At 65.7% G+C, this 115,343-nt stretch carries 97 protein-coding genes, 1 pseudogene and 1 riboswitch (2 of these 99 cut by a window edge); of the genes and pseudogenes, 51 read left to right on the forward strand and 47 right to left on the reverse strand.

Going from position 1 to position 115,343, the window contains the following annotated elements; all coding sequences use genetic code 11:
* A protein-coding gene (locus tag LDZ27_RS09360) for an EamA family transporter (protein ID WP_244813833.1) crosses the window boundary here: on the reverse strand, positions 1-396 show its 5' end (the start). Its footprint begins 543 nt before the window's first position; only the first 396 of its 939 coding nucleotides appear in the window; it begins with the start codon at positions 394-396; its stop codon lies off the left edge, out of view.
* A gap of 318 nt (positions 397-714) precedes the next feature.
* Positions 715-855: riboswitch (TPP riboswitch) on the forward strand.
* A gap of 206 nt (positions 856-1,061) precedes the next feature.
* Between LDZ27_RS09360 and thiC the strand changes: the two genes are divergently transcribed.
* The 5 genes from thiC (at position 1,062) to LDZ27_RS09385 (ending at position 7,563) form a co-directional block, all read left to right on the forward strand.
* Entirely contained in the window at positions 1,062-2,993 is a 1,932-nt protein-coding gene (gene thiC, locus LDZ27_RS09365) for a phosphomethylpyrimidine synthase ThiC (RefSeq protein ID WP_244813834.1), read from the forward strand.
* Positions 2,994-3,189: 196 nt separating this feature from the next.
* Positions 3,190-3,402, forward strand: coding sequence for a glycine zipper 2TM domain-containing protein (locus tag LDZ27_RS09370; RefSeq protein WP_244813835.1), 213 nt, complete (start codon positions 3,190-3,192; stop codon positions 3,400-3,402).
* A gap of 225 nt (positions 3,403-3,627) precedes the next feature.
* The gene (locus LDZ27_RS09375; protein WP_244813836.1) at positions 3,628-4,164 is read left to right on the forward strand and encodes a hypothetical protein; all 537 of its coding nucleotides are present in this window, start codon (positions 3,628-3,630) and stop codon (positions 4,162-4,164) included.
* Between the two features lie 560 nt (positions 4,165-4,724).
* Complete coding sequence (locus LDZ27_RS09380; protein WP_244813837.1) at positions 4,725-6,326, forward strand: L-lactate permease; 1,602 nt, start codon at positions 4,725-4,727, stop codon at positions 6,324-6,326.
* Positions 6,327-6,624: 298 nt separating this feature from the next.
* A complete protein-coding gene (locus tag LDZ27_RS09385) occupies positions 6,625-7,563 on the forward strand; it encodes a DMT family transporter (protein ID WP_244813838.1) in 939 nt (312 codons plus the stop codon).
* A gap of 432 nt (positions 7,564-7,995) precedes the next feature.
* Here the strand turns inward: LDZ27_RS09385 and arfB are convergent, their stop codons facing one another.
* The 4 genes from arfB to recC are packed head-to-tail and all read right to left on the reverse strand — an operon-like array spanning position 7,996 to position 17,655.
* A complete protein-coding gene (arfB, locus tag LDZ27_RS09390; protein ID WP_244813839.1) occupies positions 7,996-8,403 on the reverse strand; it encodes an alternative ribosome rescue aminoacyl-tRNA hydrolase ArfB in 408 nt (135 codons plus the stop codon).
* Positions 8,404-8,408: 5 nt separating this feature from the next.
* Positions 8,409-10,523: an AAA family ATPase gene (locus LDZ27_RS09395; RefSeq protein WP_244813840.1), complete on the reverse strand. Its 2,115-nt coding sequence runs from the start codon at positions 10,521-10,523 to the stop codon at positions 8,409-8,411.
* On the reverse strand, positions 10,520-14,236 hold the full coding sequence (gene recB / locus LDZ27_RS09400; RefSeq protein ID WP_244816100.1) for an exodeoxyribonuclease V subunit beta: 3,717 nt from the start codon (positions 14,234-14,236) through the stop codon (positions 10,520-10,522). Before recB ends, LDZ27_RS09395 begins: the two co-directional genes overlap by 4 nt.
* A 5-nt stretch (positions 14,237-14,241) precedes the next feature.
* Positions 14,242-17,655 (reverse strand): exodeoxyribonuclease V subunit gamma, encoded by a 3,414-nt coding sequence (gene recC / locus LDZ27_RS09405; protein WP_244813841.1) that lies wholly within the window; start codon positions 17,653-17,655, stop codon positions 14,242-14,244.
* A gap of 183 nt (positions 17,656-17,838) precedes the next feature.
* On the opposite strand from recC, the gene LDZ27_RS09410 reads away from it, so the two are divergent.
* Positions 17,839-20,322 (forward strand): FUSC family membrane protein, encoded by a 2,484-nt coding sequence (locus tag LDZ27_RS09410; RefSeq protein ID WP_244813842.1) that lies wholly within the window; start codon positions 17,839-17,841, stop codon positions 20,320-20,322.
* Between the two features lie 9 nt (positions 20,323-20,331).
* On the opposite strand, the gene LDZ27_RS09415 is transcribed toward LDZ27_RS09410, so the two are convergent.
* Entirely contained in the window at positions 20,332-20,562 is a 231-nt protein-coding gene (locus LDZ27_RS09415; RefSeq protein WP_244813843.1) for a hypothetical protein, read from the reverse strand.
* A 344-nt stretch (positions 20,563-20,906) separates the two neighbouring features.
* Positions 20,907-21,374 (reverse strand): Lrp/AsnC family transcriptional regulator, encoded by a 468-nt coding sequence (locus LDZ27_RS09420; RefSeq protein ID WP_244813844.1) that lies wholly within the window; start codon positions 21,372-21,374, stop codon positions 20,907-20,909.
* Between the two features lie 127 nt (positions 21,375-21,501).
* Here LDZ27_RS09420 and LDZ27_RS09425 point away from each other — a divergent pair, with 127 nt between their 5' ends.
* Positions 21,502-22,098: a cysteine dioxygenase family protein gene (locus LDZ27_RS09425; RefSeq protein ID WP_244813845.1), complete on the forward strand. Its 597-nt coding sequence runs from the start codon at positions 21,502-21,504 to the stop codon at positions 22,096-22,098.
* Positions 22,099-22,117: 19 nt separating this feature from the next.
* On the opposite strand, the gene LDZ27_RS09430 is transcribed toward LDZ27_RS09425, so the two are convergent.
* Positions 22,118-24,751: a mechanosensitive ion channel family protein gene (locus LDZ27_RS09430; protein WP_244813846.1), complete on the reverse strand. Its 2,634-nt coding sequence runs from the start codon at positions 24,749-24,751 to the stop codon at positions 22,118-22,120.
* Between the two features lie 88 nt (positions 24,752-24,839).
* Positions 24,840-25,313 (reverse strand): hypothetical protein, encoded by a 474-nt coding sequence (locus tag LDZ27_RS09435; RefSeq protein WP_244813847.1) that lies wholly within the window; start codon positions 25,311-25,313, stop codon positions 24,840-24,842.
* Positions 25,314-25,594: 281 nt separating this feature from the next.
* Between LDZ27_RS09435 and LDZ27_RS09440 the strand changes: the two genes are divergently transcribed.
* The 6 genes from LDZ27_RS09440 to LDZ27_RS09465 all read left to right on the forward strand — a co-directional run bounded on the left by LDZ27_RS09440 (position 25,595) and on the right by LDZ27_RS09465 (position 36,096).
* A complete protein-coding gene (locus LDZ27_RS09440) occupies positions 25,595-25,894 on the forward strand; it encodes a hypothetical protein (RefSeq protein ID WP_244813848.1) in 300 nt (99 codons plus the stop codon).
* 445 nt (positions 25,895-26,339) lie between these two features.
* The gene (locus LDZ27_RS09445; RefSeq protein ID WP_370653290.1) at positions 26,340-27,182 is read left to right on the forward strand and encodes an IclR family transcriptional regulator; all 843 of its coding nucleotides are present in this window, start codon (positions 26,340-26,342) and stop codon (positions 27,180-27,182) included.
* Positions 27,183-27,482: 300 nt separating this feature from the next.
* A complete protein-coding gene (locus LDZ27_RS09450; protein WP_244813850.1) occupies positions 27,483-28,865 on the forward strand; it encodes an MdtA/MuxA family multidrug efflux RND transporter periplasmic adaptor subunit in 1,383 nt (460 codons plus the stop codon).
* A 16-nt stretch (positions 28,866-28,881) separates the two neighbouring features.
* On the forward strand, positions 28,882-32,004 hold the full coding sequence (locus tag LDZ27_RS09455) for an MdtB/MuxB family multidrug efflux RND transporter permease subunit (RefSeq protein ID WP_244813851.1): 3,123 nt from the start codon (positions 28,882-28,884) through the stop codon (positions 32,002-32,004).
* Positions 32,005-32,007: 3 nt separating this feature from the next.
* Entirely contained in the window at positions 32,008-35,343 is a 3,336-nt protein-coding gene (locus tag LDZ27_RS09460) for an efflux RND transporter permease subunit (protein ID WP_244813852.1), read from the forward strand.
* Between the two features lie 96 nt (positions 35,344-35,439).
* Positions 35,440-36,096 (forward strand): SDR family oxidoreductase, encoded by a 657-nt coding sequence (locus LDZ27_RS09465; RefSeq protein WP_244816101.1) that lies wholly within the window; start codon positions 35,440-35,442, stop codon positions 36,094-36,096.
* A 12-nt stretch (positions 36,097-36,108) separates the two neighbouring features.
* Here the strand turns inward: LDZ27_RS09465 and kdpE are convergent, their stop codons facing one another.
* Genes kdpE through LDZ27_RS09485 form a run of 4 tightly spaced genes read right to left on the reverse strand, consistent with a single transcriptional unit; the run spans position 36,109 to position 39,042 of the window.
* Positions 36,109-36,807: a two-component system response regulator KdpE gene (gene kdpE, locus LDZ27_RS09470; RefSeq protein WP_244813853.1), complete on the reverse strand. Its 699-nt coding sequence runs from the start codon at positions 36,805-36,807 to the stop codon at positions 36,109-36,111.
* A 44-nt stretch (positions 36,808-36,851) separates the two neighbouring features.
* The gene (locus LDZ27_RS09475; RefSeq protein ID WP_244813854.1) at positions 36,852-37,826 is read right to left on the reverse strand and encodes a quinone oxidoreductase; all 975 of its coding nucleotides are present in this window, start codon (positions 37,824-37,826) and stop codon (positions 36,852-36,854) included.
* A 36-nt stretch (positions 37,827-37,862) separates the two neighbouring features.
* Positions 37,863-38,252, reverse strand: coding sequence for a methylglyoxal synthase (locus LDZ27_RS09480; protein WP_244813855.1), 390 nt, complete (start codon positions 38,250-38,252; stop codon positions 37,863-37,865).
* 10 nt (positions 38,253-38,262) lie between these two features.
* On the reverse strand, positions 38,263-39,042 hold the full coding sequence (locus LDZ27_RS09485; RefSeq protein WP_244813856.1) for an SDR family oxidoreductase: 780 nt from the start codon (positions 39,040-39,042) through the stop codon (positions 38,263-38,265).
* A 296-nt stretch (positions 39,043-39,338) separates the two neighbouring features.
* Here LDZ27_RS09485 and upp point away from each other — a divergent pair, with 296 nt between their 5' ends.
* The 9 genes from upp (at position 39,339) to rng (ending at position 47,361) form a co-directional block, all read left to right on the forward strand.
* On the forward strand, positions 39,339-39,992 hold the full coding sequence (gene upp, locus LDZ27_RS09490) for a uracil phosphoribosyltransferase (protein ID WP_244813857.1): 654 nt from the start codon (positions 39,339-39,341) through the stop codon (positions 39,990-39,992).
* 315 nt (positions 39,993-40,307) lie between these two features.
* Complete coding sequence (locus LDZ27_RS09495) at positions 40,308-41,036, forward strand: YebC/PmpR family DNA-binding transcriptional regulator (protein WP_244813858.1); 729 nt, start codon at positions 40,308-40,310, stop codon at positions 41,034-41,036.
* Positions 41,037-41,217: 181 nt separating this feature from the next.
* Entirely contained in the window at positions 41,218-42,507 is a 1,290-nt protein-coding gene (gene purD, locus LDZ27_RS09500) for a phosphoribosylamine--glycine ligase (RefSeq protein ID WP_244813859.1), read from the forward strand.
* A 111-nt stretch (positions 42,508-42,618) separates the two neighbouring features.
* A complete protein-coding gene (hemF, locus tag LDZ27_RS09505; RefSeq protein ID WP_244813860.1) occupies positions 42,619-43,578 on the forward strand; it encodes an oxygen-dependent coproporphyrinogen oxidase in 960 nt (319 codons plus the stop codon).
* A complete protein-coding gene (locus LDZ27_RS09510; protein WP_370653291.1) occupies positions 43,569-44,285 on the forward strand; it encodes a nicotinate-nucleotide adenylyltransferase in 717 nt (238 codons plus the stop codon). Before hemF ends, LDZ27_RS09510 begins: the two co-directional genes overlap by 10 nt.
* A gap of 2 nt (positions 44,286-44,287) precedes the next feature.
* Positions 44,288-44,740: a ribosome silencing factor gene (gene rsfS, locus LDZ27_RS09515; protein WP_244813861.1), complete on the forward strand. Its 453-nt coding sequence runs from the start codon at positions 44,288-44,290 to the stop codon at positions 44,738-44,740.
* A 3-nt stretch (positions 44,741-44,743) separates the two neighbouring features.
* Complete coding sequence (gene rlmH, locus LDZ27_RS09520; RefSeq protein ID WP_244813862.1) at positions 44,744-45,214, forward strand: 23S rRNA (pseudouridine(1915)-N(3))-methyltransferase RlmH; 471 nt, start codon at positions 44,744-44,746, stop codon at positions 45,212-45,214.
* Between the two features lie 55 nt (positions 45,215-45,269).
* Complete coding sequence (locus tag LDZ27_RS09525) at positions 45,270-45,884, forward strand: nucleoside triphosphate pyrophosphatase (protein WP_244813863.1); 615 nt, start codon at positions 45,270-45,272, stop codon at positions 45,882-45,884.
* A 7-nt stretch (positions 45,885-45,891) separates the two neighbouring features.
* The gene (gene rng / locus LDZ27_RS09530) at positions 45,892-47,361 is read left to right on the forward strand and encodes a ribonuclease G (RefSeq protein ID WP_244813864.1); all 1,470 of its coding nucleotides are present in this window, start codon (positions 45,892-45,894) and stop codon (positions 47,359-47,361) included.
* An 18-nt stretch (positions 47,362-47,379) separates the two neighbouring features.
* Here rng and LDZ27_RS09535 read toward each other — a convergent pair whose 3' ends face one another.
* From LDZ27_RS09535 to msbA, 4 genes are all read right to left on the reverse strand, one after another.
* Positions 47,380-48,606 carry an O-antigen ligase gene (locus tag LDZ27_RS09535; protein ID WP_244813865.1) on the reverse strand — a complete coding sequence of 409 codons (1,227 nt, stop codon included), beginning with the start codon at positions 48,604-48,606 and terminating at the stop codon, positions 47,380-47,382.
* 113 nt (positions 48,607-48,719) lie between these two features.
* Positions 48,720-49,745 carry a glycosyltransferase family 4 protein gene (locus tag LDZ27_RS09540; protein ID WP_244813866.1) on the reverse strand — a complete coding sequence of 342 codons (1,026 nt, stop codon included), beginning with the start codon at positions 49,743-49,745 and terminating at the stop codon, positions 48,720-48,722.
* A gap of 97 nt (positions 49,746-49,842) precedes the next feature.
* Positions 49,843-50,811 (reverse strand): lipopolysaccharide heptosyltransferase I, encoded by a 969-nt coding sequence (gene waaC, locus LDZ27_RS09545; protein WP_244813867.1) that lies wholly within the window; start codon positions 50,809-50,811, stop codon positions 49,843-49,845.
* A gap of 70 nt (positions 50,812-50,881) precedes the next feature.
* Positions 50,882-52,666 (reverse strand): lipid A export permease/ATP-binding protein MsbA, encoded by a 1,785-nt coding sequence (msbA, locus tag LDZ27_RS09550; protein ID WP_244813868.1) that lies wholly within the window; start codon positions 52,664-52,666, stop codon positions 50,882-50,884.
* Between the two features lie 220 nt (positions 52,667-52,886).
* Between msbA and LDZ27_RS09555 the strand changes: the two genes are divergently transcribed.
* Positions 52,887-53,654, forward strand: coding sequence for a glycosyltransferase family 2 protein (locus LDZ27_RS09555; protein ID WP_244813869.1), 768 nt, complete (start codon positions 52,887-52,889; stop codon positions 53,652-53,654).
* Here the strand turns inward: LDZ27_RS09555 and dnaE are convergent.
* Positions 53,648-57,160 carry a DNA polymerase III subunit alpha gene (gene dnaE / locus LDZ27_RS09560; RefSeq protein WP_244813870.1) on the reverse strand — a complete coding sequence of 1,171 codons (3,513 nt, stop codon included), beginning with the start codon at positions 57,158-57,160 and terminating at the stop codon, positions 53,648-53,650. The genes LDZ27_RS09555 and dnaE overlap by 7 nt on opposite strands.
* A 224-nt stretch (positions 57,161-57,384) precedes the next feature.
* Here dnaE and LDZ27_RS09565 point away from each other — a divergent pair, with 224 nt between their 5' ends.
* Positions 57,385-58,248 carry a sulfurtransferase gene (locus LDZ27_RS09565; RefSeq protein ID WP_244813871.1) on the forward strand — a complete coding sequence of 288 codons (864 nt, stop codon included), beginning with the start codon at positions 57,385-57,387 and terminating at the stop codon, positions 58,246-58,248.
* Positions 58,249-58,270: 22 nt separating this feature from the next.
* Entirely contained in the window at positions 58,271-59,143 is an 873-nt protein-coding gene (gluQRS, locus tag LDZ27_RS09570; protein ID WP_244813872.1) for a tRNA glutamyl-Q(34) synthetase GluQRS, read from the forward strand.
* A gap of 75 nt (positions 59,144-59,218) precedes the next feature.
* Here the strand turns inward: gluQRS and LDZ27_RS09575 are convergent, their stop codons facing one another.
* The 5 genes from LDZ27_RS09575 to LDZ27_RS09595 form a co-directional block, all read right to left on the reverse strand.
* Entirely contained in the window at positions 59,219-60,700 is a 1,482-nt protein-coding gene (locus LDZ27_RS09575; protein ID WP_244813873.1) for a DEAD/DEAH box helicase, read from the reverse strand.
* Between the two features lie 456 nt (positions 60,701-61,156).
* A complete protein-coding gene (locus LDZ27_RS09580) occupies positions 61,157-61,531 on the reverse strand; it encodes an MliC family protein (RefSeq protein ID WP_244813874.1) in 375 nt (124 codons plus the stop codon).
* Positions 61,532-61,574: 43 nt separating this feature from the next.
* Positions 61,575-61,745 (reverse strand): DUF6726 family protein, encoded by a 171-nt coding sequence (locus LDZ27_RS09585; protein ID WP_244813875.1) that lies wholly within the window; start codon positions 61,743-61,745, stop codon positions 61,575-61,577.
* 234 nt (positions 61,746-61,979) lie between these two features.
* Entirely contained in the window at positions 61,980-63,227 is a 1,248-nt protein-coding gene (purT, locus tag LDZ27_RS09590) for a formate-dependent phosphoribosylglycinamide formyltransferase (RefSeq protein ID WP_244813876.1), read from the reverse strand.
* Positions 63,228-63,345: 118 nt separating this feature from the next.
* On the reverse strand, positions 63,346-63,576 hold the full coding sequence (locus LDZ27_RS09595; protein WP_244816165.1) for a hypothetical protein: 231 nt from the start codon (positions 63,574-63,576) through the stop codon (positions 63,346-63,348).
* Between LDZ27_RS09595 and LDZ27_RS09600 the strand changes: the two genes are divergently transcribed.
* Both LDZ27_RS09600 and LDZ27_RS09605 read left to right on the forward strand, forming a co-directional pair.
* Complete coding sequence (locus tag LDZ27_RS09600; RefSeq protein ID WP_244816103.1) at positions 63,548-64,093, forward strand: META domain-containing protein; 546 nt, start codon at positions 63,548-63,550, stop codon at positions 64,091-64,093. The genes LDZ27_RS09595 and LDZ27_RS09600 overlap by 29 nt on opposite strands.
* 200 nt (positions 64,094-64,293) lie before the next feature.
* A complete protein-coding gene (locus LDZ27_RS09605) occupies positions 64,294-68,265 on the forward strand; it encodes a DNA translocase FtsK (RefSeq protein ID WP_244813877.1) in 3,972 nt (1,323 codons plus the stop codon).
* Between the two features lie 10 nt (positions 68,266-68,275).
* On the opposite strand, the gene LDZ27_RS09610 is transcribed toward LDZ27_RS09605, so the two are convergent.
* The 3 genes from LDZ27_RS09610 to LDZ27_RS09620 form a co-directional block, all read right to left on the reverse strand.
* Positions 68,276-69,334: a transporter gene (locus LDZ27_RS09610; protein WP_244813878.1), complete on the reverse strand. Its 1,059-nt coding sequence runs from the start codon at positions 69,332-69,334 to the stop codon at positions 68,276-68,278.
* Between the two features lie 116 nt (positions 69,335-69,450).
* Positions 69,451-69,975 (reverse strand): antimicrobial peptide resistance and lipid A acylation PagP, encoded by a 525-nt coding sequence (locus LDZ27_RS09615; protein WP_244813879.1) that lies wholly within the window; start codon positions 69,973-69,975, stop codon positions 69,451-69,453.
* A 104-nt stretch (positions 69,976-70,079) separates the two neighbouring features.
* The gene (locus LDZ27_RS09620) at positions 70,080-71,369 is read right to left on the reverse strand and encodes a lactonase family protein (protein WP_370653396.1); all 1,290 of its coding nucleotides are present in this window, start codon (positions 71,367-71,369) and stop codon (positions 70,080-70,082) included.
* 240 nt (positions 71,370-71,609) lie between these two features.
* On the opposite strand from LDZ27_RS09620, the gene LDZ27_RS09625 reads away from it, so the two are divergent.
* Positions 71,610-71,762: a DUF3096 domain-containing protein gene (locus LDZ27_RS09625; protein ID WP_244813880.1), complete on the forward strand. Its 153-nt coding sequence runs from the start codon at positions 71,610-71,612 to the stop codon at positions 71,760-71,762.
* Between the two features lie 93 nt (positions 71,763-71,855).
* On the opposite strand, the gene LDZ27_RS09630 is transcribed toward LDZ27_RS09625, so the two are convergent.
* On the reverse strand, positions 71,856-72,104 hold the full coding sequence (locus LDZ27_RS09630) for a hypothetical protein (RefSeq protein ID WP_244813881.1): 249 nt from the start codon (positions 72,102-72,104) through the stop codon (positions 71,856-71,858).
* A 388-nt stretch (positions 72,105-72,492) separates the two neighbouring features.
* Between LDZ27_RS09630 and LDZ27_RS09635 the strand changes: the two genes are divergently transcribed.
* Positions 72,493-74,367 carry a glycoside hydrolase family 15 protein gene (locus tag LDZ27_RS09635; RefSeq protein ID WP_244813882.1) on the forward strand — a complete coding sequence of 625 codons (1,875 nt, stop codon included), beginning with the start codon at positions 72,493-72,495 and terminating at the stop codon, positions 74,365-74,367.
* 85 nt (positions 74,368-74,452) lie between these two features.
* On the opposite strand, the gene LDZ27_RS09640 is transcribed toward LDZ27_RS09635, so the two are convergent.
* A complete protein-coding gene (locus LDZ27_RS09640; RefSeq protein ID WP_244813883.1) occupies positions 74,453-74,713 on the reverse strand; it encodes a hypothetical protein in 261 nt (86 codons plus the stop codon).
* Positions 74,714-74,723: 10 nt separating this feature from the next.
* Here LDZ27_RS09640 and LDZ27_RS09645 point away from each other — a divergent pair, with 10 nt between their 5' ends.
* Positions 74,724-75,995, forward strand: coding sequence for a polyhydroxyalkanoate depolymerase (locus tag LDZ27_RS09645; RefSeq protein WP_244813884.1), 1,272 nt, complete (start codon positions 74,724-74,726; stop codon positions 75,993-75,995).
* 121 nt (positions 75,996-76,116) lie between these two features.
* On the opposite strand, the gene LDZ27_RS09650 is transcribed toward LDZ27_RS09645, so the two are convergent.
* Positions 76,117-76,749 (reverse strand): TetR family transcriptional regulator, encoded by a 633-nt coding sequence (locus LDZ27_RS09650; RefSeq protein ID WP_244816105.1) that lies wholly within the window; start codon positions 76,747-76,749, stop codon positions 76,117-76,119.
* A gap of 339 nt (positions 76,750-77,088) precedes the next feature.
* Between LDZ27_RS09650 and rsxB the strand changes: the two genes are divergently transcribed.
* The 3 genes from rsxB (at position 77,089) to LDZ27_RS09665 (ending at position 79,102) form a co-directional block, all read left to right on the forward strand.
* Positions 77,089-77,952, forward strand: coding sequence for an electron transport complex subunit RsxB (gene rsxB / locus LDZ27_RS09655; protein ID WP_244813885.1), 864 nt, complete (start codon positions 77,089-77,091; stop codon positions 77,950-77,952).
* Positions 77,949-78,599, forward strand: a complete 651-nt coding sequence (gene nth, locus LDZ27_RS09660) for an endonuclease III (RefSeq protein WP_244813886.1) — start codon at positions 77,949-77,951, stop codon at positions 78,597-78,599. Before rsxB ends, nth begins: the two co-directional genes overlap by 4 nt.
* Before the next feature lie 71 nt (positions 78,600-78,670).
* Positions 78,671-79,102, forward strand: a complete 432-nt coding sequence (locus LDZ27_RS09665; RefSeq protein WP_244813887.1) for a DUF1841 family protein — start codon at positions 78,671-78,673, stop codon at positions 79,100-79,102.
* A gap of 104 nt (positions 79,103-79,206) precedes the next feature.
* Here LDZ27_RS09665 and LDZ27_RS09670 read toward each other — a convergent pair whose 3' ends face one another.
* Both LDZ27_RS09670 and LDZ27_RS09675 read right to left on the reverse strand, forming a co-directional pair.
* Complete coding sequence (locus tag LDZ27_RS09670) at positions 79,207-79,587, reverse strand: c-type cytochrome (RefSeq protein WP_244813888.1); 381 nt, start codon at positions 79,585-79,587, stop codon at positions 79,207-79,209.
* Between the two features lie 126 nt (positions 79,588-79,713).
* Complete coding sequence (locus LDZ27_RS09675) at positions 79,714-80,079, reverse strand: c-type cytochrome (protein ID WP_244813889.1); 366 nt, start codon at positions 80,077-80,079, stop codon at positions 79,714-79,716.
* A 458-nt stretch (positions 80,080-80,537) separates the two neighbouring features.
* Here LDZ27_RS09675 and LDZ27_RS09680 point away from each other — a divergent pair, with 458 nt between their 5' ends.
* The 7 genes from LDZ27_RS09680 to LDZ27_RS09710 all read left to right on the forward strand — a co-directional run bounded on the left by LDZ27_RS09680 (position 80,538) and on the right by LDZ27_RS09710 (position 86,551).
* Entirely contained in the window at positions 80,538-81,380 is an 843-nt protein-coding gene (locus LDZ27_RS09680; RefSeq protein WP_244813890.1) for a MoxR family ATPase, read from the forward strand.
* 59 nt (positions 81,381-81,439) lie between these two features.
* The gene (locus tag LDZ27_RS09685; protein WP_244813891.1) at positions 81,440-82,030 is read left to right on the forward strand and encodes a GNAT family N-acetyltransferase; all 591 of its coding nucleotides are present in this window, start codon (positions 81,440-81,442) and stop codon (positions 82,028-82,030) included.
* A 34-nt stretch (positions 82,031-82,064) separates the two neighbouring features.
* Positions 82,065-83,240 (forward strand): VWA domain-containing protein, encoded by a 1,176-nt coding sequence (locus LDZ27_RS09690; RefSeq protein WP_244813892.1) that lies wholly within the window; start codon positions 82,065-82,067, stop codon positions 83,238-83,240.
* Positions 83,241-83,252: 12 nt separating this feature from the next.
* Positions 83,253-84,449 (forward strand): benzoate/H(+) symporter BenE family transporter, encoded by a 1,197-nt coding sequence (locus LDZ27_RS09695; protein WP_244813893.1) that lies wholly within the window; start codon positions 83,253-83,255, stop codon positions 84,447-84,449.
* Positions 84,450-84,460: 11 nt separating this feature from the next.
* Positions 84,461-84,766 carry an energy transducer TonB gene (locus tag LDZ27_RS09700; RefSeq protein ID WP_244813894.1) on the forward strand — a complete coding sequence of 102 codons (306 nt, stop codon included), beginning with the start codon at positions 84,461-84,463 and terminating at the stop codon, positions 84,764-84,766.
* A gap of 184 nt (positions 84,767-84,950) precedes the next feature.
* Positions 84,951-85,904, forward strand: a complete 954-nt coding sequence (gene tal / locus LDZ27_RS09705; RefSeq protein WP_244813895.1) for a transaldolase — start codon at positions 84,951-84,953, stop codon at positions 85,902-85,904.
* A 188-nt stretch (positions 85,905-86,092) separates the two neighbouring features.
* Positions 86,093-86,551 carry a VOC family protein gene (locus LDZ27_RS09710; protein ID WP_244813896.1) on the forward strand — a complete coding sequence of 153 codons (459 nt, stop codon included), beginning with the start codon at positions 86,093-86,095 and terminating at the stop codon, positions 86,549-86,551.
* Between the two features lie 12 nt (positions 86,552-86,563).
* On the opposite strand, the gene LDZ27_RS09715 is transcribed toward LDZ27_RS09710, so the two are convergent.
* From LDZ27_RS09715 to LDZ27_RS09740, 6 genes are all read right to left on the reverse strand, one after another.
* Positions 86,564-87,652, reverse strand: a complete 1,089-nt coding sequence (locus LDZ27_RS09715) for an FUSC family protein (protein ID WP_244813897.1) — start codon at positions 87,650-87,652, stop codon at positions 86,564-86,566.
* Between the two features lie 104 nt (positions 87,653-87,756).
* Positions 87,757-89,307 (reverse strand): monocarboxylate uptake permease MctP, encoded by a 1,551-nt coding sequence (mctP, locus tag LDZ27_RS09720; RefSeq protein ID WP_244816106.1) that lies wholly within the window; start codon positions 89,305-89,307, stop codon positions 87,757-87,759.
* The gene (locus tag LDZ27_RS09725; protein WP_244813898.1) at positions 89,307-89,555 is read right to left on the reverse strand and encodes a DUF3311 domain-containing protein; all 249 of its coding nucleotides are present in this window, start codon (positions 89,553-89,555) and stop codon (positions 89,307-89,309) included. The genes mctP and LDZ27_RS09725 overlap by 1 nt, the downstream gene beginning before the upstream one ends.
* Positions 89,556-89,785: 230 nt before the next feature.
* Entirely contained in the window at positions 89,786-90,679 is an 894-nt protein-coding gene (locus tag LDZ27_RS09730) for a spermidine synthase (RefSeq protein ID WP_244813899.1), read from the reverse strand.
* Positions 90,676-91,158 carry a DNA-deoxyinosine glycosylase gene (locus LDZ27_RS09735; RefSeq protein WP_244813900.1) on the reverse strand — a complete coding sequence of 161 codons (483 nt, stop codon included), beginning with the start codon at positions 91,156-91,158 and terminating at the stop codon, positions 90,676-90,678. The genes LDZ27_RS09730 and LDZ27_RS09735 overlap by 4 nt, the downstream gene beginning before the upstream one ends.
* Positions 91,155-91,796 carry a chorismate lyase gene (locus tag LDZ27_RS09740; protein WP_244813901.1) on the reverse strand — a complete coding sequence of 214 codons (642 nt, stop codon included), beginning with the start codon at positions 91,794-91,796 and terminating at the stop codon, positions 91,155-91,157. The genes LDZ27_RS09735 and LDZ27_RS09740 overlap by 4 nt, the downstream gene beginning before the upstream one ends.
* 127 nt (positions 91,797-91,923) lie before the next feature.
* Between LDZ27_RS09740 and LDZ27_RS09745 the strand changes: the two genes are divergently transcribed.
* Positions 91,924-92,181: a hypothetical protein gene (locus tag LDZ27_RS09745; RefSeq protein ID WP_244813902.1), complete on the forward strand. Its 258-nt coding sequence runs from the start codon at positions 91,924-91,926 to the stop codon at positions 92,179-92,181.
* A gap of 66 nt (positions 92,182-92,247) precedes the next feature.
* On the opposite strand, the gene htpG is transcribed toward LDZ27_RS09745, so the two are convergent.
* Positions 92,248-94,152: a molecular chaperone HtpG gene (htpG, locus tag LDZ27_RS09750; RefSeq protein WP_244813903.1), complete on the reverse strand. Its 1,905-nt coding sequence runs from the start codon at positions 94,150-94,152 to the stop codon at positions 92,248-92,250.
* Positions 94,153-94,324: 172 nt separating this feature from the next.
* Here htpG and LDZ27_RS09755 point away from each other — a divergent pair, with 172 nt between their 5' ends.
* On the forward strand, positions 94,325-94,879 hold the full coding sequence (locus LDZ27_RS09755) for a Rhs element Vgr protein (RefSeq protein ID WP_244813904.1): 555 nt from the start codon (positions 94,325-94,327) through the stop codon (positions 94,877-94,879).
* Here LDZ27_RS09755 and LDZ27_RS09760 read toward each other — a convergent pair.
* Positions 94,803-96,284 carry a PLP-dependent aminotransferase family protein gene (locus LDZ27_RS09760; protein ID WP_244813905.1) on the reverse strand — a complete coding sequence of 494 codons (1,482 nt, stop codon included), beginning with the start codon at positions 96,282-96,284 and terminating at the stop codon, positions 94,803-94,805. The two genes, LDZ27_RS09755 and LDZ27_RS09760, sit on opposite strands and share 77 nt — an antisense overlap.
* A gap of 187 nt (positions 96,285-96,471) precedes the next feature.
* On the opposite strand from LDZ27_RS09760, the pseudogene LDZ27_RS09765 reads away from it, so the two are divergent.
* The 6 genes and pseudogenes from LDZ27_RS09765 to LDZ27_RS09790 form a co-directional block, all read left to right on the forward strand.
* Positions 96,472-97,146: pseudogene (locus LDZ27_RS09765) on the forward strand (VOC family protein); the annotation flags it as partial.
* 214 nt (positions 97,147-97,360) lie between these two features.
* Positions 97,361-98,323 carry a DMT family transporter gene (locus LDZ27_RS09770; RefSeq protein WP_244813906.1) on the forward strand — a complete coding sequence of 321 codons (963 nt, stop codon included), beginning with the start codon at positions 97,361-97,363 and terminating at the stop codon, positions 98,321-98,323.
* A gap of 85 nt (positions 98,324-98,408) precedes the next feature.
* On the forward strand, positions 98,409-99,605 hold the full coding sequence (locus LDZ27_RS09775; RefSeq protein ID WP_244813907.1) for a PLP-dependent aminotransferase family protein: 1,197 nt from the start codon (positions 98,409-98,411) through the stop codon (positions 99,603-99,605).
* A 30-nt stretch (positions 99,606-99,635) separates the two neighbouring features.
* A complete protein-coding gene (locus LDZ27_RS09780) occupies positions 99,636-100,097 on the forward strand; it encodes a RidA family protein (RefSeq protein WP_244813908.1) in 462 nt (153 codons plus the stop codon).
* 75 nt (positions 100,098-100,172) lie between these two features.
* The gene (locus LDZ27_RS09785) at positions 100,173-101,063 is read left to right on the forward strand and encodes a PhzF family phenazine biosynthesis protein (RefSeq protein ID WP_244813909.1); all 891 of its coding nucleotides are present in this window, start codon (positions 100,173-100,175) and stop codon (positions 101,061-101,063) included.
* Between the two features lie 361 nt (positions 101,064-101,424).
* Positions 101,425-103,854, forward strand: a complete 2,430-nt coding sequence (locus tag LDZ27_RS09790) for a bifunctional diguanylate cyclase/phosphodiesterase (RefSeq protein ID WP_244813910.1) — start codon at positions 101,425-101,427, stop codon at positions 103,852-103,854.
* A 19-nt stretch (positions 103,855-103,873) separates the two neighbouring features.
* On the opposite strand, the gene LDZ27_RS09795 is transcribed toward LDZ27_RS09790, so the two are convergent.
* The 5 genes from LDZ27_RS09795 to LDZ27_RS09815 form a co-directional block, all read right to left on the reverse strand.
* Positions 103,874-104,332 (reverse strand): CopD family protein, encoded by a 459-nt coding sequence (locus LDZ27_RS09795; RefSeq protein WP_244813911.1) that lies wholly within the window; start codon positions 104,330-104,332, stop codon positions 103,874-103,876.
* A 145-nt stretch (positions 104,333-104,477) separates the two neighbouring features.
* A complete protein-coding gene (gene parC, locus LDZ27_RS09800) occupies positions 104,478-106,799 on the reverse strand; it encodes a DNA topoisomerase IV subunit A (protein WP_244813912.1) in 2,322 nt (773 codons plus the stop codon).
* Between the two features lie 31 nt (positions 106,800-106,830).
* A complete protein-coding gene (locus LDZ27_RS09805; protein WP_244816107.1) occupies positions 106,831-108,810 on the reverse strand; it encodes a DNA topoisomerase IV subunit B in 1,980 nt (659 codons plus the stop codon).
* Between the two features lie 269 nt (positions 108,811-109,079).
* A complete protein-coding gene (locus tag LDZ27_RS09810; protein WP_244813913.1) occupies positions 109,080-111,014 on the reverse strand; it encodes an ATP-binding cassette domain-containing protein in 1,935 nt (644 codons plus the stop codon).
* Positions 111,015-111,130: 116 nt separating this feature from the next.
* A complete protein-coding gene (locus LDZ27_RS09815; protein WP_244813914.1) occupies positions 111,131-111,541 on the reverse strand; it encodes a DUF4399 domain-containing protein in 411 nt (136 codons plus the stop codon).
* Positions 111,542-111,815: 274 nt separating this feature from the next.
* On the opposite strand from LDZ27_RS09815, the gene LDZ27_RS09820 reads away from it, so the two are divergent.
* On the forward strand, positions 111,816-111,998 hold the full coding sequence (locus LDZ27_RS09820; protein ID WP_244813915.1) for a rubredoxin: 183 nt from the start codon (positions 111,816-111,818) through the stop codon (positions 111,996-111,998).
* A gap of 50 nt (positions 111,999-112,048) precedes the next feature.
* On the opposite strand, the gene LDZ27_RS09825 is transcribed toward LDZ27_RS09820, so the two are convergent.
* Both LDZ27_RS09825 and LDZ27_RS09830 read right to left on the reverse strand, forming a co-directional pair.
* A complete protein-coding gene (locus LDZ27_RS09825) occupies positions 112,049-112,792 on the reverse strand; it encodes a bifunctional 2-polyprenyl-6-hydroxyphenol methylase/3-demethylubiquinol 3-O-methyltransferase UbiG (protein ID WP_244813916.1) in 744 nt (247 codons plus the stop codon).
* The gene (locus LDZ27_RS09830) at positions 112,792-113,595 is read right to left on the reverse strand and encodes a hypothetical protein (protein WP_244813917.1); all 804 of its coding nucleotides are present in this window, start codon (positions 113,593-113,595) and stop codon (positions 112,792-112,794) included. The genes LDZ27_RS09825 and LDZ27_RS09830 overlap by 1 nt, the downstream gene beginning before the upstream one ends.
* Positions 113,596-113,800: 205 nt before the next feature.
* Between LDZ27_RS09830 and LDZ27_RS09835 the strand changes: the two genes are divergently transcribed.
* Complete coding sequence (locus LDZ27_RS09835; protein ID WP_244813918.1) at positions 113,801-114,931, forward strand: PAS domain-containing sensor histidine kinase; 1,131 nt, start codon at positions 113,801-113,803, stop codon at positions 114,929-114,931.
* A 21-nt stretch (positions 114,932-114,952) separates the two neighbouring features.
* On the opposite strand, the gene LDZ27_RS09840 is transcribed toward LDZ27_RS09835, so the two are convergent.
* On the reverse strand, positions 114,953-115,306 hold the full coding sequence (locus LDZ27_RS09840) for a hypothetical protein (RefSeq protein WP_244813919.1): 354 nt from the start codon (positions 115,304-115,306) through the stop codon (positions 114,953-114,955).
* Positions 115,307-115,331: 25 nt separating this feature from the next.
* On the opposite strand from LDZ27_RS09840, the gene LDZ27_RS09845 reads away from it, so the two are divergent.
* Positions 115,332-115,343, forward strand: the beginning of a protein-coding gene (locus LDZ27_RS09845) for a universal stress protein (protein WP_244813920.1). It continues 480 nt past the right edge of the window; only the first 12 of its 492 coding nucleotides appear in the window; its start codon is at positions 115,332-115,334; its stop codon lies beyond the right edge, outside the window.

Raw genomic sequence — 115,343 nt, forward strand, 5'->3', positions numbered from 1 at the left:
GGCGAAGATCGTCGCGAAAAGCGGGACCGTCGCGACCATGACGGCGGCTGTCCCGGTCGCGACCGTGCGCATGCCGTAGGCCATCATCCCGCTCGACAGCCCTTCGAGCAGCGTGCCGACGAGCGCCGCGTTGCGCACTTCGCGCGCGCTCGGCCACACCGCCTTGCGATGCACGGCGATCGCGAAAAGCCCGATGCCGGCGAAGAGATTGCGCAGCCCGCCGAGCATCAGCGGCGGAAAGGAATCGAGCGCCAGATGAATCCCGAGATACGTCGATCCCCAGACGAGATAGACGACGGCGAGCGCCAGCACGATCGGCCCCTTGCGGGAGCGCGGCGCGCGAAACGGAAAGCGATCGGGTACGGAGAAAGGCAGACGCGGCGGCAAGGCGGACATGCGTTACTCCGCGATGCTGGCCGGCCGCGCGGCGCGGCCAGAAAAGACGTGACGGCCAGCGGCGAACCGAGCGCACGGCGGGCGTGCGCAACGCGCTTGTTGCGCGGTGAAACCGGGAAAACACGGCAGCATGATGAAGCGATGGAGTGCGGATTGAAGTGCCGAGATGGCGGCGCAGGCGAAACGCGCTGTGATGAAACGCCGCGATCCGGGTAATCCCGAAAAAGCGGCGCCCGCCATTATGCAGCAAGCGCCATCGGCGAAACGGGCATTTCGCGAATGGTTGCCAGAACGCGACGCCGCAGTGTATGGTGTCGGCTGCTAACGCGGGGGTCCTGCGCGGCACATCGCGATTCCGGTCGGCTTCATTGACCGTTTCGTCCGTGTCTCGTGGGTGAGAAATACCCTTTGAACCTGATCTGGATAATGCCAGCGCAGGGAAGCGTTCGGGCCCAGACGCTTTCGGTTTTCTTCTACGCGTCACGCTTGCCGGCCCGCACCTTTCCATCTCGTTCTTCCCTGTTTAGCTCCTGAGTCAGCCGAGCTCGACGGCGTTCGTTCGCGCGTCGGCGCTGCATCGGCGAAACATTCGTCCCAACGCAATCGCTTGCATGGGACCGCGGCGAGCGCATACGCGCCGACTGCGGTCGACAAGGAGAGACAGCATGAATGCCAACCCGAAGTTTCTGTCCGAAAACGCCGTCGTGGATGCCGCCGCCATCGCGCCGCTTCCCAATTCGCGCAAGGTCTACGTGACCGGCTCGACGCCCGGCATCCGCGTGCCGATGCGCGAGATCACGCAGTCGGATACGCCCGATGGCTTCGGCGGCGAGAAGAATCCGCCCGTCTACGTGTACGACACGTCAGGCCCGTACACCGATCCCGACGCTTCCATCGACATCCGCTCGGGCCTGTCCGCGCTGCGCGCCGGCTGGATCGACGCGCGCGGTGACACCGAAGAACTCGCCGGGCTATCCAGCGAATTCGGCCGCGAACGCGCCGCCGATCCGAAGACGGCCGAACTGCGCTTTCCCGGTCTGCATCGCAAGCCGCGCCGCGCGCTCGCGGGCAAAAACGTCACGCAGATGCACTACGCCCGCGCGGGCATCGTCACGCCCGAGATGGAGTTCATCGCGATTCGCGAAAACCAGCGACGCGCCGAGTATCTCGAGAGCCTCAGAACGAGCGGCCCGAACGGCGAAAAGCTCGCGCAGATGATGGGCCGCCAGCATCCCGGGCAGGCGTTCGGCGCGGCGGCCTTCGGCAAGGACGCACTGAAGGCGATCACGCCCGAATTCGTGCGCGAGGAAGTGGCGCGCGGCCGCGCGATCATCCCCGCGAACATCAATCACCCGGAAAGCGAGCCGATGATCATCGGCCGCAACTTCCTCGTGAAGATCAACGCGAACATCGGTAATTCGGCGGTCAGCTCGTCCATCGGCGAGGAAGTCGACAAGATGACCTGGGCGATCCGCTGGGGCGGCGACACCGTGATGGACCTCTCGACCGGCAAGCACATCCACGAAACGCGCGAGTGGATCATCCGAAATTCGCCGGTGCCAATTGGCACGGTGCCGATCTATCAGGCTTTGGAAAAGGTGAACGGCAAAGCCGAAGACCTGACGTGGGAAATCTTTCGCGACACGCTGATCGAGCAGGCGGAGCAAGGCGTCGATTACTTCACGATCCACGCGGGCGTGCGCCTGCAATACGTGCCGCTGACGGCGAACCGCATGACGGGCATCGTGTCGCGCGGCGGCTCGATCATGGCGAAGTGGTGCCTCGCGCATCACAGGGAGAGCTTCATCTACGAGCACTTCGAGGACATCTGCGAAATCATGAAGCAATACGATGTCTCGTTCTCGCTCGGCGACGGCCTGCGCCCCGGCTCCATCTACGACGCCAACGACGAAGCGCAACTCGGCGAACTCAAGACGCTCGGGGAACTCACGCAGATCGCGTGGAAGCACGACGTTCAGGTGATGATCGAAGGCCCCGGCCACGTGCCGATGCAGCTCATCAAGGAGAACATGGACCTGCAGCTGGAATGGTGCGACGAGGCGCCGTTCTACACGCTCGGGCCGCTCACCACCGACATCGCGCCGGGCTACGACCACATCACGTCGGGCATCGGCGCGGCGATGATCGGCTGGTTCGGCACCGCCATGCTCTGCTACGTGACGCCGAAGGAACACCTCGGACTGCCGAACAAGGACGACGTGAAGGAAGGCATCATCACCTACAAGCTGGCGGCGCACGCGGCCGATCTGGCGAAGGGTCATCCGGGCGCGCAGGTGCGCGACAACGCGCTCTCGAAGGCGCGCTTCGAATTCCGCTGGGAGGATCAGTTCAATCTCGGTCTCGACCCGGACAAGGCGCGCGAATTCCACGACGAGACGCTGCCGAAGGATTCGGCGAAGGTCGCGCATTTCTGTTCGATGTGCGGCCCGCACTTCTGCTCGATGAAAATCACGCAGGACGTGCGCGATTTCGCGGCGAAGCAGGGCGTCTCCGAGACCGACGCGCTCACGCACGGCATGCAGACGAAAGCGATCGAGTTCGTGAAGAAAGGCGCGGAGATTTACCAGCCGACCTGATGCAGCGATGCACTGACGGCATGACGACGAGGGGCCCGCCGCGCACGCGTGCGGCGGGGCCGTTTCGCCGATTCGGGCATCTTTCATGCTGCTTTACGAACGAACCGGCGAAAACGCGCGGCAGGCGTTCGGCTGTCCGCATCGACATCCGCCTCGCCGCTGCCGATTCATTCCATCATCGTATTGGAGAGTCGACATGAAAAACATCAAACAAATCGGCGCCGCTGCAACCCTCGTAGCTCTCTTCGCCGGACTCACCGGCTGCGACAGCATGACGACGCGTCAGCGCGATACCGCCATCGGCGCGGGCGTGGGCGCGGCGGGCGGCGCCGTGATCGGCGGCGGCGCACTCTCGACGCTCGGCGGCGCGGCGGTCGGCGGGATCATCGGCAATCAGGTCGGCAAGTAAGCGCCGGTTTCGGGCGAGCGGCGCGCTCGACGTTGCCGCGTGCCGCCGTTCGAAAGACCGTTGTTTCATGTCTGTTACAGGAAGCGATACCGGCCATCGTACTGACACGGCGTGCTGCGCGCCGGACGCATCGATCGACTAAGCTTCTCCTTGACGGACCGGTTCGGTTGAGACCGCTTGAACCTCACAAGTCCGGAAAACAAGCTGTATGCAAGGAGCAGCATCATGAATTCCCCCCGTTTCATTCCCGGACCCAAGGCAGCCGTGGCCGCGCTTGCCGCGGCAGTGCTGTTGAGCGGCTGCTATTACCCGTATCCCGATTACCCGGCTTATTACTACCCGACCGTCAACGCGGCTTACGCCCAGCGCGAATTCGTGGTGCCGCAGCAAGGCGCGTCGGCGGCATCGGCCGCGTCGGGCGCGGCGTACTCGACCGCGCCGGTGCAGTATCAATACGCGGCGGTATCGCCGGGCGTCGATTACTACGCGCCCTATCCGGCGTATGCGTATTACCCGCCTTATCCGTATGCGGCGTATGGAGCGTATCCGGCCTATTACGGCTATGGCTATCCCGCGATCTCCGTCGGCTTCGGCTACTGGGGCGGCGGCGGATGCTGCTGGGGCCGTGGATACGGCTGGCACGGCGGCGGCGGATGGCACGGCGGCGGCGGCTGGCATGGCGGCGGCACTGGCTGGCAAGGCGGCCACGGCGGGTTCGGCGGCGGCCACGGCGGGTTCGGTGGCGGCGGCCACGGACACTGAGCCACGCAAGCACGCGACGACATCGCGCGTGCGACAAAAATCGCTGAAATCGAACCACGAAACGCCTGCGCGTAACACACCTGCAACATTTTCCGATGCAATGCGCCGCGCGCGTCCCGCGCGCGCATCGGTTCGCCATCGCACTTTCCTTTTCCGACAAGCGTTTGGCGGATATCGCCAGACGATTGGCACGGTTCTGGCTATCTACCGTCCCAGTTTGCCGCGATGCGACGGCGCGCCGCCGTCGCCAACTTCCGTTCTCGGGGATCGGACATGATGGCTTTTGTGTTTTTTCTGCTCTGGATGCTCGCTTCTCTCGCCCTTCTGACCGTCTGGGTGTTCCGGCAAACGCCGTCCACGGTGGATGACAACGGCGCGGCCGTCGAGGGCTGACTGCGGGCTTTCACGGCTTGACGGAGTCCATCCGTCACCTATTCTTAGTGGGCGCGTTATGCGGGTGCTTAAAGCGGCGGCCGCCGCTCCCGCTGATGGAACAACGACACTCCACGCGCATGGCGGCTCGCGGCCGCCGCCTCGCCAACACAAGAAACGGAGACCCGATGTTCCATCAGCTACTCACCCCCATTGCGAATTCCCTGGCGCTCTCGTTCATCGTTGCGGCGCTGCCTATCGTCGTCGTGCTGGTGCTGCTCGGCTGGGCGAGACGGCCCGCCTGGCAGGCATCGCTCGCCGGCCTGATCGTCGCGCTGATCATCGCGGTGGCGGGATGGGGCTTTCCGGTCGGCCTCGCGCTGAATTCGGTCGCGGCGGGCGCGGTCTTCGCGCTGTGGCCGGTCATGTGGATCGTGTTCGCCGCGATCCTGCTCTATAACGTCGCGCAACGCTCCGGACGATTCGAGGCCTTTCGCCTCTGGATGGTCGATAACCTTCCGAACGACCGGCGCATCGTGCTCGTCGTGATCGGCTTCTCGTTCGGCGCGCTGCTGGAAGGCATTTCCGGTTTCGGCACGCCGATCGCGATCACCAGTTCGCTGCTGATCCTGCTCGGTTTCCCGACGCTCGAAGCGCTCACCTTCACGCTGATTTTCAACACGGCGCCGGTGGCCTTCGGCGCGCTCGGCGTGCCGATCACCGTGCTCGGCGCCGTCACGCACCTGCCGACCGACGCGCTCGCGAAAATGGTCGGCCGCCAATTGCCGCTCTTCGCGTTCTTCCTGCCGTTCTATGTGATCGGCATCTACGCCGGCTTTCGCAACATGCTGCGCGTGTGGCCGGTGCTGCTCGTCTCGGGCGGCGCGTTCGCGCTCACGCAGTACGTGACGTCGAACTACATCAGCTATGCCCTGACCGACGTGCTTTCGTCGCTCGTCTCGCTGATTCTCACGATTGCTTTCCTGCGCGTATGGAAGCCCGCGCCGGACGAGCGCTTCGCCGTGAACGTCGATCGCCTCGCGCAGACGCGCGCGACGGTTCCGGGCGCGCAGGGCTGGCTGCCGTGGATCGTGGTGTCGGTGGTCGTGATCGTGTGGACGGTGGCGAAGATCTTCATGATCGGCGATGTGAAGGTCCCCTGGCCGGGCCTCGACAAGGCGGTCTACATCACGCTCTATAACCAGCCGTATGGCGCGATCTGGGACTTTCAGCCGCTCGCGACCGGCACGGCGATTCTCGTCGCGGCGATCATCACGGCGGCGCTCGTCAAGCTGCCGGCGCGCCAATTCGGCGCGGCGATCGCCGATACGTGGATCCAGACGCGCATCGCGATTCTCACGGTCGCGACGATCGTCGGGCTGGCTTATCTGATGAACTACTCGGGCATGAACTACACGCTCGGCCTGGGCGTGGCTTCTGTCGGGCCGTTCTTTCCGCTCGTGTCGGCGTTCCTCGGTTGGGTCGCGGTATTCCTCTCGGGCAGCGATACGTCGGGCAATGCGCTCTTCGGCAATCTGCAGGTCGTGGCGGCGCATCAGCTCAATCTGAATCCCGTGCTGATGGCCGCGACGAACTCCTCGGGCGGCGTCATGGGCAAGATGATCTCGCCGCAGAATATTTCGACGGGCGTCGCCACCACGGAACTGAAGGGCAAGGAAGGGCTTGTTTTTGCGCGGACGTTCAAGCATTCGATTCTGCTGACCATCCTGCTCGGCGTGCTCGTCTGGCTGCAGCAGAACGTGCTGACGTGGATGATCCCGCCGCATTGAACGGGGTTTCCTGCGGTTCGGCTCGGTGCCATGTCCGTCGGGCGGGGTTCCGCTTCGTGCGCCCGCGGAGCAACGCGGGCAACCCGATACCCCTGCGCGCGTCGTCATGTACGTACCGCGCGCGCCTCCGACCTCGAATGAAACAGCAAGGCTCGCATGAGCCATCGCGGGTAACGTGTCGGTTCGCCCTGAACCGCACACGTCACCGGCGCGAGCCTGCCCGATCGCTCGGTCTTCCGGCTCGCCGCACGGTGTAACATGCGCGGACTTTTAATCAGCAGTCTTGAAGTCCATCGCCATGTCCATCGTCAATTTGTTGCAATTAATCGTGCTGGCCGCCATGTGGGGCGCGTCGTTCCTGTTTATCCGAGTGGGTGTCGCCGAGTTCGGCGTCGCGCCGCTCATGGCCGTGCGCGTCGGGATCGGCGCGCTCTTCCTCGTCGCGATGCTGCTCGCGCGCGGCTCGTTTTCCACCACGCTCAGGACGATGCGCGCCCGCGCGGTGCCGCTCTTCGTCGTCGGCATCCTCAATTCGGCGGCGCCGTTCTGCCTCTTCGCGTTCGCGGAACTGACGCTTTCGGCGGGCGCCACGTCCGTCATCAACGCGACGACCCCGCTCTTTGGCGCGCTCGTCGCCTACCTCTGGCTCAAGGACCGCCTGACCGCCATGCGCACCATCGGCATGGCGATCGGATTCGCGGGCGTGCTGCTGCTCGTATTCAACCAGATCGCGACGCAAGGCGCGCACGACGCGGCTTCGTCCGGACTGCCCCTGCGCGGCATGCTGGCGGCGGGCGCGGCGCTCGCGGCATCGGCGCTGTATGGCATCGCGGGCAACTTCGCGAAGAAGTATCTGATGGACGTCGATGCGACGACCAATGCCGCCGGAAGCATGATCGGCGCGTCCGTTGCGCTTGCGCCGCTTGCCGCGATGAGCTGGCCCGCGACGCCGGTTTCCGCGCACGCCTGGGGCGCGGTGATCGCGCTCGGCGTGTGCTGCACGGGCATCGCCTATTTTCTCTACTTCCGGATCGTGGCGTCGGCGGGTCCGGCCCGCGCGATGACCGTCACGTTCGTCATTCCGCTCTTCGGCATCTTGTGGGGCGCGTTATTTCTGGACGAGCATGTGTCGCTTGTGATGCTCGAAGGATGCGCCGTGGTGCTGGCGGGAACGGCGCTCGCAACGGGCATGGTGAAGCGGCTGCCGTTCTCGGCGCGCAAGGCGGCGCTGCGGTGAGTTGGCTGGGGGCGGCGATTTGATCGAAAGCGCCCGTTTTCGATTTCGCGGTGCAAGGCGGCGCGGCGGTAAGCAGCTTCAAGCGGCGATTCGTCGAAGCCGAAACCGCGCGCGTGTGACTCGTCATGCATCGAAGGATGCGGCGGCGTGCTGGCGGGAACGGCGCTCGCAATGGGCATCGTCAAGCGGCTGCCGTTCGCGGCGCGCAAGCCAGCGCTGCGCAAGCCGTTCCGGGACGACGATCCGCCAAACCCAAAACTGCGTTCGAGGCCGCCGTAACGCACGTTGCGCGCGGCGTCTCGAACGCGGTTTGAGCGCACAGGTTCCCTTTCGAAAAGGCGCGCAGCAAAAGTGTCCGTCGCGCTTGAGACGCTGCCGGCACACGCCGGCGATCCACCGGCGAACCACGAGCCGCCTAGAAACCACCCGCCCCTACTCCCCCCGCACCGCCCCGCGCCCCGCCTTCACCGCGCCGCGCTTCAATTTCCCTTCCACGCGACGCACCTGCGATGCCCGCGTCGGCTTCGTCGCGACGCGCTTGCGCCGCGTGACGCTCACGCTGCGCACGAGTTCGTCGAGCCGCGCGAGCGCCGCCGCGCGATTCATGTCCTGCGTGCGATGCTCCTGCGCCTTGATGACGATGACGCCATCGCGCGTCACGCGGCTGTCGGCGAGCGCGAGCAGCCGCGCCTTGATGTGCTCCGGCAGGGACGACGCGCGGATGTCGAAGCGCAAATGGATCGCGCTCGACACCTTGTTGACGTTCTGCCCGCCCGCGCCCTGCGCGCGAACGGCCGTCAGTTCGATCTCACCGGGCGCAATCGCGAGGCTATCGGTCATCACGTTCACTCCTTCGATAAAGCAAGCCGCGCCATTCTCGACGCGAGGCCCGAATCGCGGCGCGTCGGCGCATCGACGGCCTGCGCGAAGATCGTCGCCGAGCCGATCACCTCGATGCGGCGGCGCGCACGCGTGATCGCCGTGTAGACCAGCTCGCGCGACAGCACGCGCACGAAACCCGCCGGCAGGACGAGCGCGGCATGATCGAATTCGGAACCTTGCGACTTGTGGACCGTCAGCGCGAACGCCGTATCGTGTGGCGGCAGCGCGGCGGGCGACACGTAGCGCAGCGATCCGTCCGCGAGCCTGAACGTCACACGCAGCGCGCCGTCCGCGCCCGGCAGCGCGATGCCGATATCGCCGTTGAAAAGCCCGAGCGCGTAGTCGTTGCGCGTCACGATCACCGGCCGTCCGGCGAACCACTGCGCTCCGAGTGCAAGCGCGATGCCCGCCTGCTCGCGCACGCTCGCCGCGATGCGCGCGTTCAACTCGTCGACGCCGCGCGGACCTTTGCGCGTGGCGCAGAGCACGCGGAAGCGGTTGAGCGCGTCGAAGAGCCGGGCTTCGCCTTCCGGCGCCGCGCCCGCTGCCGCCCGGCGCGCTTCGAGCACCGACGACAGCGCGTCCGCGTAGCCGCCGAAGCCCTTCGCAAGATGCGCGAGCGTGCGCTCGGTGAGCGCGGGATGCGCGTCGTCGATGAGGACGGCGGCGGGCGCGGCGGCGGCGTCATGCTGTGCGGCGGCGGATTGCGTCGCGTCGAGCGCAGCGAGGCACGCCTCGACGTCGCCGTTGCGAATCGCGATCGACAGGCGGCCGATCGCCGAATCCAGCCCGAAGCGATAGTTCCGCGCGAGCCAGACAACGCAATCGGTGAGCGGCGCGTCGTTGGCCGGCGCGGGCATGTCGTCGTCCTGCGGGGCGGTGTCGATCGTGGCGAAGAGGTCGGCGTAGCCTTCGTCGTCGAACATGGGCGGCGCGGACGGCTCGCTCGGCGCGTCGCCGGCAAAGGGCGACGCGTTGGAATCCCCCGCCGGCGGAACGTCGCTCGTGCTCGCCGATACGCGCGGCAACGCGGCGCGCAGCCGCGCGTCGTCCACGGCGAGCGCCCGCGCGATTCCCTTCGCGCCGGACTCGCTGAAGACCGGCTGCGCGCTCAGTTCCGCGAAAACCGCGCCCGCCTCGACCGCCGAAAGCTGGTCCTTGTCGCCGAGCATCACGAGCCGGCTCGACGGCGCGACCGCTTCGAGCAAGTGCGCCGCGAGCGCGACGTCGATCATGGAAGCCTCGTCGACCACGATCACGTCGTAAGGCAACGGATTGTCCCGATGATGCCGGAAGCCGCCGTCCGGCCGCACGCCCAAAAGTCGCTGCAGCGTGAACGACGTGCGCGGCAGGCGCTCGGCCAGCGCGGGCGGCAGCTTGTCCGCGCGCTCGATCAGCGCCTCCTGCATGCGCTGCGCGGCCTTGCCGGTCGGCGCGGCGAGCGCGATGCGCAGGTCCGGATCGGCGTCGAGCAGGCAGGCGAGCACGCCCACGACCGTCGTCGTCTTGCCGGTGCCCGGACCGCCGCTCACGATCGTGAGCCGGCCCGCCAGCGCGAGAAGCGCGGCGACGCGCTGCCAGTCGATGTCGTCGTCGGCAGCCGGCCCGAAATAGCGTGCGATGCGCCCGGCCTGCACCGCGAGTTCCTGCGGCGAAAGCGCTGAAGGCGCCCCGCGCGCCCGCTCGACGAGCGCCACTGCGAGCCGGCGCTCGTAGTCGAAGTAACGCGCGAGATAGAGCCGCCCGTCCTCGTCGATGACGAGTGGCCGCAACTGCGACGCGTGGATGAGCGGCCGCGTGCGCGCGAGGCTCGCCACGCCGCTTGCGAGCAGCGCGTCGCGCGCCTCGTGAAAGCGCGCGGCGTGCCGGCGCGCGAGCGCGGCAAGCGGCATGCAGACGTGTCCGAGCGCGGTCGCCCGGCTGATGGCGAGCGCCGCCCGCTCTGCCCACGACGCCGCGTGCTCGCTCGCGCCCAGGCGCCGCGACAGTTCGCCCATGCGCCGTGCGAAGCCTTCCGCGAGTGCCGCGCTTTCGTCCGCGACCGCCGATGCCGGCAGATTCTCTTCGATGGTGCTCATGCCGCGCCTCCGGACATCGCCCGGTCGAGCGCCTCGACGAGCGCGAGCGGCGGCCGTCCGCGATGCACGCCGCTTGCCGCGTCGCCGTCGCGCCAGTCGGGACGCACGCCGCGCACGAACAAATACAGATAGCCGCCGACATGCGTCTCGTATTCGTAGCCGGCCACGCGCGCGCGCAGATAGCGATGCAGCGCGACCACGTAGACGAGCGCCTGCAAGTGATACGCGTGATGCGCCATCGCCTGCGCGAGCGGCGCGGCGCGGTAGTCCTCGGGCGCATCGCCGAGATGATTCGACTTCCAGTCGATGATCCAGTAGCGCCCGTCGTGCTCGACGATCATGTCGATGAACCCCTTGATGAAACCGCGCAGCGCGCCCGCTTCCAGCGCAACGTCCGGATAACCGTGCGCGGCGAGAATCCGCCGCAGCGCCGCAAAATCCAGCGACGGCGCGGGAAACAAAAACTCGAGCTCGTTCATGCGCCGCGCCGTCGGGACACGCGCTAACTGCAAGCCCGGCGCGATCTCGGCCGCGAGCGTATCGGCGAGAAGGCGATGCATCATCGGGCGAAGACGTTGCGCGAGCGGCTCGGGCGCGGGCGTCGGATGCTCACGCAGCGCGCGCTCGATCACCTCGCGCCACGTCGCGGGCTGCGTGAAATCGGCGAGTTCGTACATGCGATGCAGGCATTCGCCCGCCGCCGCGCCGCGCGGAAACGCGAGGATGTCGTCGTCGGCGAGCACGGCCGCCTCGCGCGGGACGGGGGCTTGCACGGGCAGCGCGTCGAGATCGGCGAGTTCGTCGTGATCGGGACGCGCTTCCACGGCCTGCGGCTGATTGGCTTCGTCGCGCGCGCCCGCCGCGATCAGCGAGCTGAAGCTCGCCATGCGCCAGCGGTCGCGCAAAAGACGTCGGTTCGTGCGCGCGTCGATGTCGTGCGTGTCGGTGTCGTCGGCGGCGAGCGGCTCGCGCGACTCGATGACCGGCAGCGGCGTCACGCCGATCGCGCCTCGCGCCTCTGCCTCGAGCGCATGCCACGCAGCGACGATGCCCGCCTCGTCGGGCGGCTCGTCGCAGAAGGCGTCGAAGTCCTGACCGGCTCCCGCAACGAGCCAGTTGAGCACGCTGCGCCGCGACTCCTTCGTCGACTTGTTCGACACGTTCGAGATATAGACGCCCGCGACCACATAGCAGCGATACACCGCGCGCGTGAGCGCAACGTAGACGAGGCGCGCGCGCTCGGCGGCCTGCTCGCGCGCGATCGCGGCGCTCACCTCTTTCGATTCGTCCTCGTCGATGCCGTAGTGCAGCACGGCAACGCCCGCGTCGTCGTGATATTCCCTCGCGTCCGGCAGCCCGGATTTCGACGCATCGCGCGCGGCGCCGTCGTTCAGGAACGGGCAGAACACGACCGCGTATTCCAGCCCTTTCGACTTGTGGACCGTCACGATCTGCACGAGATTGCGGTCGGACTCCAGACGCAGTTGCGCGTCCTCGCCGCCGCCCTGCTGCGCGCGCTGCGCGGCGAGCCAGCGCAGCGTCGGCGCGATGCCCGGCTGCTCCGCCGAACGCGCCTGCAACAGTTCCGCGAGATGGTTGACGTTCGTGAGCCTGCGCTCGCCGTCGGGTCGCGCGACGAGGCGCGCCGCAATGGACAGTTCGCGCGCGAGCGTGCGCCACATGACCGCGAAGCCGCGCTCGTGCCAGATCGTGCGATAACGCGAGAAGCGCTCGACCCAGCTCGTGGAATCGTTCGCGCCGTCGTTGGCATCGGCGGCGGACACCGCATGTTCGAGCCGCCAGAGCGCGGCTCCGTCGAGACCGAACCAGTCGGTCGCGAGCGCGGCGCGCAGACGGCGCAGGTCGCCGGGCGTATCGATGGCGGCGAGCACGCGCTCGATCTGCTCGGCATCGAGCGCGCCGAACACCGACGCCTGCGCAAGCTCGACGCTGCCGACGCCCCACGCCGCCAGCACGCGCTTCACGATGCTGCCCTGCCGGTGCGTCTGAACGAGCACGGCGATATCGCCGGCGCAGAGTGGCTTGTCGCCGATACGCACTTCGCCGCGCTGCGCGCCGCGCAACAGGCGCGCGATTTCGGCGGCGCACGCCTCTGCGCCATCGCGCTGCGCGTTGCCTTTGGAGAGCGCCGATTCGCCGTGCGGCAGCATCCACACGCAGAAATCGGCGATATCGGAATACGCGGCGGCGGGCGTTTCGTCGACGAACGGACCGCGCGCACGCGTGCCCGCGCGCACCGGCTGATAGCCGAGCCCGTCGAGGATGAACGCGGACGGATTCGCGCCGAACACGCGGTTGCACGCGTCGATGATGCGCGCGGTCGAGCGCTGGTTCACCGCGAGCGTGTAGCGCGCGCTCGCGCCGTGACGCGCGGCGAGGTACGTGTGCAGGTCGGCGGCGCGGAAGCTGTAGATCGCCTGTTTGGGATCGCCGACGAGAAAGAGCGGCCCGTGCGGTGCGAACACGCGATTGAAGATCGCGTATTGCAGCGGATCGGTGTCCTGGAATTCGTCGATGAGCGCGGCCGGATAGCGCGCGCGCAGTGCGTCGGCGAGCCACGCGTGCCTGACGAGCGCGTGATGCAGATTCGAGAGCAGATCGTCGAACGAGACGACGCGGCGCGCGCGCTTTCTCGCCGACAGCTCGGCGGGCGCGTAGTCCAGCCATTCGCGCACGATGTCGAGCCACAGCGCGCGCTGCGCTGCCTCCGCTGCCGCCGCCGACGCCGCGAGCGCCTCGGCCTGCTCGAAAAACGGATGCGCGGGCGGCGTCTGTCTCACCTTCGTGCCCTTCGCGAGCGCCGCCGCCGTGAGTTTCAGCGCTTCCTTCGGCGGCTGCGCGTGACAGTCGGCATCGGCGAAATAGGCGGTCCAGGCTTCGATGGCTTCCTCGATGATCTTCGCGCTATAGCTGCGGCCATTCAGCGCGCCTTGCGCGTCCGCGAGAAGCCGGGCGATGGCGCCGCGCTCCGCGTTCCACAACGCGCAGGCTTCGTCGAAGCGCGCGCGCGGATCGGCCGCATCGCCTTGTTCGGTTGCCATGCCGCCCCAGCGCAGTTCCGCGAGCGGCTTCTTGAGACGCCGCGCAAGCTGCGCATCGAGCGATGCCGGCCCCGCGCCTTTTGCGACGAGCCACGACGCGAACGACGGCGTGCGTGCGGCAGCCGGCTCCACGCGCTCGCGCCAGAAGTCGGCGGCAAGCTCCAAGCGCAACGTGCTGTCGTCGGCTTCCATGTCGAACGCGAACGGCATCGCGGCGGCGAACGGCGCTTCCTGCAGCGCGCGCTGGCAGAACGCGTGGATCGTGTGGATGGCGGCCTGATCGAAACTATGCAGCGCGATACGGATGCGTTGCAGCGCTTCTTCCGCACCGACCTCTTCGAGCGTCGTCTCGAAGAGACGTTCGATGAACGGGTCGCCCGCCGCATCGGCGTTTTCGATCGCATGAGCGACGCCCGCGAGCCGCGTGCGAATGCGCTCGTGCAGCTCGGCGGTCGCGGCCTTCGTGAAGGTCACAACGAGAATCTGCTCGACGCTCAGACGCTTTTCCAGCAGGAGCCGCACGTAAAGCGCGCAGATGTTCCAGGTCTTGCCCGTTCCGGCGGACGCCTCGATCTGGCTCACGCCATCGAGCGGGCAAGCAAAGACGTCGAGTTCCTGCACGATCTCGCCACTGACGTGTGTGTTCACCATGCTCGTCATGCGGCGCTCCGCAGATGTTGGCGAAGCGGCTCGAAGACGATGCGCGCGAGCGCGGCGAAACGCTCGTCGAGCGTGAGCGGTTCGCCGCGAAACGCGATGCGATAGACGGGATCATCGGACTCGGCGCGCGTGCGCTCGGAATCCCACGCGGCTTGCGCCTTCGATCGGCCCTCGCTCATCTCCAGCCACGCGCTCTTCGGAAAGAAGCGCAGCGGCATGCGGCGTCCCGCGCGGTAGAGCGCCGCGAGTGCGCCCAGATGCGCGAGCGGACGCTCGACGGGCGCGAGTTCGAAGTCCGCCGAGCGCGCGCCGCGTCCGTGCCAGACGGTGCGGCGCGGGCCGTCGGGAAGCGCCGCGCAATACGCGAGATGCGCGAGCCACGCGCAGAGGTAATCGCGCGCGCGCGGCTCGTCGTAGCGATAGATCACCTGTCCCTGCGGCGTCAGGCGATTGAGCGTGCCGGCGAGCGTGAACGGCCGCTCATCGACGAGCGCATCGTCATGGTTGCCGAAGAGCGCGACGCCGCCCGTGTCGGGCCAGCGCGGTGCGATGTCGAAGACGAACGGCAGGCGCGCTTGCCCGTCCGCCACCGATGCGCGGATGCGCTCCGCGAGACTCGAAAGCGCGTGCATCTCGCGCGCCTGCCATACCGCGCCGGTCGCGCCGCCGGGCATTTCCGGACTCGTGCGCGCGACATCGCGTGCGCGCTGGCTCGCGCCATGCGCCGCGTCCGCGTGCGCTTCGACGAGCGCGGGCAGCACGCGCGCGGCGAGCGCATCGCGGCCCGCGAAGCCGAGTTCGAACGGCTCGGTCATGTCGAGTTCGGCTTCGGCATCGACGAGCGCGATGCCGAGTCGGTCACGCAGCAACGCGCGCGCGGGATGCCGCCAGAAGCGCACGAAGTCGTCGAACGGGACGATTTCCTCGTCCTCTTCAACGGGCAGCGGCTGCGCGAAAAACGGCGCGCCCGGCTGCGTGCGCCCCGCCGCGAGCGCGCGCGCAAGCTCCGCGCGCTCCGGCTCGTAAGTGAAGAGCCGGCCGCCTGGCTCGAAATATTCCGGCGCGAAAGGCTGAAGCGGATGTTCGAAGACGAAGCGCGCGCGGGCCTTCGCGAGATCGTCCGGCGCGGCGTGCTCGCCCGCGACCGCTTGCGCCAGATAGTCGAGCAGTTCGTCGATCAAGGCGGCGGGCGGCAGCACGGCGTTGTCGCGAATGCTGCGCCCGGTGTAGGCGATCATCAGCCGGTCGCGCGCGGCGAGCAGGAGATCGAGAAAGAGATTGCGCTCGTCGTCGCGTCGCTGGCGGTCGCCGAGCTTGCCGAAAGCCGCCATCAGATCGAATTCGTCGGCGCGCGCGAGGCTCGGCAGCATGCCGTCGTCCATGCCGAGCAGACACACCACGCGATACGGCAGCCCGCGCAGGCTCGTCAACGACGAAAACGTGACGCCGCCCCACGGCACGCCGCCGCGCGCCGGATCGTCGAGCGTATCGGTGAGCGCGGTGCGGATCACGGCCGCGGACACCTGCGTGTCGCGCGCGCCTTCGTCGATTGCGGCGATCAGCGCGTCGATGGCGTGGCGGACGTCGCCGATGGCGTCGTTGAACGCGACGCCCGCATCGAAGAAACGCGCGAGCGCGTCGAGCAGCAAGCCGCCCCACGCGCGCGCCGTGCGCGGCGCTTCGATGTCTTTTGCAAAGGCGTCGATATCGTCGATGAAGCGCGTGAGGCGTCCGAGCAGTTCGGCCTCGGAACCCTGCGCGCCTTCGACCGGCAGCCAGTCCGCGACCGGCGCGCCGCCGCCCGGCAGCGCGTAGCCGAGATAGAGCCGCGTGAGCGCGTCGGCAAAGGTGTGGCGCGCGGCGGGCACATGCTCGCCGGTCACTTCGTCCGGGCGCAGACCGCGCCGGGCGCCCGCCGCCGCGAGCCATTCCTGCGCCGTTTCGAGCGATGCCGCATCGATGCCGTAGCGCGTCGCGATCGCATCGACACGCAGCCATTCAATCAGCTCCGGCGCGCCGACGCCGCGTTCGGCGAGCGCGAGCCAGTCGAGCAGCGCCCGCGCGACGGGATTGGCCTGCGACGGCGGCAAGCCCGTGATGCGATACGGAATGCGCCGCCGCTCGTTGCTCGCGCCGGCGGGCGCCGTGCCGAAGATACCGTCGATCAGCGGCCCCGCCACCGCGAGATCCGGAAACGCGACGAGCACATCGGACGGCTCGAGACCTTCTATCTCGTCGAACCAGTCGAGCAGCCGGTCGTGCAGCACTTCGAGCTGCCGCGAAAGGCTATGGCAGACATGGACCTCGATGCCCGCATCGGCGATCTCGCCGGGCTGCGGCGCGGCGTTGTCTTCGTCGAGCGCGAGAATGCCGTTCTGCACGCGCGCGAGCCACGTCGGAGCAGGATTTTCCTCGAAGAGTTCGCGCTCGCTCGATGTCGCGCGCTCCGTCAACTCGTGCAACATGTGTAGCTGCGCCTGCGTCTGCCGGCCCCATTCCGCGAGCAGCGGATGACCGACCTCCTGGAAGTCCGCCTCGCCCTTCAGTTCCAGTTGCTCGACGCGCGCCTTGCTCACGATGTCGAACCAGAATTCGCGGCACGGATTGAGCGCGTACACGCGCACGTCGATCCAGCGCGAGAGTTCGCGCAGCAACGCGATATGCAGCGGCGGCATCGTCGGCAGCGCGAACACGCTGATGCGGCGCGGCCACGCTGCGCGCATCGCGGTTTCCAGGTCGAAGGCCGGCGCTTCGGCAAGAAAGCGGTACGCGGGCGGCGTTGCGTCGTGCGCTTTGTCGTGCTCCGCATGCTGCTCTTCCCCCGCCGATGCGAGGTCCGCAAGCAACGCGCGCCACAGTTCGGCCTCCCAGCGCTCGTCCTGACGATGGATGTCGCTCGCGCCGGACAGACGCGGCCCGCGCGCATCGGTCTCTGCGCCGCCCGCGAGGATCGAGCCGCCCGCCTGCCATTGCGTGAGCCATTCCGGGCGATACGTCAGGTAATGATCGAACACGGTCGCGATGCGGCGCGCGAGTTCGTAGCGCATGGAATCGTCGGCGGCATTCAGATACGTCGAGAGCCGCGGCGCCTGCCTGAACGCGGGCTCGTCGAAGAGACGGTAGCAGCGCCACGCGAGACGGTCCGGCGCGAACGGCGAATGCGCGGGCACCGGCAGCACGCGGCCGATCTGCGCCCACAGCCACTGCGCGAGATAGCAGAACTGCACGTTCGCGCAGATGCCGAAGCGTTCGGCCATGTCCAGCTCGAGCCGGCGGCGCACGGCCGCGCTCGGCACGATGACGCTCTCGCTCGCGAAGGGATCGCTCTCGCGCATCGCGAATGCGTCGAGGTCTTCGAAGAGCGCGGCGGCAAGCGTTTCGTGACGGTTCGATTGAAAAAGTTCGAGCATGAAAGGCGGTCTGGACGCGCTTCGAGAAGCGCAGAAAGCAAAGGTTTGTCAAATCAAGCGCCAGCATAGCAAAGGGTGCCGCGCGCCGAGAACCTGGCCGTTCGGCCGAGGTCCGAACGCCTGCGGAGTTGAGTTAGACTCGATTTCGCTTTGCCCGCCCGAAGCGTCCACAACAGGAAGTCGATGCGTTACTCGTTCGAAATCAGGAAGTTCATCTACAGCCAGTACTTCTTTGGCGGCTTGCGCAGCGCGCTCGGCATTTCGCTTCCCGCAGTGCTGATGCTGATCGTCTTTCATAACCGCGAACTCGGCTTCACCATCGCGACGGGCGCGCTCGGCGCATGCGTCGTCGACATGCCCGGCCCACTCAAGCACAAGCACAACGAGATGCTCGCGTGCACGGTCATCGGCTTTTTCTCGGCGCTCGCCACGGGCATCGCGACGGCGCATCCGCTCACGCTCTGGCTGACGGTCGTGCCGCTCACCTTCGTGCTGTCGCTCATCGTCGTGTATGGCAATCGCTGGCCGCAGATCAGCTTCGCCACGCTCTTCATGATGATCGTGACGCTGGAGGAGCATTTCACGCCGATGCAGGCGCTCGTCAACGCGTCGTGGATCCTGCTCGGCGGCCTCTGGTACACGTACTGGGCGACGCTCGTCTCGCATCTGCTCGTCTATCGCGTCGAACGGCAGGCGCTCGCGCAGAGCATCTTCAGTTGCGCGGAGTATCTGCAGGCGCGCGCGGACTTCTACGACGGCGACGCCGATCTCGACGAGTGCTATCGAAAGCTGATCGAAAAGCAGATCGCGGCGGTCGAGCAGCAGGAAGCGGCGCGCGACATCGTGTTGCGCAACCTGCCGAAGGTGAAGAGCGGCAAGCTCGACGCGCGGCGCGCGCGGCTCTTCAATCTCTTCATCAACATCGTCGATCTGCACGAGTTTTTCGTCGGCGCGCACACGGATTACCCGCTCGTGCGCAAGACGTTCGCGGGTTCCGACGTGCTCGTGTTCTATCGCGACCTGATGCGAAAGGCGAGCGAAGACCTGGAGGAAATCGGGCTCGCCGTGCTGCAGAATCGCCCGGCGCCCGCGCGCATCAGCGTGAAGGCGGAATTGCGCGCGATCGAATACGAACTGGAACTGATGCGCAAGCAGGCGCTGCCGGAGAAGAATCCCGAGGCGTATGCGGCGGCGGCAGCGGTGTTTCGCAGGCTCTGGAGCGCGACGCGCCTGATCGACAAGATGCGCCGCCGCACGCGCGACGACGCGGTGCAGACGGAAACGGAAGTGCAGATCGATCACGCGCTCTCGCGCTTCATATCGAGCCGGCGCGTGCCGTTCATGCAGATTTTCTCGAATCTCACGATGGCCTCGCCGAGCTTTCGCCATGCGCTGCGCGTGACGATCGCGGTGGGCATCGGCTTCTGGCTCGGCAGGCTTTTGCCGCTCACCAACGCGTACTGGATCGTGATGACGACGGTCATCATCCTCAAGCCGGGATACTCGCTCACGAAGCAGCGCAATACGCAGCGGATCATCGGCACGGCGATCGGCTGCGCGGTCACCATCGCGCTCATCTTGCTGGTGAAGGACCCGCATATTCTGCTCGTCGCGATGTTCGCGTCGATGCTCATGAGCTACAGCCTCTTGCTCTTCAACTACGCGGCGAGCGTGGTGTTCACCTCCAGCTACGTGCTGCTGATGTTCCATCTGCTCGCGCCCGGCAGCATGCGGCTGATCGGCGAGCGCGCCATCGACACGGTCGTCGGCTGCGCAATCGCCATCGCGGCGAGCCATCTGTTTCCGTACTGGGAATATCGGCTGATGGGCAAGCTCGTGAAGGATCTGCTCGCGGCAACGCGAAACTATCTCGAAGCGAGCTGGTTGTGGAAGGCGAAGGCTTCGGTCAGAGCGTCCGCCAGCGACGCCACGCGCGCGCAAGAGACCGTGCCGAGCGCCGCATTCGCCGATGGCCACGCACGCGCCGCCGTCGCGTCGACGCACAGCATGGCGGTCGCCGCCACCGCCGTCGCCAACGATTCCGAAGTCGTCATCGCGCCCGCGATCAGGGCGGCGAGCGCGACGGCCGAGCGGCTCGCGTCGGTCGGCATCGGCGAAAGCACGGCGGCCACGGCGAGCAAGGGCGCATCCGCGGCGGCCACGGTCGCGGCCACCGCGCTCGACCGCGATTTCCGCTACCGGCTGGCGCGCAAGAATGTGCACGTTGCGTTCGCCAATCTCGCCCAGGCGTTTCAGCGCATGATGCTCGAGCCGAAAGCGCAGCAAAAGTACGTCGCGGAGCTGAACGACCTGCTCGTGCAGAGCCACGTACTCGCGTCGCAGATCACGGCGGCCGCGCCGCTTCTGCAATCGCTCAACGAGGCGGACGGCCAGTCGTTCGAACCGGTGCAGCGCGCATTCGGCGTCGTGCGGGACAATCTCTCGGAAGCGCAAGCCGTCGTGTCGGACGCGGACGGCGCGAGCGTATTCGATACGAAGGACATCCGGCGCGATCTCGACGCGATGGTCGCTGCCGCCGAGCGCGCGCAAACGCTGCCCGCCGACGCGATTCAGGACCTCAAACTGCTCGCGCATCAGTGCAAGCAGATGCTCACGGCCTCCGCGCTGATCCGCAAGGACGCGGCGCAGATTCGTCTGCCCGCGTGAGACGCCCCGCTATTGCGACGCGCCCGTGGCCGGCAGCGCCGGGCGCGCGTCGCTGGCCGCGGCGGGCGGCGCGCTCTGCTCCTCGAATTCGCGCTTCTCGCGGATCGCGTTGAAAAGCAGCGTGAAGATGACCAGCAACACCACCACGACGATGAACACGCCGATTGCGAGCGTCGGGTTCTTCTTTCGCTGCGGCGCTTCGGGGCGATCGTTGCGGTGGTCGTTACGGGGATCGGTCATGGCAGGCGCGGCGGCTCGTCGTTGATTTTGGGATGGAGCCAACATCGTACCCGGCTTCGTTTTCAGTTGGATTGCGGGCGTTACGCGATGGCTGCGCATCCAGCGTTTCGCGCGCCGAACGATGCCCGCGAAATTCTCTGCTGCATCGTCCAGCCTGTACGACGCACGCCCGAATGACCATACTCAAGCCGATTCCATGCGCGTCTGATTCCGGCAAGGGCTAAGGGGCAAGGCCGGAATGACCTAGTGACCGGACGTGTTGCGCCGCCCTCCCGGGGCGGCTTTCTTTTGCGCGGCGAAATGCGCGGATCACGCCGATCGCGCGAGCCGTGCGGAACGTGCGCTCAGGCGCCGGCGGCGGGACGCACGGGCAACGCCGTCGAATACTTGATCTGTTCCATCGCGAAGCTCGAACTGACGTCGTAGAGCGGCACCGCGCGAATGAGTTGCTTGTAGACGCGGTCGTAATCGTCGATGTCCGAGACCACCACGCGCAGCAGATAGTCGGTCTCGCCGCTCATCCGGTACACCTCGACCACTTCGGGAATATCGCGCACCGCGCGCGTGAATTCGTCCGCCCAGCTCTGCGTGTGCTGATTGGTGCGGACCGCGACGAAGACCGTCGTGCCGACGCCCAGCTTCTTCGGATCGCACAGCGCCACCTGCGCGCGAATCACGCCCGTCTCCTTCAGCCGCTGCACGCGCTTCCAGCATGGCGTCTGCGACAGATTCACGCGCGAAGCGAGTTCGGCGATCGGCATCGTCACGTCGCTCTGCAACAGTTCGAGCAGCTTGCGGTCGATGAGGTCCATTCCCATACTGCACCCCCGATAGGAAATTATTCTCTTTTTAGATATTCGAGCGAAATTATATGGAAACCAATTCTGGATGCAAGCCGGTATAAATCCATGATCGATCAACGAACCCGCGTACATTCCGATGAAGCTCGAACCGCTTGTCCGTCCGACGCGCCGGCAGCCGCCAGCCAGCGCCGCGCCCGGCGCTTTCGCCACCGAACGCCCGGCGCTTTCGCGCCTGTGCCACGACATCGACGCCGCGCTCGATGCCGCCGAAGACGACCGCGCCTCCTTTGGCATTCGCCTGCACGCGGCGCTGCGGCGCGCGATCGCCGATCCTGAACTGCTGCGCCCGGATGAGCGCGCGGGCAGCCCGCACGGTTACTGCCGCCATCTGCTCGCCGCCGACCCGCTCGGCCGCTACGCCATCGCAGCGCTCGTCTGGGAGCCGGGACAGGCAAGCCCGGTCCACGGCCATCGAACGTGGTGCGGCTATGCCGTTATCGACGGCACGCTCGCGGAAACGCTCTATCGCTGGGACGCCGACGCGCAGTGCGCGGTGCACACGCGCCATCGTGTGCGCGAAACGGGCGCCGTCTCGTATGTCGATGCGGGACGCGCCGCCATTCATCGGCTCGGCAATCCGGCCGATGCCCGCACGCGCGCCGTGTCGATCCACGTCTACGGCGTCGCGGGCGAACACATCGCCACGCACGTCAACGATCTGCTCGCCGCCTGACGGCTGAACGCCCCGCGCTTTAGCCCTTGCCCGGCTCGGGCGCCATCGGGATTTGCGGCGGAATCGGCACCGAAAGGTCCGTCGCGGGCGGCGCGGGCCGCGGCTCGTGCGATAGGTCCACCGCGTGCGGCGACGCGTCCTCGTTCGCGAGCGGCGGCTCTTCGGCAACCCAGATGCGCTTGGCTCTCGCCGCTTCTTCGCCGTAGCCGCCATTACCGCCGGCGTCCGCGCGGCGCGACATCTGAACCTGCATCTGCGGCACGGGAATGTCGAGGCCCGCTTCGTCCATCTTGCGCTTGATGCCTAGATTGAACGCCCGCGCGACGCTCCATTGCTGTAGCGGCCGCGTCTTGATCTGCCCTTTCACGACCATCCAGTTCGGATCGAAACGATCCAGTCCCCACACTTCGACCGGACCCAGCATTTCTCGCCGGTAGCGCAAGTCGTCCATCAGGTCCGCGCCGACCTCGCTGATCATTTCGGTCACTTGCTCGACATCCGCCGAGAACGGCACGCGCACCTCGAACACCGCGTAGGCGAAATCGCGCGACAGATTCTTCACTGTCTTGATTTGCGAGAACGGAATGGCATGGATCGCGCCCTGGCCGTCGCGCAGGCGCACGGTGCGTATCGTCAGGCTTTCGACGATGCCCGCGTGCCCGCCTTCCACTTCGATCGAATCGCCGACGGAAATAGTGTCCTCGATGATGATGAAAAGCCCGGTGATCAGGTCCGCGACGAGCGATTGCGCGCCGAAGCCGACCGCAAGCCCGATCACGCCCGCGCCGGCGAGCAGCGGCGTCACGTTCAGGCCGAGATTCGCCGCCGTGACGATCGCCGCGACGAGAAGCAGCACGACGAACACGACGTTGCGCACGAGCGGCAGCATCGTGCGCGCGCGCATGCTCGGCCCGCGCCCGCCGCGCCGCGCGGAATCGGGCTTGAGCGTCTCCTGAATGCCGGTGTCGATCAGAATCCAGATCAGCCATACGACGAAGAACGTCAGCACGATCATCGCGACCGCGTGCGTGATGCCGCGCGCCGCGACGCTGCGCTCGGCCATGTCCGCGAGCGAAAAGCCCCAGAAGCGCGACGACAGTTCGAGAAACGCGAGCCATACGCCGACCACGATCATCGTGCCGACGAACTTGACGAGCCGCCGCACATACGCCGACTGGCGGCGCGGCTTGCGCGACTTCGGCCGCGTGATGCGCATCACGATGGCCGACAGAAAGAACGCGACGACGAGCAAACCCGCCGTTGCGATCGCCATTTGCAGCACATTCTCCGACGTGCCGATGCCCGCGAGCGTCGCCACCACGGACGCCGACGCGAGCAGAAGCAGCGGCAACTGCCAGAGCGACGCGACGACGTCGAACGTCTCGGTCGCCGCCTTGCGCGTGTTGCGCTGCTCGTAGGTGCGGCTGCGGATCAGATGCGCGACCGGCCGCTGGAACGCGAGCGCGAAGTACGCCGTGAGCGCCGCCGCGCCCATGTTCGCGCACGTCGAGATGAGCGCCGAAAGATTGGTGCCGAGCTGCTGCGCGACGTCGTAGTTGGCGGCGGCATCGCCGAGCGCCCCGAGCGTGCCGATCGCGAAAAGCAGCCGCCGCGCGCGCACGATCAGCAGGTTCACCGCGACGCGCCGGTGCGCCGAGCCGAACAGCGAAAACATGATGAGGCAGATGGCCGAGAACACCGCGCCCGCGACGATCGCGTAGGCGGTGACCATCGCGAGCGTGCGGCCGAGCGACTGCGGCATCATGTGCGCGAAGGTCAGCGCGGCGAGAAACGCGAAAAGGTATGGCGCGACGCGGCGCATCGTGAAGAGCAGCAGCTCGCGCGTCGTCGGATTCGAGTGCAGGCCCGCGTCGATGCCGTAGCGTTTCTGAATGCGCCGCTGCAACGCGACCAGCACGAACGCGCACGCGCCCCAGCCGGCGAGCATCGCGAAATAGTTGAAGACCGTGCGGCCGAACGGCTCGCGGCTCTGGCTCGTGACGATGGTGAAAAGCTCGTTGCCCGCCGCGTTGAAGCGCCCGCTCCAGTACGCGATCGGCGTCTTGCCGCGCTTCACGTCGGCTTCGATGCTGGTGAGCGCGGAGGCGATCGCGCCGAGCAAGCCCGCGTTCTGCGCGATGCTCGCGACCACCGACGAAGCCGCCGACATCACCGGCGCGCTCGCGCCGTCGGCTTGCGCCGCGGGTTGCGCGGCGTCGGCGGGCGATGCGGCGCCCGCGGATTGCGCCGCGCGCTTGGCGTCGCGCAGCTTCTTCAACTGCGACAGCAGCGCCGTGCGCTGGCGATCGCTGTCGAGCGTCGCGATCACGTTGTCGAGCGAGCGCAGCATGTCGGCGTCCGAGACAACGGGCGCGGAGGCGCTCGAAGCCGCATCCGCCGACGATGCCGGCGCCGGCGCGGGCGGCGCGATCAGTTCCTGGAACGACGGCAGATCGAGCGCGGGCGCGGCTTGCGCAGCGAAAATCGACGGCGGGAAGAATGAGAAAAGCGCGGCGAGAAGGAGCGTCGTCAGGAACGATATCGCATGGATTCCGGGGATGCCCGCCCGTGCGCGCCATCGCGCGAGAGCGCAGGTCCGGGATATCGCGACGAACGCCAGCGCGCCGCGATGCGCGAGCTTGCGTGGTTTCATAACGGTCTCGATTTCCGAAAGACCGCCAGTTTAGCGGCTGCCCCACGCGCGCCGGGCAACGCGGACGTAACGGAATGTTAAGTGCGGCTTATTTGTCCATGTCGCTGCGCGGGTCGGGAGAATCCGAGGAAGCAGCGCTGGAAGAAGCGCCGGAAGCAGCCCCGGATGCCTGCGCCTGCGATGCGCCGCGCTCCTTCGACCAGTCCTGCAGCTTGCGGCCCGCGCTTTGCAGGCCCGCGCCCGTCGCGCTCGCGGCGTTGTCGATCGCCGCATTCGTTGCGCTCGCCGCGCCCTCGAGATTCGCGCGCGCCGACGCCGCGACGCCGCTCGCGGAAATAGCGGGCATCGATCCCGCGCCGTCGAGATTCTGCTGCGCCGACTGTTTCGCGGCATCGACCTTCTGGCCGACGTAACTCGCGGCCTGATCGAACTTCTGGGTGGTCTGACTTGCGAGGTTGTTCAGCGCGCCCGCTGCCTGGCCTGCATCCGCGTCGTGCTTTTCGCATGCGGCGAGCACGCCGAGCGCTACGAGCGCGATTGCGATCCGGGTAATGGGCGTCATGGGTGTCATCGGTGTCATCTTCATGGTGCTGCCTCCTGCGCGATGCGTGCGCTTCCGCGCGTCTTGAAAAAGCGCGCCCATGATACGCCGTCTGCCGGCGCCCAAGAAACGAAAGCTTGCATGGGAGGGGAACTGCCGACAGCGCAACCGGACGATTTCGCCGACTGCATTCAACAACGGCATCGTTCACATTTAGGAGACTTCTGGTTCTGGCGAGCGGCCCGTGCGCTTATATTCGCCCGCAGTTCCGCCCTCCTCTCGTATCTTTCGCCATGCTCCTCATGAATTTCGCCATCGCCCTCGTCGCAGGCCTGATGTTGTTCGAGCCGTTTACGCGCGCGCCGGTCTCCCGCTTCACCACTCACCGGATGCGCCGCATGCTTGCGAAGCGCTCGTACTATCAGGCCGGAGGCGCTTTCTTCGCGGCGCTGGTCGTGGGAACGAGTCAGCCCGCGCCGGAACGTATTTCCCCACTGTTCGTTCTTGGCGTCGCGCTTGTGCTCCTGCTCGCGAGCCTCTACTGGATCGTGCGCGGCAAGCTGCTGCTGAGACAGCGCCGCGTGTTCACCGAACTGCACTAAAAATCGTTGTTCTCGGCGCGACTGGCGCCGCGCTCTCGTGCGCGGCGTTTTCGAAGATCTCGCCGCTTTCCTGATCGCTGACCAATCCCTCGGCGCAGGCGAAAAAAAAGGCGCTACGTTTCCGTAGCGCCTTAAAAGTTCTAGCCATTCCGAGGGCCGTGCTAGAACCTGAGAGCCTGTGATTCCAAAGCGCGGAGCGGGAAGCGGACGCGCACATCGTCCCGCCGTTTCAAAATCGGATTCCATTTTTTCCGGGATCGCTGCCCAAGTCAAGCAAAATTTCTGCGTCCGGGCATCTGCCCGGATCGTCTGTTGCGAACACGACGCAACGGAAAGCGTCATCGGCCTTACCGCTTATCATCGGGGCTTGCATCGTTTGCAAACTTCATCATCGCTCAATCGACGCGAGCCAACCCCGCATTCGAAACAACGTTTCAAAAATCAAATGCATCCGATGAGCAAGCCGTCGCCGGGCCGCGACAAGACAAAGGAGAAGGAAGGCGACGAAGTCACCGCGCTCGCGCGCGGACTCGACGTCCTGCGCCGCATCGCCGCCGCCGATGCGCCCGTCAGCAATCGCGAACTGACGGACTGGACGGGCATCCCCAAGCCGACCGTTTCGCGCATCACGGCGACGCTCGTCGGCGCGGGATTGCTGCTGCGCCTCCCCGATAGCGAGCGCTTCGTGCTGACGGCGTCCGTGCTGGAACTGAGCAACGGATTCCTGCGCAATTTCGACATCCGCGCGCGAGCCAGGCCGTTCTTGATCGCGCTTGCCGAGCAGACCGGCCTCAGCGTGCATCTCGCCGTGCGCGACCGGCTGGAGATGGTCGTGATCGACGCGATCCGGCCGCGCTCCGCCGTCCTCGTTTCGCGCATGGAAGTCGGCGGCAGGATGGACCTGAGCCGCACGGCTATCGGGCGCGCTTATCTCTCGGTGCTGTCGGAGGCGGACCGGCAGGCGCTGATCGGCAGCCTTCAAACCGCCACCGGCGACGACTGGCCGGCCATCGCGGGCGGCTTGCAGCGCAGCCTCGACGATGCACGCCGCCAGGGTTTCGCGATATCGCTCGGCGAATGGCATAACGGATTGAACGCCGTCGCGGCAGGCTTCGTCGGGCCATCCGAGGAACGCTACTCGGTCAACTGCGGCGGCGCCGCGCATCAGTGCCCGCAGGAAACGCTGGTGTCGACGGTCGCGCCGGCACTGCTCGAATGCGTCGAGCACATCGCGCGCGAGATCGGAGGCACGCCTGCCGCCGCCACGTCCTCACGCAAGACCAAGTAGACTTACGCGCTGGCCGCCGCGCCGCGCGTAGTTGGCATACGCCTGGCTTGCGCGGCATGTAACACTGGTAATCAACCGAAAGAATGCCCGGTGGACGGGCATCCGCGCGGGACGTAGCATCATGCTTCGCGCGCACCGGGGCCGCGCCGGGACTTCTGGCCGAGGCTCTTGCAGCCTGCTTCCTGATTCTTCGGGCAACCGCCCGCCGCCGCTTTCCCGGCCCCCGCCCCGACCGCATCGCAGCGATGCCGCCCATCCGCGCTCCGTACTACAGACTTGGAATCACCCAGCCACCGAACGATGGACGACCAAAAGAATCCTCCCGCCGCGCCGCGCCCGACGCCCGCCCGTCCTGCCGACCCAGCCGCTCCCGTCGATCCCGCTCCGCCCGTTACGGCCGCGCCGCCGCGCCGTCGCCGGATCGTGCCGCTCGTCGTGGCAATATTGATCGTCGCGGGCGCGCTCGCGTGGTGGCATCCGTGGAATCGGGGCGCCACGTCGGGACAGCCGCAGGAAGCGCGTCAGGGCGCGCGGCGCGGCGGCGCGAATCCGATGAACCAGCCGCAGCCGGTGCACGTCGCGACGGTCTCGCAAGGCGAAATGCCCGTCGTCATCAATGCGCTCGGCACCGTCACGCCGCTCGCCAACGTCACGGTGAAGACGCAACTGAACGGCACGCTGATGGACGTCGCGTTCAGGGAAGGCCAGATGGTCAAGAAAGGCGATCTGCTCGCGCAGATCGATCCGCGTCCCTATAAAATCTCGCTGCGCAACGCCGAAGGCACGCTCGCGCGCGACCAGGCGCTGCTGCAGACCGCGCGTCTCGATTTGCAGCGCTATCAGACGCTGCTCGCGCAGGATTCCATCGCGAAGCAGCAGGTGGACACGCAGGCATCGCTCGTCAAGCAGTACGAAGGCGCGGTGAAATCGGACCAGGCCAATGTGGATACCTACAAGCTCGATCTCGCCTACGCGCGCATCACCGCGCCGGTGTCGGGCCGCGTGGGTCTGCGTCAGGTCGATCCGGGCAACTACGTGACCACCGGCGACACGAACGGCGTCGTCGTCATCACGCAGCTTCAGCCGATCAGCGTCATCTTCACGACCTCCGAGGACAACCTCGCCGCCATCATGAAGCCGCTGCACGCGGGCACGAAGATGTCGGTCACGGCCTACGACCGCGCGAACACCACTGCGCTCGAAGCGGGTTATCTCGAGACCGTGGACAACCAGATCGACACCGCCACCGGCACGGTCAAGCTGCGCGCCACCTTCGAAAACAAGGGCAACATGCTGTTTCCGAACCAGTTCGTGAATACGAAACTGCTCGTCGACGTAATCAGGGACGCGACCATCGTGCCGACGTCGGCGGTGCTGAACGGCTCCTCGGGTTCGTTCGTATATGTCGTGAAGGCGGACAACACGGTGACCGTGCGCAACGTGAAAACCGGCCCGGTCGATGGCGAGCGCACGAGCATCAAGTCGGGCCTGCAAGTGGGCGAGCGCGTGGTCATCGACGGTTCGGACCGCCTGAAGGAAGGCGCGAAGATCACGATTCCGGCGGAAAAGGCCAAGGGCGCTTCGGGCGCATCAGGCGCATCCGCCGCTTCCGCCGCCGCCCCGGCATCCGGTGCATCGGGCGCGCATCGCGGCGGGCGTCGACGCCAGCAACAGCAGCAGTAACGTTTAAGCATCGCGCATGAATCCCTCCCGCATTTTTATCCTGCGCCCGGTCGGCACGGCGCTTCTGATGGCGGCGATCATGCTGGTCGGCCTGGTCGCCTTGCGTTTTCTGCCGCTCTCCGCGCTGCCCGCCGTCGACTATCCGACCATTCAGGTGCAGACGTTCTACCCCGGCGCGTCGCCGGACGTGATGACATCGAGCGTCACCGCGCCGCTCGAAAAGCAGTTCGGGCAGATGGCGAGCCTGAACCAGATGTCGTCGCAGAGTTCGGCGGGGGCGTCGGTCATCACGCTGCAGTTCAGCCTCGACTTGCCGCTCGACATCGCCGAACAGGAAGTGCAGGCGGCGATCAACGCGGCGGGCAACCTGCTGCCATCCGACCTGCCCGCGCCGCCGATCTACGCGAAGGTGAACCCCGCCGACGCGCCGATCATGACGCTCGCGATCAGTTCGAAGACGCTGCCGCTCACGCAGGTGCAGGATCTGGCGGACACGCGCCTCGCGCAGAAGATTTCGCAGGTTGCGGGCGTGGGCCTCGTGTCGGTGAGCGGCGGAAACCGGCCGGCGGTGCGCATCCAGGCGAACACGCGCGCGCTCGCGTCGTATGGCCTCAATATCGACGACTTGCGCACCACGATTTCGAACCTCAACGTCAACACGCCGAAGGGCAATTTCGACGGCCCCACGCGCGCATACACCATCAACGCGAACGATCAGTTGACCGACGCGAGCGCATACAAGAGCGCGGTGGTCGCGTATCGCAACGGGCGGCCGGTCATGCTGACGGACGTGGCGACGATCGTGCAGGGACCGGAAAACACGAAGCTCGGCGCATGGGTCGATTCGACGCCCGCCATCATCCTCAACGTGCAGCGCCAGCCGGGCGCGAACGTGATCCAGGTGGTCGACGGCATCAAGAAACTGCTGCCGCAATTGCAGCAGGCGCTGCCGGCCGCGCTCGACGTGCGCGTCGTCACCGACCGCACCACGACCATTCGCGCGTCCGTGCGCGACGTGCAGTTCGAACTGGCGCTGTCCGTCGTGCTGGTCGTGATGGTCATCTATCTGTTCCTCGCGAACGTCTACGCAACCATCATCCCGAGCCTGTCGGTGCCGCTCTCGCTCGTCGGCACGCTCGCCGTGATGTACCTCTGCGGCTTCTCGCTCGACAATCTCTCGCTCATGGCGCTGACCATCGCAACAGGCTTCGTCGTCGACGACGCCATTGTGATGATCGAGAACATCGCGCGCTACGTGGAAGAAGGCGAATCGCCGCTCGAAGCCGCGCTGAAGGGCTCGCGGCAGATCGGTTTCACCATCATTTCGCTCACGGTCTCGCTCATCGCCGTGCTGATTCCGCTGCTCTTCATGGGCGATGTCGTCGGCCGGCTCTTTCATGAATTCGCGATCACGCTCGCCGTGACCATCGTGATTTCGGCGATCGTCTCGCTCACGCTCGTGCCGATGATGTGCGCGAAGCTGCTGCGCCACACGCCGCCGAAGGACAGCAAGCGTTTCGAGGCGCGCGCGCATCAGTTCATCGATTACGTGATCGGCCGTTACGCGGTGGCGCTCGAATGGGTGCTCGCGCGGCAGCACGCGACGCTGTTCGTCGCGGTGCTCACGCTCGTTCTGACCGGCGTGCTGTACGTGTTCATTCCGAAGGGCTTCTTTCCGACGCAGGACACGGGCGTGATTCAGGCCATCACGCAGGCGCCGCAAGCGGCGTCGTATCAGGCGGTCGCCGAGCAGCAACAGGCGCTCGCGCAAAAGATTCTGCAGGACCCGGACGTCGAGAGCCTGACGTCGTTCATCGGCGTGGACGGCACGAACATCACGCTCAATAGCGGGCGCATGCTCATCAACCTGAAGCCGCGCGACGACCGCAGCAATACATCGAGCGAAATCATCCGCACCATTCAGGACGAAGTGGCCGACATTCCCGGCATCAAGCTGTACATGCAGCCGGTGCAGGATTTGACGATCGACTCCACCGTCAGTCCGACGCAGTATCAGTTCATGCTGACGGACCCGAATCCGTCCGAGTTCGCGCAATGGGTGCCGAAGCTCGTGGACCGGCTGCAACATACGTCGATCCTGACCGATGTGGCCACGGACCTTCAGCAGAACGGGCAGTCCGTGTACGTGGAAATCGACCGCGAAACGGCGGCGCGCTTCGGCATCACGCCCGCGACCGTCGACAACGCGCTTTACGACGCCTTCGGCCAGCGCATCATCTCGACGATTTTCACGCAGTCGAACCAGTACCGCGTGATTCTCGAAGCCGAACCGTCCGACGCGCACTACAGCGAAACGCTCGACGGCATCTATCTGCCCTCTTCCACCGCGACGAACGGGCAAGTGCCGCTTTCGGCCATCGCCAAGTTCCACGAACGCGCGGCGCCGTTGCTCGTCACGCATCTCGGGCAGTTTCCGGCGACGACCGTGTCGTTCAATCTCGCGAAGGGCGCGTCGCTCGGCGCGGCGGTCAAGGCGATCGAAGCGGCGAAGAGTGAAATCGGCTTGCCCGCGTCGTTCCAAATTCGCTATCAGGGCGCGGCGCTCGCGTTCCAGGCGTCGCTTTCGAACGAACTGTTCCTGATTCTCGCGGCCATCGTCACGATGTACATCGTGCTCGGCGTGCTGTACGAGAGCTTCATCCATCCGATCACCATTCTGTCGACGCTGCCCTCGGCGGGCGTCGGCGCGCTGCTTTCGCTGATGATCACCGGGCACGATCTCGACATCATCGGGATCATCGGCATCGTGCTTTTGATCGGCATCGTGAAGAAGAATGCGATCATGATGATCGACTTCGCGCTCGAAGCCGAACGCGAGCAAGGCAAGTCGCCGCGCGACGCGATTTTTCAGGCGTGTCTCTTGCGCTTTCGCCCGATTCTGATGACGACGATGGCGGCCCTTCTCGGCGCGCTGCCGCTGATGCTCGGCTGGGGCGCGGGTTCGGAGTTGCGGCATCCGCTCGGCATCGCGATCGTCGGCGGTTTGATCGTCTCGCAGTTGCTCACGCTTTTCACGACGCCCGTGATCTATCTCGGCTTCGATTCGCTCGGCCGCCGGCTGCGCGCGCGCTTCGGCGGCGGCATGAACCCGGCGCATCCGGCGAGCGACGTGGAGTAAGCCATGAACCTGTCGCGCCTCTTCATCGCCCGGCCGGTTGCCACGACGCTGCTCGCCATCGGCATCGCGCTCGCGGGCATGTTCGCGTTCGTGCGGCTGCCGGTCGCGCCGCTGCCGCAAGTCGATTTCCCGACCATCTCCGTGCAGGCGCAGTTGCCCGGCGCGAGTCCCGAGACGGTCGCGACGAGCGTCGCGAGCCCGCTCGAACGGCATCTCGGCAGCATCGCGGATGTGAGCGAAATGACGTCGATGAGTTCGGTCGGCACCACGCGCATCACGCTGCAATTCGGCCTGAACCGCGACATCGACGGCGCCGCGCGCGATGTTCAAGCCGCGATCAACGCCGCCCGCGCGGACCTGCCGACCGCGCTGCGCAGCAACCCGACGTATCACAAGGTCAATCCCGCCGACGCGCCGATTCTCGTGCTCGCGCTTTCGTCGCCCACGCGCACGGCGGGCTCGCTCTACGATTCCGCCGCGACCGTGCTTCAGCAGACGCTTTCGACGGTGCCGGGCGTCGGCGAAGTCGATGTGAGCGGCTCCGCGAATCCGGCCGTGCGCGTGGAACTGGAGCCGGGCGCGCTCTTTCACTACGGGCTCGGGCTCGAAGACGTGCGCGCGGCGCTCGCGGCGGCGAACGCGAACAGTCCGAAGGGCGCGATCGAGTTCAAGGGCACGCATGTCCAGCTCTACACGAACGATCAGGCGAGCAAGGCGTCGCAATACAAGGATCTCGTCGTCGCGTACCGCAACGGCTCGGCGGTGAAGCTCTCGGATGTGGGCGAAGTGGCCGATTCGGTCGAAGACTTGCGCAACCTCGGTCTCATCAACAACAAGCGCGCGGTGCTCGTCATTCTGTATCGGCAGCCGGGCGCGAACATCATCGAGACGATCGACCGCGTGAAGGCGATGCTGCCGCAATTGCAGGCGGCGCTGCCCGCCGACGTGCAGATCACGCCGACCGCCGACCGCTCCACGACCATCCGCTCCTCGCTGCACGACACCGAACTCACGCTCGTGATCGCGGTGGCGCTCGTCGTGATGGTCGTGTTCCTCTTTCTGCGCAACTGGCGCGCGACGCTCATCCCGAGCGTCGCCGTGCCGATCTCGATCATCGGCACGTTCGCGGCCATGTATCTGCTCGGCTTTTCGCTCGACAATCTCTCGCTGATGGCGCTCACCATCGCGACGGGATTCGTCGTCGACGACGCCATCGTCGTGCTGGAGAACATCTCGCGGCATGTCGAAAAGGGCGTGCCGCGCATGCGGGCGGCGATCATCGGCGCGCGCGAAGTGGGCTTCACGGTGCTGTCGATCAGCGTGTCGCTCGTCGCCGTGTTCCTGCCTATTCTGCTCATGGGCGGCATCGTCGGGCGGCTTTTCCGCGAATTCGCGCTGACGCTCTCGCTGGCGATAGGCGTGTCGCTCGTCGTCTCGCTCACCGTCACGCCGATGATGTGCTCGCGCCTGCTCGAGGAATCGCACGAGAAGCGCGCGGAAGGACGCGTCGCGCGCTGGCTGGAGCGGCAATTCGAGCGCATGCAGCGCGGCTATGCGCGCACGCTCGGCTGGGCGCTCGCGCACCCGCGCACCATCTTGCTGATTCTGCTCGCGACCATCGGGCTCAATGTCTATCTGTACGTGATCGTGCCCAAGGGCTTTTTCCCGCAGCAGGACACGGGGCGCATCATCGGCGGGATTCAGGCGGACCAGAGCACGTCGTTTCAGGCGATGAAAACCAAGTTCGCCGAGATGATGCGCATCGTCGAGGCCGATCCCGCCGTCGACAGCGTCGCGGGTTTCACGGGCGGGCGCTCCACCAATTCCGGCTTCATGTTCATCTCGCTCAAGCCCAAGAGCGAGCGCAAGGTGTCGGCCGATGCGGTGATCAATCGCCTGCGCAGGCCGCTCGCCGACGTCGCCGGCGCGCGCACGTTCCTTCAGGCGGTGCAGGACATTCGCGTGGGCGGACGGCAGTCGAATGCGCAGTATCAGTTCACGCTGCTCTCCGATACCACGTCCGATCTGTACACATGGGGGCCGAAGATCACCGAGGCGCTGCAGCATCGACCCGAACTCACCGACGTCAATTCGGACCAGCAGCAAGGCGGCCTCGAAGCGATGGTCACGTTCGACCGCGCCACCGCCGCGCGCCTGAACATCAAGCCCGCGCAGATCGACAACACGCTCTACGACGCATTCGGCCAGCGGCAGGTCTCGACCATCTACAACCCGCTGTCGCAGTATCACGTCGTGATGGAAGTCGCGCCGAAGTACTGGCAGGACCCCGAGATGCTCAAGCAGATTTACATCAGCACATCGGGCGGCACGGCGAGCGGCTCGGCATCGACCAATTCGACGACGACATCGAGCGCGACCAGCACCGCGTCCACCACCGCCACCGGCTCGACCGGCGCGGGCGGCTCGTCCACCAGCACGGCGGACACCACGGCCGCGCTCGCGCTCGCGTCCGTGCGCAATTCCGCGACGAACGCGATCGCGGCGACCGGCAAGTCCGGATCGTCGTCGGGCGCGGCGGTATCGACGTCGAAGGAAACGATGGTGCCGCTGTCGGCCATCGCGAAGTTCGGACCGGGCAACACGCCGCTTTCGGTGAGCCACCAGAGCCAGTTCGTCGCATCGACGATCTCGTTCAACCTGCCGCCGGGCAAGTCGCTGTCCGACGCGACCGCCGCCATCTACGAAACGATGGCCGAGCTTGGCGTGCCGCAGAGCATCCACGGCAGTTTTCAGGGCACGGCGCAGGCGTTTCAGCAATCGCTCAACGACCAGCCGCTCCTGATTCTCGCGGCCCTCGCGGCGGTGTACATCGTGCTCGGCATCCTCTACGAGAGCTACATTCACCCGATCACCATTCTTTCGACGCTGCCGTCGGCGGGCATCGGCGCGCTGCTCGCGCTGCTGCTCTTTCACACGGAGTTCAGCATCATCGCGCTGATCGCGGTGATTCTGCTGATCGGCATCGTGAAGAAGAACGCGATCATGATGGTCGATTTCGCGATCGACGCGACGCGTCAAGGCGGCAAGACATCGCGCGATGCGATCGAAGAAGCGTGTCTGCTGCGCTTTCGCCCGATCATGATGACGACGGCCGCCGCCCTGCTCGGCGCGCTGCCGCTCGCGTTCGGCACCGGCGAAGGCTCGGAGATGCGCGCGCCGCTCGGCATCGCGATCGTCGGCGGGCTGATCGTCAGTCAGATGCTCACGCTCTATACGACGCCTGTCGTCTATCTCTACATGGATCGCATCCGCGTGCGCTCCGAAGCGCGGCGGGCGCGTCGCAAGGGCGGCGCGCGGCCCGCGGGCGCGGGGCAATAACGCCGCACGCGCCGCGCGTTCGCTAACTTCGGCTGGCACGCGCCGCGAAAATCGCCTAGGGTGTTCTGAGCGTCCAACGCAAGGAGCGTTTCGATGATGGCGATGAAAGTCCTGCTGATCGGCGCGCACGGCCGCACGGGCCGTCACGTCGCGCGGCGCCTGCACGAAGAAGGCATCGGCTTTCGCGCGCTGTTGCGCAAGTCCGCGCACAAGAGCGAATTCGCGGCACTCGGCGCGGAAATCGTGCTCGGCGATCTCACGCACGACTTTTCGCACGCGTTCGACGACATCACGCACGTCGTCTACGCCGCAGGTTCCGCTGAGACCGAAGGCGTCGGCGAGGAACGCGCGATCGACCGCGACGCCGTCATGCGCACCGCCGATTACGCGAAGCGCCGCCGCGTGCGGCAACTGGTCGTGGTGAGCGCGTTGTCGGCGTACCGGCCGCAGGCAAGCCCCCTCGCGCTGCGCCATTATTCGCGGATGAAGCGCCAAGCCGACGACTACGTCGCGCGTCGCGGCGTGCCCTACGCCATTCTTCGCCCCGGCCCGCTTTCGGATGCGCCGGCGCGCGGGACCATCGCGCTCGCGGACGAACGCGTGGAACAGATGCCCGCGGTGTCGCGCGAAGATGTCGCCGAAGTCGTCGTTCGATGCCTCGCGCTCGGGGTGACGAATCGCACGATCGGCTTCGTCGGCGGCGACGCGCCCATCGACGATGCGCTCGACGCGCTCGTCGCGGCCACGGCCTGACGCGCGGTCTCGTCAGCGCGCCCCGACCAGCCGATAACCCACGCCCGTTTCCGTGACGATATGCTCGGGCTGCGCGGCATCGCGCTCGAGCTTCTGCCGCAGATGCGCCATGTAGATGCGCAAGTAGTGCGGACTTTCGACATGCGACGGCCCCCACACTTCCCGCAGCAAGTGCCGGTGCGTCAGCACGCGCCCGGCGTCGCGCACGAGCGTCGCCAGAAGCCGGTATTCGGTCGGCGTCAGATGCACCGTCTCGCCGTCTCGCGTCACGCGCCGCAGCGCGAGATCGACGCTCACATCGCCGAAATTCACGACCGGCGTCTCGCTTCCCGCCGCCTGATTGCGCCGCCGCAAGTGCGCCCGGATGCGCGCCATCAGTTCGGAGACGCCGAAGGGCTTGGTCAGATAATCGTCCGCGCCGGCATCGAGTGCGGCGACCTTCTGTTCTTCCTGCGTGCGCGCGGACAGCACGATCACCGGCACCTCGGACCAGCTTCGCAATTCGCGGATCACGTCGAGGCCGTCCGTGTCCGGCAAGCCCAGATCGACGATGACGAGATCGGGCTTGCGCGTCGCGGCCGCGATCAGCCCTTGCTGGCCGGTTTCCGCTTCGTGCACGCTCATGTTCTGCGCTTCGAGCGACACGCGCACGAAGCGGCGGATCTGCTTCTCGTCCTCGATCAGGACGACGGTGAAAGACGGCTCGCTCATCGTTTTTTTGCGTTCAGTCGTTATCGCGAGGAGCCGTCGTCTGCTCAGGGAAGGAGAATCGTCGAGCCGGTCGTCTTGCGCGCTTCGAGGTCTTCGTGCGCGCGGGCCGCGTCCGCGAGCGAATAGCGCTGGCGCACGTTGGTCTTGACCTTGCCCGACGAGACGACATCGAAAAGCTCGGCTGCCATCGCATCGAGATCGCTGCGCTTCGCGATATAGCTGAAGAGCGTGGGCCGCGTGAAGAAGAGCGAGCCGCGTCCCGCGAATTCCGACGAATCGATGGGCGGCAGCGGCCCCGACGAATTGCCGAAGCTCACGAAAAGGCCGAGCGGCGCGAGGCAATCGAGCGAGGCGATGTACGTGTCCTTGCCGATCGAGTCGTAGACGACCGGCACGCCCGCGCCGTTGGTGACTTCGCGCACGCGCTGCGTGAAGTTATCGCGCGTGTAGACGATCGGGTAATCGCAGCCGTGCGCCTTCGCGAGTTCCGCCTTCTCGTCGGAGCCGACCGTGCCGATGACCGTCGCGCCGAGCGCCTTCGCCCACTGGCACGCGAGCATGCCGACGCCGCCCGCCGCCGCGTGAATCAGGACGGTGTCGCCCGCCTTTACGCGATAGGTCCGGCGCAGCAAATATTGCGCGGTGAGACCTTGCAGCATGATCGACGCCGCATCTTCATAGCCGATCGCGTCGGGCAGCTTGACGACGTAATCCGCCGCCATCACGCGCTCCTCGGCATACGCGCCCGGCGGACGCGACGCATACGCCACGCGGTCGCCCGGCTGAAGATGCGTCACGCCCTCGCCCACCGCCGTCACTTCGCCCGCGCCTTCCATGCCGATGCCGCCGGGCAGCGGCATCGGATAAAGGCCCGTGCGGAAATACACGTCGATGAAATTGAGCCCGACCGCATGATGCTTCACGCGGATTTCGCCCTTGCCGGGTTCGCCCACGTTCACATCGACCCACTTCATGACTTCGGGGCCGCCTGGCTTGTCGAATCGGATTGCCTTGGTCATCGCTCGAACGTCTCCTTCGTTTCGTGGATGCTTCCTTCACTGCGCCCGCGAATGCCGCGCGCGCAGTTCGTCGAGAATCATGCGCGCCGTCGCGATGTTGGTCGCGCACGGCACGTTATGCACGTCGCAGGCGCGCACGAGCGCGTTGATGTCGGGCTCGTGCGGTTGCGGCGTCATCGGGTCGCGCAGGAAGATCACCACGCCGATGCGCCCTTCCGCCAGTTCCCCGCCGATTTGCAGGTCGCCGCCGTGCGGGCCGGACAGCTTGCGCTCGACATCGAGCCCGTGCGCCGCCGCGATGCGCGCGCCGGTCGTGCCGGTCGCGACGAGCTGGCACTGCGCGAGCGTGTCGGCGTATTCGCCCGCCAGCGCGACGATGTCGTCCTTTTTCATGTCATGCGCGATCAGCGCGACGCGTGTGCTCATGGCGTCCTTCTCAGTACGTGCCGGGATAGGCGCCGCCATCGATCAGAATGTTCTGCCCGATGATGTAGCCCGCGTGCACGCTGCACAGGAACGCGCAAGTCCGGCCGAACTCGTCCGGATTGCCGAAGCGCCCGGCGGGCAGGCTCTGCGCACGCCGCGCGCGCGCTTCTTCGATGGAGATGTTCTGCGCCTTCGCCTGCGCTTCGAACGTGACGGCGACGCGGTCCGTGTCGAACGTGCCGGGCAGGAGATTGTTGATCGTGACGCCGGTTGCCGCGACCTTGCGCGCGACCCCCGCGACGAAGCCCGTCAGCCCGGAACGCGCGCCGTTGGAGAGGCCGAGCACGTCGATCGGCGCCTTCACCGACGAACTCGTGATGTTCACGATGCGCCCGAAGCCGCGGTCGATCATGCCGTCGATGGTCCGCTTGATGAGCTCGATGGGCGTCAGCATGTTCGCTTCGAGCGCCTTGATCCACATGTCATGCGTGAAATTGCGGAAGTCGCCCGGCGGCGGGCCGCCCGCGTTGTTCACGAGAATGTCCGGCTGCGGGCACGCGGCGAGCGCCGCGTCGTGGCCTTCGGGCGTCGTGATATCGCACGCGATCGCCGTAACACTCACGCCGTACTGCGCGCGGATGCTTTCCGCCGTCGCTTCTAGCGTCTCCGCCGTGCGCGCCGTGATGACGAGATTCACCCCCTCGGCGGCGAGCGCCTCGGCGCAGCCGCGCCCGAGTCCCTTGCTTGCCGCGCACACGAGCGCGGTGCGCCCCGCGATTCCCATATCCATTGTCCGTCTCCCATGATCGTCGTTGCGTGTTCGAATAGGCGGCCGTCGCGCGGCATCGTTGCGCGCATCGAAAGCCTCTCGCGCATTCTAGAAGAATCGGGGCGGCAACGTCGGCGGCAACATCGGCGGTGGCTGCGGTCGAGGCGGCTCCCGCGCGGGCGGCGAATATTCGTGGGCGAAGGCGGCCTTTTCGGTAAACTGTCGCCACTGCCGGCCCGGCGCATCAGACAGCGCCGCGCCCGGCTGCCCACGGCAGGACCCTCACCCGAGCAGGACGCGCGTCGCGCGCGAGACCCATGAAACAAGACAGCCGCTTCCCGAATCTCTTCATCCTCAATCACCCGCTGATCCAGCACAAGCTCACCCACATGCGCGACAAGGACACGTCCACGCGCACGTTCCGCGAACTGCTGCGGGAAATCACGCTGCTGATGGGCTACGAAATCACGCGAAACCTGCAACTCACGACCAAACGCGTCGAGACGCCGCTCGTCGAAATCGACGCGCCGGTGATCGCGGGCAAAAAGCTCGCGATCGTGCCGGTGCTGCGCGCGGGCATCGGCATGTCGGACGGGCTGCTCGACCTGGTTCCGTCGGCGCGCGTCGGGCACATCGGCGTGTATCGCGCGGAGGATCACCGGCCCGTCGAGTATCTCGTGCGCCTGCCGCCCGATCTCGAGGAGCGCGTGTTCATTCTTTGCGATCCGATGGTCGCGACCGGCTACTCCGCCGTCCACGCCGTCGACGTGATGAAGCGGCGCAACGTGCAGGACGAGAACATCATTTTCGTCGCGCTGGTCGCCGCGCCCGAGGGCGTGAAGGTTTTCCAGGACGCGCATCCGAACGTGAAGCTGTACGTCGCGTCGCTGGATTCGCATCTGAACGAGCATGCGTACATCGTCCCCGGTCTCGGCGATGCCGGCGACCGGCTCTTCGGCACGAAAAACTGACGCGCGCGCCGTTTTCGGCGCGTCCGTTCCGTCCCGAATCGCCGGATTGGGGTGCCGCGCCGCTGCTGCCGCCGCGCGGCGCCATGATAAAATTTCGGACTGTTCCCGACGGGGTCCGCACGCGAGCGCAACCGCTCGCCAGCGACGCGCGAACGTCGGCCAGCATCGGCCGAAAAGACCCGGCAGCCGCTTAAAACATGTCGCACGGCTCGCGGCGGCGCGCAGATTCCCGCGCGGACGTTTTCGAATACGCACAAGCACGCATCACAGCACACTAGGCGCGCGGTCTCATGCCGCGCGCGACGGAGAAAGGTAATGGCGGGTCATTCCAAATGGGCCAACATCAAGCATAAGAAAGCAGCGGCCGACGCGAAGAAAGGCAAGGTCTGGACGCGCCTCATCAAGGAAATCCAGGTGGCGGCGCGCATGGGCGGCGGCGACATCGATTCGAACCCGCGCCTGCGGCTCGCCGTCGACAAGGCTTATGACGCGAACATGCCGAAGGACAACATCAACCGCGCGATCCAGCGCGGCGTGGGCGGCGTGGACGGCGCGAATTACGAAGAGATCCGCTACGAAGGCTATGGCATCGGCGGCGCGGCGATCATCGTCGACACGATGACGGACAACCGCACCCGCACCGTCGCGGAAGTGCGCCACGCGTTCTCGAAGTTCGGGGGCAACATGGGCACGGACGGCTCGGTGTCGTTCATGTTCGATCACGTCGGCCAGTTCCTGTTCGCGCCCGGCACGCCGGAAGACAAGCTGATGGACGCCGCGCTCGAAGCCGGCGCCGACGACGTCGTGACCAACGAGGACGGCAGCATCGAAGTGCTCTGCCCGCCTAACGACTTTCAGAAGGTGAAGGACGCGCTCGAAGCCGCGGGCTTCAAGGCCGAACTCGCCGAAGTGACGATGAAACCGCAAACGGAAGTCGAGTTCAGCGGCGACGACGCCGCGAAGATGCAAAAGCTGCTCGACGCGCTCGAAAATCTCGACGACGTGCAGGAAGTCTATACAAACGCCGCCATCAACGACGAGTAAGCCGGCGCGCCGCCTCTCATGGCCCGCGGCCGCCGCGACTGGAACGGCTTTCGCTTTACTGCAACGATTCGAAGGCGCGTGACGCAGCCGATTGTCCGCGCGAGCCGCCTTCGAGCCGTCGTGACGCCGATGCCCGCTTAGCGCGCGGCCACTGCTTTCATCTAGCTTTTCGGGGATTCAAATGAAGTTACTCGTCGTCGGTTCCGGCGGTCGCGAACATGCGCTGGCATGGAAGCTCGCGCAGTCGCCGCGCGTGCAGATCGTCTACGTGGCGCCCGGCAACGGCGGCACCGCGCAGGACGAGCGCCTGCGCAACCTCGACATCACGGACCCGGCCGCGCTCGCCGATTTCGTCGAGAAAGAGCATGTCGCGCTGACGGTCGTCGGTCCGGAAGCGCCGCTCGCCGCGGGCATCGTCAATCTGTTCCGCTCGCGCGGCCTGAAGATTTTCGGGCCGACGAAGGAAGCCGCGCAGCTCGAAAGCTCCAAGGATTTCGCCAAGGCGTTCATGAAGCGCCACAAAATCCCGACCGCCGAATACGAGACCTTCACCGATGCCGCCGCCGCGCACGCCTACATCGACGCGAAAGGCGCGCCGATCGTCGTGAAAGCGGACGGACTTGCGGCCGGCAAGGGCGTGGTCGTCGCGATGAACGCCGAGGAAGCGCACGCCGCCGTCGATTCCATGCTCGCCGACAATCAGTTCGGCGATGCGGGCGCGCGTGTCGTCATCGAAGAATTCCTGAGCGGCGAGGAAGCCAGCTTCATCGTGATGGTGGACGGCAAGCATGTGCTGCCGCTCGCCTCCAGCCAGGACCACAAGCGGCTGCTGGACGGCGACAAGGGTCCGAACACGGGCGGCATGGGCGCGTATTCACCCGCGCCCATCGTCACGCCGCAACTGCACGCCCGCGTGATGCGCGAAATCATCCTGCCGACGGTGCGCGGCATGGAAAACGAAGGCATCCGTTATACCGGCTTTCTGTACGCCGGCCTGATGATCGACGCGAACGGCAATCCGAAGACCCTCGAATTCAACTGCCGAATGGGCGATCCCGAAACGCAGCCGATCATGGCGCGTCTCAAGGGCGATTTCTCGAAAGTGGTGGAAATGGCCATCGACGGCAAGCTGGACGGTGCCGAACTGGACTGGGACCGCCGCACGGCGCTCGGCGTCGTGCTTGCTGCCTACAACTATCCGGAAACCCCGCGCAAGGGCGACCGCATCAACGGCATTCCGGCCGAAACGGACAACGCCGTGACGTTCCATGCGGGCACGACGCTGGCTGACGGAAAACTGACGACCTCGGGCGGACGCGTGCTGTGCGTCGTCGGCCTCGCGGATTCCGTGCGCGGCGCGCAATCCGTGGTCTACGATACAGTCAACCAGATTTCGTTCGACGGCATGCAGTATCGCCGGGACATCGGCTACCGGGCGGTGAACCGAAAGCAGGCCGACCGCCACGGCTGACGCGAAATGCGTCCCTTCCCCGATACCGCGCTGCCGGACTTCGTGTCCGGCAGCGCGCTTTGAAAGAATCACGATCCCAAGCGCCGGACGGCCGGCGCGATATACCTGTCGATGAGTGAACCGAACCGCAGCGCGGACAATGAGGCAGGAGAAGACGCATCCCGCGACATCGCGGCGGTGCGCGAGTATTTGGCCGGCCTGCAGACGCGCATCGCCGATGCGCTCGGCGCGTTCGACGGCACGCCCTTCGCTACCGACGCCTGGACCCGCGAGCCGGGCGCGCATCTGCGCGGCGGCGGCGTGACGCGCATCCTCGAAGGCGGCGGTTTCTTCGAGCGCGGCGGCATCGGCTTTTCGGACGTGGCGGGCGACGCGCTGCCGCCCTCGGCGAGCGCGGCGCGTCCGCAACTCGCGGGGCGCGGCTTCGAAGCGCTCGGCGTATCGCTCGTGATGCATCCGCGCAATCCGCATTGCCCGACCGTGCACATGAACGTGCGCATGCTGACGGCCATCAAGCCGGGCGAGGCGCCGGTTTTCTGGTTCGGCGGCGGCATGGACCTGACGCCCATCTACGGCTACGAAGAAGACGCGGCGCATTTCCATCGCGTATGCCGCGACGCGCTCGCACCGTTCGGCGCGGAGTTGTATCCGCGTTTCAAGACGTGGTGCGACGAGTACTTTTATTTAAAGCATCGAAACGAACAGCGCGGCATCGGCGGAATCTTCTTCGATGACTTCTCGGAGCCGGGCTTCGAGCGCTCGTTCGCGATGATGCGCAGCGTCGGCGACGCGTTTCTGAAAGCGTATCTGCCGATCATGGAACGGCGGCGCGACACGCCTTACACCGAGCGCGAGCGCGAGTTTCAGGCGTACCGGCGCGGGCGTTACGTCGAATTCAATCTCGTGTTCGATCGCGGGACGCACTTCGGATTGCAGAGCGGCGGGCGCACGGAATCGATTCTGATGTCGATGCCGCCCGGCGCGAACTGGCGCTACGACTGGCAACCGGAGCCCGGCACGCCCGAAGCGCGGCTGTACCGGGACTTTCTGGTGCGCCGGGAATGGCTGTGACGATGGGCACGACGCGCCCCGCCGCTGCCAGCGCGCCGCGCATGGCGTGCGAAAGGCGCATCGGCCTGCTCGGCGGCACGTTCGATCCGATTCACGACGGCCATCTCGCGCTTGCGCGGCGCTTCGCCGAACTGCTGCAACTGACCGAGCTGGTGCTGATGCCCGCCGGCCAGCCGTGGCAGAAAGCGGGCGTTTCGGAGCCGCATCACCGGCTCGCGATGACGCGGGCGGCGGCGAGATCGCTCGATTTTGGCGGCGCGAGCATCACCGTCGCCACCGATGAAATCGAGCGAAACGGTCCCACGTACACCGTCGATACGCTCGCACACTGGCGCGAGCGCGAAGGCGCAGAGGCTTCGCTGGCGCTGCTGATCGGCGCGGATCAGCTCGTGAAGCTCGATTCCTGGCATGACTGGAAGCGGCTCTTCGACTACGCGCATGTCTGTGTCGAGACGCGGCCCGGCTTCGATTTGCGCACGCTGCCCGACGAAGTCGGAAGGCAAGTCGCGGCACGGCGCGCGTCGGCGGACGTGCTGCGCGCAAGCACGCACGGGCACGTTCTGATCGACGAGACGCTTCTCATCGACGTATCCGCCACGGCGATCCGCGAGGAAGCCCGCACACCGCGAGGCGCAGGCCCTGCCCGCGCCCAGGTCCCAGCCGCCGTATGGGACTATATTGTTCAACATCACCTGTACCAACGGTAACTATGGAACTTCAAAAGCTGCAACGCGCGATCATCGACGGTCTCGAAGACGTCAAGGCGCAAGACATCAAGGTGTTCAACACGAGCCACCTGACGTCGCTGTTCGACCGCGTGGTCGTGGCGAGCGGGACGTCGAACCGGCAGACCAAGGCGCTTGCCAACAGCGTGCGCGAAAAGGTCAAGGAAGCGGGTGGCGACATCATCAGCACGGAAGGCGAAGAGATCGGCGAGTGGGTGCTGGTCGATTGCGGCGACGCGGTCGTCCACATCCTGCAGCCGGCGCTGCGCCAGTACTACAACCTCGAAGAAGTCTGGGGCGACAAGCCCGTGCGCGTGAAGCTGCAAAAGCCGAACATGTTCGGCGGCGCGCGCGTCACCGACGATGACGAGGACGAAGAAGACGCGGCGCCCGCCGTCAAACGCCCTGCCCGCAAGAGCGCGCGCAAAGAAGCGTAAGCGGTGAAACTCGTCATCCTGGCCGTCGGACACAAGATGCCCGACTGGATCACGAATGGCTTCGACGAGTATGCGAAGCGCATGCCGCCCGAGCTGCGCATCGAGCTCAAGGAAATCAAGCCGGAGCAACGCTCGTCCGGACGCAACGCCGAGAGCGTGATGAACGCCGAGCGGCAGCGGATCGAAGCGGCCTTGCCGAAGAACGCGCGTGTCGTCGCACTCGATGAACGCGGCCGCGACTGGACCACGATGCAACTGGCGAACGCCCTGCCCGACTGGCAGCAGGACGGACGCGACGTCGCGTTCGTGATCGGCGGCGCGGACGGGCTCGCGCCCGAAGTCAAGGCGCGCGCCGAAATCATGCTGCGCGTCTCCAGCCTCACGCTGCCTCATGGCATGGTCCGCGTACTGCTTGCCGAACAGCTTTACCGCGCGTGGAGCATCACGCAGAATCATCCCTACCATCGCGCGTGAGCCTCCCGATAGTTGGACGTCGAAGGCCGCGCGCACTTCGAATCGCCACTATCCGATGCGCTCTTATCCCTTCGTTTATCTCGCCTCGCAAAGCCCGCGCCGTCAGGAATTGCTTCGGCAACTCGGCGTCGAGTACGAACTCCTTCTGCCCCGCCCCGATGAAGACGCCGAAGCCCTCGAAGCCGAACTCGAAGGCGAAGCCGCCGATGCGTATGTCGTGCGCGTCTGCGCGCTGAAGGCGAAGGCCGCGCGCGAGCGGCTCGTCGCGGGCGGCCACGCGAGCGCGCCCATTCTCGTCGCCGATACGACCGTCACCATCGACGGACTGATTCTCGGCAAGCCGCTGCACGAAGAAGACGCCGTCGCGATGCTCGAACGGCTCGCCGGGCGCGAGCATGAAGTGCTGACCGCGCTCGCCGTCGTCGATGCGGACGGCACGCTGCTCGAAGTCGCGGTATCGCGTTCGACGGTGCGTTTCGCCGCCGTCGACCGTGCTGCGCTGCAACGCTATGCCGCGACCGGCGAACCGCTCGGCAAGGCCGGCGCGTATGGCATTCAGGGCCGCGCGGCGGCGTTCGTCGAGCGAATCGAGGGGTCCTATTCGGGTATCATGGGTCTGCCCCTTTTCGAAACCGCAGCACTCTTGCGCGTGGCGCGCGCCGAATTCTAAACAGGCCATGAACGAAGAAATCCTGATCAACGTCACACCGCAGGAAACCCGCGTCGCACTGGTTCAGCAAGGCGCCGTTCAGGAGCTTCACGTCGAGCGCACGCTGTCGCGCGGGCGCGTCGGCAACGTCTATCTCGGCCGCGTCGTGCGCGTGCTGCCGGGCATGCAGTCCGCGTTCATCGACATCGGTCTCGAACGCGCCGCGTTCCTTCATGTCGCCGATATCTGGCATCCGCGTATCGCGGGCGAGCCGCATTCATCCACGCCGCATGTGCCGATCGAAAAGATCGTATTCGAAGGGCAAGCGTTGATGGTGCAGGTCGTGAAGGACCCGATCGGCACCAAGGGCGCGCGCCTGTCCACGCAGGTGAGCATCGCGGGACGCACGCTGGTTTATCTGCCGCAGGAGCCGCATATCGGCATCTCGCAGAAGATCGAGAGCGAAGCGGAGCGCGAGGCCGTGCGCGCGCGGCTCACGGCCGTGCTGCCCGTCGACGAGAAAGGCGGCTATATCGTGCGGACGATCGCGGAAGACGCGACGAGCGAGGAGCTTGCCGCCGACGTCGCCTATCTGCGCAAGACGTGGGCGACCATCGTGACGCAGGGGCAGCGCGTGCCGCCGACGACGCTGCTCTATCAGGACCTGAACCTCGCGCAACGCGTGCTGCGCGACTTCGTGAACGACGAAACCACGCGCATTCAGGTCGATTCGCGCGAGACGTATCAGATGCTCGCCGACTTCGCGGCGCAGTTCACGCCCGCGGTTGCGTCGCGCGTGCATCACTACACCGGCGAGCGGCCGCTATTCGACCTCTACAACATCGAGGCGGAGATTCAGCGGGCGCTGTCGCGGCGCGTCGATCTCAAGTCGGGCGGCTATCTGATGATCGACCAGACCGAAGCGATGACGACCATCGACGTGAACACGGGCGGCTACGTCGGTGCGCGCAATTTCGACGACACCATCTTCAAGACCAACCTCGAAGCGGCGCATACCATCGCGCGGCAATTGCGGCTGCGCAATCTCGGCGGGATCATCATCATCGATTTCATCGACATGGAGAATGTCGAGCATCGCGATCAGGTGCTGGGCGAGCTGAAGAAGGCGTTGTCGCGGGACCGCACGCGCGTGACCGTCAACGGTTTCTCGCAGCTTGGACTCGTCGAGATGACGCGCAAGCGCACGCGCGAATCGCTCGCGCATGTGCTGTGCGAGCCGTGCCCGACGTGTCAGGGCAAAGGCCAGGTGAAGACGCCGCGCACGGTCTGCTACGACGTGCTGCGAGAAATCATGCGCGAATCGCGGCAGTTCAATCCGCGCGAGTTTCGCGTGGTGGCGTCGCAGCAGGTCATCGATCTGTTTCTCGAAGAAGAGTCGCAGCATCTAGCGATGCTGATGGATTTCATCGGAAAACCGGTTTCGCTGCAGGTGGAATCGAATCTGAGTCAGGAGCAGTACGACATCGTGTTGATGTGAGGACCGCTGCTCGCGTTCTCACCGCACCGTCTCGCGCCTGGGCGCCGCGCCGATCAGTATGCCGATCAGGAACACGAACAAATTCCCCTCGGTGAAGTTGAGCAGCATCGAATTCGCGAGGCACCCGAGCACGAACGCAAAGAGATAGCCGTTCGCGATGCCCCGCTCCGGTTCCGCGAGACGCCCGCACTCCTTGCCCACGGCGAGCAGGAACCCTACGAAGATCGCCACGCCGATCAGCCCGAGCTGCACGCCCATCAGGAAGAACTCGTTGTGCGGATTGCTCGCCATCGCGGCGCGCGCGCCGGTTTCCACGCTCGCGATTCGCTCGAACTCCCGGCGCACGCTTCCGACGCCATAGCCCGCGATCGGACGATGCGCGATCAGTTCGGCACTGCGTCGATAGAACTCGAGCCGCACGCCCATCGACGTCCGCTTGTTCTGCGTCTCGAACTGGTTGATTTCCTGCGTCGTTTCAGCGAGGCGCGTGTCCTTGGCATACATTGCGAAGCCGATCACGCACGCGCACGCGGCCAGCGCGCCGATGCCGGCGATCCAGCGCATGCGCCTGTCGTAGCGGCGAAAGCGCGCTGCCTGCATGACGAGATAAATGGCGATATACGCAATCGCGACGACCTGCCCCGTGCGCCCCTGCAGCACGAAGAGCACGTTCACCATCGCGAGCAGCGCGACGAGATAGAGCGCGCCGCTCGCGCCCGCGTGCTTCGTCGTCCTCGCGAGCGAGAACGACAGGCACACGAGGAACGCCATCATCAGGCCGCCGGAAATGTGGTCCTTGAAAACCCAGGGCCGCTTCACGGGATCGGTGCCGTGCATCGGACCTACCGCCGTCCAGCCGAGATAGTTCGTGTAGGTCAGAAGCATCGTCAGCAGAAGCGACGCGAAGAGGCCCCACACGGCCGCCTTCGCCCAGAACGCGGCGCGATCGTCGGCGAAGACGAGAAAGAGCAGCGGCACGAACAGGAGCTTGCGGTACTTCATCAGGAAGTCGGACGCCTCGCCGACTCCCGCCGAGCTGTACGCGATGCTCAACGCCAATGCGACGAAGAGCACGAGCGCCGCGAATCCGCCAGGCGATCGCGCGACGAGCGTGCGCGCGCGCCGCCAGACTTCGGGCGACGCGATCGCGAGCACCGCGAACACCGTCGAGCCGATATTCACGCCCGCAGTGGAAGTCGGCACGAGCCAGAGCGTGACGACGGCAAACCACCTTGCCAGAACCAACTGGTACGACTCCGTACCGGACCGGCCTAGCCGGGAAATTCCGTTGACGTGCATTATGTTCCGCTACCCCGTTTTTACTTCGGCGCAATAAAGTGCCGCCTTGAATGCTTGTATCACACGCCGCGCAGGAAAAAGTCGGCGCGGCGTCGCAGCGCTTCGTCCGAATACATGGCTTCCACCGTGCGGCGCGCCTGCTTTCCGGTCGACTCGCGCAGCGCGGGATCGGCGATGAGCGCGTCGACGAGCCGGCGCGCTTCGTCGGTCGTATCGAAGAGAAAGCCGTTCTCGCCGTGCCGGATCCAGTCCGCGTAACCGCCGCGACGATGACACACCACCGGCAGCGCGCACGCCATCGCTTCGAGCACCACGCGCCCGAAGGTTTCGACATGCGCGCCGGTCCGATAATAAAAGACATCGAGCGTGTGAAGAAAGTCGACGGCGGGCACGGCGCCTTCGCGAAGAATCTCGATGTTCGATGCCGCGTCCAGCGCGCCCGCCGACGCCGCGCGCAAGCTCGTCGCGCCCTGCAGACGGATGCTCGCGCCCGCGTCCGCCCAAGCGCGGTAAAGCGCGACGTCTTCGGGATCGTGCTTGTCGGCCGTATCGCGGCTCAGACGGCCGATTACCGGCCGCGCGTTCGCCACGTTCGCCACGTTGGGCACATTCGCCGCGCGCGTCTGCGGCAGCGGCGCGAACTGCGCGATGTCGATGGGCGACGGCTGCACTTCGCCCTCCACGCCCACGAGCTTTTTCTGAAACTCGGAGATGAAGACGTACTCGGTGCGCGGCCATCGAAGCAACGCAGGATGCGTCGCGGTCAGCGCGAGAATCTTCGGGTGAAAGGTGTTGAAGACGTAAATCAGGCGCTCGGGACGGCGGGCGACATACGGCCACAGCTTGTTTCGCCAGTGCGAGCCGACGAACACGAACGTGCCGCCATCCGGACGATGCCCCGCACTCATGCCGATGCGCCGGATCGAGTGACGACGCGCGAGTTCTTCCGAACAGCGCGACGAAGGCGACCACGGCGTGAGCGTGCTGCGATCTTTGAGCAGACGCGCGAGATGCAGCGCTTCCTGCTCGCTGCCGCCGTTCTCGTTCATGAATCCGTTGATGATGTGAATGACTGGCTTGTTCACTGGACTCGGCATCCCGGCTAGCAGACGAAAAAAGCGAAGGGACGCGCGACGGTCGCGTCGAAATGGCGCTTCGGCTTGAACATGACGCGAGCGGCCTTCAAGCGCGCCGGTCCAGCGAATCGATAGCCGCGAGAACCTGATCGACGGACGGCGGATGACCGTCATCGCCGGTCGAGACGGACAGGCCGGGAATGTCGATGCCGAAATGCGGCCGCGATGTCGCGGTGAAGATCATCACGGTCGGGCGGCGCAGTTCGCTCGCGAGATGCACGAGGCCCGTGTCCATTCCGACGACGAGCGCGGCCATCGCGATGTGCTGCGCGATTTCCACGATCGAGAGCTTCGGCAGCACGCGCGCGCCGGGCACTCCGGCTGCGATCGCTTCGGCGTCGATCCGCTCGGCTTCCGATCCCCACGGCAGAAGCGGCGTCATGCCACGTTCGGCGAGCGTCTTTGCGACCGCGATCCAGTGGTTCGCCGGCCATTTCTTCTCGGGCTTCGATGTCGCGTGGAAGAGGAGCGCATAGGGCATGTCCGCTGCCGCGTCGAGCGGCTTCGCGGGCTTCGGAATGGCGAAAACGCTGGCCGGCGCGGCTTCGATGGAATAGCCGAGCGTGTCGGCAAGCGTGCGGCGCATGCCTTGCCAGGCGTTGTCGTCATGGCGCGGCGCGAATCGATGCGTATAGGCAAAAGCGGCGCCGCGCTCGCCGAGATTGACCCTCGAATAGCCGAAGCGGCGCCGCGAGCGCGCGATGAAAGAGATGATCGCGCTCTTGTAGACGCCGTGCAGATCGAAGATCGCGTCGTAGCGCTCGCGCCGCAGATCGAGAATCGACGACCAGATCGCCTTCAGATCGGCCAGATTGCGCGCCTTCTTGAAGCGTCGCAGCGGCGCGCACAGCACGCGCGCGACGCCGGGATTCCAGCGCGGGATGTCCGCGAAGTTCTCGTCGACCGCCCAGTCCACCTGAACGCCCGGAAACGCGCGATGCAGGTCGCCGACCACGGCCTGCGCCTGGATGACATCGCCCAACGAACTGACCTTGACTATCAGGACTCGCTTCATTCTTCGACCGTTTGCAGGTTGGGGCCGCCCCTCGAGCGGGCGGAGTCTCGAACGACGACGCGAGGCGGATTCAAGCGGCCTGCTGCTGATACTGGATGCGATGCAAGTGAGCGTAAAGGCCGTTCAGCCGCAGCAACTCGGCGTGACTGCCCTGCTCCGCGATCTTGCCCGCCTCCAGCACGAGGATACGGTCGGCGCGCTCGATCGTCGACAGCCGGTGCGCGATCACGAGCGTGGTGCGCCCTTTCATCAGCGTTTCCAGCGCGGACTGGACGTGCCGCTCCGATTCGGAGTCGAGCGCGGAAGTCGCTTCGTCGAGAATCAGAATCGGCGCGTCCTTGTAGATGGCGCGCGCAATCGCGAGACGCTGCCGCTGACCACCCGACAGGCGCATGCCATTGCCGCCGATGAGCGTATCGATGCCATCCGGCAGCGACGCGATCACGTCCGCGAGATTGGCGGCGGCGAGCGCGGCCATCACGCGGTCGCGGTCGGGCACGGTGCCGTAGGCGACGTTGGCGGCGATGCTGTCGTTGAAGAGCACGACATCCTGGCTCACCATCGCGATCTGCGCGCGCAGGTCGTGCAGCCCGTACTCGGTGATCGGCACGCCGTCCACGAGCACTTCGCCCGCGGCCGGATCGAAAAAGCGCGGCAGCAGGTTGACGAGCGTGGTCTTGCCGCTGCCCGACGGTCCCGCGAGCGCGACCATTTCGCCGGGCGCCACCTTGAACGAGACGCTATCGAGCGTCGCGCGATCCTGCGTGCCGTAATTGAACGAAACCTGCCGGAATTCGATGCTGCCCTTCGCGCGCTCGAGCGGGCGGCCGCCGCCCATCGGCTCCGGCGGCTCGTCGATCAGGCCGAAGATCAGCTCCGCCGCCGTCACGCCGCGCTGCAGCGGCTGGTTCACGTCGATCAGATGCTTGAGCGGCGAAATCACGAGCAGCATCGACGTGACGAAGGCGACGAAGCCGCCCACCGTCGTCTGGTCGCTCGCCGACTGCAGCACCGCAATGGTGATGACGATGGCGAGCGCGATGGACGCGAGGAACTGCGTGAGCGGCTGCGCGAGACCGCCCGACACCTGCATGCGCATGGCGTAACCGCGCAGGCGGCCGCTCATTTCCGTGAAGCGTCCGATCTCGTAAGGCTCGCCGTTGTGCACCTTCACGACCTTATAGCCGCCGACCGTCTCCTCGACGATGTACGAGAGATCGTTGGTGAGCATCTGATGCTCGCGGTTCAGGCGCCTGAGGCGCCGGTTGATCTTCGAGACGAGCCAGCCGATGCCCGGCAGGATCACCGCGACGATCAGCGTGAGCCGCCAGTTGAGAATGAAGAGATAGCCGAGCAGGAATACGACGGTGAGCGAGTCGCGCACGAGCGTGACGACGACGCCGGACAGCACCTGCAGAATCTGGTTGACTTCGAACACGATGGCGTTGATGACCGTGCTCGCCGTCTCGCGCTGGAAGAAACCGGCGCTCGTGTGGATCATCCGGTCGAACATCTTGAGCCGCAGTTGCAGCAGGATCTTGTTCGACACATAAGAGAGCAGATAGCCCGATGCGTATTGCGCGACGCCGCGAACGAGCGCGAGCCCGATGACCGCGACGGGCACGACCCATTTCGCTTTCTCGCTGCCGCCCGTGCCGAACCCGTGATCGAGCAGCGGCTTGAGCAGCATCGGAATGCCCGCTTCGCTCGCCGCGACGAAACCCATCGCCACGAGTCCGAGAAGCACGATGCCCATGAGCGGCCGCAGATAGGGCCAAAGCCGCTTGATGACGGCCGACGGCGATGTCGTCTCACCGCCGCCGATAGTCTTTCTCAGTGTCTGCTTCTCGCTCAATTCATCCTCTGCATTGCGATGCCCCGGCGCACGGACGCGCCCGCCGGTAGCATGATCGCGCCCGGCGAAAGACGCCGGCGCTGCGACAATCCGCCATTTTAAACTGCCGGGCTCGTGCGCCTCATTTGGCGGATTCGTGCCGCGCGATCGCCAACGATTGCCGATGGTTAAAATACGCGCCACGATCAATCCCAGCCGCGACCGGCGAGCGCCCCATCCCATGACGCATCCCAGCCTCGGTATCGCCATCATCACGTACAACGCGGCCGCGCGGCTCGCGCAATGCCTCGAAGCCGTCTCTTTCGCCGACGATATCGTCGTCGTGGACGGCGGCAGCACCGATGCGACCGTCGCCATCGCGCAGTCGCACGGCGCGCGCGTCGTGATCGAGCGCGAATGGCCGGGCTTCGGTCCGCAGAAGAATCGCGCGCTCGATGCGCTTTGCACCGACTGGGTGCTCTCCATCGACGCCGACGAAGTGGTCACGCCCGAACTCGCTCAGGCCATACGGACGGCCATCGCGAATCCGCGCGCCGATGTGTACGCGGTGGACCGGCTGTCGAGTTTCTGCGGCGAGTGGATCCGGCACAGCGGCTGGTACCCGGACTGGATTCCGCGCCTTTTCAGGCGCGGTTCGGCGCGTTTCTCCGACGACCTGGTGCACGAGCGCCTCGTCACGCTGGCGGACACGCCCGTCGCGCGGCTGGACGGCAAGCTGATGCACTATTCCTACGAAGACTTCGAAACGGTGTTGCGCAAGCTCGACGCCTATTCGACAGCCGGCGCGCGGCAACGCCATGCGGCGGGCAAGCGCGGAAGTCTCGGCATCGCCGTGACGCGCGGACTGTGGGCGTTCGTGAGAACCTACGTGCTGCGGCGCGGCTTTCTCGACGGGCGATCAGGCTTCATGATCGCCGTCTTCAACGCGCAGACCGTGTACTACCGCTTCGTCAAGCTCGCGCGCCTGAACGAGCGGCCGCATCAATAAACGATTTCGATCTCGCTGCCCGCGAACTCGCCGCGCAACGCGGTGATGAGCTCGTCGGTGGGCTTCACGCGCCACGCGTCGCCCAGGCGCACTTCGCCTTCCGCGTGCTCGCTCCGATAGACGATGCTCACGTTCAGCCCGTTGGGAATCGGCGCGGACTGACGCTGACGACCGTTGTCCTTCACGGGCATCGGCGCCGGTTCAGCCTGCGCGCCCGCCGCATACGTTTCGAGCACGCGGCGCAAGCGCAAGGAATCCGCGTTGCCGTTCATCTCAACCTTCACCGACTGCGCGTAGCGGCTGCGCGCGCGTTCGAGGTCCATCGCCGTATCGACGGTAAAGCGGATGCCGCCCGTGAACGCGTCGTTGCGCGCCTGTCCCTGCACGACCAGCAACTCGTCTTCCTTGAAAAGCGCTTTGTTCGCTTCGAACTGCTCGTTGAACACGGTGACTTCGCACTGGCCGGTGCCATCGTCCAGATTGACGATCAGCATCTTGCCGCGCTGAGTCATTTGCGTTCGCATCGTCGAAATGACGCCCGCGACGAGCTTGTCGCGCCCTTCCTTGAGTTCGCCGATCTTCTGGCGCACGAAGCGGCGCACTTCGCCCTTGTAGGCGTCGAAGAGATGCCCCGACAGATAGAAGCCGAGCGCCGTCTTTTCTTCCTGCAGGCGCTTTTTGTCCGACCACGCGGGTTCGTCGACGTATTCGTGCTTGGCGAGCGGCGCGTCGCCCATGTCGAAGAGGCCCGCCTGCATCGCGTTGGCGGCGGCCTGGTCGGCGGCTTCCATTGCCATCGGGACGGATGCGAGCAGTTGCGCGCGGTTCGCGTGAACGGAATCGAACGCGCCTGCGCGGATCAAGGCCTCCACGGTGCGGCGATTCACGATGCGCCGGTCGATGCGCTCGCAGAAATCGAAGAGGTCCGTGAACGCGCCGTCTTCGCGTGCGCGAAGGACTTCTTCGATCGCATTCTGGCCGCTGCCCTTCACTGCGCCGAGGCCATAGCGAATGGTTCGCGAACGCTTGCCGTCCGGCTCGGCGACCGGCTCGAACCGATACGCCGACTGGTTGATGTCCGGCGGCAGCACCGTCATGCCGTTCGCGATGCAGTCCTCGAAAAGGATCTTCACCTTGTCGGTGTCGTCCATCGCGAGCGACATGTTGGCGGCCATGAATTCCGCCGGATGATGCGCCTTCAGCCACGCTGTGTGATACGCGAGCAATGCATACGCGGCCGCGTGCGACTTGTTGAAGCCGTAGCCCGCGAACTTCTCCATCAGGTCGAAGGTTTCGTCCGCTTTCGCGCGCGTGAGGCCGTTCTTCGCCGCGCCTTCCGCGAAGATTTCGCGGTGCTTCGCCATTTCCTCGGGCATTTTCTTGCCCATCGCGCGACGCAGCAAGTCCGCGCCGCCGAGCGAATAGCCGCCGATGATCTGCGCCATCTGCATCACCTGCTCCTGATAGACCATGATTCCGTAGGTCTCTTTCAGAACAGGTTCGACGCGCGGGTCCGGATATTCGACGATCTCGCGCCCGTGCTTGCGCGCGCAGAAGCTCGGAATCAGATCCATCGGGCCGGGACGATACAGCGCGACGAGCGCGATGATGTCCTCGAAGCGGTCCGGCTGGGCGTCCTTCAGCATGCCTTGCATGCCGCGGCTTTCCAGCTGGAACACGGCGACGGTGTTCGCTTTCTTCAGAATCTGGAACGAAGCCGGATCGTCCAGCGGAACCTGCGCGAGGCTCCAGTCCTTCTTGGACGGATCGAGCCGGCGAATGTAGCGCTCGGCCCAGTCCAGAATGGTGAGCGTGGTCAGGCCCAGAAAGTCGAACTTGACGAGGCCGACGGCTTCGACGTCGTCCTTGTCGTACTGGCTGACGACGCCGCCGTCCTCGCCCTGCGTGTACAGCGGACAGAAATCCGTGAGCTTGCCCGGCGCGATGAGCACGCCGCCCGCGTGCATGCCGACGTTACGCGTGAGGCCTTCCACGCGCTGCGCGAGTTCGAGCAACTGATGCACTTCGTCCTCGGAATCGAAGCGCTCCTGAAGCGTCGGCTCTTCCTTCATCGCGTCCGCGATGGTGACGTGCTTGCCCGGCTTGAACGGAATCAGCTTCGCGACGCCGTCGGTGAACATGTAGCCGAGATCGAGCACGCGGCCGATGTCGCGCACCGCCGCCTTCGCCGCCATCGTGCCGAAGGTGGCGATCTGCGAAACGGCGTCCGCGCCGTACTTGCCCTTCACGTACTGAATGACGCGGTCGCGCCCTTCCTGACAGAAGTCGATGTCGAAGTCGGGCATCGACACGCGTTCCGGGTTCAGGAAGCGCTCGAACAGCAGGTTGTAGCGCAGCGGGTCCAGATCCGTAATGCCGAGCGCGTAGGCGACGAGCGAACCCGCGCCCGAACCGCGGCCCGGACCGACCGGCACGCCGTTGTTCTTCGCCCACATGATGAAGTCCGCGACGATCAGGAAGTAGCCCGGAAAGCCCATCTTGATGATCGTGCCGCACTCGAATTCGAGGCGCGCGTAGTACGTCTCGCGCTGCGCGTCGCGCTCGGCTTCGTCGGGATAAAGCTGCGCGAGCCGGACTTCCAGCCCTTCCTTCGACAACTGCACGAGGTAGTCGTCGAGCGACGTGCCATCGGGCGTCGGGAAAAGCGGCAGCTTCGGCTTGCCGAGTTCGAGCGTGAGATTGCAGCGTTTCGCGATTTCGACGGTATTCGCGAGCGCCGACGGAATGTCCGCGAAGAGCGCGCACATCTCGTCCTGCGTGCGGAAATACTGCTCCGTCGAAAAGCGCTTCGGACGGCGCGGATTCGCGAGGATATCGCCTTCCGAAATGCAGACGCGCGCTTCGTGCGCGGTGAAGTCGTCGGGCGTCATGAACTGCAGCGGATGCGTGGCGACGACCGGCAAGCCGAGCTTCGCCGCGAGCGCGACCGCTTCCAGAATGTACGCCTGCTCGCCGGGCTGCCCGGCGCGCTGCAACTCGATGTAGAACGCGTTCGCAAAGAGCTTCGCCCAGCGCTCGGCGTGACGCTCCGCGCTTGCCGCGTTGCCCGCCGCGAGCGCCATGCCGATGTCGCCCGTCTGCGCGCCGGAGAGCGCGAGCAGGCCTTCGGCCAAGCCCTCTTCCAGCCATTCGACCATCACTTCCGCGCGCCCGCGATACTGGTTCGTGAGCCACGCGCGGCTCAGCAATTCGCAGAGGTTGAGATAGCCGGTCTTGTCGCGCACGAGCAAGAGCAGGCGCGACGGCTTGTCGCGGTCGGCCGGATTGGTGATCCAGACGTCGCAGCCGGCGATCGGTTTCAAGCCGTTGCCGCGCGCTTCCTTGTAGAAGCGCACGAGGCCGAATGCGTTCGCGAGATCGGTGAGCGCGAGCGCGCCCTGGCCGTCCTCGGCGGCTGCCTTGACGACGTCGTCCAGCCGCACGATGCCGTCGGCGATCGAGAATTCGGAGTGGACGCGGAGATGAACGAAGCGGGGATCTGACATGGCGATATTGTACATGCGGGCTGTCGCGAAAAAGCCCGGCGCGGCCGCATTGGCCGAACGGATAAGGCGCTCGCGGCTCTCGAAATTGAGCGTGCGCAAGGCCGCGCGCACCGCGTCGGCCGGGCGGCGGAAAAGCGCGCGCCGTTTGCGGGATAATACGGTCTTTGCGCGGCGCCCTGCTGCTGCCGCCGTTCACGTTTTCAGCGTTTCACCCGCATCCGATCATGAGCATATTGAACCTTTCCGCCTACAAATTCGTCACCATCGAAGACGGCGCCGCGTGGCGCCCGCTCGTCACCGAACGCTGCAACGCGCTCGGCCTCAAGGGCACGATCCTGCTGGCGCCGGAAGGCATCAACCTGTTCATCGCCGGTCCGATTCGCGAAGTGCGCGAGTTCATCGACTACATTCGCACCGATGCCCTCTTCGGCGGCCGCTTCGCCGACTTGCAGTTCAAGGAAAGCCTGTCGGAAACACAGCCTTTTCGCCGCATGCTCGTGCGGCTCAAGCGCGAAATCATCACGATGAAAAAGCCCGCGATCAAGCCGGAACTGGGCCGCGCGCCGGTCGTCGATGCACCGACGCTCAAAAGCTGGCTGGATCGGGGTCACGACGACGAAGGCCGTCCGGTCGTCATGCTCGACACGCGCAATGCGTTCGAAGTCGATGTCGGCACCTTCGACAACGCGCTCGATTACCGCATCGCGAAGTTCAGCGAGTTTCCGGAAGTCATCGAGCAAAACCGCGCGGACCTGGAAGGCAAGACGATCGTATCGTTCTGCACGGGCGGAATTCGCTGCGAGAAGGCCGCAATTCACATGAAGGAAGTGGGCATCGAGCATGTTTATCAACTCGAAGGCGGCATTCTCAAGTACTTCGAGGAAGTGGGCGGCGCGCATTACACCGGCGAGTGCTTCGTGTTCGATTACCGCACCGCGCTCGATCCGAACCTTCAGCCTACGTCGACTGCGCAATGCTTCGGATGTCGCGCGGTCGTGAGCGCGGAAGACCAGAAATCGCCGCATTACACGCCGGGCGAGACCTGCCCCGCGTGCCATCCCGACGCGAAGGTCGGCCAGGCGGCATGAGCCGCATCGCATGGCGCACCGCATGACGTATCGCGGCCGCTTCGCGCCTTCGCCCACCGGCCCGCTGCACGCGGGCTCGCTCGTGAGCGCGCTTGCCAGTTACTTCGATGCGCGCGCGCACGGCGGAAGCTGGATCGTGCGGATCGAAGATGTCGATGCACCGCGCACGGTGCCGGGCGCCGCCGACGCTATCCTCGCGACGCTCACGCGTTTCGGCATGCATTGCGACGAGCCGCCCGTGTGGCAGAGCCAGCGCGACGACGCCTACGCTCGCGCCTTCGCGCAGTTGCAGGCGCGCGGGCTCGTGTATCCGTGCGGCTGCACGCGGCGCGAGATTGCCGACTCGCTCGTTCACGCACACGCGCGCCATGCGACGCTCGCGTATCCCGGAACGTGCCGAACCGGATTGCATGGCCGCGAAGCGCGCGCATGGCGGCTGCGCGTGCCGGAAGGCGACGCGGCGCGCATTGCGTTCGTTGACCGCTGGCAAGGGCCGCAGTCGCAGAATTTGGCGACCGAAGTCGGCGATTTCGCGTTGAAGCGTGCCGATGGCTTGTGGGCGTATCAACTGGCCGTCGTCGTCGATGATGCCGACGCCGGCATCACGCATATCGTGCGCGGCGCGGACCTGCTGGATTCGACCGCGCGCCAAATCCACCTTCAGCGGTGTCTCGACGTGCCGACGCCGTCCTATCTGCACGTCCCGGTCGTGAACAACGACGCCGGCGAGAAGCTTAGCAAACAGACGGGCGCCGCGCCGCTCGATGCGCTCGTCCCGCTCGACGCGCTCACGGCAGCCGCGCGGCATCTCGGCATCGAGGCACCGGCGGCGCGTTCGCTCGATGCGTTCTACGCCACGGCGACTGCGGCGTGGGCGATGCGCTTCCCGCGCTGACCGCCGCGGGGATTCTTCGATCGCCACGAAAAGGCAGCCGCTTCGGGCTGCCTTTTTGCTTTCACGCACAAGCCGTCAGGACGTCTTACGCGGCATCCCAAGACCGCCGAGCAGCGCCGCGAGCGGCTGCTTGGGCGCGCTCTTGCGCTCAGGCTCGGCCGTCTCCTCGTGACGCTTAAGCGCGGACGGCGAAGGTTCGTAGGGTTTCAGGAAGAACTCGTCGACAGGCTGCTGACGTCCGCGCGGCCGGTCATACGAACTCGACGTGCGGCGCCGCGAACCCGCGTCGTCGCGCGCGCCGTGACGATGCTCGGAGCGCTCGCTGCGCGCCGGGCGCTCGTCGCGGCGCGAAGCGTCGCGGTGCACGCGCGTGGCGACCTCGAGCGTCTCGACCTCGAGCGGGCGCTTGATCAGCTTTTCGATGTCCGCGAGCTGCTTGCGCTCGTTGGGGCTGCACAGCGACAACGCGTCGCCCGACGCGCCCGCGCGCCCCGTCCGCCCGATGCGGTGCACGTAATCTTCGGCGTTGAACGGCAAGTCGAAGTTGATGACCGCCGGCAGCTCCGCGATATCGAGGCCGCGCGCGGCGACGTCCGTGGCGACGAGCGCCTCGATCTCGCCGCGCTTGAAGGCGTCGAGCGCCTGCATGCGCTCGCTTTGCGTGCGGTCGCCGTGGATCGCGGTGGCCACGATGCCGTCGCGCTCCAGTACGCGCGCGAGGCGGCTCGCGCCGATCTTGCTGTTGCAGAACACGATGACCTGCTTCAACTCGCGCTCGCGGATGAGCTGCGCGACCGCGCCCGACTTGTCGCTCTCGTGCACCTCGTAGACGATCTGGCGCACGTTGGTCGCCGTGGAATTGCTGCGCGCGACCTCGATCGTCTGCGGGTTGCGCAGATACGTCGCGGCGAGCTTCTTGATTTCCGGCGAAAACGTCGCGGAAAAGAGCAGCGTCTGGCGTTCCTTCGGCAGCAGATTCAGGATGCGCTGCAGATCCGGCAGGAAGCCCATGTCGAGCATGCGATCCGCTTCGTCGAGAACGAGCATCTGCACCTGGCCGAGATTGAGCGTCTTTTGCTGGACGTGGTCGAGCAGGCGGCCCGGCGTCGCGATCAGGATTTCGACGCCCCGGCGCAGCGCTTCGGACTGCGGGTTCATGTCGACGCCGCCGAACACGACGGTGCTGCGCAGCGGCGTGTGTTTCGAGTAGGTCTGGACGTTCGCGGCGACCTGATCGGCGAGTTCGCGCGTCGGCGTGAGCATCAGCGCGCGCACCGGATGACGCGCGGGCGACGCGCTCGTATTGGCGTTCGGCAGCAGACGCTGGATGATCGGCAGCGAGAAGCTGGCCGTCTTGCCGGTGCCGGTCTGAGCCGCGCCCATCACGTCGCGGCCCGAGAGCACCACGGGAATCGCTTGCGCCTGAATCGGCGTGGGCGTGGTGTAGCCGGACTCGCGCACCGCCTTGAGAATGTCGGGGGCCAGGCCGAACTGATCGAACGTCGGCGCGGCCGTGGCTTCTTCGGTGGACGTGTTCGGGGCGACGGAATCAGACATGGTGACTATGTTGGCTTTCGCTAAAAGTCCGCTCGATGCGGCGCGCGTGAGGATCGCCCGGATGGTGCGGTCGTTTCACGCGTATGTGTTTCGGTGTCGCGCAATGTGCCGCGACGCAATGTGCAAGAGGTCCGGCGGCCGGCGTTCGTGACGGTGTCTCTTTCGGTCCGCCCGCTGGCGGTTCACTCGGGACCGGCCCGGTTCGCGTTCCGATGGAACACCGGTTCGATGACGTTTTCAAGACATCGGCGCCCGATGCCGCCAGTGCGGCGCAATCGGCGCGCCACCGCTCGCTCGACGTGACGGGCGATGCGCGCGAACGTTGGCGATTCACTGCGGGAAAGCCGCACATTGTAGCACCGCCCGCCAAAGCGCTCCGGCGCTCGCGAGCGCTCGCGCGTGTCTTCCGGCGCCCGCGCCAGTCGACCCGCGCGACGGCATGGCGTCGACTGCCGGCTAATCCGTGCGAGCGTGGCAATCGGCGAGCAAAGGCGGCGAATTCTTCGCGGCCATTTCGTCGTAGAGATTGGCGTCGGGGCCTTTGGTCCACCATGTGTATTGATCGGCGACGTACCGGGCGCCCGACCCGGCGATCACGTTCACGAAAAGCAGCTTGCGCCCGTCGACGGTCAGCGCGGCGAAGCTCTGCCGATTGCGCGTGTTCGTGTATTGCACGGACACGGTCTTGCCGTCCTTGCAGTCGTAGCGCGTGGTTTGCGTCGACGCGGTCTGCACCTGCGGGACGGTGAGCGGCATCGCGACCGCCGTCGAAAGGGGCAGCGCGGCCGCTGCGGCCATTGCGCTCACCGGCAGCGCGAGAAGCTTTTTCATCGTTGAGTTCATCCTTCGTCGATACGTGCGCCGCGACAGGCGATCAAGGATCGATGACATCGGCGCAGGCGTCGGTGGGCGCCGCGGCGACATGACCGACCACCGGCACGATCTTGAGCCCCGCCGACGCGATACGGCAGGGAGCGGCCGCGAGCCCGCAGCCTGAAAGTCCAACGCATGCCGCGACGAGCGCGGCCAACCCTAATCGTTTCATCTCTTGCTCCTGTCGGCCAGAGTCAGCGCGTTAGCGCCCGCTCTGGCGCCATGCAGCGCGGTCGCGCCAAGGTTAGCGCTTCGGCGCTTCCTCTGGCGCCATGCAAGGCGGTCGCGCCAGAATTGGCGCTTTGGCGCTCAGTCGGTCCCATGCAAAAAGGTCGACCGAGTGATTAGCGCCCGCTCCGGCCACATGCAGCCGGGAAGACCCGCCTCCAATCTACAACCGCCTCGCTCACTTCGTCGAGACGGGCCGCACTTTCGATGCCGCCAGCTTCGCGCGCTCACGCGCCTCGGCCGTATCGACGCCTGTTGCAACCGCCACGCCCATCCGACGCTTCACGAAACTCTCCGGTTTGCCGAAGAGCCGCACATCCGCGCCCGGCACCGCGAGCGCCTCGCGAACGCCTTCGAATTCGATCCCCGCCTCGTCGATGCCGCCGTAAATCACTGCCGACGCGCCCGGCGTGCTCAGCGACGTGTCGACCGGCAGGCCGAGAATCGCGCGGGCGTGAAGCTCGAACTCGGAGAAGCGCTGCGTGGCGAGCGTCACGAGACCGGTGTCGTGCGGCCGCGGACTCACTTCCGAGAACCACACGTCGTCGCCGCGCACGAAAAGCTCCACGCCAAAAAGACCGCGTCCGCCGAGCGCCGTCGTCACTTTTTCGGCCACGTCGCGCGCCCTGGCGAGCGCGGCGGCGCTCATCACCTGCGGCTGCCACGATTCGACGTAATCGCCCGCCACCTGCAAGTGGCCGATCGGTTCGCAGAAATACGTCGCGGTCGCGCCCGTCGCGGGATCGGCGGCGCGCACGGTGAGTTGCGTGATCTCGTATTCGAAGTCGATGAAGCCCTCGACGATCACGCGCCCGTGATTCACGCGCCCGCCCGCCATCGCGTAAGCCCATGCCGGCTCGACGTCGGCCTCGCTTCTGAGTACCGACTGGCCCTTGCCCGACGACGACATCACCGGCTTCACGACGCATGGGAAACCGATGTTCGCGACGGCCGCCTTCATTTCGTCGAGCGACTGCGCGAAGGCATACGGCGATGTCGGCAAGCCGAGCGTTTCGGCGGCGAGCCGGCGAATGCCTTCGCGGTTCATCGTGAGTTGCGTCGCGCGCGCGGTCGGGATGACGGTCGCCGCGCCCGACGCCTCGATTTCCGCAAGCGCGTCCGTGGCGATGGCTTCGATCTCCGGCACGATCAGATGCGGCTTCTCGGCGTCGACGAGCGCGCGCAACGCGGCGGCGTCCGTCATGTCGATGACGTGCGCGCGATGCGCCACCTGATGCCCCGGCGCGTTCGCATACCGGTCCACGGCGATCACTTCGACGCCCAGCCGTTGCAGCGCGATGATGACTTCCTTGCCGAGCTCGCCCGCGCCCAGCAGCATGACGCGCGTGGCGTGAGAAGAAAGCGGCGTGCCGATGCGCGATGCCGTGTCGTTCGCTGCGTTGCTGCCCGGTTCCTGCGTCTGCATGCGTGCTCCAGATCGAATCGTTGCGTGCGGTTTTCGAGGGCATCGCAAAGCCGCTCGCGAGGCCGGAAACGCCCGAAAACCAGAGTTCGCGGCGATGTTAACACGCTAGCCGCGCGCCTCACTCCTCTGCCATCCGGTCTATTGACAAGTGCATCGATTCGCGCATGCGGCGGGGATCGTCGCCACTTTGCCGCCGCGCAGGGCACCGATCATTTTGTTGCATCTCGAAGCTGGACAAATCGTAGGACGCGTGCGGTACCCTTACGCTTTCGCCCGCTTCAGGATCGTCGATGTCCCTGCACTTCCCTCGCATGTCCTGCATGTTTTCCTCGCGCTCGTCGTCGTTCATGCGCCCGCGTCAATCGCTCGCTCTTACTGCGGGCGCGGCCATCGTCGCGGCGAGCCTCGTGAGCGCGTGCGCCATGCCCCGGCATTCCGACGCGAGCGCGCCGCCGACCGATCCGTACAACCCCGCCGCCACGCAGTTGCTCGACGACACGCAGTGGCAACTGACCGACTGGACCGACGCGAACGGCCAGCCGCGCGCGGTTCCATACGGCGCGGAGGGCGGCGAGCCGCTGACGCTGGTTTTCTCGACGGAGAGCGGCCATCGGCGCGCGAGCGGGTTCTCCGGCTGCAATCGCTTCGCGGGGGCTTACGACCTGAAGGACGGCCAGCTCGCCCTGCGCCCGCTCGCCGGCACGCGCATGGCCTGCGCGTCAGGGATTGGCAGCGCGCTCGAGCGGCCTTATCTCGACGGCCTCGCCCACGTAGCGAAAAGCGGCGTGCAGATGAACCCGCCGCAATCGCTTCGACTCACGCTGGACGACGGCGCGGTGCTGACCTTCGCGCGGCGGGACAAGTAGGCGCACGGCACCGCTTGTTTGAGCGCGGCTCGCTCGCGCCAAGTGTTGCGCGCTCGCGCCAGCCGCGTCGGCTTCATTCGACACCCGTTAAACTGCTCGTTCGATACATGCGATGAGCCCGGTCCGCAGACGCTGCGAGCCGCCGGGCCGCCGTCTCATCCGTCTTCATCGTCTCACCCAACCTTGGTTCGGTCCTTAGCATGCACACGGTAGTTCTCGGCTGGTTCGGTGCATCAGTCGTCTGGTTTCTTCCTCTCTTGTGGCGCGTCGTCAAGTCGGCGCTGCCGGGCGGGGCCGGGTTGCGCGGCCCCGGCACGATCCGGCTGTGGCTCGGCTTTTTCTGCGTGCTGCTGTCGAGCGCGACGCTCGAAGCCGCGCTCGCTGGCGCAGTCGAAACGCAAGACAACGTCAACCGCTGCGGACGCGCGCTCGCGGGCGCACTCGCCACGCTCGCGCATCCGCCAGGGGCAATCGCCATCGCCGCGCTCACGCTCGCGATCAGCCTGCCGTGGCTCATCGATTTCAGCTGGCGCTCGGTGCTCGCTTGGGCCGACGAAGCGTTCGGCTTCGGCCTGCCCCGCAGTTGGATCACGGTCCCCGACGACTCCGGGCGGGAACCGCGTCAACGCGACTCGGGGAGCACCAAGTCCGCGGCGATGCGCTGGCGCGAAAGACGCGAGCGCCGCGCCCGTCAGACGCTGGCGACCGAAGCGCCCGCGCGGGGCATCGGCGGGGAACGCTTGGACGGATCGGCCGGCCGCGCGTCCCACGACGAGCCGACGCTCGGCATGCCGCCCGCCAATCGCAGCGGGCGCTACCAGCGGCCGACCGTCTGGCGCCCGCCGGCGACGGGCAAGCGCTCGGCCAAGCAGGCCGAGGCCACGGCTGCGAGCATCGCGGCCACGGCCGAGGCGTATTCCCGACGCCCGGCGTTCGAGCGCGCGGGCACGTCCGTTCAGGCGGCCTTCGTCGAACCGGTCGCACCGGACGGCTGGCTGAGTTCGCTCTCGACGGCAAGCGCCGCGCTCGGCTCGAATCCTTCCGCCGCAAGATCGGCGTCGGCGTCGGCGTCGGCGATGCCGGGCCGCGGTGCCGCGCACTCGCAGACGCCGCAGCGCCCCGCCGCTCGCGTTGCGCCGCCTGCCGGTGCGTCGGGGACTGCGCCCGTTTCCGCCGCGCCCGAAGCGGCCGCAGCGAGCCAGCGGTCCTCTGCCGCGCCCGCCCGCACCGCCGCGTCGCTGGCGCGCTCGGCTTCCATGTCGGCAGCGCCCGCCGCGCGCAGACCGATGGCGGCATCGAATCCTGCTGCGAGGCCCGCGCCGGTCTCGGCGTCGATGTCGGCGTCGATGCCGCGCGGGGGCGTCAGGCGTGGCCCGCCGCACGAGCCGGTGAGCGCCGCTGCGCGCGAATCCGACTCGCGGCCTTTCGCGCCGCCGGCGTTCTCGCGGGCCGTCACCCCGCCTGCGCCGCCGCCCGCGCCGGAGGCGATCCAGGCGACGCTGCGCTCGATCGAAGAAAACGCCGCGCTGTGGACATCGCTCGCGGGCGCGAGCCTCGCCCGCCATCACGAAGCGCACACTTCGGCAGCGAGCGACGGCGGCGCGACGGCGCACGCCTACGCGCCGCCAGCGCAACACGAGAACGCGCTAGCCGCGCCCTTCACTGCCGACGCGCAGCCGGGCGACGGCTCGGAGCTTCGCGTGCCGTCTTTCGCCGCTTCGCTCGCGGATGAACGCGGCGATGCGCCGGACGCAGCGCATCCGTCCGTGGACGCCGCTGAAGGACTGCAAAGCATCGATGCGCCTGGCGGGCCGCTGGATTTCGCCGACCGTGAAGAGGCGCTGCAGCAAGCCGTGCCCGCCGATGCATCGGCCGGGCCTTTCGCACATGAGCAGGTCACGGCGGCTACGGTGCGCTGGGACGATGGCGAGCCGTCTTTCGGCCGTCGATCGGACGTCATCGAGGCAGTGCCGAACGAGCCTGACGCGAGCATTCCGTTGACGGCAGTTGCGCCCACCGGGGCTGATATCGCTGACGTGATCGGCCAGCCGGAGCCGGTCCTAGAGACTCAGGCCAAGGGCGTCGACGACCCGTTTAGCCGCCCGGAGCCGTCTTTCGAACGTTTCGCGGACTTCGCGCCCGCATCGGAACCCGGCTCCGAGCCGTCGATGCCCGCAAGCGCGCTCGTCGTGAACGCAACCGTCGACGGCGCCGCGCATGAGAACGCCGTCGACGAAACGCTCGACGCGCCGGCGATAGCGGTGACGCGCGTCGAGACGGCCGACACGACGCCTGAACGCGTCGCCCCGATCTCCGAACCGCGAATCGACGCGCCCACGCCCCATTTCGAACAAAGCGCGCCGTTCGAACTGCCCGCATGGCCGGCACTGCCGACATCCTTCGCACCGGCGAGCGCGCCGGAAGCGGACACCGAGATGGATCGCGTCAGCTATTCGTTCGACGCAGCGCCGATCGTGCCGCCGCCGCTGCCGCGACCGCTCGCGCAGCCGCCCGAACCGCCCCGCTCAATCGCCGATACGCCGCCCTGGATCGACGACGCCCCCGGCGAAGCACCGCTTGCGCCGTCCGCCAGCACGCTGCCCGCGCCAACGCCGACGCCAACGCCCGCACCCTCCCCCGTGCGCGGCTTCGCGCCGACCGAGTTCGAATTCCACGCGCCGCACGCGTCCGCCGTGGAATTGCCGACGCTAGATCTGCTCGAACCCGCCTCCGACGAAATCGAGCCTGTGTCCGAGGAACGCCTCGCCGATACGGGCCAGCTGATCGAGCAGCGCCTTCAGGAATTCAAGGTGCCTGTGACGGTCGTCGGTGCGTCGGCGGGTCCGGTCATCACGCGCTTCGAAGTCGAGCCGGCGCTCGGCGTGCGCGGAAGTCAGATCGTCGGGTTGATGAAAGACCTTTCGCGCGGGCTCGGCCTCACGTCCATACGCGTCGTCGAGACCATTCCCGGCAAGACGTGCATGGGCCTGGAATTGCCGAACGCGAAGCGCCAGATGATCCGCCTCTCGGAGATTCTTGAAGACGACGTGTACCGCGCGTCCAAGTCGAATCTCACGATCGCGATGGGCAAGGACATCGTCGGCAATCCGGTCGTGACCGATCTCGCGAAAGCGCCGCACATGCTCGTCGCGGGCACGACGGGCTCGGGCAAATCCGTCGCCATCAACGCGATGATCCTCTCGCTGCTCTACAAGGCGAAGCCCGAAGACGTGCGCCTCATCATGATCGACCCCAAGATGCTGGAGCTGTCCGTCTACGAGGGCATCCCGCATCTGCTCGCGCCCGTCGTGACCGACATGAAGCTCGCCTCCAACGCACTCAACTGGTGCGTCGGGGAAATGGAGAAGCGTTACCGGCTGATGTCCGCGGTCGGCGTGCGCAATCTGCAGGGCTTCAACCAGAAAGTCCGCAACACGGAAGCCGCCGGCAAGAAGCTCACGAATCCGTTCTCGCTCACGCCCGATGCGCCCGAGCCGCTGTCGACGCTGCCGCTCATCGTCGTCGTCATCGACGAGTTGGCCGACCTGATGATGGTGGCCGGCAAGCAGATCGAGCAATTGATCGCGCGTCTCGCGCAGAAGGCGCGCGCGGCCGGCATCCATCTGATTCTCGCGACGCAGCGGCCTTCGGTCGACGTCATCACCGGTCTCATCAAGGCCAATATTCCGACACGCGTGGCGTTCCAGGTGTCATCGAAAATCGATTCGCGCACGATTCTCGACCAGATGGGCGCGGAATCGTTGCTCGGCGCGGGCGACATGCTGTTCCTGCCGCCCGGCACCGGTTATCCGCAGCGCGTGCACGGCGCGTTCGTCGCAGACGACGAGGTGCACCGCGTGGTCGAGTATCTGAAGCAGTTCGGCGAGCCGGAGTACGAGGAAGGCATCTTGTCCGGGCCGACATCGGAAGGCGCGTCGCAGGACCTCTTCGGCGAATCGCCGGACGCGGAAGCCGACCCGCTTTACGACGAAGCCGTCGCGTTCGTCGTGCGCACGCGGCGCGCCTCGATTTCGTCGGTGCAGCGGCAATTGCGCATCGGCTATAACCGCGCGGCGCGCCTCGTCGAGCAGATGGAAGCGGCCGGACTCGTCTCGCCGATGGGCACCAACGGCAACCGCGAAGTGCTTGCGCCGCCCGGCCCCGGCGAATGATTCGAACGGCTCACCAGAGCCGCAGCTTGCGCAAGAGGAAGATGGTGATGGCGGCGCACCCCGTCATCACGCCGATGACGACCCAGAACGAAGCGGGATCGTGCGTGCCCGGCAAGCCCGCCACGTTCATGCCGAAGATGCCGGTCACGAGCGTGGCCGGCAACAGCAACGCCGACATGATCGCGAGCCACAGGAGCTTGCGGTTGATGTCCTCGGACAGCAGCGCGGCGATCTCGTCCTGCAGCAGCTTCGCACGCTCATAGAGCGCTTCGAGCCCGCCGCCCAGCCCATTGAGCACCTGAATGGCCTGCACGAGCGCTTCCATCGAACGCGGCTCGGCCCACTCCAGACGCCGCGTGACGAGTTGCATCAGCGCGTTGCGCTCGGGATCGATGAAGCGCTTCACCTCGACGATCCTGCGCCGCACGCCGCCCAGCGCCGCGCGGCACTTCGAATGCGCGCCTTCGAGCACGTCCTCTTCCACGTCGTCGAGACGGTCGCCGAGTTCGTCGATGCGATCGACGAAGGTCTCGTTCAACGCGCGGATCAGGCCCGCGAAGAGATCGACGGTATCGCGGAACGTCGCGCCTTCCAGCACAGCGTGACGCAAACGGTCGGTGGATTGCAGCGGCCGCGCGCGCACGGTGATCATGCGCTGCTTATCGACGTAAAAGCGCAGCGCGCCGGTCGCGCGGATCGCTTCGCGCGCAACCGGCGTCGCGGCGGTATCGGGCGCGGTCGCGACGAGTTCGAGGTCCGCCACCACGCCGAACATGAAATTCGGCCCCATGTGCACGCGCGGGCGTTTGTCCTCGCCATTGAGAAATTCGCGCGCGACATCGGGCAGCGCCGTCACGCCTTCCAGCCAGCTTTCGACGGTGTCGTCGTTAGCCGAAAGATGCAGCCACGTCATGCCGTCGCTGACGATCGCCTTGCGCGCTTCCTGCCAGGAAAGCCGCAGCGCGTCGCCGCCCGCGAAGTCGAACGCGCTGATGAAGCCCGGCGGCGCCGGATCGTTCGCGCCGGCGCTCGTGTGCGCGGCGGCGTAGTCGTTGCGAGTCGTATCCAATCTTGCTTCCCTGCCATTACCTTACGATTTATCGGGACACCTTTCGATTTCCCGCGTGCGAGCCTTAGCCGTGTCGTGCCGTGCCGTGCGTCGGGCAAAGCGGCACGTCAATGCTACTAGAACTCGTAGCGTCCAAAGAAGAACGCGACGTCGCCGTCGTTGAGGCCAGGCAGGCGCGGGATGAGCGTGCCCATGAGCGAAGCGCGCCGGTAACGCACCGATGCGATCGGCAGCGCGAGCGGCAACGGCAGGTAATGCACGACATCGCTGCGCGCGGTGAAACCCGCGAAGTAGCCGCCGCCGAGCTGCAAGCCGCCGAGCACGGGCTTCGTGTACCACTGGCGCGCGTAGCCGCCGATCGGCTCGAAGTTGTGATGGGAGTCGGAAAAGGCGAACACGAAGAGGACGTCCTCATTGCCGTTCGCATCGGTCCAGTGCTTGCCCGCGCCGCCGCCCCAGGACCACGGATTCAGTTCCTTGCGATCCGTGTAGCCGTCGATGTGCCAGCCATAGCCCGTCACGTAGAGATCCCACGTGCCCTCGCGCGCGACGCGCGTCACGCGCTCGCACGCCGACGACAACCAGTCGCGCTTGTAGTCGCATTGGCCCTCGCCCGCGTGGGCCGCGAGCGGGGCCGCCATGAAAAGACACAACGAGGAAACCGTGACCGCCCTGACCGTTATTTTTGTCATCGTGATGGGTGCGACTCGCTATGGAAGGTCCGCGCGTCCTGGGTTTCACCTCGTCATGACGGCGAGACGAATTTGAAATCGACGGGCGAGCCGATCGAGAGCTGCTTCGGATCGGACGCGAGTTCGCCCGTCGCCGGGTCGCGGCGGAAGAAGTACGCGCTGTCGCTGTCCTGATTGCCGACGACGAGCCAGCGCCCGGTCGGATCGATCGCGAATTCGCGCGGCGTCTTGCCGAGCGTCGGATAGCGCTTGAGCAGCTTGAGATGCCCGTTCGCCGGATCGACCGCGAACGCGACGAGCTGATTCACGTCGCCGCGATTCGTCGCGTAGAGAAAGCGTCCGTCGGGCGACAGATGCAGCGCGCCGCCGCCGATCTTGCCCTTGAAGCCCGGCGCGGTCATCGGCAGCGACTGCGTTTCGGTGAGCTTGCCGTCCGCGTAGTTGAAGACGAGCACCGAAGCGTTCAGTTCGGTCGTGAGATAAGCGTGCTTGCCGCTCGCGTCGAAAATCAGATGGCGCGGGCCGGAGCCGGGCCTGATCTGCGTGTAGCGGGCCTCGGTCGGACCGAACAGGCCGCGGCTGCCGTCAGGCGTGTATCGATAGGCGAAGACCTTATCCACGCCCAGGTCCTGCGCGAAGAGATAGCGGCCATCGGGCGAGAACACCGTCGAATGGACGTGCGAGTTGTCCTGCCGGCCCTTCACCGGGCCACTGCCCTCGTGATGCACGGTCAGCACGGACGTACCGACGTGGCCATCGGCGGAAAGCGGAAACACCGCGAAGCTGCCGCCGGGATTCGCCGCGACCGAGTAGTTGGCCGTGAGCAGATATCTGCCGTCGGGCGAGATCGCGAGATAGCACGGATCGTTGCCGTCCGACGAAACGCGGTTCAAAAAGCTCAGTTGCCCGCTCGCGCGATCGAAGCGGAAGGCGCTTACGCCGCCGCGCTGCGACGCGGGGCCGTTGTCGCCGGGCAGCTCGTTGACCGCATACACGAAATTGCGGTCGCGGCTCACGACGAGATACGACGGATTCACCGTCTGCGCCGACGCGATGCGTGACAGCTCGCCGCTGCCGGCATCGAAGCGATAGACGTAGATGCCTTCGCTCTTGCCGCTGCCCGTATAGGTGCCGATGAGCAGGTCATAGACCTCGCCCGTTGTCGAGCGCGTCGGTGCGCTCGCCGACGCCGATGCAGACGTGTCGCCGGTTGTCTGCGTCTGCGCGAAACCGTGGGCGGCGGCGAGCGAAAGCATCAGCGCGACGCCCTTGGCCCAGTGAATCGGACGAGGACGGGCCTTGTTCGAACGCGAACGCGAAGCAGCAGGAAGCGGGCGCGGCATTTGCATCTCGCTCGTCGCGGTGCGGGACTGACTCGGTTGCATGAGACCTCCTCATCGTCTTGGTGCCTGTTATCAAGCGCGACGCGCGGGCGTCGGCATTGCCATCGCCTGTGCGGCAGCGGGATGGCCGGCCTGCACGAGCAAGTTCCGGACCGTGGCGCGGGGTCGAACCGTCATCGAGGCAAAGCATCGAGGCAAAAACAGACCACACAACTCGAACCAACAAAAGGAGCTGATGCAATGAACATCCACGTAAGCCTTGGACCGCTCGTCTCGCTGATCGCCGGCATTTTGATTCTCGTGATGCCGCGGCTTCTGAACTTCATCGTGGCGATCTATCTGATCGTGATCGGACTGATCGGGCTATTCGGCATGAGTTCGACGCACTTCTGACACAGCCCGACGCGCGCGTGGCGCATCTGCGTTGTGACGCCGATCGCGTCGAACGGTTCCGCGCGCGCCGCTGATGGACGATGCAGCCGAAGCTCAGCCGTTCGCCAGTTGATCGAGCCGCAAGCGCCCTTGCAAGGACAGCGCGCCGACCGCCAATCCGCGCACGTCGAAGCTGAAGCGGCTAAAGCATCCGCGCTCGGTGAGGAAGGCGGCGGCGGTGTCCATCGCGTTGCGCGACAAGCCGAGGCGCTTGTGATCGAGCGCGAGCAGCGCGTCGCTGTCGTGCACGCGGCTCGCAGCGGACAGGATCGCGATGCAGTCTGCTTTCGACGGATTGAGCATGGTTGTCTGTTCCTCGAAAACCGAAGCTACGGCGTGTGAAGGAAAGAGCGCGCGCGTCGCCGGATGCTGGGAAGCGGCGCGTGAAGCTGAAAGCGTGAAGACGGGAAAGCGCAAGGCGATCGATGCCTCGACCGAGGGTCCATTCTAAACATCAGCCGAAACCAGGAGCAACGGTTTCATCGGCGCTTCGGTAGTGCTTTTCCGCCAAACGCGCCTACAGGCTCGCTCATAACCGTGAGCGGCCCGTTGCCGCAGCGCTGCACGCGCGGCAGGCACCCGCCCGGTTTTCTGCTCGCGACCAGCGATTGCGGCAGAATGCGGCGACATGGAGGCGTGCGCCGCCGCGTGCGACGCATCGCCGGTTCTACCGCTCAAACCACGTTCGCCCATGCCCGCACTGATCGAAGACTACGCCATGATCGGCGATGGCCACACCGCCGCCCTCATTTCCCGCTACGGCTCCGTCGACTGGCTCTGCTGGCCGCGCTTCGACTCCGGCGCGTGCTTCGCCGCGCTGCTCGGCACGCCCGAGCACGGACGATGGCTGCTCGCGCCGTCGATGCCGGACGGCGAATCGCCCGTCGTCCGGCGTCGATATCGCGACGACACGCTCATCCTCGAAACGGACTTCGAAACGCCGCAAGGCGCGGTGACCATCGTCGATTTCATGCCGTCGAGGAACGGCCATTCGGAACTCGTTCGCATCGTGATCGGACGGCGCGGCGTCGTGCGCATGAAGATGGAACTCGTGCTGCGCTTCGATTACGGATCGGCGGTGCCGTGGGTGAGCCGCCTGCCCGACGACAGCGGCATCCGCGCGATTGCCGGCCCCGATCTCGCGGTGCTGCGCACGCCGGTGGATCTCGTCGGCGAGAACATGCACACGACCGCCTGCTTCGATGTGAGCGAAGGCGAGCGCGTGCCGTTTTCGCTGTGCTATTCGCAGTCGCATCTGCGCCTGCCGCCCGCGCACGATCCGCACACGCAACTCGCGCGCACCGAAAATCACTGGCGCGAATGGGCCGCCAAGAGCGAGCTGAAGGGCCGCTGGGCGGGCGCGATCCGCCGCTCGCTCATCACGCTCAAGGCGCTCGCCTACGAGCCGACGGGCGGCATCGTCGCCGCGCCGACGACTTCGCTGCCCGAGCAGCTCGGCGGCTCGCGCAACTGGGACTACCGCTACTGCTGGCTGCGCGACGCGACCATCACGCTGCTCGCGCTGATGCGCGGCGGCTATTACGACGAAGCCCGCGCGTGGCGCGCGTGGCTCGGCCGCGCGATGGCGGGGTCGCCGTCGCAAGTGCAGATCATGTACGGCATCGCGGGCGAGCGCCGCCTGTCCGAATGGGAGATTCCGTGGCTGCCCGGCTACGAGGGCGCACAGCCGGTGCGCGTCGGCAATGGCGCGGTCGACCAGTTACAGCTCGATGTCTACGGCGAAGTGATGAACGCGCTGCATCTCGCGCGCGTCGGCGGCCTGCAAAGCGACGAAACCGCGTGGTCCGTCCAGTGCGCGATGCTCCAGCATCTCGAGACCATCTGGGATCAGCCGGACGAAGGCATCTGGGAAGTGCGCGGCGGCCGCCAGCATTTCACGTTTTCGAAAGTGATGGCGTGGGTCGCGTATGACCGCGCGATCAAGTCGGCGGAGCAGTTTCAACTGCCGGGTCCGATCGACCACTGGAAAGACATGCGCGCGCGCATCCACGCCGACGTCTGCGAGAAAAGCTGGAATGCGCAGCTGAATTCCTTCACGCAGGTTTACCACGGCGACGCGCTCGATGCGAGCCTGCTGCTCATCCCGCTGCTCGGCTTTTTGCCGCCACACGATCCGCGCGTGACCGGCACCGTACATGCGATCGAGACCGATCTGACGCACGATGGACTGGTCAAGCGCTATCACACGACCGAGACGGCCGACGGACTGCCGCCCGGAGAAGGCACGTTTCTGGCTTGTAGCTTCTGGCTGGTCGACAATCTGGCGCTGCAAGGAAGGATCGACGACGCGCACGCGATGTTCGAGCGGCTCGTCGGACTGGCGAACGACGTGGGACTGCTTTCCGAGGAGTACGACACGGTCGCGAAGCGAATGGTGGGGAATTTCCCACAGGCGTTTACCCATGTTGCGCTCGTGCATACGGGAATGAACCTCATGCGTCACGAGCAAGCGATGGCCAAGGTGACGGGCCAGCCCGCCGGGGCGTCGGAGAAGGCGGAAGTGTCGACGGAAGGCGCGGGCGACGCGGGCGACGAATTCGCGTGATCCGCGGCGTATCGAAAGCGCTGCTCGGACAGCGTAAGATGCTGCATTGCACAATTCGACGGTTGTTGCGGAAACACCGGTAATTTCAACCGGCCGGTTGAAACGCAACCGCTTTGAGCGGAAAATGTTGCTCCCGCTCAAGAGTGGCGTTAGCGCAGTCGTTAGCCGTATTGACGATTGCAAAGACATTGCAGAAACGCTGGCCGTCATCAGCAGGAAAGGCAGACCTCGCGGCGCGGTTCAGCCGCCGCGCTACGAGAATTTTTTTGGCCGTTGAAGCACGTTGAATCCGATTGCCGGCTGCTTTCGCCGGGATCAGCGGGCGTACCGGTTTGTACGAAGTCATTGGGGCCACCATGCTCTACCAAATCCACGAATTTCAGCGGGCCATGTTGTCTCCCCTCACGGCGTGGGCCCAGGCCGCCTCCAAATCGTTCGTGAATCCGGCCAGTCCGCTCGCCTACGTCCCCGGCTCCACGCGCTTCGCCGCTGGCTACGAACTGCTCTACCGGCTCGGCAAGGACTACGAAAAACCGGAGTTCAACATTCATCAGATCGTCAAGGACGGCCACAACATTCCGATCGTCGAGCAGACGGTGATCGAAAAGCCGTTCTGCCGGCTGCTGCGTTTCAAGCGTTTCGCCGACGACAGCGCCACTGTCACGAAGCTGAAGAACGAGCCGATCGTGCTCGTATGCGCGCCGCTTTCGGGTCATCACTCGACGCTCTTGCGCGACACCGTGAAAACGCTCCTGCAGGACCACAAGGTGTACATCACCGACTGGCTCGACGCGCGCATGGTGCCGATCGAGAACGGCCCGTTCCATCTGGACGATTACGTCGAATATATTCAGGAGTTCATCCGGCACATTGGCGCGAAGGATTTGCATGTGATCTCCGTGTGCCAGCCGACGGTGCCCGTGCTCGCCGCCATTTCGCTGATGGCGAGCCGCGGCGAGGACACGCCCCGCACCATGACGATGATGGGCGGCCCGATCGATGCCCGCCGCAGCCCCACATCGGTCAATTCGCTTGCGAGCGAGCATTCCTACGAATGGTTCGAGAACAACGTCATCTATACGGTGCCGGCGAACTATCCGGGCGTGGGCCGCAAGGTCTATCCGGGCTTCCTGCAGCACGCCGGTTTCGTCGCGATGAATCCGGAGCGCCATCTCACCGCCCATTGGGACTTCTATCAAAACCTTCTGCGCGGTGACGACGACGACGCCGAACAGCATCGCCGTTTCTACGACGAATACAACGCCGTGCTGGACATGGCCGCGGAGTATTACCTGGAGACCATCCGTGTCGTGTTCCAGGAATTCCGGCTCGCGGAAGGTACGTGGGACGTGAACGGCGAGCGCGTGCGTCCGCAGGACATCAAAAACACGGCGCTGTTCACGATCGAAGGCGAACTCGACGACATTTCCGGCGACGGCCAGACGCGCGCCGCCCACGATCTGTGCACCGGCATCCCGCAAAAGAACAAGCGCCACTTCACGGCGGAGAAGGCCGGCCACTACGGCATTTTCTCGGGCCGCCGCTGGCGCACGATGGTGTATCCGCAATTGCGCGAGTTCATTCTGGAACACGACAAGTCGCCGAAGACGGAAGCCGTGCCTGCCTGATCATTCGTGATTCTTCCTGAATCGCGCTGCGATATCGGCTTCGGTACCGATTCCATCGTCAAAAGAAAAACGTCGCGCCCGGCAACAGGCGCGACGTTTTTTTCATCAGACAGCGCCGCTTTTAGCGACGAGTGAGATAAGCGAGCAGCAATTCCGTATTCATCTTCACCATTTGTTCGCGCTGAGTGGCTTCGCTGAAATCGAGGCCGAAGGTCGCTTCGAGCGTGAAGCGGTTCGACACGATGTAATAGCCGAGCCCGGACAGCGTGATATAGAACTTGAGCGGATCGACGTCGTTGCGAAACAGTCCGGCCTTCTGGCCACGCTGGAGAATATTCGTGAGCGTTTCGACGACCGGCGAAATCAGGTCGCGCGTCCGGTCCGATCCCTTGATATATCTTGCCTCGTGCAGATTCTCATTGTTGACTAGTCGCAGCAATTCGGGGTGATCGCGGTAGTAATCCCAAACAAAATGCGCGAGACGCGTCATTGCTTCAATAGGCGCAACGCCTTCGAGATCGAGCGTGCGTTCGGCCTCGACGAGTGCGGAAAGCGCATGTTCGAGCACTGCCGTAAAGAGCTGCTCCTTGCTACCGAAGTAGTAATACAGCATGCGCTCATTGGTCTCCGCCCGCCGGGCGATCTGATCCACGCGCGCGCCAAACAGGCCGCCGGCAGCGAATTCTTCCGCGGCGGCAAGCAGGATACGGCGGCGTGTCCCTTCAGGATCTCTTTTGATTTTCGGCTGATTCATGGTGGCATGAGTCGGGAGCCGCGTTGTCCGGATATGCGTCACGCGGCCCGCATTGGGTACATGACGTGAACGTGCGCTGCCCAGGTTATTGGGGAACACCGTCCTGCGGTCAAACGATAAAGCGCTTCGATTATGCGCACATCGAAGCGGCATTGGCAATGAGTACAAAGCGGCACAGCGAGGATCAAGCGCGAAGGCGACGCGCGCCGCGCTTGGCGCACTTCGGCGATAATCACGTCTGGCGCTTCTCGCGCCGTTGCCGCTTTGCTTCGTCAGCGGCATCGCGCTCCAGACGCTGCATCGAGTCGTGCTTTACCTGCCATCGCGCAAGACCTCATAGTGACCGCAACTCTCACGAAGACTCACACCAAGACGCTCGCCGGGCGCATCGAAGACTTGCTGCCGCAAACGCAATGCACCAAGTGCGGCTACCCGGCGTGCCGCCCGTATGCCGAGGCCATCGCCGCTGGCGAAGCGAGCTACAACCAGTGCCCGCCGGGCGGCGAAGAGGGCGTCGCGCGTCTCGCGGCGCTGCTCGGCAAGCCGGCGATACCGCTCGATACCTCGCACGGCGTCGAGCGCGCGCGCCCGCTCGCCGTCATCGACGAGAACGTGTGCATCGGCTGCACCCTGTGCATGCAGGCGTGTCCTGTCGATGCAATCGCCGGTGCAGCCAAACAGATGCACACGGTCATCGCGCAACTGTGCACGGGCTGCGATTTGTGCGTGCCGCCCTGCCCCGTCGATTGCATCGCGATGATTCCCGTCACCGGCGACGCCACCGGCTGGGACGCCTGGAGCCAGCAAGACGCGGACGCGGCCCGCGCGCGTCATGAGCGGCGCACGGCGCGCATCGAACGCGAGCGCGCGGAAGCCGAAGCGCGTGCGGCCGCGCGTCAGGCAGCGCGCACGCCGCAGGAAGCGCGGGATGCCTTGCCGGCGGAAGCATCGTCGCCCGCGCAGACGGCATCCGCCGACGATGCGCAAGCCAAAAAACGCGCGATCATTCAGGCCGCGCTCGAACGCGCGCGCAGAAAGAAAGAGGACATGGCGAAGCTCGGCGCCGGCCCGAAGAACATGGAGAACGTCAGTCCCGCCGTGCAGGCGCAGATCGACGCGGCCGAGGAGCGCCGCCGCCGGCTCGGACTGGAGCAGACCGCGGACGCCGATCAAAACGATAACGATTCAGGCCAGCCGCGATGAACGCCACCAAGCGACGCGCCATCTTCGAGACGCTGCAAAGCATCGACCCGAATCCGAAGACCGAGCTCGAATACACGACTCCGTTCGAACTGCTGATTGCCGTGATGCTGTCGGCGCAGGCCACCGATGTCTCCGTGAACAAGGCGATGCGCAACATGTTTCCCGTCGCGAATACGCCGGAGAAAGTGCTCGCGCTCGGCGAAGAAGGCGTGAGCGAATACATCCGCACGGTCGGGCTTTATCGGACGAAGGCGAAGAACGTGATCGCGACGTGCCGCATGCTGGTCGAGCAACACGGCGGCGAGGTGCCCGACAATCGCGAGGCGCTCGAAGAACTGCCGGGCGTGGGACGGAAGACGGCGAACGTGGTGCTCAACGTTGCCTTCGGCCAGCCGACGATCGCCGTCGATACGCACATCTTCCGCGTGGCGAATCGCACAGGGCTCGCGCCCGGCAAGGACGTGCGCGCGGTCGAAACGGCGCTCGAAAAGAACGTGCCGAAAGCGTTCCTTCAGCACGCGCATCACTGGCTGATCCTGCACGGACGATATGTCTGCAAGGCGCGCGTGCCCGAATGCTGGCATTGCGTGATCGAGCCGCTATGCGAATACCGGCCGAAGACGCCCGCGCCCGCGCCGGACGCCTGAAGCGCATCCCGGCGAACGCCGACGCCCGGATTTACAATGACGCCCTGACCCTCCAGCCGAATCGACCCGTCATGTTCAACCCTAGCCGCGACGAAGTCCGCCAGTTCTTCACCGAAACGTGGCGCAAGGAGCGCGCCGGCGAAATCCTGACGCCGCTCGAAAGCATGGCCGCCGACTGGATCGGCGAGCATCCGGAATATCAGGCGGAACTCGCCGATCCCGACGCAAAGCAGGCCGATTATTCGCCCGACGCAGGACGGACGAATCCGTTTCTGCATCTGTCGATGCACCTCGCGATCAGCGAGCAATTGTCGATCGATCAGCCGCCGGGCATCCGCCGCGCGCATGACCGGCTCGTCGCCCGCCTCGGCTCGCCGCACGACGCGCAGCACGCGATCATGGAATGCCTCGGGCAAGTCATCTGGGAAGCACAGCGCAGCAACACGCCGCCGGATACGGATGCGTATCTCGCGCTGATCGAGCGCCGCGCGTCGCGTGATTGAGCGTGATTGAGCGCGATCGAGCGCATCACAAGCATCGCGCCGAAACGAAAACACCCCGCATGGAGCGGGGTGTTTTTCTTGATACGAAGCGAATCGCCGCGCGCTTACTTCTTCAGGACAAGACTGCCATCCAGCGATTCGATGTACGCCGCGATGTCCTTCAGATCGCTCTGCGAGAGGCTCTGCACCTGCGCCGCCATGATCGCGTTGTTGCGCCCGAAGTTCGGGTTGCCGTTGCCGATCTGATACTGGCGCAGCGCCCAGTAAATGTAGGTCGCATGCTGGCCCGCGAGCTTCGGATATTCGCCGCTCGCCGGCTTGTTGAGATTCGGGCCGTGACAGGCCGCGCAGTTATGGCTTTCGGAGAGCACCTTGCCGTTGCCCGCATCCGCTGCGTGCGCCGCATTGAGCGTCGCCATGCCGAAGAGCGCCGCCGCCGCGCATGCTGCCTTGATGCTCGTGTGAAGTGCCTGAGAGGGCTTCATGAATTCTCCTGTCGACCGCGCCTCGCTTTGGCGTCTGGCTGCGGTCCCATGCAAAGATAGTTGCTGCCTTCGTTGCGTCGCCGGGCGAAGCGTGTCGGCCGTGTCGACGAATTGCGGCGACGAGGCTTACTTGTCGGGATTGTTCTTCGATTGCGGCGTCTGCGCGGCGTAGTACGCGGCGATATCGGCGATATCCTGATCCGACAGCGTCACCGCGATGGCGCGCATGGTGTCGAAGTGGCGATCGCCCTTCTTGTACGCATGCAGCGCATTGGCGATGTATTGCGCGTTCTGGCCGCCCAGCATCGGCACCTCGTAGACCTCGGGGTATGCCGTGCGATAGCCGGGAATGCCGTGGCAGCCGATGCACATCGCGACCTTGCCCTCTGCGGCCTTCGCGTTGCCCACGACGTCGGCCGACGCCTGGGTCGCGAAGCCGGCAAGACCCGACAGCGCTGCAATCACGGCAAGTTTGCCGACGAAATAGTTCATAGCTTCTAACCTAGCATGAGGGGAAATCCGGCGTTCGGAAGCGCGGCCCGCGCCGGGCGCACGCAGGCTTGCAAGGACCGCTTCCCGAACTGTTTGCTGCCTTCCACGCTGCTTCACGGGACCGATGCACCGCCGCCTGACCGGGCAGGCCAAAAAAATCGCGCCCATTGTACCGCGCGACCTCCGGACCGTCCATTCTCCGAGACAGCCAAAACCCGCTCCTGGCAATGGGATACGGCTGAAAGAAGCACGCGCAACCTGCGACAATTCGCCTCTATGCGCGCGATGCCTGGCGCTGCATGCGCCGATCTCAGCAAGCCGCATGCAGCGCCCCGATCGCGGCCTTGCGGGACCTTCGCGCGGACCTTGCCGAGCGGCTGCCACGATACCGGCGGGCCGCCCATCCCGAAAGGGCTTCTGACTTATACTGGGATTTTTTTCCTCACCGGATCTTCGTCATGCGCTTCGAAGGCTCATCGCAGTACGTTGCAACCGACGATCTCAAGCTCGCGGTGAACGCCGCGATGACGCTCCAGCGCCCGCTGCTCATCAAGGGCGAGCCCGGCACCGGCAAGACCATGCTCGCGGAGGAAGTGGCCGGCGCGCTCGGCATGCCGCTTCTGCAGTGGCACATCAAGTCGACGACGAAAGCGCAGCAAGGCCTCTACGAATACGACGCCGTCTCGCGCCTGCGAGATTCCCAGCTAGGCGACGAGCGCGTGAAGGACATCCGCAATTACATCGTCAAGGGCGTGCTGTGGCAGGCCTTCGAGTCGGATCGGCAATCCGTGCTTCTGATCGACGAGATCGACAAGGCCGACATCGAGTTTCCGAACGACCTGCTGCGCGAACTCGACCGCATGGAGTTCTACGTCTACGAGACGCGCGAGCTGGTTACGGCGAAGCATCGGCCGCTCGTCATCATCACGTCGAACAACGAGAAGGAGCTGCCGGACGCGTTCCTGCGCCGCTGCTTCTTCCACTACATCAAGTTCCCGGATGCATCGACGATGAAGGAAATCGTCGACGTGCATTTTCCGGGCATCAAGGACGAGTTGCTGGCTGCTGCGATGCAGAGTTTCTTCGAGTTGCGCAACGTGTCGGGGCTCAAGAAGAAGCCGTCGACTTCCGAGCTGCTCGACTGGCTCAAACTTTTGCTCGCCGAAGATATTCCCCCCGACGCGCTGCGTTCGTCGGACCAGAAGCAGATCGTTCCGCCGCTGCATGGCGCGCTGCTCAAGAACGAGCAGGACGTGGCGCTCTTCGAGCGGCTGCTGCTCATGAACCGCAATAACCGCTGACCGCTGACACGCGCGCCGGGAATCGCGCGAGCCGGAAACCACGATAAGGAAAACCACGCATGAGCCGCTGGATCGAACCCGTCACGCTCGAAGGCGAGCACGTCAAGCTGGTCCCGCTCGCAGCCGAGCATGAAAAGGCGTTGTCGGCGGCCGCCGCCGATGGCGAACTGTGGAAGCTCTGGTACACGAGCGTGCCCTCGCCCGATACGGCGCGCGCGTATATCGAAGCCGCCATCGACATGCGCGAGCGGCTCGGCGCGCATCCGTTCGCGGTCATCGATACGAAAACGGGCGACATCGTCGGCTCCACGCGCTATTTCAACGTCGAGGCCGCGCACAGGCGCCTCGAAATCGGCCATACGTGGTACGCGAAACGCGTGCAGCGCACGGCGCTCAACACCGAAGCGAAGCTGCTTCTGCTCGGGCATGCGTTCGACAATTTGAAGGCGATCGCGGTGGAGTTCCGCACGCATTTCATGAACCACCCGTCGCGCGCGGCCATCGCGCGGCTCGGCGCGAAGCAGGACGGCATTTTGCGCAATCACCAGATCGGTCGCGACGGCGCGTATCGCGATACCGTCGTGTTTTCGATCATCGAATCCGAATGGCCGGCCGTGCGCGCGCATCTGAAGCACCGGCTCGATCGCTGAGAACGCGCCGGTTCACGTCAAAGGAGAGCGCGCCATGCTGATCGACTTCTTCTACTCGCTGCGCGACGCGAAGCTGCCCGTGTCGGTGAAGGAATATCTGACGCTGCTCGAAGCATTGAAGGCGCAGGTCATTGCGCCGTCGCTCGACGAGTTCTACTTCCTCGCGCGCATGACGCTCGTCAAGGACGAGAAGTATTTCGACAAGTTCGACCGCGCGTTCGGCGCGTACTTTCACGGCGTCGCGCAGCTTCCCGACGAAGCGTTCGACGTTCCGCTCGACTGGCTCAGGAAGCGGCTCGATCGCGAATTCACGGCCGAGGAAAAGAAGCGCATCGAGGCGATGGGCGGCCTCGACAAGCTGATGGAACGCCTCAAAGAACTGATGGACGAGCAGAAAGAGCGTCACGAAGGCGGCAACAAGTGGATCGGCACGGGCGGCACGTCGCCGTTCGGACATGGCGGCTACAACCCGGAAGGCATTCGCATCGGCGGTGAATCGGCGGGCAACCGGACGGCCGTGAAAGTGTGGGACGAGCGCGCCTACAAGGATTACGACGATCAGGTCGAAATCGGCACGCGCAACATCAAGGTCGCGCTGCGTCGCCTGCGCCGATTCGCGCGCGAAGGCGCCGCCGAAGAACTCGATTTGCCCGATACCATCCGCAGCACCGCCGCGAACGCGGGCTGGCTCGACATCAAGATGGTGCCGGAGCGCCACAACAACGTGAAGGTGCTGATGCTCCTCGATGTCGGCGGCTCGATGGACGACCACATCAAGCGCGTCGAAGAGCTTTTCTCGGCGGCGAAAGCGGAATTCAAGCATCTGGAGTTCTACTACTTCCACAACTGCGTCTACGACTACCTGTGGAAGAACAATCGCCGCCGCCATACCGAACGCACGCCGACCTTCGACGTGCTTCACAAGTTCACGCCGGATTACAAGCTCATCTTCGTCGGCGACGCCACCATGAGCCCGTATGAAGTCCTGCAGCCGGGCGGCTCTGTGGAATACAACAACGCCGAAGCCGGCGCCGTGTGGCTGCGGCGCTTCGCGGATCAATTCCCGCGTCACGCGTGGCTCAATCCCGAACCCGAGCGGCTCTGGGAATACCGCCAGTCCATTTCGGCGATCCGCCATGTCCTCGGCAACCGCATGTACGCGCTCACCATGGCCGGCCTCGAAAGCGCGATGCGCGCGCTATCCAAATAACCCGAATCGAGCATGACCGCTTCCAGCACCACGCCTCCACCGCTGCGCCTTTTTTCCGATACGTCCGTCTCCGCCGTCGTCGCCGGTTTCGTCGCGATGATGACCGGCTATACGAGTTCCCTCGTGCTCATGTTCCAGGCGGGCCGCGCCGCGCACCTTTCCGACGCGCAGATTTCCTCGTGGATCTGGGCGCTCTCGATCGGCATGGCGGCGTGCACCATCGGACTCTCGCTGCGCTTTCGCGCGCCGATCGTCGTCGCATGGTCGACGCCGGGCGCGGCGCTGCTGGTTTCATCGCTGCCGAATGTCCCTTACGCCGATGCCGTCGGCGCGTTCGTCGTCTGCGCGCTGCTCCTGACCGCCGTGGGCATCACCGGATGGTTCGATGCGCTGATGAAGCGCATTCCGCCGGGCATCGCGGCGGCGCTGCTCGCGGGCATCCTCTTCGAGATCGGCATCGAGATTTTCCGCGCAGCCGAGCATCAGACGGCGCTCGTGCTCGCCATGTTTTTCACGTACCTCGTCGTCAAGCGCGCGATGCCCCGCTACGCCATTCCCGCGACGCTCGCGGCGGGCGTCGCCGTCGCGGGCGCGCTCGGCCAGCTCGATTTCTCGCGCTTTCACGTCGCGCTCGCGCACCCCGTCTTCACCATGCCCGCGTTCTCGCTGTCCGCCATCGTCAGCATCGGCGTGCCGCTTTTCGTCGTCGCGATGGCCTCGCAGAACGTGCCCGGCATCGCCGTGCTGCGCGCGGACGGCTACGCCACGCCGTCCGCGCCGCTTATTTCGACGACCGGCATCGCGTCGCTCGTGCTCGCGCCGTTCGGCTCGCACGGCGTCAATCTCGCGGCGATCACCGCGGCCATCTGCACGGGCCGCGAAGCACACGAAAACCGCGACCGGCGTTACACGGCGGCCGTGTGGTGCGGCGTCTTCTATCTGATCGCGGGCACTTTCGGCGCGACCATCGCGGCGCTGTTCGCGGCGTTTCCGAAGGCGCTCGTCGTATCGGTGGCGGCGCTCGCGCTCTTCGGCTCGATCATGAGCGGCCTCGCCAACGCGATGCACGACGCCCGCCAGCGCGAACCCGCGCTCGTCACGTTCATGGTGACGGCCTCGGGCCTCACGCTGCTGTCCATCGGGCCGGCGTTGTGGGGCTTGATCGCGGGCGTCGTGACGCACCTCGTGCTCAACGTCCGGCGAAGCTGACGCGTCCTACAATGATGAAACCGGCTGGCCGCGCGTCAGCCGTTTCATGCAACGGCTTTCGCTTTTTCATCATGGCTTTGATCGACAAACTGCTGGCGCGCACCGCGCCGACCGGCGCCCAGAAACGCAAGACGATTGTTCGCGTGCTGCTCGACGACGCCGGGCACGTTCAGGACGTCGTCCTCAAGATGACGTGCGGTGACGCGCAGAAAGACGCCCACGCGCTCGAAGAAGTCCGCAAGATGCGCTTCGCGCGCGGGCAGCTCGGCTCGGGCACGGTGCGGCGCTGGCACGAACTGGCGTACTCCAGCGAGTGACGGCCCGCGCCGGGGCCGGACGGCCGCCGCGCGTGCCGCGAGCGCGATTACCGTGCGCGGGACTAGAATGAGACATTCGCAACAGGGGCGAGCCGCGCGTCGCGAAGACGCGTCGCGGCATCGCGATCATGCACACCCGCGGCTTACCGCAATCTGACAAGGCGCATTGCGCCGACGACTCGACATGACATCCGCTCTCGACCAGCTCAAGCAATACACCACCGTCGTCGCCGATACGGGCGACTTCCAGCAATTCGTACAGTTCAAGCCGCAGGACGCGACCACCAATCCGTCCCTGATCCTCAAGGCCGTCCAGAAGGACGACTACAAGCCGCTGCTCGAAAAGACGGTCAAGGAGAACGCGGGCAAGCCGATGGGCCAGATCATCGATCATCTGCTCATCGCCTTCGGCACGGAAATTCTGAAGATCGTGCCGGGGCGCGTCTCCACCGAAGTCGACGCACGCCTCTCGTTCGACACGAAGGGGTCCATCGACAAGGGCCGCGAGATCATCAAGCTGTACGAAGGCGCGGGCATCGACCGCAACCGCGTGCTGGTGAAGCTCGCATCCACCTGGGAAGGCATCCGCGCGGCCGAAGTGCTGCAGAAAGAAGGCATTCGCTGCAACATGACGCTGCTGTTTTCGCTGGCGCAGGCCGTGGCGTGCGCCGAAGCGGGCGCGCAGCTCATCTCGCCGTTCGTCGGCCGCATCTACGACTGGTACAAGAAGTCGGCGGGCGCCGAGTGGGACGAAGTGAAGAACGGCGGCGCGAACGATCCGGGCGTGCAGTCGGTGCGCCGCATCTACGCGTACTACAAGAAGTTCGGCTACAAGACCGAGGTCATGGGCGCGAGCTTCCGCACCGTGAGCCAGATCACCGAACTGGCCGGCTGCGATCTGCTGACCATTAGCCCCGATCTGCTGAAAAAGCTCGCCGACAGCAACGATACGGTCGAGCGCAAGCTGTCGCCGGACGCGGAGCAGAACGAGAACATCGAAAAGATCAACGTGGACGAGCCGACTTTCCGCTTCCTCGTCAACGAAGACGCGATGGCGACGGAAAAGCTCGCGGAAGGCATCCGCGCGTTCGCCGCCGACGCAATCAAGCTCGAGAAGCTCATCATCGCGCTGCAGTAAGACCGACGAGGCGCGCGGCGCGCGCGTCTTTCCGCGCCGCCGCGTTGCCACGCTGCCGCATTCGGAGAAGTACGGCTTTCGGCCGTTTGCGACATAAATTGACTGTTTCCGGGTCGGCGCGGTATCCGGTTGCAATAGACTTTCGTGCTTTGGCGGGAGCGCCGCCCAGGTTTGGAGAAAGTCAGTCAATGCAACTGGATACGTATCTTTTTTTTAACGGAGATTGCGCGGACGCCCTCGCGCTCTATCAGGCCGCATTCGGCGCGCAGATACACACGCTGATCCGCTTCCGGGACACGCCGGATGCCGCCAACGTGCCGCCCGAGTGGCATGACAAGGTCATGCACGCGCTGTTCAGCCTCGGTGCCAACGCCGTCATGGTGTCGGACGGACAGTTCGGCCAGCCGCAGCGCGACTATCACGGCTTCACGCTTTCCATCGGCGCGAGCGACGCCCAGGCCGGCGAGCGCGTCTTCAACATGCTCGCCGAGGGCGGCACGGTGCTGACGCCCTGGCAGTCCACCTTCTTCACCGCCGGCTTCGGCATGCTCAAGGACCGCTTCGGCGTGCCCTGGCTCATCAACGTCGTCGAACAACAAGCGCCGGCCGAAGCTCCGCCACCGCCCGCAGCACCCGATCAGCCCTGAGCGCGCGAGGCATCATCCGTTGAGCGGCCGTGCGCCTTCGATATTCCACTGCCGCTCGATTTCGCTCACACGCACCCGCAGCCGATCCACCTGTTCGGTAAGACGCATGGCGAGCCAGTGCATGCCATGCGCCGATTCTTCCGCTCGCTCCATCCCCTCCATCGCGCCCGCGCGCGCATAAAGCAGACTCACGCGGCCGAAACGCAGCGCGCGCGCCATCTGCAACAGCGTGTGCCGCGCCGCCTCTTCGTTTTTCGTGCAATCGAGCGCGAAGCCGTGCGTATTCGCCGGGTCGTCCGGCATCGACGTCACCAGCATTTCGAGCGCCGCAAGAATCGAGCGATGCAGCCGCTGGATTTCCTCCAGCCGCGCGAGCGGCACGCGCGTTTCCTTCGCGACGGAATCCATCAGCGCCCTTGACTGCACGAGCCGCTGGCTCGTGACGAAGAAGCGGCGCGCCGTTTCCTCGGCGATGAGCGGTCTGCCGTCGAGCAGCGCGCCATAGAGCCGCGCACATTCGCGCAGATTGTCGGCGAGGCGATAGCGCCACGAATACGTCGCGTACTGCGGCAGCACGAACGAGAACGCGAGCGCGATGGCAATACCGATCAGCACGTTCGCCGTGCGCCACAAGCCGACGTCGAAAGGCGAATCGCCGTGGCCCGCGACGATGACCATCGTGATCGCCGTGAGCAGCGCCACGTAGCCCGCCTTGCCGATGGCGTAGTACGCGCACGCGCCGGCTATCGCGGACATCAGCAGAAAAAAGAGCGTGAGCGAGCCGAAGAGCGTCTGCACGAGAATCAGCGCAAGCCCGATGGCCGCGCCGAGCGCCGTGCCGATTGCGCGCTCCGCCGCCTTCTTGCGGATGTTGCCGTAATGCTGCAGGCCGCCGATCACCACCAGAAGCGAGACCGACGCCCAGCTTCCGTGCGGCACGTTGATGCCGGTCGTGACGATGAACGATGTCGCCATGCCGAGCGCGACGCGCACCGCATGGATCGCCTTCGCGTGGCGATAGCGGAAGAATGGCGACGCCAGTCCGCTCAGAAGCCGCCTCGCCCGGCTCTTGCGCGGTTGCGCCGATGTCGATGGAAACATGGTTCGCTCGCGTCGATGCGTTGGGTTGGATCGGGAGCGCTCAAGCAAAAACGCCCGCAACGGCCGGGGCCATTACGGGCGTTAGCGTATCAGACGCGCGCCGGTCAGCTTTCCACGACGTCCAGGTAGTCTTCAGGCCGCGTGCGGTCGTCGGAGCGTTTCAGGCCGATCGCGCGAACCACCACGCTCACGCCCACCGACACGATCAGATTGACGATCAGCGCCCACACCGCCGCATAGCCCGGCACCGCGTGGCCGAACATGTGCACGGTGTAAATCGAGCCTTTTAGCTGCAGCGACACGGCCATCCAGGTGCCGACGCCGATGCCCACCGCCCAGCCGATCAGCAGCCCTCGATGATCCAGCACGCGCGTATAGAGACCGAGCACGAGCGCGGGCAGCGTCTGAATGATCCAGATGCCGCCGAGCAGCTGAAGCTGGATCGCGTAAGTGAGCGGCAGCGCGAGAATGAACACCACCGCGCCCACTTTCACGATCAGCGAGACGAGCTTCGCGACGTTCGTTTCCTGCTCCGGCGTCATCGAGCGATTGACGAACTCGCGATGCACGTTGCGCGTGTAGAGATTCGCTGCGGCAATCGACATGATCGCCGCCGGCACCAGCGCGCCGATGCCGATGGCCGCGAACGCCACGCCCACGAACCACGACGGGAAGTAGTGCAGGAAGAGCGCCGGCACCGCGAAGTTCGCGCCGTAAGCCTTGAAGTACGACGCGTACTCCGGCATGTCCTTCACGCCCGACGCGAGCGCCATGTAGCCGAGCAGCGCGAGCAGGCCGAGCACCAGCGAATACGCGGGCAGAAGCGCCATGTTGCGGCGGATCGTGTTCCCGGAATTCGACGAGAGGATGGCCGTCACCGAGTGCGGATACAGGAAGAGCGCGAGCGCCGAGCCGACCGCGAGCGTCGCGTAGGCGCTGTATCCGTTGAGGCTCGCGGCATCGGGCGCCTTCAGCAAGAGCTTCGCGGGCGGCACGGCGCCGAAGATATGGCCGAAGCCGCCGAGCTGCGCCGGAATCACGATCATCGCGGCGATGATGGTGATGTAGATCAGCACGTCCTTCACGACCGCGATCATCGCGGGTGCGCGCAGGCCGGACGTGTACGTATAGGCCGCGAGAATCGCGAACGCGATGATGAGCGGCAAGTCGCCGACGAAGCCTTGCGTCGAGAACCCGAGCGCGCCGATCACGACTTCGATGCCGACGAGCTGCAGCGCGATATACGGCATCGTCGCGACGATGCCCGTCAGCGCGACGGCGAGCGCGAGCATGCGGCTGTTGTAGCGCGCGTGCACGAAGTCGGCCGCGGTCACGTAGCCGTGACGCTTCGCGATGCTCCAGAGCTTCGGAAACACGACGAACGCGAACGGATAGATGAGGATGGTGTACGGCAGCGCGAAGAAGCCCGTCGCGCCCGCGCCGAACACGAGCGCCGGCACCGCGACGAACGTGTACGCGGTGTAGAGATCGCCGCCGAGCAGGAACCACGTCACGATGGTGCCAAAGCGCCGGCCGCCGAGACCCCATTCGTCGAGCTGGCCGAGATCGCCCTTGCGCCAGTGTGCGGCGATGAAGCCGAGAATCGTCACGCCGACGAAGAACAGCACGAAGACGAAAGTTGCGGTGATGTTCATCATCGCGCACCTCCTTGGCCCGCGCGGCGCGAAGGCAGCGCCTTGGTCTTCGTATAAACGAGCGCGGTGATGACTGCGCTGATCAGCACCCAGAGAAGCTGATACCAGTAGAAGAAGGGAAAGCCCCACAGCGTGGGCTCGATCTTGTTGTAAAACGGCACCCACACCACGCCGATCCACGGAAGGATCAAAAGCCAGAGCCATTGTCTGTTGCGCGGTTGTCCGGTGCGGCCCGGATCCTGAGCCATACGGCCTCCTCCTTGTTATGAGCATCGCTGATGAGCGAGCATTCGCTTTTATGAGCCGCGATCGTGAGCCGCGGCCCGGCGAGCCGCGGCTGTCGCGGCGGCGGCGGTCGGGCAGACACGCCGCGGGAAGCGCCCCGAAACAACAGGAGGAGTATAGGGACCGCCAAAACACGGTCAAGCAGGGGGAATCCCGAGCATTCCCCAGAGGTGAAAAGCGCTGTAAGCGCGGCTCAGATCACGAAAGAACCGCTCGCCGGCACGCCCGCGCTTTCGGCGATACCTTTCACCCATTGGCGCGCGGGCAAGCCGAGTTGCGATTCGATCAGCTTCGCGCGCTTTTCGAGCGCGGCGAACGGCACGTCGAGCGCGGGACCGGCGAACGCGATCGCGACGCGATTGCCGTCGTGCACTTCGGGCAGCGCGATCACGCGGCGGTCGAAGGCTTCGTTCAGATGGCGCATGTTGCGCACGAAGCTCGGGTGATCGCCGAACAGGTTGATCGTCACGACGCCCGCTTCGCGGCTGAGACAGGCGCGGCACGCGCGATAGAACGACACGCTGTCGAGCACGGGACCGCGCGCGGTGGCGTCGTAGATATCGATCTGCAATGCGCCGATGGTGCCGTGATTCGCGCGATCGTTGACGAACTCCCACGCATCGCGTTCGGTGACGGTGAGGCGCGCGTCGTCGTAGGGCAATTCGAACATCGCGCGCGCCGCGATCACGACAGCCGGATTCAGTTCCACGGCTTCGACCTTCGCGCGCTTCAGAAAGCGATGACAGAACTTCGTGAGCGCGGCCGCGCCGAGCCCGAGTTGCACGATGCGCTCGGGCGTCTCGATGAAAAGCAGCCACGCCATCATCTGCTGCCCGTATTCCAGTTCGATGTGATCGGGCTTTTTCAGCCGCATCGCGCCTTGCACCCATTCGGTGCCGAAATGCAGATAGCGCACACCGCCCTCTTCGGAGAACGTGACGGGCGCGAAACGCGGCTTGCGCGGCGCCTCGATGCGCGGCGCGTTGGCGAGGTCGTCGTCATCGGGCTCGCTCTTCGCGCGGCTCTTGTTCTTCTTGCTGCCGAACGCGCGAGCTTCCGCCGACGCGCGCTTGATGAGTTTCGTCATTGTGTGGAAAGAATGTCGCGCCAGATGCGCAATTTTTGGTCGAACGAGAGGATAGCATTGGCCGGACTCGACGACGGCAGCACGAGCGTGGCGTACCCCGCCGCCGCGATCACCGGCGCGAACTTGCCCGAAGTCTTGCCGTTGAAGCAGACCTTTCGGAGCATCGGAAAGCGCGCGTGAAACGCGGCGAAGTCGTTCGGCGATGCGTTACGGATCGCGCTATCGAGACTGCCCTCGCGCTCGCACGCGGCAAGCACGTCCCATAGCCCGATGCCGCGATCCGTCAAACGCGAAAGACGTTGCGCGTAAGCGAGTTCGTGCAACGGCTCGCCGATGACCGCGCCCACGAGCCGCCAGAACTGGTTGCGCGGATGCGCGTAATACTGCGTGGCGTCGAGCGATGCGACGCCCGGAAAGCTGCCGAGGATGAGGGTGTGCGTTCGCGCGTCGCCGACGGGCGGGAAGCCTGCGAGCTTCATCCGGCGTCGCCGTGCGCCACGCGCTTTGCATGCGACGCGAGGTGTTCGCAGGCGCGGGCATGTTCGCGGTGATGCGTGGCGCCATGCGATGCGGCGAGCCGGCGCCAGAGCGCATCGAGCATGCATTCGGTGACCATCAGCGGCGCGCCGTGGCGCACGAAAACCGATCGGCGTGCGACGAGTGCGTGGTTTGTTTGCGCTTGCCGGACCGCCAGGCGATACAGCGGATGCCGCGCCGTCAACACGCGGCTCACGAGCGCGGAACGCGACACGCTGCTGTCGCTATAGAGCAATTCGGCGAGCGGGCGCGTGCGCAGGCGGCGCATCGATTGCCACACGCCGGTGCTGTGCGACAAAGCGACGATGCTGTGCGCGACGACGAATGGCACGCCGTCGACTTTCAGCGTGACTTCGCGTGTCCACACCGGCGTGCGGCGTGTGATGCCGAGTGCGCGCGATTCGTCGTGCCAAGGTGTATCGACGGCTTCACGGGTGACATCGACGGTGACTGTGCCGAGCGTGCGCAAGTGGGCGGTCAATGAGCCGCCGCGCGTGAGCCAGTCTTTTTGGTGCGCGGTGAACGACGCGAGCGGCGCGGCGCGCCAGTGAACATCGACGGGATCGTTAGGGATCGACATGGCGGCCATTATAGGACCGCGTCCGAGTTCGGATGAATCGTATGGTTATCGCCGCAACCACGCGCGAGACTGTTCGAGCCGCGCCCTTCCGGCGCTGGCTGTCCGCGAGACATAGTGAGGAATAACAATGACGAACAACACGAAGAAAACATCGGCGAAGGTCGCCCACCTCGCCAGCTCGACGCTGCAAGATCCCAAGGCCTCGGCAATCGCCAGAAGCCTCGCAGGATCGGCAACAGCTCAATCACGCACGACTAAGCAGACGAGCGCCGAAATGGAGAGCAAAGCGAGCAAAGTGCTGAGAAGCAACAAGTATTCGGGGGAAACCAAAACACTCGCTGCCTCAGTGGTTAGCCAATCCAACAAGGACCGCAAAGCGAAATAAAAAACGCGCCGCCGGTTCACCCGGCGGCGCGTCTTCAAGCGTCTTCAGGCAACGCTCGCGTGCAACTTATCGCGCGAGCAACAACGCATTCGTCCGCTTCACAAAACTGGCCGGATCTTCCAGCACGCCGCCTTCGGCCAGCATCGCCTGATCGAACAGCAGATGGCACCAGTCCGCGAAGTTCGCATCGTCCGCATTCAGCGCCTTCACCAGCGGATGTTCCGGATTCACCTCCAGAATCGGCTCCGCTTGCGGCGCCTTCTGCCCCGCGGCCTTCAGCATGCGCTGCAGATAACCGCTCATATCGCCTTCGTCGGCGACGAGGCAGCTCGGCGAATCCGTCAAACGGAACGTCAGACGCACGTCCTTCGCCTTGCCTTCGAGCGCTTCCTTCATCTTCTCGACGAGCGGCTTCAATTCCTCGCCGACTTTCTCCTGCTGCTGCTTTTCCTCGTCGTTGAGCGCGCCGAGATCGAGGTCGCCGCGCGCGACGCTCTGCAACGGCTTGCCGTCGAACTCGTTGAGGAAGGACAGCATCCACTCGTCGACGCGATCGGTCAGCAGCAGCACTTCGACGCCCTTCTTGCGGAACACTTCCAGATGCGGGCTGTTCTTCGCGGCCTGCCAGTTGTCGGCGGTCACGTAGTAGATCTTCGTCTGCTCGGGCTTCATGCGCGCGACGTAATCGGCGAGCGACACGTTCTGCACGTCGCTGTCGTTATGCGTCGATGCGAAGCGCACCAGCTTCGCGATGCGCTCGCGGTTGCCGAAGTCCTCGCCGATGCCTTCCTTGAGCACCTGGCCGAACTCGTTCCAGAACGTCTGATACTTCTCTCGGCCGGCGTCTTCCGTGGCTTCCGCCGAGGACGTCGCAAGCTCTTCCAGCATGGACAGCACGCGCTTGGTCACGCCTTCGCGGATGGCCTTTACATCGCGGCTTTCCTGCAGGATTTCGCGCGACACGTTGAGCGGCAGGTCCGCCGAATCGACCACGCCCTTCACGAAGCGCAGATACGTGGGCAGCAGCTGCTCGGCGTCGTCCATGATGAACACGCGCTTCACATACAGCTTCAGCCCGCCGCGATGCTCGCGGTTCCACAGATCGAACGGCGCGTGCTTCGGCACGTACAGCAGTTGCGTGTACTCGCTGCGGCCTTCGACGCGGTTGTGCGTCCACGCCAGCGGGTCGTCGTGATCGTGAGAAATGTGCTGATAGAACTGCTTGTACTGCTCGTCGGTGACATCGCTCTTCGGGCGCGTCCACAGCGCGCTCGCCTGATTGACGGTCTCGTCCTCGTCCTTCTCGACCATCTCGCTCTTCTCGGCGTCCCATTCTTCCTTTTTCATGAGGATGGGCAGCGCGACGTGATCCGAGTATTTCTGAATGATCGACTTCAGCCGATGCGACGACAGCAGCTCGTCCTCGTCGGCACGCAAATGCAGCGTGATGGTCGTGCCGCGTTGCGCGCGCTCGATCTCCTCGATCTCGAAGTCGCCCTCGCCCGCGCTCGTCCAGCGCACGCCCTGCGACGCCGGCAGCCCGGCGCGGCGCGTCTCGACCGTGATCTTGTCCGCGACGATGAAGCCCGAATAGAAGCCCACGCCGAACTGGCCGATGAGCGCGGCGTCCTTCTGCTGGTCGCCGGAGAGCTTCGAGAAGAATTCCTTCGTGCCCGAACGCGCGATGGTGCCGAGATGCGAGATGGCTTCGTCGCGGCTCATGCCGATGCCGTTGTCGTCGATCGTGATCGTGCGCGCGGCGTTGTCGAACGAGATGCGGATGCGCAGGTTCGGATCGTTCTCGTAGAGCGCGCTGTTTTCGATAGCCTCGAAGCGCAGCTTGTCCGCGGCGTCGGATGCGTTCGAGATCAGCTCGCGCAGGAAGATTTCCTTGTTGCTGTAGAGCGAATGGATCATCAGGTGCAGAAGCTGCTTCACTTCCGCCTGAAAGCTCATGGTTTCTTGCGCCATGGTCGGGTCCTCTGGTTGATGTCGTCAATTGCCGTGGGGCCGCTGGATGGTGCTGGCAACGCGCCGTCCGGCGAATTCGTCCGATATGAGGGCGATCCGCGCGCTTTCAAGAGCCGCCGCGCGACGCTTTCACCTAGAATGCGCGGCCGTTTCCGACAACTTGCCTTGGCCCATGAAGCGCCCGCTCACGCCCGGTGAAATCGCGATGGCGCGCCTCGTTTTCGCCGATTCCATCGACTATTCGGCGGTGCGCGTCCACGCCCGCGCCTATCTGCCGTTCGGCCTGCAGCCGGCGCGCACCGCGATGGCGCCGAACGGCAGCCTCTATTTTCCGCGCGCGTGCCATCGCGATGATTTTTCGGCGTGCGGCATCGCCGATCGCATGTGGTTCATCCACGAGATGACGCACGTCTGGCAATTTCAGCTCGGCTACTGGGTGCGCGTGCGCGGGGCAATCCGCATCGGCCTGTCCTACGGTTACGCGCTCGCGGCAGGCAAGCGGCTGTCCGACTACAACATGGAAGCGCAGGGCAACCTGCTCGCCGATTACTTCGCGCTCAAGTTCTGCGGCGCGCAGGGCCAGCTTTACGAACACCGCTATCGGCACGCGCCCGATGCGCTCGCGCTCTACGAAACCGTGCTCGCCGGTTTCATCGCGGCGCCGTCCGCGCGCCGTCATCTGCCGGGACGCCGCGCCGCGCGACCTTTTCCAGATGGTTCGCGATGAGCGCGGGCAGCGCCGGATCGCCGCAATTGGCGACGTTGAAGCGCATCCACGTCGTCGGCGACTGCTGCGGTGAAAAGAGGCTGCCGGGCGTGAGCAGAAACCCCGCTTCGTGACCCGCCGCCGCGAGCCCGTCCGAGTCCACGCCCGCGTCGGCCCAGAGGAACATGCCCGCGTCGGGCGTCGTGAAAAGCCGCAGGCCGGTTCGCTCCAGCATGCGCGCGGTCTTGTCGCGCACGGTGTCGAGCCGCGCGCGCAGGCGCTCCACGTGGCGCCGGTAGTGGCCCTCGGTCAGCACCTTGTAGACGACGCGTTCGTTCAGCTCCGGGCTCGTCATGCCGACGAGCATTTTCTGGTCAGCGAGCGCCTTCGCCACCTCCGCCGACGCCGCGACGTAACCCACGCGCAGATTGGCCGCGAGCGTCTTCGAAAAGCTGCCGAGGAAGATCACGCGCTTCAACTGATCGAGCGATGCGAGGCGCGTGGCGGCGAAATTCGTCGGGCAAAGATCGCCGTAGACATCGTCCTCGACGACGATGAAGTCATATTCCTGCGCGAGTTGCAGAATGCGAAACGCCTGCGCCGCCGTGAGCGACGTGCCGGTCGGGTTGTGCAGCACCGAATTGATGATGAGCATCTTCGGGCGCCACGTCGCGACGAGCGTTTCGAGCGCGTCCAGATCGGGGCCGTCGGGCGTGTACGGCATGCCGACGAGCCGCGCGCCCTGCGACGCGAAGCGGCCGAACATCTGGAACCACGCCGGATCGCCGACGATCACCGCATCGCCCGTTTTGACGTAGATTCGCGCGATGAGATCGATGGCCTGCGTGATGCCCGACGTAAGCACGATCTGCTGCTCCGACGCGCCGATTTCCAGTTCCGCGAGGCGCGTCTGCAATTGCTGGCGCAGCGGCAGAAAGCCCTGCGGCGTGCCGAAGCCGAGCATCTGCGCGCCGGAGAGCCGGCTCATCGAGCGCAGCGCGTTGGTGATGAGTTCGCCGTCGAGCCAGCGCGCGGGCAAATAGCCGAGGCCCGGCCCCTTTTCGGGGCTCGCCGTGTGCAGCATGTTGCGCAACAGCCAGACGACGTCGATGGTGTTCTGCACCGGCTCCCGCTGCGACGCGGCGTTCGCGCCCGGCGCTGCGGGCGTGACGCGATCACGCACATAGAAGCCGGAGCCGCGCCGCGAGTCCAGATAACCGTGCGCGACGAGGCGCTCATACGCCTCGACGACCGTGAACCGCGACACGCCCTTGTCGATGGCGAGCTTGCGGATCGACGGCATGCGCATGCCGGGCCGGAACACGCGCTCGTCGATGCGGCGCCGGCCCCACTGGACGAGCTGATCGACGAGCGTGAGCTGCTCGGCATCGTGCGGGGCGGGGATTTGATCGAGGGGGACGGACATGCGGACCTCTTCTCGCGAACGTGTCGGTGAACTGTACCGAATGGGATCAGGCCGATTGTACCGTTACTGTTCTGGTGATAACCGCTACATTTTCCTTTCCGGCGACCGGTACGGAATGCCCGGCAACCGTGAATCGGCGGTTATGCTGTCGGCCTCTTTTTCACGCCCTCGCGCCTCACGCCAAGCCATGACCGCCTATCCGCTGAAACTCGATCATCTCGTCATTGCCGCGCGCACGCTCGAAGAAGGCGCGCAGTTCATCGCCGCCAAGTTCGGCGTGGAGGCCGCGCCGGGCGGCGCGCATCCGTCGATGCGAACGCACAACCGGCTGCTGAATCTGTGGGGCGGCGCGTATCTGGAAGCGATTGCCGTCGATCCGGCCGCCGCGCAGCGCGACACGGCACACGACGCGCCGCGCGCCCGCCTCTTCGCCCTCGACGATCCCGCGATGCACGCCCGGCTCGCCGAAGGTCCGCAACTCGTGCACTGGGTCGCGCGCGTGGATCGTCCGAAGTCACTGGCGCGCTGGCGCGAGCAGTATCCGCAGGGCATCGCGCCCGTGGTGGCGATGTCGCGCGGCGGCAATACATGGAGCCTGACCGTCCCCGACGACGGCGCGTTTCCCGCGTGGCAAGGCGCGGGCGGCGGCGTGCTGCCCTCGCTGATCCAATGGGACAGCCCGCGGCATCCGAGCGACGCGCTTCCCGAAACCGGCATCGCGCTGCGCTCGCTCGCGGGTTATCACCCGAACGCGGAAGCGGTCGCGGAGCAGCTCGCGTGGCTGGGCGCGGCACATCTGATGCGCGTCGAAGCGACGGCCGGCGCGCCCGCGCTGGTCGCCGAGTTCGAACTGCCGGACGGCTCCATCGTGACGCTCGGCGAATCGGCGGAATTCGCGCAATCGGCGGACGAGGCGCGGCGCGCGGGCGATGAAGCGCAGCGGGCGGCGAGCAAACGCCGTCGCACGAAAAGCAGGAAAACAGACGGCAATGCGGACGAAGCGCAGCCGGAATTGCCGCTTTCCCCCGATACGACCGACTGACGCACAACAGAACAGAACAGAAAGGAGACGCCCGATGAGAACCCGCGAAACCGAAGGCATGCTGCTCGGCCTGATCGGTGTCGTCATCTTCAGCCTCACGCTGCCGATGACGCGCATCGTCGTGCAGGAAGTGCATCCGCTTCTGAACGGCCTCGGACGCGCGCTCGTCGCGGCGATTCCGGCCGCGCTGCTGCTCGCGTGGCGGCGCGAGAAACGGCCGACCTGGGCGCAGGTCAAGAGCCTCGCGGTGGTCGCGCTGGGCGTCATCATTGCGTTTCCGGTGTTCTCGGCGTGGGCCATGAAAACCGTGCCGGCGTCGCACGGCGCGGTCGTCAACGGCTTGCAGCCGCTGTGCGTCGCGATTTATGCCGCGTGGCTGTCGCACGAACGGCCGTCGAAGGCGTTCTGGGCGAGCGCGGTGGCGGGCAGCGCCATTGTGGTCGTGTTCGCGTTGCAGGCGGGCGGCGGCGGCCTGCAGGCGGGCGATCTGCTGATGCTCGTCGCGGTCGGCATCGGCGCGCTCGGCTATGCGGAAGGCGCGCGGCTCGCGCGTCAGATGGGCGGCTGGCAGGTCATCTGCTGGGCGCTCGTGCTGTCCGCGCCCTTCCTGCTCCTGCCGGTCGGCTGGCTCGCGTGGGCGCATCATGCGGCGCATCCGGAACCGATCGCGCTTCGCACCTGGCTCGCGTTCGGCTACGTCACGCTCTTTTCGCAGTTCATCGGTTTCTTCGCGTGGTACGCGGGCCTCGCGATGGGCGGCATCGCGCGTGTCGGGCAAGTGCAACTGCTGCAAATCTTCTTCACGATGGCCTTCTCCGCGCTGTTCTTCGGCGAGCATGTGAGCACATTGACGTGGCTGTATGCGGCCGCGGTCATCGTCACCGTCGTGCTGGGCCGCAAGGCGTCGGTGCGCTCAGCCCCGCTCCCGGCGGGCGATGCGCGCCCGACCAAGCCGGCGGCGCACCCGGTCGCCGCGTCAACCGGCCACGCAAAATGACGCGCCCGCGCGATAATCGCAGTCTGCGCGCGGCATCGTCCGCGCGGAAATTCAAAATCACACTTCGAGACAACCGAGGCATTTCATGAATCAAGCCGATCTCCGCGCCACGCCGTGGCAACTCTCCGAACGCGCCCGCAAGCTCACCAGCTCGGCGATTCGCGAAATCCTCAAGGTGACGGAACGGCCCGAAGTCATTTCCTTCGCGGGCGGCCTGCCCTCGCCGGCCACGTTTCCGGTCGAACAAATGCGCGAGGCGTCCGAACGCATCCTGCGCGACCAGCCCGCCGCCGCGCTCCAGTACAGCGCGACCGAAGGCTACATGCCGCTGCGCGAATGGGTCGCGGCGCGCTATTCGGCAAACGGCGTGACCATCCGCCCGACGCAGGTGCTCATCACGACAGGCTCGCAGCAGGCGCTCGACCTGCTCGGCAAGGTGCTCGTCGATCCAGGCAGCCGCGTGCTCGTCGAAACGCCGACGTATCTCGGCGCGCTGCAGTCGTTCTCGCTCTTCGAGCCGAACTACGTGCAGGTGCCGACGGACGCATCCGGCCTCATTCCCGAACGCCTCGATGACGCGCTCGTCGCGAACGCGCGCCTCTTGTACGCGCAGCCGAATTTCCAGAACCCGACTGGCCGCCGCCTGCCGCTCGAACGCCGCCGCGCGCTCGCGGCGTTCGCGCAGAAAGCCGCGTTTCCCGTGATCGAGGACGATCCCTACGGCGCGCTCGACTACGCCGGCGCGCCGCTGCCGACGCTGCTCTCGATGGCGCCGGACCACATCGTGCATCTCGGCTCGTTCTCGAAGGTGCTCGCGCCGGGCCTGCGCGTGGGCTACATCATCGCGCCCGAGGAGTTGCACTTCAAACTCGTGCAGTCGAAGCAGGCCACCGATCTGCACACGCCGAGCCTCACGCAGCGCATCGTGTACGAAGTCGTGAAGAACGGCTTTCTCGACACCCACGTTCCGACGATCCGCGCGCTCTATCGCGATCAATGCGCCGCGATGCTCGCCGCGCTCGAACGCCACATGCCGGCGGGCGTCGAATGGAACCGGCCCGAAGGCGGCATGTTCGTGTGGGTGAAGCTGCCGGATCACATCGATTCGATGAAGCTGCTCGAGCAATCCATCGCGCAGAACGTGGCGTTCGTGCCGGGCGGCCCGTTCTTCGCGAATACGGCCGAGCACAACACCATGCGCCTCTCGTTCGTCACGGTGCCGCCGGCGACGATCGACGAAGGCGTGGCGAAGCTCGGCGCGCTCATTCGCGCGAGCGTCTGAATCTTCTCACCGCTTTTCAAGGAGTAGTCGATGGCATCGAACGTGTACGACAAGCTGAAGGAACTCGGCATCGAACTGCCCGTCGCGGGCGCGCCGGCCGCCGCTTACGTGATGAGCGCGCAAAGCGGCAATACGGTGTATCTGTCCGGCCACATCGCCAAGAAGGACGGCAAGCCCTACGCGGGCAAGCTCGGCGACAGCCTCGCGACGGAAGATGGCAAGGCCGCCGCGCGCAGCGTCGCGATCGATCTCATGGCGACCCTGCACGCACACACGGGCGACCTCAACCGCGTGAAGCGCATCGTCAAGCTGATGAGCCTCGTGAACTCGACGCCCGATTTCACCGAGCAGCACATCGTGACCAACGGCGCGTCCGAATTGATCGCGGAAGTGTTCGGCGATGCCGGCAAGCACGCGCGCTCGGCGTTCGGCGTCGCGCAGATTCCGCTCGGCGCGTGCGTCGAGATCGAGCTGATCGCCGAAGTCGGCTAAGCCGCGGCGTCGGCGCGTTATGCGAGCCCGGCCGCGCGAGCGCGCCGGGTTTTTTGTTTTTCAGCGAGCAAGCTCATGACCACGCAAACCGTCCGCTTCAAACAGGTCGACGTCTTCACGGATGTCGCGTTCAAGGGCAATCCGCTCGCCGTGATTTTCGACGCCGACGCGCTCACGACTGAGCGCATGCAGGCCATCGCGCGCTGGACCAATCTCTCGGAGACGGCCTTCATCCTGCGCCCGACCGATCCGCGCGCCGACTATCGCGTGCGCATCTTCACGACGGCCACCGAGCTGCCGTTCGCGGGCCACCCGACGCTCGGCACGGCACACGCGCTCATCGAAAGCGGCTACGCGCCGAAGAAGGCGGCAACGCTCGTGCAGGAATGCGGCGTCGGGCTCGTCACGCTCGAAGCGCGCGCGAACGGACATTGGGCGTTCGATGCGCCGCCCGCGCGCATCGTCGCGCTCGACGACGCACAGCGCGAACGGCTCGCCGCCGCGCTCGCGCCCGCCCAGATCGACTTCAGCGCGCCGCCGTGCGCGGTGAACAACGGCGCGCCGTGGCTGATCGCGCGCCTGCGCGATGCGGCACAATGTCTCGCGATGACGCTCTCGCCCGAAGCGCGGCATGCGCTCGCCGCGCTCGTCGCGGAAGTCGGCACGCACGGACTCGTCGTCTACGGTCCGCACGATGGCGGCGCGCCCGCGACCTTCGAGTTGCGTGCGCTCCTGCTCGGCGCGGAGAACGTCGAAGATCCGGTGACGGGCAGCGCGAACGCCGCACTCGCGATGCTTCTCACCGAGCAAGGCAAGCGCCCCGGCGACGCGTACACCGTGCGGCAGGGCACCGCGCTCGGCCGCGACGGCCGCGTGAGCGTCGCCTACGACGATGGCGCGAACGGTCCGACCGTGTGGATCGCAGGCGCGAGCGTTACGATCGTCGACGGAACATTCCGCTTTTGAAACAATGATCTGCGTGCCTAGCCGTAAACCCGACGCGGGCACGTTTTCGCTTTCTCAACCCGCACGGCTTCAAGTACTATCTGAGCAATCCAAGGCGCGGCGCGTGTTGCGAGCGCACCGCGCTCCGTGTTTAGCGCTTCGATGAAACATCGTGGCTGCGCGAGCCTCGCGCCACGAACAGTGACCATCCACGCACGCGCATGCTTTTCAGCCTGCCTGAAGCTCGTCTTCACGCTCTTCCCGCGACAACGCGCGGTTTATTGGACGGCACTCGCCGGACGTCTCGACACATGTCTCGCCATTTCCACCTCGCGCGCCTCGGCGGGCGCGCGCTACGCGGTTCCGCCGCACCGAACGCTTCATGAAGCGTTCGCGCTCACACGCGGCGAGCGAATCCCAACTGGCCCCTCCGTCGGCGCGGCGGCGGCGCGCGCTGCTCGCGATGCCCCTACTGGGCACCTTCGTGCTCGTCCTTCTGTGGGCGGTCATCTTCGCGCGCCTTTCGGTGGAACGCGAAGCGACGACGCACGAATCGATGGCCTCCGCCGCGATCCTCTCGTCCGCGCTGGAACAGCACACGATCCGGGCGATTCATCAGGTCGATCAGATCACGCGCTTCGTCAAATACGAGTACGAGAAAGCGCCCGACACGTTCGATCTCGTCGCGACGGTGGACAAGGGCGTCGTGCAAAGCGACACGCTCGTGCAGGTCTCGCTCATCGACGAACACGGCAGGCTGACCGCGAACACCTACGACGCGCATCCGAAGCCGATCGATTTATCCGATCGCGAACACTTCAAGGTTCACGCGCGTTCGAACGACGACCTGCTCTACATCAGCCGTCCGGTGCGCGGGCGCGTGTCCGGCAAGTGGACGCTGCAGATCACACGGCGGCTCAATCATGCGGACGGCTCGTTCGCGGGCGTGGTCGTCGTGTCCGAAGACCCGGCGTATTTCACCAGCGACTTCTATAACGTCGCCTCCATCGGGCGCGAAGGCGTGATCGCCGCCGTGTCGGACAACGGCTCGGTGCTCGCGCGCAGCACCGGCGGCACGCTCGCGGAAACGCCGTCGCCGAAGGCCGTCGCGAAAGGCAGCGCCCGCGACGGCACGGGGTCGGCGCGCGCGGCCTTCAGCGCGAGCGGCGTCTATCCTGCTTCCGAACAGGCTTCCGGTATCTATGCCGATCCCATCGACGGCGTGAGGCGCATCGTGTCGTACCGGCATATCGACGGCTATCCGCTCGGCGTGCTGGTCGGCCTGTCCGAGCGCGAGGAACTGGCCGACTACCGCCACACGCGCAACGTCTATTTGCTGATGGCGAGCTTCATTTCGCTCGCGATGCTCGGCTTCTTCGCGGTGGCGACGGGTCTCATCGGCAAGCTGCTCGGGCGCGAGCGCGAGATGACGCATCTGGTCGAATACGACCTGCTCACGGGCCTGCGCAATCGCTATTCGACGCTGCGCGCGCTGCGTGCCGACGTCGGCCAGACCGAGAACATCGGGCGGCTCGCGCTGCTCTTCATCGATCTGGACAACTTCAAGACGGTGAACGACACGCTCGGCCACAACGCCGGCGACATCGTGCTGCAGATGACGGCGTCGCGCCTCGCGCAGACGGTGGGTCAGAGCGGCATGCTCTCGCGCATCGGCGGCGACGAGTTCGTCGTGATCGTGAAGGGCGATGACGTCGAGAAGCGCGCCGTCGCGCTCGCCGACGACATTTCGACGATGTTCGCGACGCCCTTCGACGTGCGCGGCAGCGCGTTCGTGCTGCACGCGAGCATCGGCATTGCGCTTTTCTCGGTGTCGAACGAAAGCGAAGTCGACTTGCTCAAGAAAGCGGACCTCGCGATGTACAGCGCGAAGGACGCGGGCAAGAACTGCTATCAGTTCTATTCGCCGCAGCTTTCGCACCGCGCGGACCATCTGATGAAGTGGGAGCAGCAGTTGCGCGTTGCGCTCACCGAGCGGCAGCTCTTTCTCGTGTACCAGCCGAAGATCGATCTCGCGCGCCGCTGCATCACCGGCTTCGAGGCGCTCGTGCGATGGCATCATCCGCAGCACGGGCTGATTCCGGCCAACGAATTCATTCCGGTCGCGGAGTCGACGGGCCTGATCGTCGCGGTCGGCGACTTCGTGATTCATACGGCCTGCGCGCAACTCGCGCAGTGGCAGCGCGCGGGCTACACCGCGCTGTCGCTCGCGGTCAACATTTCGGCCGTGCAGTTCTGGCGCGGCGATCTGCTCGAGACCGTCGCGCGCGCCATCGACGCGACCGGCATCCCGCCCGACAAGCTCGAACTCGAAATCACCGAGACCGTGATGGTGGAATATCCGGAGCTGGTGCAGGAGAAGATCGTCGCGCTCAAGCGCCTGGGCGTTCGCATCGCGCGCGACGACTTCGGCACCGGATATTCGTCGCTGTCCTATCTGAACCGCTTTTCGGTGGATACGCTCAAGGTGGACCGCTCGTTCATCCAGGCGATTCCCGAAGACCGCAGCGTCTGCGTGATGGTCGCCGCGATCATCAATCTCGCGCGGTCGCTCGGCCTGACGGTCGTGGTGGAAGGCACCGAGCGCGAAGAGCAGATCGCATGGCTCGCGGCGCTCGGGCCGGTCGAGGCGCAAGGCTTCCTGTTCTCGCGCCCCGTTCCCGCCGATGGCGTGCAGGCGCTTCTGGATCGCTTCGGCGTATGCGGCTGGCCGATCGGACGGGGTGTGCTCGGATTGCGCAGCTTCGGTCAGGAGCCGTCGAGCACGGCCTTGAGCGACGAGCGCGGCGCCTGAGGCTCGCGTATCGCGTCGTTCAGATGCCGCGCGACAACACCGCCGTTCCGACCGTCACGATGCCGAGCACGAGATTCACGACGACGAGCCGCCGCACCGTGCCGACCGCGCGTGCGCCATCGGGCCAGTTCTGCGCCTGCACCGCGCGCCGGATGCGCGGAAACACGCCGAAGCGGATATGCCCGAAGATGAGCATCATCACGATGCCGAGGCCCGCCATCGCATGAAGCGGCCATGCGGCGTGCGCGCCGCCGTATTCCACGAGCAGGAAGCCGCCCGTCAGCAGGATGATGAGCACCGCGCCCGCGACCCAGTTGAAGAACCGCGCGAACACGGCTTCCCAGAGCGGCAGGCGCAATTGCGGCGTGAGGTCGCCGAGCGCGGGGCGCAGGCAGAAATGCGCGAAGATCATCCCGCCTATCCATACGGCCACACCGAGCAGATGCAGAAAGAGTGCGGCTTCGATGGCTTTGGTCATGGAGATTTCCGGGCGGCTGGTGAATGAAGTGTGGCCTTTCGACTGAACGTCGGCGCGTCAGTTCCGAAACGCTTCGACGCGAAGCGCAAAAGAAAACGCCTCGCTGCGATATTCGCAGCGAGGCGTAGAACAGGCCGGGATCGTGTCAGCCCTCGAACACCGGCCGCATCTCGCTCACCTTCAGCGATGTTTCCGGCGCACGCCCCTTTCTCGCGCGCTTGCGGAGATGCAGTTGCAGTTGCGTTCCCGCGAGCTTCTCTTCCCTCACCTTGCCGCCGCGCCCGGTTCCGATCAGCAGCACGCCGCGCGCGTCGATGGCGAGCGCCTGACGCAGCGTTTCGTTCGGATCGAGCGCCATCAGCGTGACGCCGCGCCCACCGCCCGCGAGCGTCTTCATCTCGTCCATGCCGAAGACGAGCAGGCGGCTCGCGCTCGACAGACACGCGACATGGCTCGCGCCCGGCACCACCGGCATCGGCGCGAGCGGCGCGGCGCCTTCGTCGATGGTCATGAACGACTTGCCCGCCTTGTTGCGGCTCACCAGGTCGCCGATCTTCGCAATGAAGCCGAAGCCGTTGCTCGACGCCAGAAGCAGTTGCTGCTCCGCCGACGCCGCGAAGTAATGCAGCAAGTGCGTGCCGGATTCCAGTTCGATGAGCGACGTGACCGGCACGCCGTCACCGCGTCCGCCCGGCAGCGCCGCGACCGGCACCGAGTACACGCGCCCGTTGCTGCCCCACGCGATGAGCGTATCCGGCGTGCGCGCCTGGAACACCGCATAGAGCGAATCGCCGGCCTTGAACGTGAAGCCCGCCGGATCGAGTCCGTGACCCTTCAGCGCGCGCACCCAGCCCTTCTGCGAGACGACGACCGTCACCGGCTCGTCGACGACGCGCGTCTCCAACGTCGCGCGCGTGGCCTGCTGGATGAGCGTGCGCCGGTCGTCGCCGTACTGCTTCGCGTCGGCTTCGATTTCCTTGATGAGCAGGCGCTTCATCGCGGCGTCGCTGTTGAGGAGTTCTTCGAGCTTCTTCTTCTCGTCGCGCAGTTCGGACAGTTCCTGTTCGATCTTGATCGCTTCCAGCCGCGCAAGCTGACGCAGCCGGATTTCGAGGATGTCTTCCGCCTGCCGGTCCGACAGGTTGAAGCGCGCGATCAGCGCCTCTTTCGGCTGCTCGGCTTCGCGAATGATGCGAATGACTTCGTCAATATTCAGAAAGACGATCATCCGCCCTTCGAGAATATGAATGCGGTCGTTGACCTTGTTCAGGCGATGCTGCGTCCGGCGCGTGACCGTCACGAAGCGGAAACCGACCCACTCGTGAAGAATTTCGACGATGCCTTTCTGACGTGGCCGGCCGTCCGCGCCGATCATCACGAGGTTGATCGCCGCGTTCGATTCCAGGCTCGTATGCGCGAGCAGCGAATTGACGAACTCCGTCTGATCGATGCGGCTCGACTTCGGTTCGAAGACGAGGCGCACGGGCGCGTCCTTGCCCGACTCGTCTCGCACGGTGTCGAGCAGGCCGAGCAGCGTCTGCTTGGTCTGCAACTGATCCGGCGTCAGCGTTTTCTTGCCGAGCTTGATCTTCGGGTTGGTCAGTTCCTCGATTTCCTCGAGCACCTTCTGGCCGGACGTGCTCGGCGGCAATTCGGTGATGACGAGCTGCCACTGGCCGCGCGCCAAGTCTTCGATCTTCCAGCGCGCGCGCACCTTGAGGCTGCCGCGCCCCGTTTCATAGGCCGCCGAGATTTCCGCCTGCGACGAGATGATCTGCCCGCCGCCGGGAAAGTCCGGACCGTTGAGCTTTTCCATCACGCCGGCGTGGTCGAGCTTCGGATCGCGGATCATCGCGACGGCGGCTTGCGCGACTTCGCGCAGATTGTGCGATGGCACTTCCGTCGCGAGACCGACCGCAATGCCCGATGCGCCGTTGAGCAGCAGGAAAGGCAGACGCGCGGGCAGGAGCTTCGGCTCTTCGAACGAGCCGTCGTAGTTCGGCATGAAATCGACCGTGCCCTGATCGATTTCGTCCATCAGAAGCCGCGCGATCGGCGTGAGGCGCGCTTCGGTGTATCGCATGGCCGCCGCGCCGTCGCCGTCGCGCGAGCCGAAATTGCCTTGCCCGTCGATGAGCGGATAGCGCATCGAAAAGTCCTGCGCGAGACGCACGAGCGCGTCATACGCGGACTGATCGCCATGAGGATGATATTTGCCGAGCACGTCGCCGACCACGCGCGCCGACTTCACCGGCTTCGCCGTGCTGGCGAGTCCCATTTCGCTCATCGCGTAGAGAATGCGGCGCTGCACGGGCTTCTGCCCGTCCGATACGTCGGGCAGCGCGCGGCCCTTCACCACGCTCACCGCGTAGTCGAGATAGGCGCGCTCGGCGTAATCGCCGAGGGTCAGTTGCTCTGCGTCTGGCGCCGCTTGCTGTTCGGCGAAAAGATCGTCTGTGATTCCCATCGAATTTCCGTATCAGTGCGTTGATCGAGCGTCAGATGTCCGCTTCGACCTCGTTGCCCTTCTCTTCGAGCCAGCTTCGGCGCGACGCCGCTTCGCCCTTGCCCATCAGCATCGTCATGCGCGAGACGGTGAGATCGAAGCCGAGATCGCCGAGACCGACCGGCAGCAGGCGGCGCGTGTCGGGGTTCATCGTCGTGTCCCACAGCTGTTCCGCGCTCATTTCGCCGAGGCCCTTGAAGCGGCTGATGCTCCATTGCGTCTCGCGCACGCCGTCCTTGCGCAGCTTGTCGAGAATCGCTTCCAGTTCGCCTTCGTCGAGTGCGTAGAGCTTCTGCGCGGGCTTCTTGCCGCGCGCGGGAGCATCGACGCGAAAGAGCGGCGGACGCGCGACGCATACGTGACCGCGTTCGATCAGTTGCGGAAAATGCTTGAAGAAAAGCGTGAGCAGGAGAACCTGAATGTGCGCGCCGTCGACGTCCGCGTCCGACAGGATGCAAATCTTGCCGTAGCGCAAGTTCGAGAGATCGATCTGATCGTCGGGACTATGCGGATCGACGCCGATGGCCACCGCGATGTCATGCACTTCGTTGTTCGCGAAGAGGCGGTCGCGCTCGGTTTCCCAGGTGTTCAGCACCTTGCCGCGCAACGGCAAAATGGCCTGGAATTCCTTGTCGCGGCCCATCTTCGCGGACCCGCCCGCCGAATCGCCTTCCACGAGGAAAAGCTCGTTGCGCGTGATGTCCGTCGATTCGCAATCGGTCAGCTTGCCCGGCAGCACGGCCACGCCCGAACTCTTGCGCTTCTCGACCTTCTGGCCCGCGCGCGTGCGCGCCTGCGCCTGCCGGATGACGAGTTCCGCGAGCTTCTTGCCGTATTCGACGTGCTGATTCAGCCACAACTCCAGCGCCGGCCGCAAGAACGACGACACGAGCTTCACGGCATCGCGGCTATTGAGGCGTTCCTTGATCTGCCCCTGGAACTGCGGGTCCAGCACCTTCGCCGACAGCACGAACGACACGCGCGCGAACACGTCTTCCGCGAGCAGCTTGACGCCCTTCGGTTGCAGATTGTGAATCTCGACGAAGTTCTTGACCGCCTGAAAGAGACCGTCGCGCAGGCCGGATTCGTGCGTGCCGCCCGCGGGCGTCGGAATGAGGTTCACATATGATTCGCGCAAGAGCGGCCCTTCCTCGCTCCACGCGACGACCCACGACGCGCCCTCGCCTTCGGCGAACGTTTCTTCGTTCGAGCGCGAGTTGTCCGCATAGCGCTCGCCTTCGAAAAGCGGAATCAGCAGTTCGCTGCCGCCCATCCCTTCGAGCAGATAGCCGCGCAGACCGTCCTCGTACTTCCACGTCTGACGCTCGCCCGTCTTCTCGACGACGAGCACCACTTCGACGCCCGGCAGCAGCACGGCCTTCGAGCGCAAGAGGCGCTGCAACTCGCCCTGCGGCAGATTGGGGGAATCGAAATACTTCGCGTTCGGCCATGCGCGCACGCGCGTGCCGGTCTTCTTCTCGCCGCGTTCGACGGAACGCGTCGTGAGCGGCTCGATGACATCGCCGTTGGCGAACGCGAGTTGCGCGACCTTGTTGTCGCGCCAGACCGTGACTTCGAGGCGCGTGGCGAGCGCGTTCGTCACCGATACGCCGACGCCGTGCAGACCGCCCGAGAACGTGTACGCGCCGCCCGCGGCCTTGTCGAACTTGCCGCCCGCGTGCAGCCGCGTGAACACGATCTCGACGACCGGCACGCCTTCTTCCGGGTGCATGCCGAACGGAATCCCGCGGCCGTCGTCTTCCACGGACACCGAGTTGTCCGTGTGCAGCGTGACCGTGATCTGCTTGCCGTAGCCGCCGAGCGCTTCGTCCGAGGCGTTGTCGATGACTTCCTGCACGATGTGCAGCGGATTCTCGGTGCGCGTGTACATGCCCGGCCGCTGCTTGACCGGCTCGAGTCCCTTCAGCACCTTGATCGATGCTTCGCTGTAACCGGCCGCCTTCGCGCTCATCGCGCGCTTCGTGGTGACTGCTTCGGCCGCACTGGATTTTTTCGTGGACATAGTTGAACGTTGGTCCGGCCTTCTGCGAGACGAGCGGGAATGCTCACCGCACGACGCCGCGATGCCGGCGAATGCTTGATCGAATGCTCGAGGATTGCCTGACGAGGCCGGCGTGAGCGGACTCGTGCCGCGTTCGCCTGCCGCGCCGCGCTAGGAGAATAGCGGTTTTCGCCCGCCACGCCCATCTTGACGATGCGCGCGGCGCCGTGCAAGACGGCTTACTTGCGCTTCGCTTCCAGCTCTTCCCAGCGTTCCAGCGCGACGAGGAGTTCGTCTTCGATGGCCGCGTGGCGCTCAGACAGCCGCGCCCCTTCCTTCGCGTCCTTCGCGAAGATCGAGCCGTCTTCGAGCTGCGCGCCGATGCGCTTCTGCTCCTCTTCCAGGTCCGCGATGCGCGCGGGAAGCGCTTCCAGTTCGCGCTGTTCCTTGAACGAGAGTTTGACCGTGCGCTGCGCGTTGCGGCCTGCCGCGCTCTCCTTGGGCGCGTCCTCCTTCGGAGTTTCCTTCGCGCTCTGCCGCGCCGCTTCCTCGGCGATGCGGTCCGAACGTTCGCGCTGAATCTGCCAGTCGGAGAAACCGCCGACGTACTCGCGCCACTTGCCGCCGCCTTCCGCCGCGAACACGGAGGTCACGACGTTGTCCAGAAACGCGCGGTCGTGGCTCACGAGCAGCACGGTGCCGTCGTAGTCCGCGAGCAGTTCCTCGAGCAGTTCGAGCGTGGGAATGTCGAGGTCGTTGGTCGGCTCGTCGAGCACGAGCACGTTCGCCGGGCGCGCGAAAAGACGCGCGAGCAACAGGCGATTGCGCTCGCCGCCCGAGAGCGAGCGAACCGGCGAGCGCGCGCGTTCGGGCGCGAAAAGAAAGTCGCCGAGATAGCTCATGACGTGCTTCTTGACGCCGTTCACTTCGACCCACTCGCTGCCGGGGCTGATCGTGTCCGCGAGCGATTTGTCGAGATCGAGTTGCGCGCGCATCTGGTCGAAATACGCGGTCTGGATGTTCGTGCCGGGGCGAACGCGCCCTTCGTCGGGCTGCAATTCGCCGAGAATCAGCTTGAGCAGCGTGGTCTTGCCCGCGCCGTTCGGACCGACGAGCCCGATCTTGTCGCCGCGCATGACGGTGGCCGTGAAGCGATCGACGATGGTGCGATCGCCGTAGCGCTTGGTCACATCCGTCAGTTCCGCGACGATCTTGCCGGACTTCTCGCCCTGTCCCACGTCGAGCCTGACATTGCCCTGCACGTTGCGGCGTTCCGCGCGTTCATTGCGCATTTCGACGAGCCGCGCAATGCGCCCGACGCTGCGCGTGCGCCGCGCCTCCACGCCCTTGCGAATCCACACTTCTTCCTGCGCGAGCAGCTTGTCGAACTTGGCCTGTTCCACTTGCTCGACTTCGAGCTGCTGCGCCTTGCGAATCTGATATGCGCTGAAATTGCCGGGATACGACAGCAGACGCCCGCGATCCAGCTCGACGATGCGCGTCGCCACGCGATCCAGAAACGCGCGGTCGTGCGTGATGAAAAGCAGCCCGGAGCGCAAGGTGACGAGCAAATCCTCGAGCCAGCGGATGCCTTCGAAGTCGAGATGGTTGGTCGGCTCATCGAGCAGCAGCACGTCCGGCTGCACGACGAGCGCCCGCGCCAGCGCGACGCGCTTTCGCATGCCGCCCGAGAGCGCGCCCGCGCGTGCGTCGCCGTCGAGACCAATCTGCGCGAGCGTCGTCGAAACGCGCGTGCGCCAGTTCCACGCGTCGCGCAGATCGAGCGCCGATTGCAGCGCGTTCATGCGCGAGAGCAACGCGTCGTGCTGCGCGCCTTCGGGCGTGTCCGCGAGCCGATGCGCGACGTCGTCGTATTCGTCGAGCAACGCGCGCGCTTCGGTGAGGCCCGAGGCGACGACATCGAACACGGACGCGTCGAGGTCGAACTCCGGCTCCTGCGGCACATAGACGGTCGTGAGTTCGTTCTGGCGCGTGACGAGGCCGTCATCGGCCGCGGCGAGTCCCGCGACGATTTTCAGGAGCGACGACTTGCCCGCGCCGTTGCGCCCGATCAGCCCGACGCGCTCGCCCGCCTCGAGCGAGAAGTCGGCGTGATCCAGCAATGCGACGTGACCGAACGCGAGTTGTGCGTCCGAGATGGAATAGAGCGACATGGGGATGAATTGCGAACGATAGGGATACAGCGCAAGCGGCCATTGTACCGATGTTGCCCGCATCCATCGGCGCCCTGGCCGAACGGACGAGGCGCGCTGTCCCGCTCGTTCCCCGCTTAGCGGACGTGAACCCGGATGGTCTGCGCCATCTCCGGCCCATACGAGCGATGGGCGCCGTCGCCGAGCTGCATCGTGAGCGTATGGTCGCCGGGCGGCAGTTTCACGTCGGCTTCGGTCTGCGCCTTGCCGTAGTGCAGCGACGTATCGCTCGCCGGAATGACGGTGCCTTTGGGCAGCGGGCCGCTATCGATCAGCAGATGGTGGTGCCCCGTGCCTTCGGTCATCGTGCCCGCCGGCGCGAGCTTCATGCCGTCGATGCCGAACTTCACGTGCACAGGGCTCGTCACCGTCGCGCCGTCTTTCGGCTCGATGAAATAGACGCGTGATTGTGCGTGAGCCGCGCCCGCGAATGCCGCGAGCGCGAACGCGCCCGACAGCGCGGCGGTGCAAAGCGTTTTGTTCAGCATCGTGTTCTCCTGTCGCGTGAATCGCATCGAGAAAGCGAGTATGGCGAGTAGTGGCGAGTAGTGGCGAGTGATGGCGCGGCCTTCGCCGCAAAAGCGCCAGCCAGAATACACCCGCCTTTCGGCGACGCGCATCGCGCGTGCTTTGCTGCGCTTTCGCGGCGTTTGCGCCCGAAACAATGCGCCCAGGCGTTTCGGGTAAGATGCCGCCTCGCCGTTTGCCGCGCCGTCCTGAATGCACGCGCGGCCCGTTTCAATCCGAGAACGAGAGTGTGTCGTGAGCGAAGTCATCGAATACAAAAGCTGGGTGTGCCTGATTTGCGGCTGGGTCTATAACGAGCAGAACGGCCTGCCGGGCGAAGGCATCGCGCCGGGCACGCGCTTCGCCGATATTCCCGCCGCGTGGCGCTGCCCGGAATGCGACGTCGGCAAGGAAGACTTCGTCGTCGTCGAGTTCTGAGTTCCGGGTTCCGATTCAACGCCGCCGCGCTTTCCCGCGCGGCTTCTCGCCTAGCGCGCCACCGCGATCAGCTCGCGGCTCGTTTCGTCCACCGGCGCGCGGTTCCAGTCCCCATACCAGTCGATGTGCGCGAACCCCGCGCGCGTCAAGAGGCGCGCGAGTTCGTCGCGGCTGTAAAAGCGCAGTTCGCTCATCGCTTGCAGCGTTTGCGCGGCGCCCTCGAAGCGATAGTGCGTCGTGAACGCGACGCGGCCCGTCACGAGCGGATCGGGCGATGCGTGGCGCTCCAGCCAGACATCGGCCGTGCGCGCATCGGCGCCGCGCACGCGCCGCAGCGAGCGTTCCGGCGTCCAGTCCTCCCAGGCCCGCGCCGCCGGATTGCGGCTTTCGAACGCAATGCGTCCGCCTGGCCGCAACGCGCGGCGGGCAGCGGCGAGCGTCGCGAAGAGCGATGCATCGTCGAGGAAGATCTGCGCGACGTGGCCCGTCATCACCAGCAAATCCGCCGCGCCGACGAACGGCAACGCGGCCGCGTCGCCCTCGATCCAGCGCACGCGCTCGCCGTGCGCGCGCCCGCGCGCGATGCGCAACATCTCGCGCGAAGGATCGATGCCCGTCACGCGATAGCCGCGCTCCGCGAAGAGGCAGGTGAGCAGGCCGGTGCCGCATCCGAGATCGACGATACGCCCCGCGCCTTCCGCGAGCGCGAGATAGAACGCCGTGTCGGGGCCGGCGGGATTGAGCGCGTCGTAGAGGGCGACCGTGCGCGGATCGGCATAGAGCGTGGTCGGCATCAGCGGCTCTGGTAGGCGAGCGCGTCGCGCATGGGCTGGCTGTGTACCATGATCGGCCCGCTGAAAGGCGTGTCGAGATCGAGGATGACGAGCACCGCCGACGCGATCGACAGCGCCCCGAGCATGATGGTCACGAGCGAAAGCGCGTTGCGCGGCGCGATCAGCCCGAAACACAGAAAGATGATGAGCAGCCAGCCGACGAGAATGCGGTCGAACGGATAGGAGATCGAGCCGTGCGCTTCGTCGATCAGCTTCCAGCGCAGCGCGATCAGTTGCTCGAAGCGCGTGGCGATGTCGTCGGCGAGCTTGCGGCGATACGCGTCGGCGGGTGCCAGCAGGCGCACCTGACGCTCGCCGCGCTCGAGCATGTCGCCGAGCGTGCGGCTTGCGAGCTGGCCGCTTGCGCGCGGCGCGGCCTCGATGCGCGGATAGCCGCCGCCCGCCGGAGGCGGCTCGTTCGGCCACGTACTCGCGACCGCCGCCGCCGTGTAGGCGCGCATGAGCGCGCGCGTGGCGTCGAGGTCCGCGCCGTAATCGCGCATCGCGTGATCGAGTTCGATGATCGCGGCGGCATAGCTGCGAATGTCGCTGTCGGTCGTGTCGAACACGGTTTTCGCGGACGCCGTGAGAAGGCCCAGCACGAGCGCGGCGAACGTGACCAGCATGCCGACGACCAACTGCACGAGTTGCACCGTCTCCTGCGCCTTGTGCTCCTCGGGCAGCACCGGCCGCACGATCGCGCCGATGCCCGTGCTCGCGAGCAGCAGCACGAAGACGAGCACCGAGGATTCGATTTCGGTCATGAGCGCATGAGCCGTGAGGCGCGACGAAGGTCGTCGCATTATCGAGGCAACGGCTCTCGCGTGCAAAGCGTTACCGAACGCCGGCGCAGCGAACCGTTTCGCGATCCGCGCGTGGCCGTGCCGCGCGGCGGCGTGACGGGTACATTCGCCGCATCTACACTGCAAACGGTCGCGATGTCCACGATTCCAGCCACGGAGAAACCCGATGCGCCCTGCATGCGGTTCGTCCCCTTCCCTCGCGAGCGCGCCGCCGGACGAGGGCGCGATCATTTCTCCCCTTTGGACCGACGCGCATTTCCGGCTGCTCGTCGAGTCCGTCGAGGATTACGCCATCTTTCTGCTCGACGAACGCGGCAACATCGTCACATGGAACAACGGCGCCCGGCGCATCAAGGGCTATGATGCGCACGAGATCGTGGGCCGGCATTTCTCCGTGTTCTATCCGTCCGACGATATCGCCGCGAAGAAGCCGCAAAAGGAACTGGAGGCCGCCGCATCGAAGGGCCGCATCGAAGACGAAGGCTGGCGCGTGCGCAAGGACGCGACGCGCTTCTGGGCCAACGTCGTCGTCACGGCGTTGCGCGATGAAAACGGCAAGCTGATCGGTTTCGCGAAGGTCACGCGCGACATGACGGACCGCTTGCGCCTCGCCGAACTGCAGCATGCGCGCGAACTGTCCGCGCATGTTCAGGCGGCGCTGGAGGACGAACGGGCCACCATTTCCCGCGAACTGCACGACGATCTCGGCCAGCAGCTCGCGGCGCTCAAGATGCAGATCGCCGCACTGGATTCACAGCGCGAAGGCGCCGGGTTCGCGCGTCATTCGCTTGCCGACACGCGGGGCATCCGGGCGCAGATCGACACGGTCATCGCTTCGCTCAGACGAATCGCCGCGGGTTTGCGTCCGCCGGTGCTCGACGATCTCGGCCTTTTCGCCGCGATCGAATGGCTCGTCAACGATTTCCGCCGCCGTCACGGTCTTTCGATCGCGCTCGATCTCGACGGCGAAGAGATGGAACTCGGCGGCGATGCGGCGACTTCCATGTTTCGTCTCGTGCAGGAAGCGCTCACAAACGTCGTGCGGCACGCGCACGCGAGCGAAGTGCGTATCGAGGCAAGCTGCGCGGGCGACCGCTGCAGGCTGACGATCGAGGACAACGGCCGTGGCGCCGATCTCGCCAAGCCTCGCGCGGCGCATGCGTTCGGCCTGCTCGGGATGGGCGAGCGCGTGAGGCAGCTCGGCGGCGTCATCGCGTTTCGAAGCGTTCCGGGCAACGGCTTTCGCATCGACGTCGACATTCCCTTGAGCGGACTCGCGCAAGACGCTGGCCAATGAGCGAGCCGCTGCGCCCGCGTTCTACACCGCGATCGTTCTTGCGGCCTCGAGCCCGATCCACGCGATGCCTTCGCGCAATCCGGCGATCACCGCGTCGCGTTCGCTATCGAGCGTGCATGCGTGGCAGAAGCGATGCACGAAGCGGCCGCCTTCCACGTTGCGATGCTCGACGCCGATCGAACACACGAAGCCTTGCGGCCCCTGTGCCGTGGTGCAAGTGACGGTCCAGTCGCTCCTTCCACCTTCCGTTTGATTCGACTCTATCGGCGTGCCGCCCGAAGCCTTCGAGCAGGTCAACCGGACCCTTCGATGCCTTAGCGGATTCGCTTGATCCCGGTCAATCCGCTCGGCGACGCCTTCGGTAAAGTCGTTCACGACAAACCACCGTGACGAGCCCGCCATGTACACACGC

This window comes from Caballeronia sp. Lep1P3, from assembly GCF_022879595.1.
In the GTDB taxonomy this organism is placed as follows: domain Bacteria; phylum Pseudomonadota; class Gammaproteobacteria; order Burkholderiales; family Burkholderiaceae; genus Caballeronia.

Bases quoted from the DNA above. Each gene is read 5' to 3' on its own strand.
- thiC (WP_244813834.1), top strand. From the start codon at position 1,062: ATGAATGCCAACCCGAAGTTTCTGTCCGAAAACGCCGTCGTGGATGCC.
- LDZ27_RS09370 (WP_244813835.1), top strand. From the start codon at position 3,190: ATGAAAAACATCAAACAAATCGGCGCCGCTGCAACCCTCGTAGCTCTC.
- LDZ27_RS09375 (WP_244813836.1), top strand. From the start codon at position 3,628: ATGAATTCCCCCCGTTTCATTCCCGGACCCAAGGCAGCCGTGGCCGCG.
- LDZ27_RS09380 (WP_244813837.1), top strand. From the start codon at position 4,725: ATGTTCCATCAGCTACTCACCCCCATTGCGAATTCCCTGGCGCTCTCG.
- LDZ27_RS09385 (WP_244813838.1), top strand. From the start codon at position 6,625: ATGTCCATCGTCAATTTGTTGCAATTAATCGTGCTGGCCGCCATGTGG.
- arfB (WP_244813839.1), bottom strand. From the start codon at position 8,403: ATGACCGATAGCCTCGCGATTGCGCCCGGTGAGATCGAACTGACGGCC.
- LDZ27_RS09395 (WP_244813840.1), bottom strand. From the start codon at position 10,523: ATGAGCACCATCGAAGAGAATCTGCCGGCATCGGCGGTCGCGGACGAA.
- recB (WP_244816100.1), bottom strand. From the start codon at position 14,236: ATGGTGAACACACACGTCAGTGGCGAGATCGTGCAGGAACTCGACGTC.
- recC (WP_244813841.1), bottom strand. From the start codon at position 17,655: ATGCTCGAACTTTTTCAATCGAACCGTCACGAAACGCTTGCCGCCGCG.
- LDZ27_RS09410 (WP_244813842.1), top strand. From the start codon at position 17,839: ATGCGTTACTCGTTCGAAATCAGGAAGTTCATCTACAGCCAGTACTTC.
- LDZ27_RS09415 (WP_244813843.1), bottom strand. From the start codon at position 20,562: ATGACCGATCCCCGTAACGACCACCGCAACGATCGCCCCGAAGCGCCG.
- LDZ27_RS09420 (WP_244813844.1), bottom strand. From the start codon at position 21,374: ATGGACCTCATCGACCGCAAGCTGCTCGAACTGTTGCAGAGCGACGTG.
- LDZ27_RS09425 (WP_244813845.1), top strand. From the start codon at position 21,502: ATGAAGCTCGAACCGCTTGTCCGTCCGACGCGCCGGCAGCCGCCAGCC.
- LDZ27_RS09430 (WP_244813846.1), bottom strand. From the start codon at position 24,751: ATGAAACCACGCAAGCTCGCGCATCGCGGCGCGCTGGCGTTCGTCGCG.
- LDZ27_RS09435 (WP_244813847.1), bottom strand. From the start codon at position 25,313: ATGACGCCCATTACCCGGATCGCAATCGCGCTCGTAGCGCTCGGCGTG.
- LDZ27_RS09440 (WP_244813848.1), top strand. From the start codon at position 25,595: ATGAATTTCGCCATCGCCCTCGTCGCAGGCCTGATGTTGTTCGAGCCG.
- LDZ27_RS09445 (WP_370653290.1), top strand. From the start codon at position 26,340: ATGCATCCGATGAGCAAGCCGTCGCCGGGCCGCGACAAGACAAAGGAG.
- LDZ27_RS09450 (WP_244813850.1), top strand. From the start codon at position 27,483: ATGGACGACCAAAAGAATCCTCCCGCCGCGCCGCGCCCGACGCCCGCC.
- LDZ27_RS09455 (WP_244813851.1), top strand. From the start codon at position 28,882: ATGAATCCCTCCCGCATTTTTATCCTGCGCCCGGTCGGCACGGCGCTT.
- LDZ27_RS09460 (WP_244813852.1), top strand. From the start codon at position 32,008: ATGAACCTGTCGCGCCTCTTCATCGCCCGGCCGGTTGCCACGACGCTG.
- LDZ27_RS09465 (WP_244816101.1), top strand. From the start codon at position 35,440: ATGGCGATGAAAGTCCTGCTGATCGGCGCGCACGGCCGCACGGGCCGT.
- kdpE (WP_244813853.1), bottom strand. From the start codon at position 36,807: ATGAGCGAGCCGTCTTTCACCGTCGTCCTGATCGAGGACGAGAAGCAG.
- LDZ27_RS09475 (WP_244813854.1), bottom strand. From the start codon at position 37,826: ATGACCAAGGCAATCCGATTCGACAAGCCAGGCGGCCCCGAAGTCATG.
- LDZ27_RS09480 (WP_244813855.1), bottom strand. From the start codon at position 38,252: ATGAGCACACGCGTCGCGCTGATCGCGCATGACATGAAAAAGGACGAC.
- LDZ27_RS09485 (WP_244813856.1), bottom strand. From the start codon at position 39,042: ATGGATATGGGAATCGCGGGGCGCACCGCGCTCGTGTGCGCGGCAAGC.
- upp (WP_244813857.1), top strand. From the start codon at position 39,339: ATGAAACAAGACAGCCGCTTCCCGAATCTCTTCATCCTCAATCACCCG.
- LDZ27_RS09495 (WP_244813858.1), top strand. From the start codon at position 40,308: ATGGCGGGTCATTCCAAATGGGCCAACATCAAGCATAAGAAAGCAGCG.
- purD (WP_244813859.1), top strand. From the start codon at position 41,218: ATGAAGTTACTCGTCGTCGGTTCCGGCGGTCGCGAACATGCGCTGGCA.
- hemF (WP_244813860.1), top strand. From the start codon at position 42,619: ATGAGTGAACCGAACCGCAGCGCGGACAATGAGGCAGGAGAAGACGCA.
- LDZ27_RS09510 (WP_370653291.1), top strand. From the start codon at position 43,569: ATGGCTGTGACGATGGGCACGACGCGCCCCGCCGCTGCCAGCGCGCCG.
- rsfS (WP_244813861.1), top strand. From the start codon at position 44,288: ATGGAACTTCAAAAGCTGCAACGCGCGATCATCGACGGTCTCGAAGAC.
- LDZ27_RS09525 (WP_244813863.1), top strand. From the start codon at position 45,270: ATGCGCTCTTATCCCTTCGTTTATCTCGCCTCGCAAAGCCCGCGCCGT.
- rng (WP_244813864.1), top strand. From the start codon at position 45,892: ATGAACGAAGAAATCCTGATCAACGTCACACCGCAGGAAACCCGCGTC.
- waaC (WP_244813867.1), bottom strand. From the start codon at position 50,811: ATGAAGCGAGTCCTGATAGTCAAGGTCAGTTCGTTGGGCGATGTCATC.
- LDZ27_RS09555 (WP_244813869.1), top strand. From the start codon at position 52,887: ATGACGCATCCCAGCCTCGGTATCGCCATCATCACGTACAACGCGGCC.
- dnaE (WP_244813870.1), bottom strand. From the start codon at position 57,160: ATGTCAGATCCCCGCTTCGTTCATCTCCGCGTCCACTCCGAATTCTCG.
- LDZ27_RS09565 (WP_244813871.1), top strand. From the start codon at position 57,385: ATGAGCATATTGAACCTTTCCGCCTACAAATTCGTCACCATCGAAGAC.
- gluQRS (WP_244813872.1), top strand. From the start codon at position 58,271: ATGACGTATCGCGGCCGCTTCGCGCCTTCGCCCACCGGCCCGCTGCAC.
- LDZ27_RS09575 (WP_244813873.1), bottom strand. From the start codon at position 60,700: ATGTCTGATTCCGTCGCCCCGAACACGTCCACCGAAGAAGCCACGGCC.
- LDZ27_RS09580 (WP_244813874.1), bottom strand. From the start codon at position 61,531: ATGAAAAAGCTTCTCGCGCTGCCGGTGAGCGCAATGGCCGCAGCGGCC.
- LDZ27_RS09585 (WP_244813875.1), bottom strand. From the start codon at position 61,745: ATGAAACGATTAGGGTTGGCCGCGCTCGTCGCGGCATGCGTTGGACTT.
- purT (WP_244813876.1), bottom strand. From the start codon at position 63,227: ATGCAGACGCAGGAACCGGGCAGCAACGCAGCGAACGACACGGCATCG.
- LDZ27_RS09600 (WP_244816103.1), top strand. From the start codon at position 63,548: ATGTTTTCCTCGCGCTCGTCGTCGTTCATGCGCCCGCGTCAATCGCTC.
- LDZ27_RS09595 (WP_244816165.1), bottom strand. From the start codon at position 63,576: ATGAACGACGACGAGCGCGAGGAAAACATGCAGGACATGCGAGGGAAG.
- LDZ27_RS09605 (WP_244813877.1), top strand. From the start codon at position 64,294: ATGCACACGGTAGTTCTCGGCTGGTTCGGTGCATCAGTCGTCTGGTTT.
- LDZ27_RS09615 (WP_244813879.1), bottom strand. From the start codon at position 69,975: ATGGCGGCCCCGCTCGCGGCCCACGCGGGCGAGGGCCAATGCGACTAC.
- LDZ27_RS09620 (WP_370653396.1), bottom strand. From the start codon at position 71,369: ATGCCGCGCCCGCTTCCTGCTGCTTCGCGTTCGCGTTCGAACAAGGCC.
- LDZ27_RS09625 (WP_244813880.1), top strand. From the start codon at position 71,610: ATGAACATCCACGTAAGCCTTGGACCGCTCGTCTCGCTGATCGCCGGC.
- LDZ27_RS09630 (WP_244813881.1), bottom strand. From the start codon at position 72,104: ATGCTCAATCCGTCGAAAGCAGACTGCATCGCGATCCTGTCCGCTGCG.
- LDZ27_RS09635 (WP_244813882.1), top strand. From the start codon at position 72,493: ATGCCCGCACTGATCGAAGACTACGCCATGATCGGCGATGGCCACACC.
- LDZ27_RS09640 (WP_244813883.1), bottom strand. From the start codon at position 74,713: ATGACTTCGTACAAACCGGTACGCCCGCTGATCCCGGCGAAAGCAGCC.
- LDZ27_RS09645 (WP_244813884.1), top strand. From the start codon at position 74,724: ATGCTCTACCAAATCCACGAATTTCAGCGGGCCATGTTGTCTCCCCTC.
- LDZ27_RS09650 (WP_244816105.1), bottom strand. From the start codon at position 76,749: ATGAATCAGCCGAAAATCAAAAGAGATCCTGAAGGGACACGCCGCCGT.
- nth (WP_244813886.1), top strand. From the start codon at position 77,949: ATGAACGCCACCAAGCGACGCGCCATCTTCGAGACGCTGCAAAGCATC.
- LDZ27_RS09665 (WP_244813887.1), top strand. From the start codon at position 78,671: ATGTTCAACCCTAGCCGCGACGAAGTCCGCCAGTTCTTCACCGAAACG.
- LDZ27_RS09670 (WP_244813888.1), bottom strand. From the start codon at position 79,587: ATGAAGCCCTCTCAGGCACTTCACACGAGCATCAAGGCAGCATGCGCG.
- LDZ27_RS09675 (WP_244813889.1), bottom strand. From the start codon at position 80,079: ATGAACTATTTCGTCGGCAAACTTGCCGTGATTGCAGCGCTGTCGGGT.
- LDZ27_RS09680 (WP_244813890.1), top strand. From the start codon at position 80,538: ATGCGCTTCGAAGGCTCATCGCAGTACGTTGCAACCGACGATCTCAAG.
- LDZ27_RS09685 (WP_244813891.1), top strand. From the start codon at position 81,440: ATGAGCCGCTGGATCGAACCCGTCACGCTCGAAGGCGAGCACGTCAAG.
- LDZ27_RS09690 (WP_244813892.1), top strand. From the start codon at position 82,065: ATGCTGATCGACTTCTTCTACTCGCTGCGCGACGCGAAGCTGCCCGTG.
- LDZ27_RS09695 (WP_244813893.1), top strand. From the start codon at position 83,253: ATGACCGCTTCCAGCACCACGCCTCCACCGCTGCGCCTTTTTTCCGAT.
- LDZ27_RS09700 (WP_244813894.1), top strand. From the start codon at position 84,461: ATGATGAAACCGGCTGGCCGCGCGTCAGCCGTTTCATGCAACGGCTTT.
- tal (WP_244813895.1), top strand. From the start codon at position 84,951: ATGACATCCGCTCTCGACCAGCTCAAGCAATACACCACCGTCGTCGCC.
- LDZ27_RS09710 (WP_244813896.1), top strand. From the start codon at position 86,093: ATGCAACTGGATACGTATCTTTTTTTTAACGGAGATTGCGCGGACGCC.
- LDZ27_RS09715 (WP_244813897.1), bottom strand. From the start codon at position 87,652: ATGTTTCCATCGACATCGGCGCAACCGCGCAAGAGCCGGGCGAGGCGG.
- mctP (WP_244816106.1), bottom strand. From the start codon at position 89,307: ATGAACATCACCGCAACTTTCGTCTTCGTGCTGTTCTTCGTCGGCGTG.
- LDZ27_RS09725 (WP_244813898.1), bottom strand. From the start codon at position 89,555: ATGGCTCAGGATCCGGGCCGCACCGGACAACCGCGCAACAGACAATGG.
- LDZ27_RS09730 (WP_244813899.1), bottom strand. From the start codon at position 90,679: ATGACGAAACTCATCAAGCGCGCGTCGGCGGAAGCTCGCGCGTTCGGC.
- LDZ27_RS09735 (WP_244813900.1), bottom strand. From the start codon at position 91,158: ATGAAGCTCGCAGGCTTCCCGCCCGTCGGCGACGCGCGAACGCACACC.
- LDZ27_RS09740 (WP_244813901.1), bottom strand. From the start codon at position 91,796: ATGTCGATCCCTAACGATCCCGTCGATGTTCACTGGCGCGCCGCGCCG.
- LDZ27_RS09745 (WP_244813902.1), top strand. From the start codon at position 91,924: ATGACGAACAACACGAAGAAAACATCGGCGAAGGTCGCCCACCTCGCC.
- htpG (WP_244813903.1), bottom strand. From the start codon at position 94,152: ATGGCGCAAGAAACCATGAGCTTTCAGGCGGAAGTGAAGCAGCTTCTG.
- LDZ27_RS09755 (WP_244813904.1), top strand. From the start codon at position 94,325: ATGAAGCGCCCGCTCACGCCCGGTGAAATCGCGATGGCGCGCCTCGTT.
- LDZ27_RS09760 (WP_244813905.1), bottom strand. From the start codon at position 96,284: ATGTCCGTCCCCCTCGATCAAATCCCCGCCCCGCACGATGCCGAGCAG.
- LDZ27_RS09770 (WP_244813906.1), top strand. From the start codon at position 97,361: ATGAGAACCCGCGAAACCGAAGGCATGCTGCTCGGCCTGATCGGTGTC.
- LDZ27_RS09775 (WP_244813907.1), top strand. From the start codon at position 98,409: ATGAATCAAGCCGATCTCCGCGCCACGCCGTGGCAACTCTCCGAACGC.
- LDZ27_RS09780 (WP_244813908.1), top strand. From the start codon at position 99,636: ATGGCATCGAACGTGTACGACAAGCTGAAGGAACTCGGCATCGAACTG.
- LDZ27_RS09785 (WP_244813909.1), top strand. From the start codon at position 100,173: ATGACCACGCAAACCGTCCGCTTCAAACAGGTCGACGTCTTCACGGAT.
- LDZ27_RS09790 (WP_244813910.1), top strand. From the start codon at position 101,425: ATGAAGCGTTCGCGCTCACACGCGGCGAGCGAATCCCAACTGGCCCCT.
- LDZ27_RS09795 (WP_244813911.1), bottom strand. From the start codon at position 104,332: ATGACCAAAGCCATCGAAGCCGCACTCTTTCTGCATCTGCTCGGTGTG.
- parC (WP_244813912.1), bottom strand. From the start codon at position 106,799: ATGGGAATCACAGACGATCTTTTCGCCGAACAGCAAGCGGCGCCAGAC.
- LDZ27_RS09805 (WP_244816107.1), bottom strand. From the start codon at position 108,810: ATGAGCGCGAAGGCGGCCGGTTACAGCGAAGCATCGATCAAGGTGCTG.
- LDZ27_RS09810 (WP_244813913.1), bottom strand. From the start codon at position 111,014: ATGTCGCTCTATTCCATCTCGGACGCACAACTCGCGTTCGGTCACGTC.
- LDZ27_RS09815 (WP_244813914.1), bottom strand. From the start codon at position 111,541: ATGCTGAACAAAACGCTTTGCACCGCCGCGCTGTCGGGCGCGTTCGCG.
- LDZ27_RS09825 (WP_244813916.1), bottom strand. From the start codon at position 112,792: ATGCCGACCACGCTCTATGCCGATCCGCGCACGGTCGCCCTCTACGAC.
- LDZ27_RS09830 (WP_244813917.1), bottom strand. From the start codon at position 113,595: ATGACCGAAATCGAATCCTCGGTGCTCGTCTTCGTGCTGCTGCTCGCG.
- LDZ27_RS09835 (WP_244813918.1), top strand. From the start codon at position 113,801: ATGCGCCCTGCATGCGGTTCGTCCCCTTCCCTCGCGAGCGCGCCGCCG.